Here is an 82,800-nt window from a genome sequence, read left to right on the forward strand (position 1 = left end):
CGGTGGTGCTCTCGCCGCCCACGACGATGACGCCTTTGCGGGTGAAGTTGTACGCCACGCTGCGGGGGTCGGCCGGCGTCCCGCCGTTGCGCGTGAGCGCTGTGCGCACCTCCGCCGCGGCGCGGTTCTTGTTGTCGGTCAGACACTCGATCATCAGCGCGACGCCGTTGGGGCCGTAGCCCTCGTACATGATCGACGCGTACTCGACGGACTCGCCGCCGATGCCCGCGCCGCGCTTGATGGCGCGGTCGATGTTGTCCTTGGGGACAGAGGTCTTCTTCGCCTTCAGCACCGCGTCGAACAGGGTCGGGTTGCCCTGCAGGTCGGGGCCGCCGAGCTTGGCAGCCACCTCGATGTTCTTGATGAGCTTGGCCCACGACTTCGCGCGGCGGGAGTCGATGACCGCCTTCTTGTGCTTGGTCGTCGCCCACTTGGAATGCCCGGACATGGTCCTCCTGTATTCACGCTCGTCGGCGGGTCGCATCGGCCCGCGTCATTCGGCACGGCCACCGCCGACGGACAATTCTATTCCCGCAGCGCGGCGGATTCGCGATCCCTGCTGTCGCGGAGGGAGGAACCGGCATCCGCTCCGGCGTGCAAGCAGCGCTAGAGGGCGAACTCGAAGCCGAACCGCGACGACAGCAGCGCGACGAGGTCTCGCGGCACCTTCGTGAGGTAGGCGGGCGCCGGCGCCAGAGTCTCGGCGGAGCCGATGAACGGGAAATAGACCGGCCCGTCCGTCAGCTGCTCCACCCGATCGCGCACACTCACGATCTCGCCGCCGACGCGTCGAAGACTCGGCAGGGTGATCGGTGAGGCGAGGCGCAGCGTGTCGCTGATCGGCATCCGCCAATGCGGCAGGTCGTCGCCGCGACGCGCCCGCGTCTCCTCGCCGAGCGGGCCGAGCACCCGTCCCCATGCGGCGATACCCGGCACCGCGAGGGTGCGGTCCCAGACGAAGAGGGTGTCACCCGGCTCGGTGAAGCCGACGAGCTCGTGCGACCACTCGAACCGCCGCTCCTCGGCGGCCTTCGGCGCCGACAGGGCATCGCCGACGACGCCGCGCGAGGGGGCGATCATCCAGTAGCGCTCCGCCGGGTGCTCGCGCCACCAGTCGTTGATCGTCATGAGTCAGAATCTACCCCGCCGTATCGCCCGCGCATGCTCAACGAGCCCGCTCGCGCACCATGTCGAGGAACAGTGCGTGGAAGCGCTGCTCTCCGGTCACCTCAGGGTGGAACGAGGTGCCGAGCAGCGCCCCCTGGCGCACCGCCACGACCCGTCCGTCGTCGAGCGTCGCGAGGCGTTCGACGCCGTCGCCCGCCTCCTCCACGAGCGGTGCGCGGATGAACACGGCGTGGACCGGCGGCTCCCCGAGCGCGGCCACATCGAGGTCGACCTCGAACGAGTCGACCTGGCTGCCGAAGGCGTTGCGCCGGACGGTGACGTCCAGCCCACCGAAGGTCTGCTGGCCCTGGATGCCGTCGGTGATGCGTTCGGCGAGCAGGATGAGGCCTGCGCACGTGCCGTAGACCGGCATGCCCGCGGAGATCGCTTCTCGGACGGGCCCGCGCATGCCGAACGCCCGCGCGAGCTTGTCGATGACGCTCGACTCCCCGCCGGGAAGCACGAGTCCGTCGACGGCGGCCAGCTCCGCAGGGCGGCGCACCGTCGTCACATCGGCGCCGAGGTCGGTGAGCACGCGCACGTGCTCGCGGACATCCCCCTGCAGCGCGAGGACGCCGACCCGCGGAGCGGGCGTCGTCACCAGCCGCGCTCGGCGAGACGGTGCGGAGCGGGAAGGTCGGAGACGTTGATGCCGACCATCGCCTCACCGAGTCCGCGGGAGACCTCGGCGATCACCTTGGCGTCGTCGTAGAAGGTGGTCGCCTTGACGATGGCCGCCGCACGCTGGGCGGGGTTGCCCGACTTGAAGATGCCCGAGCCGACGAACACGCCGTCGGCGCCCATCTGCATCATCATCGCGGCATCGGCCGGCGTGGCGACGCCGCCGGCGACGAACAGCACGACGGGGAGCTTGCCGGTCTCGGCGATCTCGGCGACGAGGTCGTACGGCGCCTGCAGCTCCTTGGCGGCGACGTACAGCTCGTCCTTCGACATCGAGCGCAGCAGGTTGATCTCGCTGGTGATCTTGCGGATGTGCTTGGTGGCCTCCGACACGTCGCCGGTGCCCGCCTCGCCCTTCGAGCGGATCATCGCGGCGCCCTCGTTGATGCGCCGCAGCGCCTCACCCAGATTGGTCGCTCCGCAGACGAACGGCACGGTGAAGTTCCACTTGTCGATGTGGTTGACGTAGTCGGCGGGTGAGAGCACCTCGGACTCGTCGATGTAGTCGACGCCGAGCTCCTGCAGCACCTGCGCCTCGACGAAGTGGCCGATGCGGGCCTTGGCCATGACCGGGATCGACACCGCCTCGATGATCCCGTCGATCATGTCGGGGTCGCTCATGCGCGAGACGCCGCCCTGTGCGCGGATATCGGCCGGCACGCGCTCGAGGGCCATGACGGCGACGGCGCCGGCGTCCTCGGCGATCTTGGCCTGGTCCACGGTGACGACGTCCATGATGACGCCGCCCTTGAGCATCTCGGCGAGGCCGCGCTTGACGCGGTCGGTTCCCGTGTCGGTGGTCACGAGCTTTCCCTTCGATCGGAGGCGCCGGAGCGCAACGGGTGAGGACAATTCGGGCATTGGCCTAGGCCAAAAGATAGCATGAGGCGAACCCGCCGCTCGGCGGGCCTCGGAACGAGCAGCAGGGGCGGCATATGACCCTCGACATCAGCGGGCGATCCGCGGCCGAGATCGCCGAAAGCGTGCGCGCTCGCATCGAGCGGGGCAACCTGCTCCCCGGCGACCCGCTGCCCTCCGTGCGGTCGCTCGCGGACGAGTTGGGAGTGAACCGCAACACCGTCGTCGCCGCGTACCGGCAGCTCGCGCAGGCAGGCGTGATCGTCACGCGCGGTCGGGGAGGCACGCGCGTCGCCGACCTCTCCCCCGTCGCGCAGGAGGGCTTCGCCGCCGGCAACGTGCTGCGCGACGTCGGCACCGGCAACCCCGACCCGGCACTCATCCCCGATCCGTCGTGGGCGCTGGCGGGCATGGCGGGCCGGCCCGTCCTCTACGGCGAGCCCGTCATCGACCCCGAGCTCGAGCGCTGGGCGCAGGAATGGATGCGCGACGGCCTGCCCCCGACCGTCGACATGCGTCTCACCATCACCAGTGGCGCGGCCGATGCCGTCGACCGGCTGCTCGCCCAGGCGCTCACCCGCGACGACGCGGTCGCCCTCGAAGACCCCTGCTTCCTCACCAGCATCCACACCGTCCGCATCGGCGGCTATCGTCCCGTCCCGGTGCCCGTGGACGACGAGGGCATGACGCCCGACGGGCTGCGCGCGGCATTGGATCAGGGCGTCCGTGCCGTCGTCCTCACGCCGCGGGCGCAGAATCCGACCGGCGCCAGCCTGTCGGCCCGGCGGGCGGAAGAGCTGCGCCAGGTGCTCCGGGACCACCCGTACGTGCTGGTGATCGAGGACGACCACTTCTCGCTGCTGTCGCAGCAGCCTTTCCATTCCGTGATCGCTCCCGGCCATCGACGCTGGGCGCTGGTGAGGTCCGTGTCGAAGTTCCTCGGACCGGACATGTGCCTGGCCGTGACGGCATCCGATCCCGAGACGGCGGAACGGCTCGCGATGCGTCTCACCCCCGGGACGACGTGGGTGAGCCACCTGCTGCAGCGGCTCACCCTCGCACTGGTGACGGATGCCGGCACCATGGCCGCGATCGGCCGCGCGGGTGTGCACTACGCGGCGCGCAATGCCGCGTTCGTGGAGAGGCTCACCGCGGCAGGCGTGCCCGCGGCTGCCGGCGACGGACTGAACCTGTGGATCCCCCTCCCCGTGCCCGCCCGCGACGTCGCCGAGCAGCTGATGCGACGCGGCTGGCTGGCGCGTCCGGGCGACGAGTTCGTGCTCGCAGGCGACGCGCCGTCGCACCGTCTGCGCCTCACGGTGCACGATCTCGACGACGCCGACGCCGGGCGGCTGGCCGCCGACGCAGCCGCCGCGGTGCGCGCCGCCGGAGGACGGCCCGCCGCACGGGAAGTGGCATGATCGAGCGGTGAAGATCCTCTCGATCCAGTCCGCGGTCGCCTACGGTCACGTCGGTAATTCCGCCGCCGTCTTCCCGCTCCAGCGCATCGGCGTCGAGGTCTTGCCGGTGTACACGGTGAACTTCTCGAACCACACCGGGTACGGCGCCTGGCGCGGACCGATGATCGGCCCCGACGAGGTGCGCGACGTCATCCTCGGGATCGAGGAGCGCGGCGCCTTCCCGCAGATCGACGTCGTGCTCTCGGGCTATCAGGGCGGCGAGGGCATCGCCGACGTCATCCTCGACACCGTCGCGCGCGTCAAGGAGGCCAATCCGGCCGCCGTCTACGCCTGCGACCCGGTGATGGGCAACGCGAAGTCCGGCTGCTTCGTGGCGCCGGCGATCCCCGTGCTGCTGCGCGAGCGCGTCGTGCCCGCCGCGGACCTCATCACCCCGAACCAGTTCGAGCTGGGGTTCCTGACCGGGACCGAGCCCGCCGATCTCGAATCCACCCTCGCCTCGGCCGACCTCGCCCGGGCGATGGGACCGAGCACCGTGCTCGTGACGAGCGTCGAGCGTCCGGACCGCCCCGAGGGAACGATCGAGATGCTCGCCGTCACGGAGGACGGCGCCTGGATCGTTCAGACACCGCACATCCCGATGAAGGCCAACGGCTCAGGCGACGTCACCGCCGCCCTCTTCACCGCGCACTGCCGTCGCACCGGCGACGCCGCAGACGCCCTCGCCCGCACGACGTCGAGCGTGTACGACCTGCTCGAGCGCACGCACGCTTCGGGCGAGCGCGAACTCCAGCTGATCGAGTCGCAGGAGGCCTACGCCCACCCGCGCCTGCAGTTCGAGGTCACGCAGGTCCGCTGACGGTCCCGGTATACCTCTCCGCGCGAAGGGACGCGCGGGGAGGATGCCGCGGCCCGCGGCGTCCGCTCCCGCGGTCAGCCGTGCCAGGCCTCGGACACGGCGCGGCGCACATCACCGAGGAGCTGGGGCAGGGCCTTCGTCTTGGCGATGATCGGGAAGAAGTTCGCGTCGGCCGCCCACCGCGGCACGATGTGCTGGTGGAGGTGCTCATCGACGCCCGCACCGGCCACGTGACCCTGATTCATGCCGATGTTGAAACCGTCGCACCGCGAGATCTGACGCAGCACCCGCATGCCCTGCTGGGTGAGGGTGCCGATCTCGGCCACCTCTTCGTCGGTCGCCTGGTCGTACGTCGCGATGTGGCGGTACGGGCATACCAGCAGGTGTCCGGAGTTGTACGGGAACAGGTTCAGCAGCGCGTAGGCGGTGCGGCCGCGGAAGACGATCAGTCCGTCCTCGTCGGACTTCCGCGGCGCCTCGCAGAACGGGCACTCCTTGCGCAGCACCTCCGGCCCGGCCTGGATGTAGGCCATTCGGTGCGGGGTCCAGAGCCGCTGGAACTCGTCGGGCACCCCCGCCAAGGTCGCGGCGTCGACGAGCGCGGCGTCCTCGCCGGAGACCGCGCCCGTCGACCCGTCGCTCACGCGCCCTTCGACAGGCTCAGGAACCGCGACATCGCGATCGCGACTCCCCGCATGCGGGTCGTCGCTCACGCGAAGTCCTCCGCGGTGTTCACCAGCGTGTGGGCGGCGATCGCCTCCTGGACTCGGCGCACGGCGTCCGCGATCGGCACGCCGTTCTCCTGGGTGCCGTCGCGGAAACGGAACGACACGGTGCCCGCGGACTGGTCCTGGGCCCCGGCGATCAGCTGCAGCGGCACCTTCTGCGTCGTGTGCGTGCGGATCTTCTTCTGCATGCGGTCGTCGCTGTGATCGAGCTCGGCACGCACGCCCTCGGCCTTGAGCTGGTCGATCACGTCGCCCAGGTAGTCGGCGAAGTCCTCCGCGACCGGGATGCCGACCACCTGCACGGGCGACAGCCATACCGGGAACGCGCCGGCGTAGTGCTCGAGCAGGATGGCGAAGAACCGCTCGATCGAGCCGAACAGCGCGCGGTGGATCATGATCGGCCGCTTCTTCTGGCCGTCGCGATCGGTGTACTCCAGCTCGAAGCGCTCGGGCAGGTTCGGGTCGACCTGCACCGTCGACAGCTGCCACACCCGGCCGATCGCGTCACGGGTCTTGAGATCGATCTTCGGCCCGTAGAACGCGGCCTCTCCCGGCACCTCGGTGAGCTTCAGACCGCTCGCCATCGCGACGTTGCGCAGCGCGTTCGTCGAGTAGTCCCAGAACTCCTCCGAGCCGATCCACTTGTCCTTCTCGTCGTCGCGCATCGACAGCTCGAGCTCGAAATCGTCCAAGCCGAAGTCGCGCAGCATCGAGATCACGAATTCGAGGACGCGGGTGGTCTCGCTCTCGAGCTGCTCCGGCGTGACGAAGAGGTGCGAGTCGTCCTGGGTGAAGCCGCGAACGCGGGTCAGACCGTGCAGCGCACCCGACAGCTCGTTGCGGTACACGGTGCCGTTCTCTGCGAGCCGCATCGGCAGATCGCGGTAGCTGCGCGCCCGCTCCTTGTAGATGAGGATGTGCATCGGGCAGTTCATGGGCTTCAGGTAGTAGTCCTGGCCATGCTTGGTGATCTCGCCGTGCTCGTCGCGCTCCTCGTCCATCACGATGGGCGGGAACATCCCCTCCTTGTAGGTGACGAGGTGGTTCGAGGTGAGGAACAGGTCCTCCTTCGAGATGTGCGGCGTGTACACGTAGGTGTAGCCGCCGGCGATGTGGCGCCGACGCGCGTGCTGCTCCATCTCGCCGCGCACGACGCCGCCGCGGGGGTGCCACACCGACAGACCCGAGCCGATCTCGTCGGGGAACGAGAACAGGTCGAGGTCTTTGCCGAGCTTGCGGTGATCCCGCTTCGCGGCCTCCTCGAGACGGGTCTGGTACGCGCGCAGCTCGTCCTTGGAAGGCCAGGCGGTCCCATAGATGCGCTGCAGCTGCGGGTTCTTCTCGCTGCCGCGCCAATAGGCTCCGGCGATGCGCTGCAGCGCCCAGCCGTTGCCGATCATGCGGGTGTTCGGCAGGTGCGGGCCCCGGCAGAGGTCCTTCCACACCGTCTGACCGTCGCGGTCGACATTGTCGTAGATCGTCAGCTCGCCGGCGCCGACCTCGACCGAGGCGCCCTCGGTCTTCTCGGCCCCGCCGCCCTTGAGGCCGATGAGCTCGAGCTTGAACGGCTCGGAGGCCAGTTCGGCGCGCGCCTCCTCATCGGTGACGACGCGGCGGACGAAGCGCTGGCCCTCGCGGACGATGCGCTGCATCTCCTTGTCGATGGCCTTCACATCCTCCGGAGTGAACGGATGCTCCACGCCGAAGTCGTAGTAGAAGCCATCGGTGATCGGCGGGCCGATGCCGAGGTTCGCCTGCGGGTTGATGCGCTGCACGGCCTGAGCGAGCACGTGCGCGGCGGAATGGCGAAGGATGGCGAGACCGTCGGGGCTGTCGATGGCGACCGGCTCGACGGCATCCGTGTCGGTCACCACCGTCGCGAGGTCTTTCAGCTCGCCGTTCACGCGCAGCGCGACCACGGAGCGGTCGGGGAACAGGGCGAAGCCGTCGGTCGGATGGGACACAGCGTCAGTCACGGAAACTCTCCTGGGAATGGCTCGGATCAAGGCTACTCAGCTTCGGGCGCACGACGCGCCCCGCCCGCTCAGGCGCCGAGCGTTCGCGTGTCGGTCTTCACTGCCGCTGTCGCGGTCGACCAGACGAGTTCCACCCCTCGAGTGTACCCAGCGGACGGTCGGCGCCGAATGTCGCCGTGCCCGCGGAACTCGGCGTGGTCTTCGAGTGCGCCCGCGGCCCCCGGCTTAGCCTGAGCGGGTGCGGCGACACCCTCTCGATTCCACGGCGATCGCGTCGGCCGGCTACGACGCCGGGACCGCGGTGCTCGAGCTCGAGTTCACCTCGGGCGAGGTCTATCGCTACTTCGCGGTGCCGCCGTCGGTACACCGCGGGCTGCATGCCGCCGACAGCGCCGGCAACTTCTTCCGCGAGCGGATCCGCGACGTATACCCCTCGGAGCACGTGCGCTGGGGGAATGAGGAAACCCCCGGGTGAACCGGGGGTTTCAGGTGGTGCGCGATACTGGGATCGAACCAGTGACCTCTTCCGTGTCAGGGAAGCGCGCTACCGCTGCGCCAATCGCGCCTAAAGAGGCTGTTCAGTTGTCGGCGAGGTGGCGACGGGATTCGAACCCGTGTAAACGGCTTTGCAGGCCGGTGCCTAGCCGCTCGGCCACGCCACCGCGTGTGGTTTGACCCCACGTGCCGTGATCCCTGGAGGAGATCCCTGCACTCGAGCGGATGACGAGACTCGAACTCGCGACCCCAACCTTGGCAAGGTTGTGCGCTACCAACTGCGCTACATCCGCATTTCGTTCCCGGGTTGTTCACCCGGGCACTTGAAAGACTCTAACCGATCCTGGGCGTCCTGCAAAACCAGACGCACCCCGCGCGTGTCATCCGGATGTGGTCCGAAGCGGCGTTCGGCATCCGGTAGGATCGGTAGTCGTCCCCCTCGGGGAACGGGCGATTGGCGCAGTTGGTAGCGCGCTTCCTTCACACGGAAGAGGTCATCAGTTCGAGTCTGGTATCGCCCACCACCACGGCCCGGTCACCTAGTGACCGGGCCGGTTTCATGCCGTCAGCCGCCGACGCTCCAGCCGAAACGGCGGTGCAAGGCGTCGGCGACGCGTACGAAGCGGTCGAGCTCGAGAGCGGATGCCTCCCGCCGCATGCCGTCGCGATGCACGCTGTAGAGCTGGTCGATGTCGATCCACGACGGCCGGCCCTGCGCGTCCCAGTCCCCCGTGCCGATGGCGAGGAAGTCCCGATCGCCGTCGTGAGCCTTGCTCGTCAGCCGGACGGCGTACACGCGGTCCTCGCTCTGCCGCGCGATGACCAGTACCGGCCGATCCTTGCCGCGGCCGTCGTTCTCGGTGTACGGCACCCACGTCCAGACGATCTCGCCCGCGTCGGGATCGCCGTCCCGGTGCGGCGCGTACGTGATGCGCAGCGCGCCCGCCGCGGGTGGCGGCACCTCGACGGTGGCCGCGGGACCGCTGCGACTCTCGGGCGGCGCTGGCGGCGCGGACGGTGCAGACGGAGCCGGTCGCCGGCGGGGCCGCAGGATGCTGTTCAGGATGCCGAGCAGCCCGCTTCGCTGTGTCACAGTCGCCATCCTAGGAGTGCGCGGGCGGCCGCTGCGGGGCGCTCCGAAGGAAGCCGGGGCACGGCGAAGGGGCGCCGCGGTGGGGGGAACCGCGACGCCCCTTCGGGCAGTGCCGTGCGTGTCAGACGCGTGCGCCTTCGAGCACGTAGCCCTCCTCGCCGTGGACGACGGTGTCGATACCGGCGACCTCGTCCTCGTTCTTGACGCGGAAGCCGACCGTCTTCTCGATCACGAAGCCGATGGCGTAGGCCAGCACGAACGAGTAGACCAGCACCGACACGGCGGCGATCGCCTGGACGAGCAGCTGCGTGAACTGACCGCTGTAGATCAGGCCGGTGTTGTTGGCGAAGAAGCCGAGGTACAGCGTGCCGATCAGGCCGCCGACGAGGTGGATGCCCACCACGTCGAGCGAGTCGTCGAAGCCCCACTTGTACTTGAGCTCGATCGCCAGAGCGCACAGGGCGCCCGCGACGAGGCCGAGCACGATGGCCCAGATCGGGGTCAGCGAGGCACACGCCGGGGTGATCGCGACGAGACCCGCGACCGCTCCCGAGGCCGCGCCGACCGACGTGGGCTTGCCGTCCTTGATCTTCTCCACCACGAGCCAGGCGAGCAGCGCGGCGGCGGGAGCGGCGATCGTGTTCACGAACGCGAGGGCGGCGGTGCCGTCGGCGGCGAGCTCCGAGCCGGCGTTGAAGCCGAACCAGCCGAACCACAGCAGGCCGGCGCCGAGGAGCACGAACGGCGGGTTGTGGGGGACGTGCACGCCCTTCTGGAAGCCGAGACGCTTGCCGAGCACCAGCGCGAGCGCGAGGGCCGCCGCACCGGCGTTGATGTGGACGGCGGTGCCACCGGCGAAGTCGATCGCGCCGACGCCGAACCACTCCTGCATGCCGTAGGTGATCCAGCCGCCGTAGGCGAAGCTGCCGTCCTCGGCGAGGCCGAAGTTGAAGACCCAGCTGGCGACCGGGAAGTAGACGATCGTCGCCCAGATGGCGGCGAAGATCATCCACGAGCCGAACTTGGCGCGGTCGGCGATCGCGCCCGACACGAGGGCGACGGTCAGGATGGCGAACGTGGCCTGGAAGGCGACGAAGGCCAGCGGCGGGTAGGACGCGCCCTCAGGAACCTCGAGCAGGCTCGTCAGGCCGATCGCCGACCAGTCGATCGCCCACGGTGCGACGAGTCCTTCGGCGCTCGGGAAGGCGATGGCGTAGCCGTAGACGACCCAGAGCACGCCGATGAGCCCCAGTGCGCCGAAGCTCAGCATCATCATGCTGATGACGCTCTTGGCCTTGACCAGGCCGCCGTAGAAGAATGCGAGACCGGGCGTCATCAACAAGACGAGCGCGGCCGCGATGAGCATGAATGCGGTGTTGCCTTGATCCATCTCGGTGGAGAACCTCTCTGCGTGTGACGCAGGTGTAGCGTCGGGTTCCCTCAGTGTGACGACGGTCCGTTTCCGCAGCCGGTCGACCCGTGTTTCTCCCGCGTTACACGATGGGCGCGCAGGTAAACATCGTGTTTCGCTCAGCCCGATGCCGGCCGGGAATCAGGCCGCTGCATCCTGTTCACGCGAGTGTCGACGCGACGAGCCGTGAGATCGCGCGTAGGTATTTCTTGCGGTAGCCGCCGGCGAGCATCTCCTCGGGAAAGACCAGATCGAGGGATGTTCCCGTCGCCCGGATCGGCAGCTGCGCGTCGTACACGCGATCGATGAAGGCGACGAAGCGCAGGGCGGCGGACTGGTCGGTGAAGGGGGTCACATCCCGCAGTCCCACGAGCGAGAGACCCTCGATGAGGCGGATGTACCGAGACGGGTGCACGCGGGCGAGATGGGCGACGAGCCCGTCGAACGTGTCGTCCGAGGCGAGGCCCGCGGCAGCGGCATCCGCGATCGCCGCCTCGTATTGCGGTGGATCGAGCACGGCGGCGTGGCCGTCGACCGCGCGGTGACGGTAGTCGGTGCCGTCGATGCGGATGGTCTCGAAGCTCGCGGCCATCGCGTGGATCTCGCGGAGGAAGTCCTGCGCGGCGAACCGCCCCTCGCCCAGGGCGTTGGGGGGCGTGTTGGATGTCGCGGCCAGCCGCGTGCCCGACGACACGAGCTCGCCGAGCAGCCGCGTCATCACCATCGTGTCGCCGGGATCGTCGAGCTCGAACTCGTCGATGCACAGCAGGTCGGATCCGCGGAACAGCTCGACCGTGTTCTGGTAGCCGAGGGCGCCCACCAGCGCCGTGTACTCGATGAACGATCCGAAGTACTTCCGGCGCGCAGGCATCGCGTGATAGACGGCGGCGAGCAGATGCGTCTTGCCGACGCCGAATCCGCCGTCGAGATAGATGCCCGGCTTGAGCTCGGGCCGCTTGGCGCGGCGGAACAGCCCGCCCTTGACCGGAGCGGAGGCACCCGAGAACGCCTGCAGCAGATCCTTCGCCTGCTGCTGCGACGGGTACGAGGGGTCCGCCCGATAGGTGTCGAAGGTCGCATCGGCGAACTGCGGGGGCGGGACCAGTGCGGCGACCATCTCTGCGCCTGCGAGCTGGGGGGCGCGCTCCGCGAGATGGACGACGCCGGTGCGTGTGACGGAGGCGGTCATGCGGATCCTGTGTCGGAGTCTTACAGAGGGGCTGTGCACGCCCGTCCGGGAATCTATGGTCGGAGGCGACGGTTCAACCCTAACCGTCGCCCGCGTGCGCCTGCCTCGCTCGACGCCGGATGACAGCCGCCCGACCGAACCGCACCCGACTCCAGGAGATCCCATGCCCGTCGAGACCGACACATCGTCCGAGAAGTTCGCCGAGTACGCCCACCCGGACAGGCTCGTCACTGGCGAGTGGCTGCAGGCGCACCTCGGCGAGCAGGGCCTCGCGGTGGTCGAATCCGACGAGGACGTGCTGCTCTACGAGACCGGCCACATCCCGGGCGCAGTCAAGATCGACTGGCACACCGAGCTCAACGATCCCGTGGTGCGCGACTACGTCGACGGCGAGGGGTTCGCGGCTCTGCTCAGCCGCAAGGGCATCTCGCGCAACGACACCGTCGTGATCTACGGCGACAAGAACAACTGGTGGGCGGCCTACGCGCTGTGGGTGTTCTCGCTCTTCGGCCACGAGGACGTCCGCCTCCTCGACGGCGGCCGCGACAAGTGGATCGCGGAGGGCCGGCCGGTGACGACCGACCGGTCGACGCCCGAGTCGACGGACTACCCGGTCGTGGAGCGGGACGACACGGCGCTGCGCGCCTACAAGGACGACGTGCTCGCGCACCTGGGCAGCGGGCCGCTCATTGATGTCCGCTCTCCGGAGGAGTACGACGGCTCCCGCACCACGGCACCGGCGTACCCCGAAGAGGGCGCCCTGCGAGGCGGCCACATCCCGTCGGCGCAGAGCGTGCCCTGGGCGCGTGCCGTCGCGGTGGACGGCGGTTTCAAGTCGCGGGCCGAGCTGGACGCGATCTACCGGGCCGAAGCGGGTCTTCAGGACGGCGACGCGATCGTCGCATACTGCCGCATCGGCGAGCGTTCGAGTCACACCTGGTTCGTCCTCCGGCACCTCCTCGGCTTCGACGACGTGCGCAACTACGACGGATCCTGGACCGAGTGGGGCAGCGCGGTGCGCGTGCCGATCGTGACGGGTGCGGAGCCGGGGGCGGCCCCGGCCCGCTGAGCCGTGCGCACCCGCCGCGTGGGAGGATGGGTGTGATGACCGAAGCCGTCCTGCCCGACCGACTCGCCGAGATCCGCGACGAGTTCCTTGAGCTGCCCGAGCCCGACCGGCTGCAGCTGCTGCTGGAGTACTCGTACGAGCTGCCGGCGGTCCCGCCGGAGTACGAGGACCATCCCGAGCGGTACGAGCGCGTCGTGGAGTGCCAGTCCCCCGTCTTCATCATCGTCGACGTCGATGGGCACGGCACCGTCTCGATGCACGCGACCGCCCCGCCCGAGGCACCGACGACCCGCGGCTTCGCCAGCATCCTGGCGCAGGGCCTCACCGGTCTGTCGGCGGCGGAGGTGCTGGCGGTGCCCGGCGACTACCCGCAGACGCTGGGGCTCACGCGCGTGGTGTCTCCGCTGCGGCTCTCGGGCATGACGGGCATGCTGCTGCGGGCGCAGCGGCAGGTGCGCGCGGCGTCACCCGCCTGACTCGCGGCGGTGCGGCTCAGTCGGCGACGAGTCCCTGCGCGCTGAGCCAGGCGCCGATGCTGCTGCTCCACCGCTCCTGGTCGTAGTTCCAGAGCTTGGTGTGCCGCGCCACTTCGAAGACCTGCATCTCGACGAGATCGGGGCGTGCCGCGACCAGCCCGTGCGAGGCGTCGGACGGCACGAAGCCGTCATCGTCGCTGTGCAGGATGAGGATCGGATGCCGCAGCTCCGGCGCCCGCGCGACGACATCGAGCTGGTCGAGGCGGATCGCGGAGCCGGCCCGCGTGAGCGGGGACGCCCACTCGGTCTGCAGCGCCTCCATCGCGAGCCTGCTGACGGCGCCGGGCACGCGCTCCGCGCGTGCCTGGTAGTTCAGCACGGTCCGCCAGTCGACGACAGGCGACTCGAGGATCAGCCCGGCGATCGCATCGCCGTGCGGGGAGTTGAGCGAGACCTGCAGGGCGATGGCGCCGCCCATCGACCACCCCATCAGGATGATGCGGCGGGCACCGCGACGGCGGGCGAAGCCCACCGCGGCGTCGACGTCGCGCCACTCGGTGGCGCCGAGCGCATAGGTGCCGCTGCGACTGCGGGGTGCCTCGGCGTCGTTGCGGTACGAGACGACCAGGCTGGTGATGCCCCGTTCATGGAAGACAGGAACCGCCCGAAGGCACTCGGCGCGGGTCGTGCCGCGCCCGTGCACCTGGATGACCCAGGTGTCGCCGTCGCCCGCGGGGAACAGCCACGCCGGGCAGGGGCCGATCGTGGAGCCGATCAGCTCGGGGGTGAACGGGAGGTGCAGCTGCTCGGGGTGGTCGTAGTACCAGCCGCTGAACGCCGCTTCGGGCTCGAGCCGCGCGTCCGCCGGGACGTGGGTGAGGAGCTTGCGCTTGACGCTGGTGGCATCCTCCGAGAGCACCGAGCCGAGCTTGATGTAGTCCGAAGAGCCCGTCGTGAACAGTCCGTACCGGCCGGGAAGCTCGGTGTCGAGCGTGCGCGACAGCGTGATCGTCTGCGCAGCGGGGTCGAGCGCGAGGATGCGCGTGTCGGCCAGACGGCGTGCGGGCGTGACCACCTTGCGAGCCATCAGCACGGAGCCTGCGGCAAGCGCGCCGAGCGCACCGGCTAGGGCGACGCTCAACACGGTGAGCGCGGCCTTCACGCCGGCGACGAGAGCAGGGGATGCGGGGCGCACTGCGGCGCGCCTGGAGGCGACCATCGAGGCACCACTCTAGTCTGTCCGCGTGGCTGAGCAGCGTCCCCCCGCGGCATCGAGCGCCTTCGAGCAGGCCGCGCAGGCGGTGCGCGACATCCGCTTCCGCGCAGACCTCACCGTGCGTGAGATCGCCGCGCCGCAGGGCCTCGCGCCGGATGCGCTCGCCATCGCAGGGGATGTGCGCTCCTCCCCCGACGACACCGACTCCCCGTACGGCACCGGTCGCCTCGTGCTGCTGCACGATCCCGACGAACCGGCCCCGTGGAACGGCCCGTGGCGCATCGTCTGCTTCGCGCAGGCGCCCCTCGAGGCCGAGATCGGCATGGACCCCCTGCTCGCAGACGTGGCCTGGACCTGGCTCACCGACGCCCTGGAGTCGCGACATGCCGGCTTCCACTCGGCATCCGGCACCGCCACGAAGACCCTCTCGAAGGGGTTCGGCGCGCTGGAGGCGGAGGGCGAAGGGGCGCAGATCGAACTGCGCGCCTCGTGGTCGCCGGAAGGCGCGATCGCCCCGCACGTGGAAGCATGGGCGGAGTTGGTTTGCATGCTGGCCGGTCTCCCGCCCGGCTCGGAAGGGATCGCGATGCTCGGTTCGCACAGGTCGCCGCGTGGCTGATTACGAGGTGATCGATCAGCTCGCGCGCGCCGAGGAGGCTGCACGCCTGCTGGGTGACGGCGAAGGCCCGGTCGCCGTCGACGTCGAGCGGGCGTCCGGCTTCCGGTACTCGCAGCGGGCGTATCTCGTGCAGGTGTACCGCCGCGGCGCGGGAGTGTTCCTCTTCGACCCGCCGCCGATCGGCGACTTCCGCGCTCTCCAGGAGGCGATCGGTGGCGAGGAGTGGGTGCTCCACGCCGCCAGCCAGGACCTGCCCTCGCTGCGCGAGATCGGCCTCGAGCCCGCGAGTATCTTCGACACCGAGCTCGCGGCGCGCCTCCTGGGACACGAGCGTGTCGGCCTCGGCGCCGTAGTCGAGGACACGCTCGGGATCACCCTCGCCAAGGCGCACTCGGCGTCGGACTGGTCGACGCGGCCGTTGCCTCAGTCGTGGCTGGAGTACGCAGCGCTCGACGTCGAGCATCTCGTCGACGTGCGAGACAAGCTCGTTCAGGAGCTCGTCGAGCAGGGCAAGACAGGTTTCGCCGATGAGGAGTTCCGCGCGGTGCTCGAACGCGAGCCCAAACCGCCGCGTGAGGAGCCCTGGCGCCGTCTGTCGGGCCTGCACACCGTGCGTGGTCGCAAGGCGCTGGCGGTGGCGCGTGAGCTGTGGATCGCGCGTGAGGAGTTCGCACGGGAAGAGGATGTCGCACCCGGCCGGTTGGTCCCCGACCGGGCGCTCGTCGCCGCCGTGATCGCGAATCCCGCGTCGAAGAGCGCCCTGGGGACGCTGAAGGAGTTCACCGGACGGGCGAGCCGATCGCAGCTCGATCGGTGGTGGGCGGCGATCGAGGCCGGCCGCGCCGTCACCGAGCTTCCGCTCGAACGGTCGACCGGCGGCGACACGCTGCCCCCGCCCCGCGCGTGGGTCGATCGCAACCCGGAGGCCGACGTACGCCTGAAAGCAGCGCGCCCGGTCGTCGAGCACCGTGCCGAGGAGCTCCACATGCCGACGGAGAACCTGCTGACGCCCGAGCTGCTGCGCCGAGTCGCCTGGTCTCCCCCGCAACCGCTGACCGCGGCATCCGTCGGCGAGGTGCTGGCTGCTCTCGGAGCACGGCCTTGGCAGATTGCGCAGACTGCACAGGTTATCGCCGATGCTTTTGTCGGTTCCGTGCAAGCTGTGTCGGAGGCGTCGGAACCCGCTTCGTAGGTTTCCGCCACCCGATTCCGGCCGCTCCGCGGCCCCTCCTAGGCTGGCGGCATCCCTATTTTTGGAGGCAGAGTGGCCGAGATCTCGGACGTCTTCTTCGTCGATGGAATGCGCACCCCCTTCGGGCGCGCCGGCGAGAAGGGCATGTACTGGAACACCCGAGCGGACGACCTCGCCGTCAAGGCGACGATCGGGCTCATGGAGCGCAACCCGGGCGTTCCGAAGGACCGCATCGACGACGTCGCAATCGCCGCGACGTCGCAGACCGGCGACCAGGGGCTCACCCTCGGCCGCAGCGTCGCGATCCTGGCGGGACTCCCCCAGACCGTCCCGGGCTTCGCGATCGACCGAATGTGCGCGGGTGCCATGACGAGCGTCACGACCATGGCGGGCTCGATCGGCATGGGCATGTACGACTTCGCCCTCGCCGGCGGGGTCGAGCACATGGGCCACCACCCGATCGGCGGCAACGCCGACCCGAACCCGCGGTTCGTCGCGGAGAAGATGGTCGACCCCGGCGCGCTCAACATGGGCGTCACCGCCGAGCGCATCTTCGACCGGTTCCCGCACCTGACCAAGGAGCGCTCGGACCGGTTCGGCATGCTCAGCCAGCACAAGGTGCAGGCCGCGTACGACGCCGGCAAGATCCAGCCCGACCTGGTCCCCGTCGCGATCAAGGACGCCGAGGGCTCGTGGGGCCTCGCCACCGAGGACGAAGGTCGCCGTCCCCAGACGACGATGGAGGACCTCGCGGCGCTCAAGACGCCCTTCCGCCCGCACGGGCGCGTGACGGCGGGAACGTCGTCGCCGCTCACCGACGGGGCGACGATGTCGCTGCTGGCCGGTGGGCGCGCGGTGAAGGAGTTCGGTCTCGCACCCAAGATGAAGCTGGTGTCGTTCGCGTTCGCGGGCGTGCAGCCCGAGATCATGGGCATCGGCCCCATCCCGTCGACCGAGAAGGCACTCAAGAAGGCCGGCCTGACGATCGACGACATCGGCCTGTTCGAGCTGAACGAGGCCTTCGCGATCCAGGTCATCTCGCTGCTCGACCACTTCGGCATCGCCGACGACGACCCGCGCGTGAACCCCTGGGGCGGTGCGATCGCCTTCGGCCACCCGCTCGCCGCCTCCGGCACCCGCCTCATGATCCAGCTCGCGGCGCACTTCGCCGAGCGTCCGGACGTCCGCTACGGCCTCACGGCGATGTGCGTGGGCCTCGGTCAGGGCGGCTCGGTCATCTGGGAGAACCCGCACTACGACGGCAAGCGGAAGAAGTAAGGGTCAGCACGAATGACGAACACCGTTTCTGAACAGTACGCGGAGATCGACTTCTCCCCCATCCTCGCCGTCACCGAAGGCGAGGTGATCACGCACTCGCGGGTGCGCGACATCCGTCTCTCCTCCGGCAAGGTGCTCGCCCTCGTCACACTCGACAACGGGCGCGACCACACCCGGCCCAACACGCTGGGCCCGGCCACGATGATCCAGCTCGGCGAGACGCTCGACGCCCTCAAGGCGCGCGCGTCCGACGGCGAGATCCAGGCGGTCGGCATCACCGGCAAGCAGTACATCCTCGCCGCCGGCGCCGACCTGTCCGACATCTCGAAGGTGGGCTCGAAGGACGACGCGCGCCTGGTCGCGCAGCTCGGCCACAAGGTGTTCGGCAAGCTGTCCGAGCTCGGCGTGCCGACGTTCGCCTTCGTGAACGGGCTCGCGCTCGGCGGTGGCCTCGAGATCGCGCTGAACTCCACGTACCGGACGGTGGATGCCTCCGCCGCCGCGATCGCGCTGCCCGAGGTGTTCCTGGGCATCATTCCCGGCTGGGGCGGGGCGTACCTGCTGCCGAACCTCATCGGCATCGAGAACGCGCTCGAGGTGGTCATCTCGAACCCGCTCAAGCAGAACCGCATGCTCAAGCCGCAGCAGGCGTTCGACTACGGCATCGTCGACGCGATCTTCCCCGCGGCGAACTACCTCGAGGACTCGCTGGCGTGGGCCGACGGCGTGCTGACCGGCAAGACCAAGGTGGAGCGCAAGCACGAGCCGGGCAAGATCGAGCGGCTGACCAAGTGGCCGATCGCCGTCAAGATGGCGCGCGGCATGCTCGAGTCCAAGATCGGGACGGTGCCGAAGTCGCCGTACGCGGCGCTGGAGCTCCTCGAGAAGGCGAAGAGCGGCACGAAGGCCGAAGGCTTCGCCCGTGAGGACGAGGCGCTGGCCGAGCTCGTCACCGGCGACCAGTTCGCGGCATCCATGTATGCATTCGATCTGGTGCAGAAGCGTGCGAAGCGCCCCGTCGGCGCCCCCGACAAGGCGCTCGCGAAGAAGGTCGCCAAGGTCGGCATCATCGGCGCCGGCCTCATGGCGAGCCAGTTCGCGCTGCTGTTCGTGCGCAAGCTGCAGGTGCCGGTGCTCATCACCGACCTCGACCAGGCCCGTGTCGACAAGGGCGTGGCGTACATCCACGACGAGATCGGCAAGCTGGAGGCCAAGGGACGCCTCGACGGCGACGCGGCCAACAGGCTGCGGGCCCTGGTCACCGGCACGACCGACAAGAGCCTGTACGCGGACTGCGACTTCGTCATCGAGGCGGTGTTCGAAGAGGTCGGCGTCAAGCAGCAGGTCTTCGGCGAGATCGAGCAGATCATCGCCGAGGACGCGATCCTCGCGACCAACACCTCGTCGCTGTCGGTCGAGGAGATCGGCGCGAAGCTCGCCCACCCGGAGCGTCTCGTCGGCTTCCACTTCTTCAACCCGGTGGCGGTCATGCCGCTGATCGAGATCGTGAAGACGCCGCAGACGTCGGATGCCGCCCTTTCGACGGCGTTCGTGGTCGCGAAGAACCTCGGCAAGAACGCGGTGCTCACCGCCGACGCGCCGGGCTTCGTCGTCAATCGCCTGCTCGCCAAGGTCATGGGTGAGGCTGCGCGCGCCGTCTACGAGGGCACCCCTATCGCGGAGGTCGAGAAGGCGTTCGCGCCCCTTGGGCTGCCGATGGGGCCGTTCCAGCTCATCGACCTCGTCGGGTGGAAGGTCGCGGCCCACGTGCAGGACACCATGGTGGATGCCTTCCCGGACCGGTTCTACGCGAACGAGAACCTCCACGCCCTCGCCGAGCTGCCGGAGGTCGTCGAGAAGGACAAGGGCGGGCGCGTCACGGGCTGGACCAAGGCGGCCGAGAAGGCGCTCAAGCCCGCGGTGGGCTCGACACCCGCCTCGGCCGGGACGATCCTCGCGCGCGTGCAGGACGGCCTCGCGCAGGAGATCAAGCTCATGCTCGACGAGGGCGTGGTCCCGGAGGTGGAGGACATCGACCTGTGCCTCATCCTCGGCGCCGGCTGGCCGTTCATCGACGGTGGGGCGTCGCCCTACCTCGACCGCGAGGGCGCATCCGAGCGTGCCTTCGGCGACACCTTCCACCACCCAGTGATCAAGGGCATCGGCGGCTGACACCGCGCGACCTCCTCGCAAGGGCGCATCCTCCTCGGAGGGTGCGCCCTTGCCGGTTCCCAGCGCGGGCGAGGGCCGATCGCCGCGCGCCGGCGGAACGTCGGTGCTCACTTCGCGGAACGTGGTGCGTCCGAACCGTGAACACTCGCCGCTGGGAGGCCACCACGGCGCATCGCGCTGCGCTGGGCACGGCATTCTGTCCCTGTCGGATGGTTCGAACGGGAGGTGTCCGGATGCTGGATGTGATCTCTGGGATGTTCAGCGGCAGCGCGCTCGGGGTGCTGGTCAAGACCAGCGGGGCCGCGCTGACGCTGCTCGTAGTCGTGCCCGCCCTCATGAAGCTGTTCCTGGTGACGGTCGACGAGGGTTCCACCGCGATCCGCACCCGCAACGGCAAGCCGATCATCCGCAGGGTCAGGGGCGCCGACGACGGACGCGGCGAGGTCGTGGTGCTGCGTCCGGGGACCCACGGGGCGTTCCCGATCCTCTACTGGTACCGTCTGGTCGACGTTCGGGCGCGCTCGACCGACCTCCCTGCTCGCAGCCTCACCGCCGCGAGCGGGCATCAGCACCTCGTGCACGCGTCGTTCGACTGGCGGCCGATCGTCACCGGCCACGACCTGCGCGTTCTGGAGCTGGACGTCGTCAACGTGAAGGAGCGGGCGGGCAACATCGTGGGCGCTGCGCTGCGCGATCTCGTGCACGAACTGGACGGCGCGGTGCTGCCGCCGAACGACCTCCTGTCGCCGCGCGTGGTCGCGGCGTGCGCAGAACTCGTGCGGACGGACTGCGGCATCGAGCTGCTGCGGGTCATCGTCACGGGCGATGCGCTCACCGACGGCTACCTGCTGTCGCAGGCGATCACGCCGCGCCGGACGGACGCGACCTCACCCGAATGGGATGCCGCGGCATCCGTCCTCGCGACCCGCTTCTCGTCCGTCTAGCCGCGCCGGTCGCGCGACAGCGAGGTCATCACCGGGATCTCCGTGGTCTGTGTCGATTCGCTGTTCTGGGCACCGCGCGCCACCGGAATCCTGGTGCCCAGCACCTGGGCGACGACATCGTGCGCGATCTTCGCCGGCGTCAGGCCGGCGTCCTCGAGGATCTGCTCACGGCTCGCGTGATCGATGAACGCATCGGGCACCCCGAGCTCGTCGACCGCGGTGTCGACCCCTGCCTCGCGCAGCACCTGTCGCACGCGCGTGCCGATGCCGCCGACCCGGATGCCGTCCTCGATCGTGATGACCAGGCGGTGGGATGCCGCGAGCTCGACGATCGACGGCCGCACCGGCACGACCCACCGGGGGTCGACGACGGTGGCGCCGATGCCCTGTGCGCGGAGGCGCTCGGCGACGTCGACGGCGATGTGCGCCATAGGGCCGATGCCGACGAGCAGCACGTCGTGCGCGTCAGAGCGCACCAGCACGTCGACGCCGTCATCGAGGCGCTCGACCGCCGGCAGCTCGGGGCTGACGCCACCCTTCGGGAAGCGGATCACCGTGGGGCCGTCGTCGATGGCGACCGCCTCCTGCAGCTCCTCACGCAGGCGCGCGCCGTCGCGGGGCACGGCGATGCGGATGTTCGGCACGATCTGCAGCATGGCCAGGTCCCAGATGCCGTGATGGCTCGGTCCGTCGGGGCCGGTCACCCCGGCGCGGTCCAGCACGAAGGTTACGCCGGCGCGGTGGAGGGCGACATCCATCAGCACCTGGTCGAACGCGCGGTTCATGAACGTCGCGTAGATGGCGACGACCGGGTGCAGGCCGCCGAAGGCGAGACCGGCCGCCGAGGCGACGGCGTGCTGCTCGGCGATCCCGACGTCGTAGACGCGGTCGGGGAATCGCTGTGCGAACGCGAGCAGGCCGGTCGGGCGCAGCATCGCCGCAGTCATCGCGATGACGTCGTCGCGCGCATCGCCCACCGCGACGAGCTCGTCGGCGAAGACGTCGGTCCAGGCGACACCGCCCGTCGCACCGAGCGACTCGCCCGTGATCGGGTCGATCTTGCCGACCGCATGGAACTGGTCGGCCTCGTCCTCCAGAGCCGGGGCGTAGCCGCGGCCCTTCTCGGTGATGGCGTGGACGATGACGGGAGCGCCGTACGACTTGGCGAGCTCGAGGGTCTCGATCAGCGTCGGCAGGTCGTGACCGTCGACGGGGCCGAGGTACTTGATGTCGAGGTTCGAGTAGAGGGCCGCGTTGTTGGTGAACCGCGACAGGAAGCCGTGCGTGCCCCCGCGAACGCCGCGATAGACGGCGCGTGCGGCGGGACCGAGCTTGCGGAACAGGTCGTCGGAGCCGCGGTGCAATGTGCGGTATGACTCCGCCGTGCGGACACGGTTGAGGTAGCGGGCCATCCCGCCGATCGTCGGGGCGTACGAGCGACCGTTGTCGTTGACGACGATCACGAGGTTGCGGTCGTTGTCGTCGGAGATGTTGTTGAGCGCCTCCCACGTCATTCCGCCGGTGAGCGCGCCATCGCCGACGACGGCGACGACGTGCCGGTCCTTGCGGCCGGTGCGCGTCAGCGCGCGGGAGACCCCGTCCGCCCAGCTCAGCGAGCTCGACGCGTGCGACGACTCGACGACGTCATGCGGACTCTCCGAGCGCTGCGGGTAGCCGGCCAGGCCGTCGCGCGCACGCAGGTTCGTGAAGTCCTGGCGCCCGGTGAGCAGCTTGTGCACGTACGACTGGTGGCCGGTGTCGAAGATCATCGGGTCGTTCGGCGAATCGAACACGCGGTGCAGGGCGACCGTCAGCTCGACGACCCCGAGGTTGGGGCCCAGGTGGCCACCCGTGCGTGCGACGTTCTCGACGAGGAAGCCGCGGATCTCGTCCGCGAGCTGCTCGAGCTGATCCATGGTCAGCGCGTCGAGGTCGCGGGGTCCGGTGATGGACGACAGCAGCGACATCCCCGCTCCTTTCCGGCCCGGGAAGGGCTCTGCAAGTCTACCCGGGGCATGAAGGGGGGACCGGATGCCGCAGCATCCGGTCCCCCGTGAATCAGCTGTCAGACCAGCGAGCGCAGCACGTACTGCAGGATGCCGCCGTTTCGGTAGTAGTCCGCCTCACCGGGCGTGTCGATGCGGACGACCGCGTCGAACTCGACAGTCGCCTTGCCGGGAGCGGAGAACTCGCTCGGCTCGGCGGTGACGCGCACCGTCTTCGGCGTGACGCCCTCGTTGAGCTGCTCGAGCCCGGAGATCGAGACGATCTCGGTGCCGTCGAGTCCGAGCGACGCCCAGCTCTCGCCGGCCGGGAACTGCAGGGGGACGACGCCCATGCCGATGAGGTTCGAGCGGTGGATGCGCTCGAAGCTCTCGGTGATGACCGCCTTGACGCCCAGGAGGCTCGTACCCTTGGCCGCCCAGTCGCGGGACGAGCCGGAGCCGTACTCCTTGCCGCCGAAGATGACGAGCGGGGTGCCCGCGGCCTGGTAGTTCTGGCTGGCGTCGTAGATGAACGACTGCGGGCCGCCCTCCTGCGTGAAGTCGCGGGTGAGACCGCCCTCCACCTCGGCGCCGTCGTTGACAGCGCGCACCAGCTGGTTCTTCAGGCGGATGTTCGCGAACGTCCCCCGGATCATCACCTCGTGGTTGCCGCGGCGCGAGCCGTACGAGTTGAAGTCCTTGCGGTCGACGCCGTGCTCGGCGAGGTACTTGCCCGCCGGGCTGTCGGCCTTGATGTTTCCCGCCGGGCTGATGTGGTCGGTGGTGACCGAGTCCAGCAGCGTGGCCATCACGCGCGCGCCCGAGATGTCGGTGACCGGCGTCAGCTCCATCGTCATGCCGTCGAAGTACGGGGGCTTGCGCACGTAGGTGGATGCGTCATCCCACTCGAACACGTCACCCGTCGGGGTCGGGAGGGTCCGCCACCGCTCGTCGCCCTCGAAGACACTCGCGTACTGATGGGTGAACATGTCCTTGTTGATCGACGAGTCGATCGTCGCCTGCACCTCGGCCGAGTCGGGCCAGATGTCGCGCAGGAACACGTCGTTGCCATCCTGGTCGGTGCCGAGCGGGTCGACCTCGAAGTCGAAGTTCATCGAACCCGCGAGGGAGTACGCGATCACGAGAGGCGGGCTCGCAAGGTAGTTCATCTTCACGTCGGGGTTGATGCGGCCCTCGAAGTTGCGGTTGCCCGAGAGGACGGCCGTCACGGCGAGGTCGTTCTCGTTGATCGCCGCCGACACCTCCTCGATGAGCGGGCCCGAGTTGCCGATGCACGTGGTGCAGCCGTAGCCCACCGTGAAGAAGCCGAGCTCTTCGAGGTCCTTGGTGAGCCCCGCCTTCTCGTAGTAGTCGGTGACGACCTTCGAGCCGGGCGCGAGGGTGGTCTTGACCCACGGCTTGGCCTTGAGGCCCTTCCTCACGGCGTTGCGCGCGAGCAGACCCGCCGCCAGCATGACCGACGGGTTCGACGTGTTCGTGCAGGACGTGATCGCGGCGATCGTCACGGCGCCGTGGTCGAGGACGAACTTCTCGCCGCCCTCGAGCGTCACCGGGGTCGGCTTCGACGCCGTCGCCGGCGCGTGGCTGTGGTGGTGGTGCTCGTGGCGGCTGTACTCGTCCTCGGGCGAGTTTCCGGGCGGGTCGGAGGCCGGGAACGACTCCGAGCCCTCGAGATCGACCAGATCGTGGTCGACCTCGGCGTAGTTGGTGAGGTCGCTCTCGAACTGCTGCTTCGCCTGCGACAGCACGATGCGGTCCTGCGGGCGCTTGGGGCCGGCGATCGACGGAACGACCGTGGACAGGTCGAGCTCCATGTACTCGCTGAAGACCGGCTCGCGCGAGGGGTCGTGCCAGAGCGACTGCTCCTTCGCATACGCCTCGACCAGCGCGAGCTGCTGCTCGTCACGGCCCGTCAGGCGCAGATAATCGACGGTCACGCTGTCGATCGGGAACATCGCGGCGGTCGAGCCGAACTCCGGGCTCATGTTGCCGATGGTGGCGCGGTTCGCGAGCGGAACGGACGCCACGCCCTCGCCGTAGAACTCGACGAACTTGCCGACAACGCCGTGCTTGCGCAGCATGTCGGTGATGGTCAGCACGACATCGGTGGCCGTGACGCCGGTCGGGATCGCGCCCGAGAGCTTGAAGCCGACGACCTTGGGGATGAGCATCGACACCGGCTGACCGAGCATGGCCGCCTCCGCCTCGATGCCGCCGACGCCCCAGCCGAGGACGCCGAGCCCGTTGACCATGGTCGTGTGCGAGTCGGTGCCGACGCAGGTGTCGGGGTAGGCGCGCAGGACGCCGCCCACCGAACGGTCGTAGATCACCTTCGCGAGGTGCTCGATGTTCACCTGGTGGACGATGCCCGTGCCCGGAGGGACGACCTTGAAGTCGTCGAACGCGGTCTGGCCCCAGCGCAGGAACTGGTACCGCTCGCCGTTGCGCTCGTACTCGATCTCGACGTTGCGCTCGAGGGCGTTCTCGGTGCCGAACAGGTCGGCGATCACCGAGTGGTCGATGACCATCTCGGCCGGCGACAGCGGGTTGATCTTCGTCGGGTCGCCGCCCAGCGCGGTGACGGCCTCACGCATGGTGGCGAGGTCGACGATGCACGGAACGCCGGTGAAGTCCTGCATCACGACGCGAGCGGGCGTGAACTGGATCTCGGTGTTCGGCTCGGCTGCGGCATCCCACGACCCGAGAGCCTGGATCTGCTCCTTGGTGACGTTCGCGCCGTCCTCGGTGCGCAGCAGATTCTCGAGCAGCACCTTGAGGCTGAACGGGAGCTTCTCGTAGCCCGCGACCGTGTCGATGCGGAAGATCTCGTAGTCGGTGCTGCCGACCGTCAGGGTGCTCTTCGCACCGAAGCTGTCAACCGTGGACACGTCTGTCTCCTTCGTCGGCGGCGGGATCGTACCGGAGTCCGGCATCCCCATCTTCCCCCGCAGAGAAGCCCGCGGCTAGTGAGGCCGACCTAACGGATCGGGGGAAAATTATCTTGATGTCAAGATAAATGTATCACTTCGGCGCACGGGGATAGAGCGCGCGCACGGCGAGCCACGTGACGGCGACCAGCGGCGCGAACAGCGGCAGCCCCATCACCAGCTTGAGTGTGCCGAGCGCGGTGACATCTCCGGCGAAGTAGAGCGGCACCTGCACGATGAGGCGCAGCGCGAACAGCGCGCCCCAGGCGAGCGACAGCCAGAAGAACACGCGTCGCTTGCGGCGATCCGCGCGCCACGCGGTGCCCTCCCCCATCAGGAACCCGACAGCGAGGCCGATGAGCGGCCAGCCGATAAGGGCCGAAACGATGAACGCCGTGCCGTAGATCGTGTTGGTGAGGAAGCCCGGGATGAAGCTGTCCTCTCCTCTGCCGGTCCACAGCGACAGTCCGGCGGCGGCGGCCGCCGCGATGAGCCCGCCGATGGCGGCACTCGCGGACTGCCGCTGGATGAGCCTGACCGCGGTGAACACGGCGGCGAGGCCGACCGACAGGCCGAGGCTCAGCAGCAGGTTGCCGGAGCGGCTCTCGGGGTCGTACGTCGCGGTCCAGGTGACGAGGAACACGAGGCCCGGAAGAACGGATTCCAGGATGCCGCGCCAGCCCCCCATCGCGGACCAGACGACGTGACCCGTGCTCTTGCCCTCTGCCGGATCCAGTCCCGCCCGGCGGGCCGCGTCGCCGAGTGCGGCGCCGAGGACCTCGGATGCCGAGGCCGGAGCTTCCGTCGCAGCTTCGGGGGCAGCATCCGCCTCTGCGCCGGACGGACCGACGGCCCTTTCGTTCGGGGCCGCTGCCTCAGCGGGAGGGCTCGTCGCCGGCTCGGACGAGGAGTCGTCCGCGCGCGCGCTGTCGCTCACGCCGATCCCGGCGTGGCCGGCATGCGCAGCGGGATGAGGTCGCGCGGCGGCATCGGCGAGCCGCCCCGCACGACGACGATCGAGCGGAACAGGTCCTCGACGGCGGCGGCCGCCTCGACGTCGGCCGTGGCCGCCCCGCCGATGACGCCGCGCAGGAACCAGCGCGGTCCGTCCACGCCGACGAAGCGGGCGAGACGTTTGCCCGCGGTGCCGTCCGGTCCGGCGACGACGGGCACCTCGGCGAGAAGTTCAGGGCCCAGCGGGCCTTCCCGCTCCTCGACACGGCCACCCTGCTGGCGGATCTGCTGGCGGATCTGCTCACGGGTCTCCTCCCAGAGCCCCGCCGATCGCGGTGCGGCGAAAGGCTGCACCTGCAGCGTCGAGTCGGCGTAGTCCAGGCCGACGGCGACGATGCGCTTGGTCTGCTCCTCGACCTCGAGGCGCAGGTTCAGCCCCTCGCGCGGCAGGATCTTGATGCCGCCGAGGTCGATGTACGGACGCACCGGGTTTGCTTCGGACTCGTCGAACGGTCCGGTCGTGGCGCGGTCCTCCGGCGCGACCTTGCGGGGTCCGTCGGCGGCTGAGGGGTCGGTCATGCGAGGATTCCATCCTTCTGGTAGCCCGTGGAGCCGAAGCCGCCCTCGCCGCGCACACTGTCGGGCAGGGTCTCCACGGGAATGAAAACGGCGCGAGGCACCGGCATCACGATGAGCTGCGCGACGCGGTCGCCCACTTCGATGTCGTGGGCGTGCTCGCGATCGGTGTTGAGCAGGATGACCTTGATCTCGCCGCGATAGCCGGCGTCGATCGTCCCGGGGGCGTTGACGATGGTGATGCCGTGCTTGGCCGCGAGGCCGCTGCGGGGCACGACGAAGGCCACGTAGCCGTCGGGCAGCGCGATGCGGACGCCCGTGCCGACGAGCGCGCGCTCACCGGGTCCGAGGTGCACCGCCTCGGCGGCGACCAGGTCGGCTCCGGCATCTCCGGGGTGCGCGTACACCGGGACGTCGGGGGCGATAATGGGGACGTCCACCGTTTCAGTCACCCAACGAGGGTAATGCAGAACTCCATGCGTCACGCCGATGCTCCCAGCGGCCGCAGCGACCGCTCCCGGGAGCGGTACCGCGAGCGATTGGGCCCCTCGCTCTGGATCCTGGTCGCAGCTGCGCTGGCGGCACCGATGGCGGCGCTCGTCCTCACTCCCATCGACACGACGATCGCGCTCGTGGTAGGTGCCGGAATCGGTGTGGTGCTGATCGCACTCATGATCGCGGCCGCGCCGGTGGTCGAGGTCCGGGACGGCGAACTGCGCGCCGGGCGGGCGCACATCGGCGTGGACTTCCTCGGGACGCCCGAGGTGCACGTCGACGATGATGCGCGCCATGCGCGCGGTGCGGGTCTCGACCCGCGGTCGTGGCATCTGATCCGGGGTGGGATCGACGGGATCGTCGTGATCCCCGTGACCGACGTCGACGACCCGACGACCGCGTGGGTGATCTCCTCGCGGACGCCGGATCGACTTTCCGCCGCTGTGCGGCGGGCTCAGATCACGCGGAGCACTCCAGGCACATAGGGCCGTCGGCGGTCTCGTGATCGAGCTGGGAACGGTGCTTCACGAGGAAGCAGTTCGAACAGGTGAACTCGTCCTCCTGGGGCGGGAGAACGACGACGTCGAGCTCGAGGTCCGACAGATCGGCACCGGGCAGCTCGAACCCCGACGGGTTGTCGGCATCCTCCGCGTCGACCGAGCCCGAGAGCTTGTCGGGGACGCGCTCCTTGAGCGCTTCGATCGACTCGCTGTCGTCCTCTGTCTTGCGGGGGGCGTCGTAATCGGTGGCCATGCGTGAACGTCTCAACTTCCGGGTATCGCGGGTGCGCTCGCCCTTGCGGGCGGCGATAGTTTGCACGACGGTTCCTCTTTTCGCAAATGCGTCCGGCGGTGTCGACCCCGTGCGTCGCGTGAAACTCGCGGCACGCGCGGGATATTCCCGGTCACCGCACTCCCCTGTGACACGATGGGGCGGATCAGGCAGGAACGACTGCCAGGAGCCCGTGAGCCCAAGGGAAAATTGAAGGGGCGTTCGCAATGGAACAGCTCAAGGTCATCGGAACCGAGGACGACAAGCTCATCCTGGCGACCGAGTCCGGCGAGAGATTCTCGCTCGACGTGGACGACGTCCTGCGTGTCGAGCTGCGCAAGGCGCGGCGCGACCGCGATACCGATGTGCAGGCGCCGCGCGCCAGCCCGCGTGAGATCCAGGCCCACATCCGCTCAGGGCTGTCGGCGCGAGAGGTCGCCGAGCTTCTCGGCGCCCGTGTCGAGGACGTCGTCCGCTTCGAAGGACCCGTGCTGGCCGAGCGCGAGCACGTCGTCGGTCAGGCGCTGGCCGTGCCCGTTCTCCTCGGCGGCGATTTCGAGGGCGACGGTCAGACGACGTTCGGCTCCGCAGTGCGCGGCAAGCTGGCCGAGGCAGGCGCCGTCGGCGAGCGGTGGACCAGCTGGAAAGCGCCGACCGGGTGGACCGTCAAGCTCGAGTTCACCGCGAACGACATCGGCCACGACGCACGCTGGGGCTTCGATCCTCGCCGGAGCACGTTGTCACCACTGAACTCCGACGCGATCCAGCTGTCTCGGCAGGGATCATTGCCCGAGGGACTGATCCCGCGCCTGCGCGCTCTGGAGACCGTGCCGGCGAAGGACGACTCCCGCTTCGACAGCGGCGCCTTCGGCCCCCGCGGTCTTCCCGACGCCGACATCGAGTCGCCCGAGATCCCGGCCCCCGCCGCCCCCGCCGTCCAGGAGGCGGCGATAAAGCGGGCGAGCGAGCCCACCATCGTCACCTCGGCGGAGACAGCCGACCTGCTAGAGGCGTTGCGCCGCCGCCGCGGTCAGCGCGAGCCGCTGCCCGGGGTGGACGAGGTTGCCGCGCCGCAGCGCTCGTCGGCGCCCGTCGCCCTGTTCGACGCCCTCGAGCCGGGCTACGACGGGGCGCCAGCCGACGAGGAGCCGCCGGCATCCGACTTCCAGGCCCCCACTCCCGCGGCGGTGGCGGAGGCCGGTCGTCGCAACAAGGGACGCACCTCGATGCCCTCGTGGGACGAGATCGTCTTCGGCGCCCGCTCCGACGACTGACGCCCGCTCAGGCGAACGCGCCGAGCCGGATGAGCGGCACGATCCGCTCCTCATCGGTCAGCGACCCGTGTTGCCCGATCATCTTCTGCGGCGCCTTGTCGGCGAGGCGATCGTCGTAGTACGCGATCCCGGCGCGAGCGGCCACGATCACATCCCCGATCCTCCCGGCGACCTCGGGATCCACCGCGCCGATGAGGCCCGACGCCTCGAGCTCGGCGCGGGAGAAGACCCATGACCGGGATGCCTCAGCCTCTCGCCAGCGCGTGAGCACGGCATCCGCTTCTCCCGGCTCGGAGTAGAGCTGCAGCAGGCGCGGCTCGCCGCCGATCAGGCGCACGCCCTCGAGCAGGTCGTCGCCCTCCTTCAGGAGGATCTGACGGTGCCGCGGCACGTCGATCATGCCGTGATCGGAGGTCACCACCACTCCGGTGCCCCGGTCGATCGACGCCGCCAGGGTGCGCGCCGCGGCGTCGACCCTCTCCAGAGCGGCGACCCACTCGTCCGACTCCCAGCCGCGCTTGTGGCCGATCGCGTCGAGATCGGCCGCGTAGAGATAGACGAGGGAACCCGGATGCCGCGCCGCGAGGTCGGCGGCGACCCGCACGCGTTCGTCGAGGTCGTCGGCGCCGTGGAACTCGGCGTCGCCGAGCGTCGCGGCGGTGAATCCCGTGCGCGCGTACTCGTTGCGCGAGACGGCGAAGAACGGTCGGCCGAGCGTGGCCGACAGCGGGGCGGCGCGCTGGAACGAGAGCGGGAGGCCGTCGGTGTCCCAGCCGCGCAGCATGTTCACGACGTCGTCGGTGCCGGGGATGCGTGCCCGATAGCCGACGATCCCGTGCGCGCCGGGCAGCACGCCCGTGAGGAGGCTCGTCAGCGCCGCTGCCGTGGTCGAGGGGAAGACGGTGCGTGCGGCATCCCGTTTCGTCCGCGCCTCGCTGAGGAAGCGCGCGTGTCCCGCGCGGGCGGCGAGGTTCGACACGCCCAGCCCGTCGATCACCCACACGATCGCGCTGCGCGCCGGTGCGAACCACTCGGATCCGCCGTTCAGCGCTGCCGACATCTCGGGCACGACACGGGTGAGGCTCCGGGCGCGCGGCGGGTCCGCGGGTAGGCTGAGGGACATCGGGGCCAGTCTCGCACACCGCGGCCGCGCCCCACCGCTCCCGCCGTCACCCGAGGCTTCATCGACACATGCCCGCTTCCCGCACCGATTCCTCACCCGCCGACCACGGACGCATCGAGGACGTCGACGTCTCGTCCGAGATGCAGACGTCGTTCCTCGAGTACGCGTACTCGGTGATCTATTCGCGCGCACTTCCCGACGCGCGCGACGGGCTGAAGCCGGTGCAGCGGCGCATCCTCTTCCAGATGGCCGACATGGGCCTGCGCCCGGACCGCGGGCACGTCAAGAGTGCGCGCGTCGTCGGCGAGGTGATGGGAAAGCTGCACCCGCACGGCGACGCCCCCATCTACGACGCCCTGGTGCGTCTCGCCCAGCCGTTCTCGCTGCGCGTGCCCCTCGTCGACGGTCACGGCAACTTCGGCTCGCTCGACGACGGCCCCGCCGCCCCGCGCTACACCGAGGCTCGCCTCGCCCCGCCCGCGCTCGCGCTCACCGAGAATCTCGACGAGGACGTCGTCGACTTCATCCCGAACTACGACGGGCAGTTCCAGCAGCCCGAGGTGCTGCCGGCCGCGTTCCCGAACCTCCTCGTCAACGGCACGACCGGCATCGCGGTCGGCATGGCCACCAACATGGCGCCGCACAATCTCATCGAGGTGGTCGGCGCGGCGACCCATCTGCTCGACAATCCCGAGGCGACCGTCGACGAGCTCATGGAGTACGTGCCGGGGCCGGACCTCCCCGGCGGGGGCATCATCGTCGGCCTCGACGGCATCAAGGACGCGTACACGAACGGACGCGGAAGCTTCCGCACGCGCGCGAAGGTGTCGATCGAGTCGCTGGGTCCCCGCCGCACCGGTCTCATCGTCACCGAGCTGCCGTACCTCGTCGGCCCGGAGCGGGTGATCGAGAAGATCAAGGACGCCGTCAACGCCAAGAAGCTGCAGGGCATCGCCGACGTCACCGATCTCACCGACCGCCACCACGGACTGCGCCTGGTCATCGGCATCAAGACCGGCTTCGACCCGCAGGCGGTGCTCGACCACCTCTACCGGCTGACGCCGCTCGAGGACTCGTTCAGCATCAACAACGTCGCCCTCGTCGAAGGGCAGCCGCAGACCCTCGGTCTCCGGGAGCTTCTGCGGGTCTACCTCGACCATCGCATCAGCGTCGTCACCCGGCGCAGCCGCTACCGCCTCGCGCGCCGCAAGGAACGCCTGCACCTCGTCGAGGGCCTCCTCATCGCGATCCTCGACATCGACGAGGTCATCCAGGTCATCCGCACCTCGGATGACGGCGAGCAGGCGCGCTCGCGCCTGATGAGCGTCTTCGACCTGTCCGAACCGCAGGCCGAGTACATCCTCGAGCTGCGATTGCGGCGGTTGACGAAGTTCTCCCGCATCGAGCTCGAGACCGAGCGCGACAATCTCAAGAAAGAGATCGCGCTGCTCGAGGAGCTCCTCGGCAGCGATGTGCTCCTCCGCGCGCAGGTGGCGCAGGAGCTGGATGCCGCAGCCGAGGCGTTCGGCACGCCGCGGCGCACGCTGCTGCTCAACGGCGGTCCGGTGCAGCCGCGCTCGCGCGCCGCGGCGGCCGCCGTCGACCTGCAGATCGCGGACGCACCGTGTCGCGTCTTCCTCTCGGCCACCGGACGCATGGTCCGTGCCGAGCTGGTGGCCGATGCGCCGGGTGGCGGCGTCGTGGCGCCGGCACGCCGCTCGAAGCACGACGCCATCCGCTCGTCGGTGGACGCGACCACCCGTGGCGACATCGGCGCGGTGACGAACCTCGGCCGCCTGGTGCGCCTCTCCCCCGTCGACCTGCCCTCGGTCCCCGGCAACTCGGTGCAGCTCGGCGCCGGGACGCGTGCCGATCAGTACCTCGGGCTGAGCGGCGGCGAGCACGTCGTCGCCCTGGTCCCGCTCGCCGACGCCCCGCCGATCGCCGTCGGCACGGCGCAGGGGATCGTGAAGCGCATCGCCGCGAGCGAGATCGCCAACAAGCACGACATCGAGATCATCTCGCTCAAGGATGGCGACCGTGTGGTCGGCGCCGCGCCCGCCTCCGACGGCGCGGAACTGGTGTTCGTCGCCAGCGACGCCCAGCTGCTGCGTTTCGACGCGTCCTCGGTGCGGCCGCAGGGCCGTTCCGCCGGCGGCATGGCGGGCATCCGTCTGACGGACGGTGCGCACGTCATCGCGTTCGACGTCGTCGGCCCCTCGGAGTTCGACGCCGTCGTGGTGACGATCGCCGGCTCGACGACAGCGCTCGCGGGCACCGATGCCGTCAGCGCCAAGGTCTCGCTCTTCAGCGAGTTCCCCGCCAAGGGCCGTGCGACCGGCGGCGTCCGCGCCCACCGGTTCCTCCGCGGCGAAGATGCGCTGACGATCGCCTGGGTCGGCACCGACCCGCGTGCGGTCGGCGCCGATGGGGCGGTCCGCGCGCTGCCCGACTCGGGCGCGAAGCGCGACGCCTCGGGCACGGCGCTCGACGGCGTCATCGCCGCGGTCGGCACCGGCATCCGCTGACGTTCACCGGGGGTTGAGCGAGCGAGGAACGAGCGACACGAAACGCGTCGAGCAGCAGACGGCGTTTCGTCTCGCTCCGCTCGCTCGACGACCGGTGGTCGTCAGGCGTCGATGCGCTCGCGCGCGAGCCGGTCGCTGGAGTCGATGATGAACTCCTTGCGCGGCGCGACGTCGTTGCCCATGAGCAGCTCGAAGACGGATGCCGCAGCCTCGGCATCCTGCATCCGCACGCGGCGGAGGGTGCGGCCGGCACGGTCCATGGTCGTCGTCGCGAGCTGGTCGGCGTCCATCTCGCCCAGGCCCTTGTAGCGCTGGACCGGCTCCTGCCAGCGCTTGCCGGCCTTGGTCAGCTTGGTGAGCAGACCGTGAAGCTCGCCCTCGGAGTAGGTGTAGATCGTGTCGTTCGGCTTGGATCCGGGATTCATCACGACCACGCGGTGCAGCGGGGGAACGGCGGCGTACACGCGGCCCTCGTCGATGAGCGGGCGCATGTAGCGGAAGAAGAGGGTGAGCAGCAGCGTGCGGATGTGCGCGCCGTCGACGTCGGCGTCGCTCATCAGGATGATCTTGCCGTAGCGCGCCGTCTCGAGGTCGAAGGAGCGACCCGAGCCCGCGCCGATCACCTGGATGATCGCGGCGCACTCTGCGTTCGAGAGCATGTCGCTGATGGACGCCTTCTGCACGTTGAGGATCTTGCCGCGAATCGGCAGAAGGGCCTGGAACTCGCTGTTGCGCGCGAGTTTCGCGGTGCCGAGGGCCGAGTCGCCCTCGACGATGAACAACTCCGACTCGGCGACGTCGTTCGACCGGCAGTCGGCGAGCTTCGCCGGCAGCGACGACGACTCCAGGGCGTTCTTGCGGCGCTGGGTCTCTTTGTGCGTGCGCGCCGAGATGCGCGCCTTCATCTCGGAGACGATCTTGTCGAGCAGGAGTGAGGTCTGCGCCTTGTCGTCGCGCTTGGCCGAGGTGAAGCGTGCGGTCAACTCGCGGATGATGACGTTCGACACGATCTGACGGACCGCCGGGGTGCCGAGCACCTCCTTGGTCTGCCCTTCGAACTGCGGCTCGGGGACACGCACGGTGAGCACCGCGGTGAGACCGGCGAGGATGTCGTCCTTCTCGATCTTGTCGTTGCCGACCTTGAGCCGCCGGGCGTTCTGCGCGACCTGATCGCGGAGGACCTTCATGAGCCCCTGCTCGAACCCCTGCTGGTGGGTGCCGCCCTTCGGCGTCGCGATGATGTTGACGAACGAGCGCGACACCGTCTCGTAGCCGGTCCCCCACCGCACGGCGACATCGACGTGGCATTCCCGCTCCACCTCGGTGGGCACCATGGCGCCCGACGGCTGCAGCACGGGAACGGTCTCGGTGAAACTGCCCTCGCCCGTGAGTCGCCAGGTGTCGGTGATGCCCGCGTCGGGGGCGAGGAAGTCGGCGAACTCGGAGATGCCGCCGTCGAACCGGTAGCTCGTCTCGACGGGTTCGCCGGTTTCGGTGCCCGGCCGCTCATCGCGGATGACGATCTCGAGGCCGGGGACGAGGAACGCGGTCTGGCGCGCGCGCTGCTCGAGCTCCTGCAGGTTGAAGGCGGCATCCTTCGTGAAGATCTGCGGGTCGGCCCAGTAGCGGATGCGGGTTCCCGTCACGCCCTTCGCGGCGCGGCCGGCGACCCGCAGTTCGCTGCGCTGCTCGAACGGCGTGAAGGTCGAGCTGGGGCTGCCGTTGGAGAACACGCCGGGCTCGCCGCGATGGAATGACATCGCCCAGGTCTTGCCGCCGCGGTCCACCTCGACGTCGAGGCGCTCCGACAGCGCATTGACGACGGACGCCCCGACGCCGTGCAGGCCGCCGGAGGCCGCGTACGAGCCGCCGCCGAACTTGCCGCCGGCGTGCAGCTTCGTGAAGACCACCTCGACGCCTGACAGTCCGGTGCGGGGCTCGATGTCGACGGGAATGCCACGGGCGCGGTCGCGCACCTCCACGCTGCCGTCGGCGTGGAGCACGATGTCGATCCGCGTGCCGTGACCGGCCAGGGCCTCATCGACGGAGTTGTCGATGATCTCCCAGAGGCAGTGCATGAGCCCGCGAGAGTCCGTCGAGCCGATGTACATGCCCGGGCGCTTGCGGACCGCCTCGAGCCCTTCAAGCACCTGAAGATGATGGGCGGAATACTCGGCGGTCACAGTCTCCCATCGTAATCCGGGCACCCGGCAGGCTCGTGCAGACACGCGTCAGGAGGATGAGCGCTACGCGCTCAGCGAAATGTCGCCTGTTCGCGGCATTCTCGAAACATCCCCGTGGTTGTATCTCATCACCGGCCAAGAGTTCTACGTATACGAGGAGGCACCGAAATGACCACGCTATCGACACCCACAGAGAACGGCGCCGTCCTCGAGTACCGACTGACCGCGATGGACCGCTGCGATTCGTGCGGCGCCCAGGCGTACATCGCTGCGGAGGTCAACGGCAGCGAACTGCTCTTCTGCGCCCACCATGGCCGCAAGTACGAAGAGAAGCTCCGCAGCATCGCGACCTCGTGGCACGACGAGACGGCCCGGCTGGCCGAATGAGTCTTGAGGGCTGCTGCCGCGCAGTCCTGTGAAGAACGCCCGTGAGACGCCTGCGTCTTGCGGGCGTTCTACGTGTAGACCCGGGGAATCAGCGGTGACACGCGCACGGCGATCTCTTCGCCGATCGTGTCGATGAGCTCGGCGAGGTCCGTCGCAGAGCCTTCGCCGTCTTTTGCAGTGCCGTAGATCCTGACGACATCCCCGGTCGCCGCACCCGGCCATGTGCCGACCAGCGACTCGGAGCCTCCCACGGCGAGCAGCGGCCGCCGCCCTCCCGGCGTTCCGACCCCGGCTCGGCCCTGCAGCGACGTGGGAAGTCCGTCCAGTGCGCCGAGACCGATCCTCACCGCCTCGTCCTGGACAGCGACGACGTCCGCCTCCAGCCGTGCGATCGGCTCCAGACCCAGGTCCTCCGCGGACGGCCCGCCGGCTGAGCGGATGCCGTAGCAGAACGCCCCGACCCGCACCATGTCGTAGCGGAACTCCGGCCGGGCGAACGACGCCGCACTGGCGGCCAGATGACGGACGGACGGGTGGATGCCGGCGGCCTCGGCCTGGGCCAGAGCCGCCTCGAAGACGGCGCGGGCATCGTCGTCCTCGGCGTCGGACGCCTCGGCGATGTGGCTCCACACGCCGACGACGTCGATGAGCCCGGCGCTCTGCAGCTCAGCGGCCCGTGCGACGAAGGCGGGCCAGTCCTCCGGGCGGACGCCGTTGCGATGCAGGCCGGTGTCGATCTTGAGATGAACCTGTGGTGTCGCGCCGGCGTCGGCCGCGGCATCCGCCAGCTCTTCGAGAAGTCCGGCGTCGCCGACGCCGAGGTCGATGCGTGCGGCGATGGCGGCGCCGAAGTCGTCACGGGACGCCGCGATCCACGCGAAGATGCGGGCGTCGCTGCCGGCAGCGGCGCGAACGGCGGCCCCCGTCCGCACATCGAACGCCCCGAACCAGGTCACCCCGGCCGCCGCGGCGGCGTGCACGACGGGCTCCAGGCCGTGTCCGTAGGCGTCGTCCTTGACGACGAGCATCAGCTCGGCCGGCGTGACGGTCTCGCGCACGCGGGCGATGTTCGAGGTCAGCGCCTTCAGGTCGACGTGCAGTCGCGCGCTCACGGCGCCTCCTCGCGGATCGCCCGCAGCCCGACGGCGGTGATGAGCTCCGGCGCGAACAGGCCGGTCGCGCGCACCCACTCGGCGAGCGACGGCTCGCCGTGCGCGGGGTCACCGAGGAACAACACCTCGTCGCCTCGCCGGACGGCGGCATCTCGGATGTCGACGACGCACACGTCCATCGCGACACGCCCGACGATCGGATGCCGCTCGCCCGCGATCGCGACGTCGACGGCGCCGCCCAGCCCGCGGACGATGCCCTGTGCGTAGCCGCCGGTCACCAGCGCGACGCGCGTGTCCGCATCGGCGCGGTAGGCGTACCCGTACGACACGCCCTCGCCCGCGCGGAGGTCCTTCACCGAGAGCACCGTGCCGGAGAGCCGGAGTGCGGTGCGCGCCGGGGGCTCGGCACCGGGAAGGCCGAACAGCGTCGACGCCGACAGCCCGGTCGACGGCCGCGCGATCGCGGTCCCCGCCTCGACCCTGGGGACCGGCGCTTCGGCAGCGACGATTCCCTGAGCCTCGAGGACCTCGCGCACGAGCCCGCTGCCGTGCCCCCAGGCATCCGCTTCGAGAACGGAAGGATCGAAGGAACGGATGCCGCGGTCCCAGGCGGCACGGGCGTTCGCGGTGAGCGCGCCGCGCGAGATGCGGGCGACGGGGCTGCTGCGAGGCTCCGATCCGGGCACGGGCACGTCGTGCCCAGGGATCGAGGAACTCACGCCTCTAGACTATCGGGGTCCCCCGAACCCGATCCCGGAGCACGCATGCCTTCTCAGGGCCTCGCCCTCTCGAACCGCCTTCGCTACCTCGCCTGGCGTGTCCGTCGCATCGATCTCGGATCCGTGCTGGAACGTGCGAAAGAGACCGCCCATGCGCACGGCAAGTGGACGCCGGCGGTGCTGGCCGACATGCTCTGGTCGGCCGGGTTCAAGCAGGTCGGCTTCCAGGACTACGTCGACTACGACTTCGCGATCCTGAACCGCGCCGAGCGGGCGACCTACATGACGCATCCGGTGTCGAACGAGCTGTCGCAGAAGTACGACCACCCGGACTACCGCGGCCTGTTCCAGGACAAGGTCGAGTTCGACCGCACGTTCAGCGACTTCCTCCGCCGGGACTGGATGGTCGTCGAGGAGGGCAATGCCGAGGCGGTGCGCGCCTTCGCCGAGAGTCACGGCACGATCGTCACCAAGGAGCCCGTGGGCCAGGCGGGCACCGGCGTGCACCGCTACCACGCCGCCGAAGTGGCGGACTGGGACGGGTTCCACCGCGGCCTCCTCGAGCGAGGTGAGCTGCTGATCGAGGAGGTCATCCGCCAGCACGCCGACCTCGCCGCGGTCTGCCCGGGGACGGTCAACACCACCAGGGTGACGGCCTTCTTCGACGGCCAGAAGACGCACATCCTGGCGATGGCGCAGAAGTTCGGGCGCGGTGCGGTGAGCGACCAGATGACCTTCGGCGGGTTCTACACGATGCTCGACGAGAACGGCCATGCCGTCGGCCCCGGGTACGACTCGCACGGGCACGTGCACGTCGCGCATCCCGACAGCGGCTTCGTCATCGCCGACTTCCAGCTGCCGATGATCGACCAGGTCAAGGAGTTCGTCGACCAGGTCGCGCGCGTCGTGCCCCAGATCCAGTACGTCGGTTGGGACATCGTGGTGACCCCCGAGGGCCCCGTGCTCGTGGAGGGCAACTGGGGCGCGGGCGTGTACGAGAACAAGCCCAGCATCACCGGCATCCGCACCGGCCACAAGGCGCGCTACCGCGAGGCCATCGGGTTCTGACGCCTTCGGAACCGCGAAAGGGTATGTTTCCGATGCGGAAACATACCCTTTCGCGGTTCTCTGCGATCAGACCGCGCGCACGATGCCGAGCGGCGTGGACTGGTGGCCCTGACCGAGCGGGTTGTCCTTGAGGATCGCCACCAGGCGCTTCTCCCCTGCCTTGTCGAGGGTCGAGCCGAGGATGTTTCCGCCCAGATCGTTGATGTCGACGACGGCGACCTCCGGCACACCGCCCACCAGGGTCTTGATGTGCTGGGCCACCTCGCGCGGCCGCTCCGGTCCGAGCACGACCGCCTTGTTGTAGGGCGGGATCGTGCCCGAGGTGGGACCGTCGATCGCGCGCGCCTTGTCGCCGGCGATGCGGTAGAAGTCGCCCTTGCGTCCGAACAGCTTCGTGACCGCCGACACAGCGGCCGCGAAGAGGATGCGGATCGTGCCGCACTCGCGCAGCGCCATCTCCATGGTCTCGGGCATGCCGAGACCGATGCCGTGCGGCGTGCGCGTGACGTACTTCGAGAGGAACAATGCGAGCCTGCGGGGCTTGATGTCATCGACGAGGTACGAGCGGCCCTGCGTGATCGCGACGACCTTCTCCGTCACGAACAGCAGGTCGCCCTCGCGCACGGCATCCGCCGCATACTCGCGGATGAACTCATCGAGGTCGTCGCCCGGCATCACGACCCGCGTGCGGATCGGGATGCGAGCGAACGACGAGCCTTCGACCTGTACGGTGAGCGCCTTGCCGGCGTTCGCCTCGCTCACTCGAGGTAGTCCCGCAGGGACTGCGAGCGGGACGGATGCCGCAGCTTCGCCATGGTCTTCGACTCGATCTGGCGGATCCGCTCGCGGGTGACCCCGAACGTGTCGCCGATCTGGTCGAGCGTCTTCGGCTGACCGTCGCCGAGTCCGAAGCGCATGCGGATCACGCCGGCCTCGCGCTCGGAGAGCGAGTCGAGGAGCGACTCGAGCTGACGCTGCAGCATCGTGAAGCCGACGGCGTCGGCCGGAACCACGGCCTCGGTGTCCTCGATGAGATCGCCGAACTCGCTGTCGCCGTCCTCGCCGAGGGGCGTGTGCAGCGAGATCGGCTCGCGGCCGTACTTCTGCACCTCGATGACCTTCTCAGGGGTCATGTCGAGCTCGCGGCTGAGCTCCTCGGGCGTGGGTTCGCGACCGAGGTCCTGCAGCATCTGACGCTGCACGCGGGCGAGCTTGTTGATGACCTCGACCATGTGCACCGGGATGCGGATGGTGCGAGCCTGGTCGGCCATGGCGCGGGTGATGGCCTGGCGGATCCACCACGTCGCGTAGGTCGAGAACTTGAAGCCCTTGGTGTAGTCGAACTTCTCGACCGCGCGGATGAGACCGAGGTTGCCCTCCTGGATGAGATCCAGGAACTGCATGCCGCGACCCGTGTAGCGCTTGGCGAGGGAGACGACGAGGCGCAGGTTGGCGCCGAGGAGGTGGCTCTTGGCGCGCTGGCCGTCGCGGGCGACCCACTGCAGGTCGAGACCCAGCTGCGACGTCTTCTCGGCCGCCGACATGTGCGACAGCTTCTCTTCGGCGAACAGGCCCGCCTCGATGCGCATCGCGAGCTCGACCTCTTCGGCCGCGTTCAGCAGCGGCACCTTGCCGATCTGCTTCAGGTAGTCCTTGACCGGGTCGGCGGTCGCGCCGGTGATCTGCGTCGAGTAGACCGGGACATCCTCGTCGTCGCTCGACGAGATGACGATCGCGCCCGTCGGGAGCGGCTCGGTGAACGCCGGCTTGGTGCTCTCCTCGTCCTCCTCCTCGTCCTCGGCGGCGCCGGGCTCATCGGTGGAGGCCTTCGCGTCCTTGGCGGCCGGAGCTGCCTCGGTCGCGTCGTCCGCGGTGTCCACCTCGATGTCGTCCGCGCCCTCGAGCTCGACGTCGAGCTCCTCGACGTCGTCCTCGAAGTCGTCGTCCGACTTCTTCGCGCGCTTCGAGGCGGTCTTCGGTGCCGCCTTCGCCTTGGGGGCGCCCTTCGCCGCGGGAGCCTTCTTCGCAGCGGGAGCCTTCGTCTCGTCCGTCTCGGTGTCCTTCGCGGCCGAGCGAGCCTTGGTGTTCGTGCCTGGAGTCACGTTTCGCCTTTCACCGGTCGACGCGCCGTGCGCATCTCCGGTCGGTTTCGGACACTAGTAAGACCCTTGTCAAGTCCACATCTTCAGCCGGAAGCCGGACGAAGACGGTTGACAACGGGTCAGAGCGTCTAGTATCTCATACTTGCCGTGCGCCGCCAGCATCGCCCCGCGTGGATCGGCGCACCTCCATCCCCAGGTTCAACGCGCAGGTCGTGCGCGGAATTCCACGGCAGCGGCGGACTACGCGATCAGGAGCCGCGCTTGTCGTCCTCGGCGGGTCGTGTCGCGAGGAATCTCTCGAGCTCGGCCGCGAGCTCGTCGGCGCTGGGCAGATCGCCGGTGTGGATCATCGGGGTCGCGAGGGTGGACCCCGCCATGTAGGCGTCGTAGCGCTCTTCGAGCCCCTGCACCATCCGGGCGAGTTCGTCACTGCCCTCGATCTGCTCGCTGACCTTCTCGAGGTATTCGCGATTCTCGTCGCGCAGATCGTCGCCCGCGAAGACCAGGCCCGTCGCGACGGTGAGGCTGTCCAGGGCGGCCAGCGCGGCCGCCGGATACTCGGTGTCGCCCAGGTAATGGGGAACGAGCAGGACGAAGCCGGCGATGCGCACGCCGGCGGCAGCGAGCCGGTACTCGAGCAGATGACCCGCCGTGGCGGGGACCTGCGTGTGCGGCTGCCACACCGAGTGCGCCTCGGTGAGCTCGGATCGTGTGCCGCTGACCGTCGTGCCGATGGGCCGGGTGTGCGGAACGGGCATCGGGATGGCGTGCACCCACGTCACCGTCGACACGCCGTAGCTCTCGGTGAAGTCGAGGACGGCGTCGGCGAAGGCGTCCCAGGCGAAGTCCGGCTCATAGCCCGCCAGCAGAAGGAACGGCTGCCCCAGGGCGTCGTGCGCGAAGGAGAGCTCCAGGCGCGGCGGGCGGTAGTCGGTGAGGTGGTCCTTCTCGAACGAGACGATGGGCCGGCGTGCCCGGTAGTCCAGCAGGGTGTCGTTGGAGAACACCGCGAGCGGCGACGGCGACAGGTCGTCGCGGAAGTAGTCGATGGCGCGGCTCACGGCGCTGCCGGCGTCGGTGAACCCGGTCAGGGCGATCACCAGCGGCAGCCCGCGCGGGACGGGCGGCGCGGAAGCCGCACGCTCGAACAGCGGGCCGGGAAAAGGCATGCTCCCATGCTACGAGCCGCCCCGACCTGGTCGGGTCACGCCGGTCGCGCTCAGAGCGAACAGTCGGCGTCCCTAGGATGGAGACCATGTCGCTTCCCGACCTCGAGTACCGCACCACCCCTGTCCGAGAGTCCGACGCCGACCTCCTTCTCGTCGCACTCCCCCCGCTCGAGGCTGACGCATCCCCTGATCTGTCGGACTGGCCCGGACTGCGCGACGCGCTCCTGGCGGTCGGTTTCACCGGTGCGCCGGGCGCGTGGGTCCGCGTCTACGCAGCGGAGGTCACATCGCTGCCGTTGGCCGTCGTGGGCACCGGGACGGAGCCTGATGCTGCGGCTCTGCGCGACGCCGTGGGCGCCGCGATCCGCGCCCTGACCGGGTTCTCGACGGTGGCGGTCGCCGCACCGTTCGCCGACCCCGCACTGTGGACCGCCGCCGCCGAGGGGGCCGCGCTGGGCGGCTACCGATTCGACGGCTACAAGACCGAGGCGCCCAAGCCGCGCGCGGCGCGCGTGATCGTCCACGGCACCGCCGACCCCGACGACGCCGCACTGAAGCTCATCGTCGAGACCGCGGCCTCGGTCGCCCTCGTGAAGGACCTGGTCAACATCCCGGCCGAGTGGCTCGGCCCCGCCGACGTCGCAGCGCGCGCCGCCGAGTCCGTGGCGGATCTCCCCGTCAGCGTCGAGATCCTCGACGAGGAGGCGCTGCGCGAGCAGGGCTTCGGCGGCATCCTCGGCGTCGGCCGGGGATCGGATCGCCCGCCGCGCCTGGTCCGTCTCGAGTACGCACCTGAAGGCGCGACCAGGCACGTCGCGCTGGTGGGCAAGGGCATCACCTTCGACACCGGCGGTCTGTCGCTCAAGCCGGCGGCCTCCATGGTCGGGATGAAGTACGACATGGCGGGAGCCGCCACGGTTCTCGCGGTGCTCCGGGCCGCGGCATCCGTCGCCGCTCCGGTCAAGGTGACCGCGTGGCTGTGCCTCGCCGACAACATGCCGTCGGGCCGCGCGACGCGCCCGGGCGACGTGCTGCGCCTGCTCGACGGCACGACCGTCGAGGTGCTCAACACCGACGCCGAGGGGCGCCTCGTGCTGGCCGACGGACTGGTCGCCGCCAGCCGCGAGCAGCCCGATGTGATCGTCGACGTCGCCACTCTCACCGGAGCCATCCTGATCGCCCTCGGCACGCGCCACACCGGTGTGATGGGCGACGACGACGCCGTGGCTGCGTACCTCGCCGCCGCCGCCGAGGTCGGCGAGCCCGCGTGGCAGCTGCCCCTTCCGGGCCACATGGTCGAGGAGCTGGACTCCCCCATCGCCGACCTGCAGAACGCCAAGATCGGCGACCCTGCCGGCGGCTCGCTCTTCGCAGGGCTGTTCCTGCGTCACTTCGTCGGCCGCACGGGCGACGAGGACGGTGCGCCCCGCATCCCGTGGGTGCATCTCGACATCGCCGGGAGCGGCACCCACAAGGGCGCGCCGTACGGCTACACCGACAAGGGACCGACTGCCGCGACCGTGCGCAGCCTGATCCGCTTCGTCCTGACTGACCTCGATGAGGAGGCACGATGACCGACCACTCCTTCGATCTCGTCGTTCTGGGCGGTGGCAGCGGCGGCTATGCCGCGGCGCTGCGCGCCGCAGAGCTGGGCAAGAGCGTCGCTCTCGTCGAGAAGGACAAGGTGGGCGGCACATGCCTGCACCGCGGCTGCATCCCGACGAAGGCGCTGCTGCATGCCGCCGAGGTGGCCGATCTGACACGGGATGCAGCGGCCGTCGGCATCCGCGCGACGCTCGACGGCATCGACCCCGCAGGGGTCAGGGCGTACCGCGAAGGGATCGTCGCCAAGAAGTACAAGGGCCTCGAGGGACTCGTGAAGGCACGCGGGATCACCGTCGTCACGGGCGAGGGCCGGCTCGAAGCCGATCCCGCGGTGCGCGTCGGCGATGACCTCTACCGCGGCACCGATGTCATTCTGGCCACCGGTTCGTACAGCCGCACGCTTCCGGGGCTGGAGATCGGCGGCCGCATCCTCACCAGCGAGCACGCCCTCGAACTCGACGAGATCCCCCGCAGCGCCGTGATCCTCGGCGGTGGCGTCATCGGCGTCGAGTTCGCGAGCGTGTGGCGCTCGTTCGGCGCCGACGTCACCATCATCGAGGCCCTCGACCACCTCGTGCCCAACGAGGACGTGACGCTCAGCAAGGGCCTGGAGCGCGCGTTCCGGCGCCGCGGCATCCAGTACTCCCTCGGTGTGCGCTTCCAGAGCGCGACGCAGACAGCGGATGCCGTCACCGTGACGCTCGAGGACGGCAAGACCTTCACCGCCGACTACCTGCTGGTGGCCGTCGGGCGCGGACCGGCGACGGCCGGCCTCGGCTACGAAGAGGCGGGTGTGGTCATCGACCGGGGGTTCGTCGTCACCGACGAACGCCTTCGCACCGGCGTCCCGCACGTGTGGGCCGTCGGCGACATCGTCCCAGGACTCCAGCTCGCGCACCGCGGGTTCCAGCAGGGGATCTTCGTCGCGGAGGAGATCGCAGGGCTGGGTCCCGTCGTCATCCCCGACAACCAGATCCCGAAGGTGACCTACAGCCACCCAGAAGTCGCTTCCGTCGGTGTCACCGAGGCGCAGGCAGCCGAGGCGCACGGCGCCGACGGGATCGTGGCCTACGAGTACAACCTCGCGGGCAACGGCAAGAGCGAGATCCTGGGCACCAGCGGCATCGTCAAGGTCGTGCGCGTGAAGGACGGGCCTGTCATCGGCGTCCATCTGATCGGCGACCGTGTCGGCGAGCTCATCACCGAAGGACAGCTCGCCGTCGGCTGGGAAGCCCACCCCGAAGACATCGCACCGTTCGTCCACGCGCACCCGACGCAGTCCGAAGCGCTCGGCGAGGCCTTCCTCGCCCTCGCAGGCAAGCCACTGCACGCGCTCTGACCCTCGCGGTCGCCCCTCATCACTAAGCTAGATCCGATATTTCTTCAGAAGGAGACATCCTCATGAGCACATCCGTGGTCCTCCCCGCTCTCGGTGAGAGCGTGACCGAGGGAACGGTCACCCGCTGGCTCAAGAACGTCGGCGACACGGTCCAGGCGGACGAGGGCCTGCTCGAGATCTCCACGGACAAGGTGGACACCGAGATCCCGTCGCCGGTCAGCGGCGTCATCGAGGAGATCTTCGTCCAGGAGGACGAGACCGTCGAGGTCGGCGCCGTGCTGGCCAAGATCGGCGACGGCTCCGGCGCAGCCGCCGGTGGGTCGCCCGAGGGCGCCGCCGCCGACGCGCCGGCCGCTGAGGCTCCCGCAGCCCAGGCTCCCGCAGAAGCGCCGGCACCCGCAGCCGAAGCGCCCGCGCCCGCCGCCGAGGCACCCGCACCCGCTGCCGAGTCTCCGGCCGAAGCCGCGCCCGCTGCGGCGCAGCCGGCCGCATCCGCCGGCGGCGGCAAGGAGGTCGTGCTCCCCGAGCTCGGCGAAAGCGTCACCGAGGGTACGGTCACGCGATGGCTGAAGCAGGTCGGCGACGAGGTCGCCGTCGATGAGCCGCTGCTCGAGATCTCCACCGACAAAGTCGACACCGAGATCCCCTCGCCGTTCGCCGGCGTCCTGCAGGAGATCCTGGTCTCCGAGGACGAGACCGTCGAGGTCGGCGCGGCGCTCGCCCGCATCGGCGATGCCGGCGCCGCACCTGCCGAAGCACCGGCTCCGGCTGCGCCCGCTCCGGCTGCGGCCGCACCTGCTCCTGCCCCTCCGGCTCCGGCTCCTGCCGCCGCTCCGGCTCCCGCTGCCCCGGCTCCTGCCGCCGCTCCGGCTCCCGCAGCTCCGGCCCCTGCCGCCGCTCCGGCTCCCGCAGCGGCCCTCGTGTCGGACGACGACAGTGTCACGTACGTCACACCGCTCGTGCGCCGACTGGCTCAGCAGCAGGGCGTCGATCTCGCCTCGGTGAAGGGCACCGGCGTGGGCGGACGCATCCGCAAGGAGGACGTGCTCAAGGCGGCCGAGGCCGCGGCGGCTCCTGCTGCTCCGGCGGCCGCCGCCGCTCCGGCACCAGTCGAGGTGTCGCCGCTGCGCGGCACGACGCAGCCGATGTCGCGTCTGCGCAAGGTGCTCGCCCAGCGCGCCGTCGAGTCGATGCAGTCGACCGCCCAGCTGACCAGCGTCGTCGAGGTCGACGTCACCAAGCTCGCGACCTTCCGCGACAAGGTGAAGAACGACTTCCTGGCGAAGACCGGCGACAAGCTGTCGTTCCTGCCGTTCTTCGCACTGGCGGCGGCGGAGGCGCTGCAGGCGTACCCGATCGTCAACTCGACCGTCGACGGCGACCAGATCGTCTACCCGGCGAGCGAGAACCTGTCGATCGCCGTCGACACCGAGCGCGGCCTGCTGACGCCGGTGCTGCGCGATGCGGCGTCCAAGAACCTGGCCCAGATCGCCCACGAGATCGCCGACCTGGCGGCTCGTACGCGTGAGAACAAGCTGAAGCCGGACGAGCTCGCGGGCGGCACCTTCACGTTGACCAACACCGGCTCGCGGGGCGCGCTGTTCGACACCCCGGTGGTGTTCCTGCCGCAGACGGCGATCCTCGGAACCGGTGTGGTCGTCAAGCGTCCTGGCATCGTGACGGTCGACGGCAAGGACGCGATCTCGGTGCGCTCGTACGTGTACCTCGCACTGTCGTACGACCACCGTGTCATCGACGGTGCTGACGCCGCGCGCTTCCTCGGCGCGGTGAAGTCCCGGCTCGAGGCAGCGGCGTTCGAGGGTCAGCTCGGCGTCTGAGCCGACCCGCCCTTACTGTTCCGGCTGCTGCGCGACGTCCGAGACGTCGCGCAGCAGCCATTTCTCGTCCCGCTTCAGGATCACCACCATCTGCGACGGGAGGGCGCCGTCGGCCGCGTCCAGGCGGAGCACGGCGATGTCGCCGAAGTCGTCGAGAAGCGTGAGCGCTCGCTCACCGGCGGGGAGGTCGATCGCCCCCTCGGGCAGCGTCGTGGCGTCCGCCACCACCGTGGCCAGGCAGTCCGTCGCCCCGCCGCAGGCGGTCCGTGCGTCGAGCAGCCCACCGGCCACTTGAGTGAGGGCGGTGCCTGCGCTGACGTCGGCTGCCGGGGCGCCCTGCGGCGCGGCTGAAGTCGGCGACGGATCGGCGCCCGCGCCGGTCGCCGTGGGCGCCGGGGTGGTCACGACATCCGCGTGGTCCTCCGTCGCCACGCCGCTCGCCGTCGGCCAGAGCGCACCGCCCGCCAGCACCGCCGCTGCCACCGCGCCGCCGACGAGCCAGGGCGCTCGGCGGGAGGAGTTCCTCTTCATCGGCTCGATGCGACGCAGCCGGCGCCAGACGGCCGTCGTCGCGCGCGACACACTGTCTGCGAGGTCGTTGTCGACTCCTGCGAGGAGGCTCTGCCACAGGGATGTCGGCGCTGCTTCACCGCCCTCCCGGGCGCCGCCCCCATAGGCCGATGCGTCAGCGCGCGGTGCGCCCTCCGCGGCGGCGCTGCGCGGGTTCAGGCTGACGGTGCTGAGAGGCTCGGGAGTCGCAACGGCGAACAGCGCCTCCTCGGCCGCCTCCAGCTCGCGGACCGAGATGCGCTCGGCCGTCACTGCGCGCAGCGCCGTCGCCCACGTCCGCTCGGCCGGCGGGTCGACGGCCACCTGTTCGAGCACGGCTGCGGCCGTGTCGAGCGCGCGGTGCGGTGAGGCATCCGTCGCCAGCAGCGGCCTGCCGGCGTCGTCGAGCCACCAGTCCCCCGTCGTATCGGGCGCAGGCGCGATCTGCAGACATGCGCGCAGCACGCTCACGCCGAGCGTCACCGCCTCGCCGGCGCTGAGCGGCATCCGCGTGGCACGTCGCCGCACGAACTCTTCGAGACGCTCGACGCAGACCGGCAGCACGACGTCGTGACCGTCGGATCGCCGGGCGACGTCGACCGGGGCGAGCACGTGGCCGTCGGCCGCGGCATCCCATCCTCGCCACTGGGCGCCGAGCGCGTCCGCGTCGACCAGGACGAAGGCGTCGCCCGTCGACGTGTGCGCGAGCACGCCCGGCCACGGTCCGTCGACATGTGCCCGCACAACGCGGATGGGTCGATACGTATCGCCCAGCGGGCCCTCGTCGGAGGTCATGGCGACAGTCTGCGAGGCGCGGCGGGCCGCCACCGCCCGGAGCGTGGGGTTCTGTGGATGGACATCGCCGGATGTCGGCTGTGGAGGAGCCGAGGACGAGCCCGCGAAAAGGTAGGCTGGAAGCTATGGCCGCGCGCAGTACCGCCCCCGAGAAGGGCCCGGGATTCTTCTCCCAGATCCGCACCCTCTACACCTTCACCCAGAAGGAGTTCCGCTGGCTTCCGTACCTGCTGGCCGGCATCCTCCTCCTCGGCACCGCCGCCGGCGTGGGCATCGGGTTCGCCATCCCGCCGGTCGCGGTGTGGAGCATCATCCTGTGGGGCATCACAGGCCTCATGCTCGGCATCCTGGCGTCGATGATGACGATGACGCGACTGTCGACCCGCGCGATGTACAAGAAGATCGACGGGATGCCGGGGGCCACCGGTCACGTCATGTCGACCTCGCTCGGCCGGAAGTGGCAGGCCAGCGAGATGCCGGTGGGCATCAACCCCAAGACCCAGGAAGCCGTCTACCGCGCGATCGGCCGCGGCGGCGTCGTGATCGTGGGCGAGGGTGCTCGCGGTCGCCTCACCCGCCTCGTCAACGACGAGCGCTCGAAGGTGCAGCGCGTCGCGTCGGGCGTGCCCGTCACCGTGCTGTACATCGGCCACGGCGAGGGAGAAGTGCCCATCTCGAAGCTCTCGTCGACGATCAAAGCTCTTCCCACCAAGGTGGACCGTGCCACGATGGCGGCCGTCATCAAGCGCGTCGAGTCCGTCTCGCAGTCGCTGACGTCGCTGCCCATCCCGAAGGGCATCGACCCCACCAAGGTGCGGGCCCCTCGCCCGCGCTGAGCACCCCGCACCTCACACCGCCGGCGCGGTGACAGCGCCCGCGGGGTGATGTTGCCCGCAGGGTGTCGGTGCGCACGCGGTGACGGTACGCGCGGTGACCGTGCCCAGGTGGCATCGAGGGCCGCTCCGGGGTCGAGTCGTCAGGAGCGGATGAGCACCGTGCCCGCGGCCTTGTCGTGCAGTCCACGCTGGTCGGCATCCCAGATGAGCGCCGGGATCACGACGATCAGCAGAGCCGTGCGGATGATGGGGCGCCACAAGCCCACCCATGCCCCGTCGAGGCGCACCAGCCGCAGGCCGAACACCCGGTGACCGGGGCTTCCCTGCAGCGTCGGCAGGAAGACCAGCTGGATCGCCGCGAAGATCGCGAGGATCGCGAGCGGGTCCCAGTCGAAGAAGCCCGAGATCAGGTACGCAGCGCCGTAGTCGAGGAACAGCGCCCCGACGCGGCGGCCGAGACGGCCGACGGATCCGGTGCCCTCGCGGGGCAGGCCGAGCCGTTCGCCCGGATAGTCCTGGGTGCTCTGCGTCACTTCCCCAGCGTATACAGGTCGCCGTAACATGCCGGAAACACGAGTGATACTGCCGGGCAATCCCCTGCGGGTAGCTTGCCAGCAAGCCCGACCCGCACGGGCGGATCCGAATGCCCTACCTCTGGAGTCTTCATGTTCAAAGATTCATCCGAGGTGCTGAAGTTCATCAAGGACGAGGATGTAAAGTTCCTCGACATCCGTTTCACGGACCTTCCTGGCGTGCAGCAGCACTTCAACATCCCGGCCTCCACCGTTGACGAAGAGTTCTTCACGGTCGGCCAGCTGTTCGACGGCTCCTCCATCCGAGGATTCGCGAACATCCACGAATCTGACATGCAGCTGATCCCCGACGTGTCGACGGCGTACCTCGACCCGTTCCGCGAGGCGAAGACCCTCGTCATGGTGTTCGACATCTACAACCCGCGCAACGGCGAGATCTACGCGAAGGACCCGCGTCAGGTCGCGAAGAAGGCCGAGAAGTACCTCGCGTCGACCGGCATCGCCGACACCGCGTTCTTCGCCCCCGAGGCGGAGTTCTACATCTTCGACGACGTCCGCTACGAGGTGAAGCAGAACTCCAGCTTCTACTCCGTCGACTCCGAAGAAGGCGCCTGGAACTCGGGCCGCAGCGAAGAGGGCGGCAACCTCGCGAACAAGACGCCCTACAAGGGCGGCTACTTCCCCGTCTCGCCCGTCGACAAGACCGCCGACCTGCGCGACGACATCAGCCTCCACCTCATCGAGGCGGGCCTTCTGCTGGAGCGTGCGCACCACGAGGTGGGCACCGGAGGCCAGCAGGAGATCAACTACCGCTTCGACACGATGGTGCACGCGGCAGACGACATCCTGAAGTTCAAGTACATCGTCAAGAACGTCGCCAACGAGTGGGGCAAGGTCGCGACCTTCATGCCCAAGCCGCTCTTCGGCGACAACGGCTCGGGCATGCACACGCACCAGTCGCTGTGGCTCGAGGGCAAGCCCCTCTTCTACGACGAGAAGGGCTACGCGCAGCTCTCCGACCTGGCGCGCTGGTACATCGGCGGCATCCTGGCCCACGCGCCGGCGCTGCTCGCGTTCACCAACCCGACGCTGAACTCGTACAAGCGTCTCGTGAAGGGATACGAGGCGCCGGTCAACCTCGTCTACTCGGCGGGTAACCGCTCGGCGGCCATCCGCATCCCGATCACGGGCTCCAACCCCAAGGCGAAGCGCATCGAGTTCCGCGCGCCGGATGCCTCGGGCAACCCGTATCTCGCCTTCGCCGCACAGCTGATGGCCGGGCTCGACGGCATCCAGAACCGCATCGAGCCGCACGAGCCGGTCGACAAGGACCTCTACGAGCTTCCCCCCGAGGAAGCGAAGAACATCCCGCAGGTGCCGAACTCGCTGCTCGACTCGCTGGACGCGCTGCGCGCCGACCACGAGTTCCTGCTGAAGGGTGGCGTGTTCACGCCCGAGCTGATCGAGACGTGGATCGAGTACAAGATCGAGAACGAGATCCAGCCGCTCAACGCGCGTCCGCACCCGTTCGAGTACGAGCTGTACTTCGGAGTCTGACGTTCCAGCATTGACGAGAGGGCCCCGGTCATCCGGGGCCCTTTCGCATGCCCCGAGTCTGCGGCCGGCGTCACCGGCCGCAGACTCGGGGCGTTCCCCCAGCCGTCCTCCCTACGCTGGTCGCGCCCCCGCTCCTGACCGGAAGTGACGATCGATGTCCGCCCGCCCCCGCGCACAGGCACGACGACGTCGTCCGGCGCGGCCGCCAGCAGCCGCTCGGCGGCGACCGCCGCGGCATCGGGCAAGAGCCGCTCGTGGGTCGACTCGACGCGGTGGGCTGGTCGCATTCGTCGCGGTGTCCGTCACGTTCCTCGCCGGGTTCCTTATCGCTTCGGCATTCGTGGCGAGTGCGTTCTCCAGCGAGCAGGATGATGCTGCCCTCTTCCCGTCGTTCGCTCCCCCGTCGATCCGCGAGCCGGGAATCGCCGGCTACGGGGTCGAGCAGCTCGCGCACGCCTGCACGATCATGGCGGCCGGTCGAGACCTGGGCCTCGATGAACGCGATCAGACCATCGCGGTCATGACGGCCATGGGTGAGTCGTCACTGCGGAACATCGACTACGGCGACTGGGAGACCAGCGGCGTCACGAATCCCGACGGCTCGCGCACCACCTCCATCGGCCTCTTCCAGCAGCAGGACAGTTGGGGAAGCCGTGAAGCACGGCTCGACCCCTACACGGCTGCGAGCATCTTCTACCGCGCGATGACGGTGCGCGTGCCCGACCGTGTGTCCACAGAACCGACCCTGGTGGCGCATCTCACGCAGATCAACGCAGACCCTCTCCACTACGCCCGGTTCTGGGATCGCGCCGCCCGCGTGGTGGCGGCGCTCAATGCCGCACCGCTGCAAGAGCGGGATCGCATCGACGGCATCCCGCTGTGCCCTCCCGTCTGAACGCCACGTCCGGCGAGCACCGGATGCCGCCGCCGGCGTCCTAGCCGTAGAACAGCTTCTCGAAGACCCGGCGGGCGCGTCGCGTCGTGCCGAGGTAGTCCTCCTCGACCTGCGTGGCCGAGCGCGGCGGGTACTCGAGGAGCCGGCCGATGCCGTCGAGCTTCCCGCGGTCCACCGGGAGCACATCGCTGGTCTGGCCCGAGAGGAGCGTGTTGGCAGAGCGCAGGCGGCTCGCCAGCCGCCAGGCTTCGGCCAGCCGGTCTGCGGCGGCCGTCGGGATGAGACCGGCGCGCTCCGCGGCGCGCAGGGCGCCGAGCGTGGAGGTGGTGCGCATCTCGGGCACCGTGTGGGCGTGCTGCAGCTGGAGCAGCTGCACGAGCCACTCGACGTCGCTCAGCGAACCGGGGCCGAGCTTGAGGTGCCGCGACGGATCGACGCCCTGCGGCAGGCGCTCGCTCTCGACTCGCGCCTTGATCCGCTTGATCTCTCGGGTCGCCGCGAGATCGACGCTTTCCGGATAGCGCACCTGGTCCGCCAGCTGCAGAAAGTCCCGGATGAGCTTCACACTGCCCGCGACGCCGCGGGCACGCAGCAGCGCCTGCGCCTCCCAAGAGAGCGCCCACCGGCGGTAGTACTCGGCATAGGCGTCGAGCGAGCGCGCGAGCGGGCCGTTGCGCCCCTCCGGGCGCAGGTCGGCATCGAGCTCGAGCGGTACACGATGGTCTTCGGAGTACGTGCGGAGAGCCGCGACGAGCTTCAACGCCAGCTCGTTCGCACGCTGCGGGTCGACGCCGTTCGGGCGATAGACGTACATGACATCGGCGTCGGAACCGAAGCCGAGCTCCGCGCCGCCGAAGCGGCCCATGGCGATGACGGAGAAGTCGAGCGCGGCGTCTTCGGGCGGCACGATGTCGCGACGCACGGCTCGCAGCGTCGCCTGGATCGTCACGTCGGTGATCGTCGTGAGCGCTTCGGCGACCTCTTCGATCGTCACCGTGCCGAGGATCGCCCCCATCGCGATCCGCAGCTGCTCGCGTCGTCGCAGCGCGCGGACGGCGCGCGTGGCATCGGTGACGGTGTCGTGGCGTGTCTGGATCGCGCGCGCCTCCTGCTGGAGGGCGAGGCCCGATCGCGGGCGCAGGAGCTCGGGATCATCCAGCCACGCCGCGGATTCAGGGATCCACTCCATGAGCTCGCCGATGTACCGCGATCCCGAGAGCACGCGTGAGAGGCTCTCGGCGGCTCCCGACGAGTCGCGCAGCATGCGGAGGAACCAGTGGGTGTCGCCGAGGCGTTCGCTGAGTCGGCGGAACGCCAGCAGACCGTAATCGGGGTCGACCCCGTCGGCGAACCATCGGATCATGACGGGCATGAGGTGGCGCTGGATGGTGGCCTTGCGGCTCACCCCGCTGGTGAGCGCGGCGATGTGGCGGAGGGCGCCGGCCGGGTCGGAGAAGCCGATCGCGGCGAGGCGGTCGTGCGCCTGCGCGGTGGACAGCACCCGCTCGTCGGCCGGCAGTGCCGCGACGGCCGACAGCAGCGGACGATAGAACAGGCGGACGTGGATGTCGCGGACCTCGCGCTTGACCGACTCCCACAGCTCCCAGATGCCGGCGCCGGTGTCGGCGAGCCGGCTCGCGCGGGCGAGCGCGCGACGCTCCTCCGGACGCTCCGGCATGAGGTGCGTGCGGCGCAGATGACGCAGCTGCACCCGGTGTTCGAGCAGCCGCAGCACGCGATAGTCGCGCGAGAAGGCGGATGCCTCGGCCCGGCCGATGTAGCCCTCCGTCACGAGGGCGTCGAGCGCCTCGAGCGTGCCGCGCTGGCGGATGCGGTCGTCGGAAAGCCCGTGCACGAGCTGCAGCAGCTGAACCGTGAACTCGATGTCGCGGATGCCTCCGGGGCCGAGCTTGAGCTGGTAAGGCACGTCGGCCGCGGGGATGTGCTCGGTGACCCGCTCGCGCATCCGCTGCACGCTGTCGACGAAGTTCTCGCGTGCGGCGCTCGTCCAGATCTTCGGCTGGACCGCCGCGGTGTAGGCCCTGCCGAGCTCGTCGTCACCGGCGATCGGACGCGCCTTCAGCAGCGCCTGGAACTCCCAGCTCTTCGCCCACCGGTCGTAATACGCCAGGTGCGAGTCGAGGGTGCGCACCAGCGCGCCCTGCTTGCCCTCCGGGCGCAGGTTGGCGTCGACCTCCCAGAGTGGCGGCTCGATCTCGACGCCCGAGATGCCGCGCATCGTCTGCACCGCGAGGCGGGTCGCGATGTCGACGATGCGGCTCTCGCCGAACTGCTCGAGGGCGTCGTGGTCTCCGCCCCCCACGAAGATCACGTCGACGTCACTGACGTAGTTCAGCTCGCGCGCCCCGGTCTTGCCCATCCCGATGATCGCGAGCTTGGTCCGTGCGACCTGCTCGTGCGGAAAGAGGCCGGCTCCGACCGCGCCGCCCGACACCCGGGTGCGGGCGACCGCGAGGGATGCCTCCAGCGCCGCACCCGCGGCATCCGCCAGCCGCGCCGACACCGCGGCGATCTCGTCCACCGGCGAGGGACTCAGCAGGTCGTACGCGGCGATCCGGGCGAGCATCCGGCGGTAGCGGACGCGGAGCGCGACCCAGGCGCCCTCGCCGCCGTCCGCGGCGAATCCGTCGACGGCTCCGATCGCGTCCAGGAGTTCGACGCGGAGCTCCTCCGGCGTGGGCAGCCGGTCCCCCGCGTCCGCAAGCTGATCGACTTCGGACGGATGCCGGAAGAAGAACTCGCCGAAACCGGTCGAAGCCCCGAGCAGTGCCCAGAGCGCCCGCCAGGCGCGGGGTCGGGCGTGCGCTCGCTGCACGGGGGCGGCGTCGCGCCGAGCCAGACGGGTCAGTGCCTGCAGCGCCTCGTCGGGGTCGGCCGCGCGGCCGGCACCCTCGAGCAGCGCGTCCCGCGGTAATTCGACGAGCGCGGACAGCTCCGCGAGGAGTGCTTCGGCGTCGGTGAGACGGCTGAAGCCCAGGCGGGCGAGCGGGGTCAGCGAACCCGGCCGATCGCTCGCGGACATGCGTCAGCCGGTCTCAGAGCATCTCGAGGTTGCTCTTGAGCTCGAACGCCGTGACCTGGGAGCGATACTCCTGCCACTCGCGTCGCTTGTTCAGGAGAACGTAGTTGAAGACCTGCTCGCCGAGCGTCTCAGCGACGAGCTCGGACTCCTCCATGTACTCCAGGGCGTGGTCGAGACTGGCGGGCAGCGGCGCGTAGCCGAGCGCCCGGCGCTCGCCATCCGTCAGCGACCAGACGTTGTCCTCGGCCTCGGCGGGCAGCTCGTATTCCTCTTCGATGCCCTTGAGGCCGGCAGCCAGCATGAGCGCGTACGAGAGGTAGGGGTTCGCGGCAGAGTCCAGCGCGCGGTACTCCACGCGCGACGACTGGCCCTTGTTCGGCTTGTACAGCGGCACCCGCACCAGCGCGGAGCGGTTGTTGTGACCCCAGCAGATGAAGCTCGGAGCCTCGTCGCCGCCCCACACCCGCTTGTAGGAGTTGACGAACTGGTTGGTCACGGCCGAGATCTCGTTCGCGTGGCGGAGCAGGCCGGCGATGAACTGCCGGCCGACCTTCGAGAGTTGGTACTGCGCGCCTTCTTCGTAGAACGCGTTGACGTCGCCCTCGAACAGGGACATGTGGGTGTGCATCCCGCTGCCCGGCTTGCCGGTCATCGGCTTGGGCATGAACGTGGCGTAGACGCCCTGCTCGATCGCGACCTCTTTGATCACGGTGCGGAACGTCATGATGTTGTCCGCCGTGGTCAGGGCGTCCGCGTAGCGCAGGTCGATCTCGTTCTGACCCGGGCCGCCCTCGTGGTGGCTGAACTCGACCGAGATGCCCAGGTCTTCGAGCATGCGGACGGAGCGCCGGCGGAAGTCGTGGGCCGTGCCCCCGGGTACGTTGTCGAAGTACCCCGCCGAGTCCACCGGCTCAGGGCCCTCCGTGCCGAAGGACGACGACTTGAGGAGGTAGAACTCGATCTCCGGGTGCGTATAGAACGTGAACCCGGCGTCGGCGGCCTTCGCCAGCGTTCGCTTCAGGACATGGCGCGGATCGGCGACGGCGGGCTGACCGTCGGGCGTCGTGATGTCGCAGAACATCCGCGCCGTGGGGTCGATCTCGCCCCGCCAGGGCAGGATCTGGAAGGTGGTGGGGTCGGGGTGCGCGAGCAGGTCCGATTCGTACGACCGCGTCAGACCCTCGATCGCGGACCCGTCGAAGCCCAGGCCTTCGCTGAAGGCGCCCTCGACCTCTGCGGGTGCGATGGCCACGGACTTCAACGTGCCGATCACGTCTGTGAACCACAGCCGTACGAACTTCACGCCTCGTTCTTCGATGGTTCTCAGAACGAAGTCACGCTGCTTGTCCATCGCGTCCTCTCCGGTGCCGGAATCGCCGACCGTGGCTGACTGACCGCGGTCGAAGCCAGACTACTGCTCGTCGCGAGGGGCTCCCGACACGGTGTCCGAACTCCAGGAGTCCTCACGCGCCTCCTCGGCCGCCCACGCGCGCGCACGCTCGCGGATCACCTCGGGGGCCTTCGCGGCCTCCTCCGGGGTGTCGAACGGGCCGGCGCGGTCCGGAGCGGGCGACTCGAAGCCCTTCTCGACCTCGCCGGTCTTGAGGTTGTACCAGTACTTCTCGCTGTCGTGCGTCATCGTGCCCTCCTCGGATCGCGGGGCTGGTCGCCGTCAGCACGATCCTACTGACGGGGGCCGCTCCGCGGCCGCCGTGTCCGCCTCGATAGGCTGTCGGCATGGCATCTGACGCGGCACGCGCCGTCGGCGTGGACATCGGCGGCACCGGCATCAAGGCGGGCATCGTGGACCTCGATCGAGGCGAGCTGATCAGCGACCGCGTCAAGGTCGCCACCCCCGAAGGGGCGCACCCGCCGGACGTGCTCGCCGCGGTCACCGAAGTCCTCTCGACCCTCGGCGTCGCCGACGACCAGTCGGTCCCGCTCGGGGTCGCCTTCCCGGCGATCGTCAAGCACGGCCGCACGCTGTCGGCCGCCAACGTCTCCGACCAGTGGATCGACTTCGAGGCGGAGAAGTTCTTCGAAGACGGCCTCGGTCGCGACATCCACTTCGCCAACGACGCGGATGTCGCGGGCGTCGCGGAGGTGCGCTACGGGGCCGCGAAGGACCGGGACGGGCTCACCATCCTCACCACCCTCGGCACCGGGATCGGCTCCGCGCTGCTCTACGACGGCGTGCTCGTCCCCAACTCGGAGCTCGGGCACGTGCAGCGCGCCCGGCACGGGAAGGATGCCGAGGCGTACGCGGCCTACTCGGCGATGGAGCGGCACGAGCTCACGTGGGAGCAGTGGGCCAAGCGGCTGCAGTGGTACTACGGCCACATCGAGTTCCTGTTCAGCCCGGACCTCTTCGTCGTCGGCGGCGGCGTCTCCAAGCACGCCGACAAGTTCCTGCACCTGCTCGAGCTCAAGACGCCGATCGTTCCGGCGGTGCACCGCAACAACGCGGGCATCATCGGTGCCGCGGCCCTCGCGGGGCGGCCCGTCGTCTGAGGTCGCGCCCGCCGGATGCTTCTCGCGACGGGGGCCGGCGGAGAGGGCGAATGGGCCGGCCTGTACGCCGGGTTCTGTCCGGGGGCGTGAGCCCCGTGGACGGTCATCTCTCTCGGCGACACGTTGCCGTGCCGCTCCAGCGGCCTACCCGGGGACTCGGCGGGCCGCGTCATCATCCCCTGTCTGGCCTTGCTCCGGGCGAGGTTTGCCGTGCGGGTCGTGTCACCACGACCCCGGTGGTCTCTTACACCACCCTTTCACCCTTACCGGGACCGAAGTCCCGGCGGTCTGCTCTCTGTGGCACTGTCTCGCGGATCGCTCCGGGTGGGTGTTACCCACCGCCCTGCCCTGCGGAGCCCGGACGTTCCTCGGCGCGCGGCGGCGAACCGCCCGCGACGCGACCGTCCAGCCGACCCATTCGCCCCGCGAGTCTACCGTCGCGGGCCGGGTGCCGGCTTCGCGTCAGTCCTTCTGAGCGGTCTCGGCGATGCGCACGTCCAGCAGGAAGTCGAGCGGGAAGTCGCCGAACAGCAGACGCCCCGCGGCGGCTGCGGCATCCGTCACCGCCTGCGCGGCCGCTTCGGCATGCTCTTCAGGCGTGTGCACGATCACCTCGTCGTGGAGGAAGAACGCCAGATGCGGCTGTCGTGCGAAGGCGGGACCCGACCGCGGCGCGGCGCGCCCGGCCGGCACGGGCGGGAGGGCGGCCAGACGTCCCCGCAGGTCGGCCAGCCACGCCAGCGCCCACTCGGCGGCGGTGCCCTGTACGACGAAGTTGCGTGTGAACCGGCCACGATCGCGGGCCCACCTCCTCGCACGGGTCTCTTCCGCTCCGGATGCCTCGGCCTCGGTCGCGCGGGACTGCGCGGCCGACCACTCCGGCGAGGGAGCCGGCGAGCTGCGGCCGAGCCAGGTCGAGACCACGCCGCCGTCTTCGCCGACGCGCGCCGCGTCATCCACCAGGCCCATCGCGCGCGGGTAGGCACGGCGCAGGCGCGGAACGAGGCGGCCGGATTCGCCCGTCGTGGCACCGTACATGGCGCCGAGGAGGGCGATCTTGGCCTCCTGACGGGTGGCGACGGCACCGCTGTCCACGATGCCCGCGTAGAGGTCTCGGCCGCGCGCCGCCGCGGCGAGGGCGGTGTCGCTCGCCATCGCGGCCAGCACGCGCGGCTCCAGCTGCGCGACGTCGGCCACGACCAGCCGCCAGCCGGGATCGGCGCGCACGGCCTCCCGCAACTGGCGTGGAAGCTGGAGAGCGCCTCCGCCGGAGGACGCCCAGCGGCCGGTGACGACGCCACCGGGGACGAAGACGGGGCGGAACCTCCCGTCGGCGACCCATTCCGAGAGCCAGACCCACCCGTTGGCGGAGAGCAGCCGCGAGAGCTTCTTGTACTCGAGGAGCGGCTCGATGACCGGATGCCGCTGCTCGGCGAGCTCCCACCGGCTCGTGGACTCGACCAGCACGCCGACGCGGTGCAGCGCCCGCAGCAGTTTCGGCTGCGAGTCGAGGCTCGCCGTCGGGTCTCCGAGCGCTGCACGCACGCGCTCCGCGGCGTCCGCGAGCTTCGCCGGCTGGCCGCCACCGGGACGGCGCTCCCCCAGCGTCTCGACGAGGATCCGGTCATGCGCGGCGGCGTCCCACGGGAGCCCTGCAGCCCGGAGCTCGGTGGCGATGAGCGCGCCCGCCGACTCCGCCGCGGTCAGCAGGCGCAGCCGGCCGGCCCCGCTGCTGTCCGAGACCGCAGCGCGCTGGCGCCGGAACTCGGCCAGGGCAGCCTCGACATCGGACGGGGGCCCGGCGGGACGCTGCCCGTGCTCGAGATCGAACAGCGTGGGCGCCGCGTCCGCCGCGTCGACGTGTGGTGCGGCATCCCATTCCACCGCCCGGCGCACCACGGCCGACTCGTCGACCAGCGCCGAATCCCTCAGGATGGCGTGACAGAGCCGCAGGTCGTGGCAGCGGGCGATCCGGACTCCGGCGGCGAGCAGCGCCGTATACCACTGCGGCGTGTCGTGCCAGACCCAGCGAGGCGCCCAGCGCGCCTCGGCGTCGGCGATCCAGGACGTCAGCGCGCCCTGATCGACCTCGTCGCGGTCCAGCTCGGCGGCGGCGTCGTCGAGCCGGATGACGTGCGCCCCGCGAGCGGTCCGTCCGAGGACGATCCAGGCGGGCGCGTCAGCTGCGCCCACGACGGCACTGCCCGGCTGGGCTCACAGCCCGGATTCCGTCACAGTCCGGAATCATCGTCGCGCACCAGCAGGCAGCCGCATTCGGGGCACGTGACGACCTCGTCCTCGGGCGACTGGCGCAGCACCTGCAGGTCGGTGCCGGCGAGCACCATGTTGCAGCCCTCGCAGGTGCGGCGGCGAAGGAGGGCCGCGCCGGCACTGCGCACGGCCACACGGTCGTACAGCGAGATCAGATCGGCGGGCAGGGCGCCGGCGATCGCGGCCCTGTCACGGGTCGCGGCTTCGAAGGCCGCCGTCGCCTCGGCGACGGCGCGCTTGCCGTCGGCGCTGAGCTCGGCTCCCTCGGCGTTGGTCGCCGCGATGAGCGACTCCTGCTCGGCGACGGCCGCGTCCGCGAGCTCGAGTCGCTCCATGATCGCCAACTCGGCGTCTTCGAGGTCGTTCTTACGTCGCGCGAGCGCGGCGAGCTCGCTCTCGAACCCCTGCGCCTCCTTCGAATTGGTGGACGCCGCGAGCCGCTGCGCGTCCCGTGCGGCACGGGCCTCGACCACGGCGACGTCGGATTCGATGCGGGACAGTTCCGTGCGGAGGTCGTCACGGGCGCCCAGGCGGGTGGTGAGCTCCTGCGACAGCTGCTGACGGCGTCCGAGCAGCTCCTGGACGCGACCGGCCTGCGGCGGGTTCTTGCGGGCGTTCTCGGCCCGGCGGATCCTGGCGTCGAGCTGGGCGACCTCGACGAGGCGGCGCTGGTCTGCGGGGCTGGCTTTCACGTGTCCAACCTACCGTGGGCATCGACGCCGTGATCGGCGGGGGCTAGCATTCGACGACCGGTCCTTCCGCTGACGAAAGGCGCGCATCATGGGCGTTCTCCGTACGAAGTCCGTCGAACGGTCCATCGCCGACACCGATGAACCGGAGTTCCGGCTCAAAAAGTCGCTGACAGCACTCGACCTGACCGTCTTCGGCATCGGCGTCGTGATCGGGGCAGGGATCTTCACGCTCACCGGCCGGGCCGCCCACGAGGTCGCCGGCCCGGCGATCGTCCTGAGCTTCGCGGTGGCCGCGATCGCCTGCACCCTCGCCGCGCTCTGCTACGCGGAATTCGCCTCGACCGTGCCGGTGTCGGGGTCGGCGTACACCTTCTCGTACTCGTCACTCGGCGAGCTGTTCGCCTGGATCATCGGGTGGGACCTCATCCTCGAGATGTTCCTGGGGGCGAGCGTGGTCGCGCAGGGATGGAGCGCGTATCTCGGCACGCTTCTCGATCAGCTCGGGATGCCGATCCCGCCCGAGATCGGATACGGCGGCACCGTCGACCTCATGGCCATCCTGCTGGTGCTGGTGCTCGGCGGGCTCATGACCTTCGGCATCAAGGAGTCGCTGAGGGTGAACATGGTCCTCGTCGCCGTGAAGCTCTTCATCGTGCTGTTCGTGATCGTCGCCGGCATCCTGTTCGTGAACCCCGCCAACTGGTCGCCGTTCGTCCCCGCCCCCGCACCGACCGATGCACCGACCGGGTTGAGCCAGCCGCTGCTGCAGTTCTTCTCGGGCATCGAGCCGACCGCCTTCGGCGTGGGCGGCATCTTCGCGGGCGCTGCACTCGTGTTCTTCGCGTACATCGGCTTCGACGTCGTCGCGACGACCGCGGAGGAGACGCGCAATCCGCAGCGCGACCTGCCGATCGGCATCATCGCGTCGCTGGTGATCTGCACGCTGCTCTACTGCGCCGTCGCGCTCGTCGTCACCGGCATGGTCCCCTACCAGGACCTGGACCCCGCGGCCGCCCTGGCCAACGCGTTCGCGTTCCACGGGCAGACCTGGATGGCCACCCTGATCTCGGCCGGCGCCGTCGCCGGTCTCACGACCGTCGTGCTGACGCTCCTCATCGGTGCGACGCGCATCATCTTCGCGATGTCCCGCGATGCGCTGCTGCCGATGGGCCTCGCGAAGGTGCACCCCCGGTACCGCACGCCCTGGCTCATCTCGATCATCGTCACGATCGTGGTCGCCGTCGTCGCGGGATTCACCCCGGTCGGGCTCCTCGAGGAGATGGTGAACATCGGCACGCTCTCTGCCTTCGTGCTCGTCTCGGTCGGCGTGATCGTCCTGCGCCGCAAGCGGCCCGACCTGCCGCGCGCGTTCCGCGTGCCGTTCAACCCGTGGTTGCCCGCGCTTTCGGCGGCCATCTGCGTGTACCTGATGCTCAACCTCACCGTCGAGACCTGGCTGCGATTCCTGGTGTGGCTCGTCATCGGCTTCGCGATCTACTTCGCCTACTCGCACCGGCACTCGAAGATCGGCCAGCCCGGCTACGAGGAGTTCGCGCTGCCGCATGTCGTCTCACACCAGCGCGACGACAGCGACGACGATCCGCGGCCGGACCGGGGATGAGGACGACGGTGGGCCCTGCCGGGATCGAACCGACGACATCCACGGTGTAAACGTGGCGCTCTACCAGCTGAGCTAAAGGCCCTCGCTGTCAGTCTACGAGGTGCGTCCGTTGCGTCTCGAACTCGCTAGGCTGGCAGATGGTGCGTTGTGCACGGCTGACAAAGCCTGCCCCGCTCCGGTAGCGATTCCCTGGCACGATCTGCCAGACGACGAAAGGTCTTCTGTGACTGTCAACGATCAGGATCCGTACTCGCAGGAACCCCTCGACAGCGATCCCGATGAGACCTCCGAGTGGCAGGAGTCCCTCCAGCAGCTCGTGCAGGCGAAGGGCCACGGACGTGGCCGAGAGATCATGCTGAGCCTGCTGCAGACCTCGCACGAGCTGCAGCTGAACGTCCCGCAGGTTCCCACCACGGACTACATCAACACGATCGCCCCCGAGAACGAGCCCGAGTTCCCGGGCGACGAGGAGCTCGAGCGACGCTACCGCCGGTGGATCCGCTGGAACGCCGCGGTCACGGTGCACCGAGCGCAGCGCCCCGGCATCGGCGTCGGCGGCCACATCTCGACGTACGCCTCGTCGGCGTCGCTGTATGAAGTCGGCTTCAACCACTTCTTCCGGGGTCTGGACGACCCGAACGGCGGCGACCAGATCTTCATCCAGGGCCACGCCTCCCCCGGCATCTACGCCCGCTCGTTCCTCGAGGGGCGTCTGACATCGGAGCAGCTCGACGGCTTCCGCCAGGAGAAGTCGAAGGCGCCGAACGCGCTGCCGTCGTACCCGCACCCCCGGCTCATGCCGGAGTACTGGCAGTTCCCGACGGTCTCGATGGGTCTCGGACCGATCAACGCCATCTACCAGGCGATGACGAACAAGTACCTCACCAATCGCGGGATCAAGGACGCCGCCGACTCGCATGTCTGGGCGTTCCTCGGCGACGGCGAGATGGACGAGGTCGAGAGCCGCGGACAGCTGCAGGTCGCCGCGAACGAGGGCCTGGACAACCTGACCTTTGTCGTCAACTGCAACCTCCAGCGTCTCGACGGCCCGGTCCGCGGCAACGGCAAGATCATCCAGGAGCTCGAGAGCTTCTTCCGCGGCGCCGGCTGGAACGTCATCAAGGTCGTGTGGGGCAGCGGCTGGGACGAGCTGCTCGCGAAGGACACGGACGGCGCGCTCGTGCACCTCATGAACACGACGCCCGACGGTGACTTCCAGACCTACCGCGCCGAGGACGGCGCGTTCATCCGCGAGCACTTCTTCGGGCGCGACGAGCGCACCGCGGCCCTCGTGAAGGACTGGTCGGACGACGACATCTGGGGCAAGCTGCGCCGTGGCGGCCTCGACTACCGCAAGGTCTACGGCGCCTACAAGGCAGCCACCGAGCACAAGGGCCAGCCCACCGTCATCCTCGCGAAGACGATCAAGGGCTACGGGCTCGGTCATCACTTCGAGGGTCGCAACGCGACCCACCAGATGAAGAAGATGACGCTCCAGGACCTCAAGTACTTCCGGGACTCCATGCGGATCCCCATCTCGGACGCGCAGCTGGACGAGAACCCGTACCTGCCCCCGTACTACAACCCGGGCAGCAACGACGAGACGATCCAGTACATGCTGGAGCGCCGCCGCGCGCTCGGCGGCTTCCTGCCGGAGCGCCGCACGCACCACGTCGGCCTGCAGCTGCCCGGCGACGAGGCGTACGCACTGCCGAAGAAGGGCTCGGGCACGCAGGAGATCGCCACCACGATGGCGTTCGTCCGGCTGCTCAAGGATCTGCTCCGGGCGAAGGACTTCGGCCACCGCATCGTGCCGATCATTCCCGACGAGGCGCGCACGTTCGGCATGGACGCGTACTTCCCGACGGCGAAGATCTACAACCCGCACGGCCAGAACTACACCTCCGTCGACCGCGAGCTGCTGCTGGCGTACAAGGAGAGCCCGCAGGGCCAGATCATCCACGTCGGCATCAACGAGGCCGGCGCCGTGGCGGCGTTCACCGCCGCGGGCACCTCGTATGCCACGCACGGCGAGCCGCTGATCCCGGTGTACGTCTTCTACTCGATGTTCGGGTTCCAGCGCACCGGCGACGCGCAGTGGGCGGCGGGCGACCAGATGGCACGCGGCTTCATCATCGGCGCGACGGCGGGACGCACCACGCTCACCGGCGAGGGACTGCAGCACGCCGACGGCCATTCGCCGCTGCTGGCCTCCACCAACCCGGCGACGCTGTCGTACGACCCGGCCTACGGCTACGAGATCGCGCACATCGTCCGCTCGGGCATCGAGCGCATGTACGGCGGCAACCACCCCGACCCGAACGTCATGTACTACCTCACGGTGTACAACGAGCCGCTGGTGCAGCCGGCGGAGCCGGAAGGGGTGGACGTCGACGGCATCGTGCGCGGCATCCACCGCATCTCGACCGCGGAGGGCGAAGGCCCGAAGGCGCAGATCCTCGCGTCCGGCGTCGGGGTGCCGTGGGCGCTCGAAGCGCAGCAGCTGCTGCGCGAGGACTGGGGCGTGCAGGCGGATGTCTGGTCGGTGACCTCGTGGAGCGAGCTGCGCCGCGACGGTCTGGCGGCGGATGAGCACAACTTCCTCCACCCGGAAGAAGAGGCACGCACCGCGTACCTCACCGACAAGCTGAAGGATGCCGCCGGCCCGGTCGTCGCGGTGAGCGACTTCATGCATGCGGTGCAGGATCAGATCCGTCCGTGGGTGCCGAACCGGTTCGCGACCCTCGGTGCCGACGGCTTCGGGTTCTCGGACACGCGAGCCGCCGCCCGTCGCTTCTTCAAGATCGACGGTCCGTCGGTCGTCGTCCGCACGCTGCAGTCGTTGGCCGAAGAGGGCGTGGTCGACCGCAGCCTCGCGGCACAGGCGATCCAGAAGTACCGCCTGCACGATGTGACGGCCGGAACGAGCGGGAACGCGGGCGGCGAGAGCTGACCCGCCGATGGGCAGGCCCACCGAGGTGATGGACAAGACCGAGACGCTCGCCTGGTTGCGACGCATCTCGGGCGACCTCGCCACCGTCACCATCAAGCGTCTCGATGACACGCTGCCCTGGTACGCCGAGATGCCACCGGCCCGCCGCTCCGCGGTCGGGCTGGTGGCACAGGCCGGCATCACCTCGTTCATCCAGTGGTACGACGATCCCGAGTCGACCCCGTGGATCGCCGCCGACATCTTCGCCGCCGCTCCTCGCGAGCTGCTGCGGAGCGTGAGTCTCACGCAGACGCTGCAGCTGATCCGGGTGACGGTCGAGGTCACCGAGGAGCGGGTCGCCGGCAAAGGCGAGCATCTGCGCGAGGCGATCCTGCTGTACTCGCGCGAGGTCGCCTTCGCCGCGGCGGACGTGTACGCCCGCGCGGCGGAGGCCCGGGGCCTCTGGGATGCGCGGCTCGAGGCGCTGGTGGTGGACTCCATCCTCACGGGAGAGGCCGACGAGGAGCTGCCGAGCCGCATCGCCGCGCTCGGCTGGCACGGTCACGGCGAGGTCGCGGTGCTGGTGGGCACCACTCCCCCCCAGTTCGACGTCGACCAGCTGCGGCGCACGGCACGCAAGCTCGGCGTCGACGTGCTGATCGGGGTGCAGGGCTCTCGCCTCGTGCTGGTCGTGGGGCGCGCCGACCTGTCGGCGATCGCCGACGACGCCGTGGTCGACCTGCCCTTCGCGGAGATCGCGCGGCGGCTCGAACCCGGATTCGGTGCCGGCTACCTCGTGCTCGGTCCCACGGTGCCCGCACTCGTGGACGCGAGCCAGAGTGCCCGGGCGGCGCTTGCCGGCTTCGCGGTCGCGAGGGCGTGGCGCCACGCCCCGCGCCCGGTCGAGGCCGATGACCTGCTCCCCGAGCGCGCCCTCGCCGGCGACCCCCTCGCGAAGATCACCCTCGTGGATCGCATCTACCGGCCGCTGCAGGCGCACAGCGCCGACCTGGTCACGACGCTGTGGGCCTACCTCGACAACGGGCGATCGCTCGAGGCGACCGCCCGCGAGCTGTTCGTGCACCCCAACACCGTCCGCTACCGGCTCAAGCGCGTGTCCGAGGTGATCGGCTGGGATGCCACGGGACCCCGCGAGGCGCTGATCCTGCAGACCGCGCTCATCCTCGGCTCCATCGGGACGGATGCCGCCCGCCGACGCCCGCCGACGCCTCGGCGCGGCGCCGTCTGACGTCGTCGCCGGCCCGACGTGTGGACCTTGCACAAAGGCATCCGTCATTCTTGTGACGGTGTCGCCAGAACCACCCTCCAGATCCTTGACAGGATGGAACGGTGAGAATCGCGGTATTCCCAGGGCAAGGCTCCCAGTCCCCCGGCTTCCTGACACCCTGGCTCGACGCGGACGGCTCAGCCGATCGCCTCGCGCAGTACTCCGAGTGGTCGGGCGTCGACCTCGTGGCCGCCGGCACGGAGTGGGATGCGGACCGCATCCGCGACACGCAGGTGGCCCAGCCCCTCATCGTCGCCGCGAGCCTGCTGTCATGGAACGCGCTCCCCGAGCGTGAGCGCATCGCCGGCGTCGCAGGTCACTCCGTCGGCGAGTTCGCCGCAGCCGCCGCGGCCGGCGTCCTCAGCGAGCAGACCGCGCTGACGCTCGTCGGCATCCGCGGCCGCGCGATGGCCGAGGCCGCCGCCGCTGCCGAGACGGGTATGAGCGCGGTGATCGGCGGCGACGAGGCAGCCGTCGTCGCACGCCTCGACGAGCTCGGCCTCGCGCCGGCCAATTACAACGGCGGCGGCCAGCTCGTCGTCGCCGGCGCGCTCGACGCGCTTCAGGCACTCGCGGCGGCGCCGGTCGCCGGCACGCGGGTGATTCCCCTCCAGGTGGCGGGGGCCTTCCACACCCGGTACATGGCGCCGGCCGTCGAGACGCTGCGCGCCGCCGCTGCCGAGGTCGCGGCATCAGATCCGGGCATTCGGCTCTGGACCAACCGCAACGGCTCAGCAGTGGCGTCGGGCCGTGATTTCGTCGACCTGCTCGTCGACCAGGTCGCCTCGCCGGTGCGCTGGGATCTCTGCATGTCGTCCTTCGCCGACGCGGGTGTGTCGGGCATCGTGGAGCTGTCCCCCGCCGGAACGCTCGTCGGGCTCGCCAAGCGCGCGCTCCGCGGGGTACCGACGGTCGCCGTCAAGACGCCCGCTGACCTGGACGCCGCCACCGCCCTGGTGGCCGTCGACGCATGACCGGAGTATCCGAATGACCCCCATCCTCGTCCAGCCCACCGGTGTCGCCCACACGCGCATCTACGCGTACGGCGCCGCCCGTGGCGAGATCGCCGTGCCGAACGACGACCTGATCGGTCCGATCGATTCGAGCGACGAGTGGATCCGCCAGCGCACCGGCATCGTCACGCGCGCGCGTGCGGTGGCTGGGACGGATGCCATCGACCTGGCGACGGATGCTGCTCGCGAGGCGATCGAGCGCTCCGGCGTCGACCCGTCGCAGGTGGACGCCGTCATCGTGGCGACCATCAGCAACCCGAAGCAGACGCCCTCGGTCTCGGCGATCGTGGCAGACCGCGTGGGGGCGAATCCCGCCGCCGCATACGACCTGAACGCCGCATGCGCGGGCTTCGCCTACGGCGTCGCGCAGGCGGACGCCCTCATCCGTGCGGGCGCCGCACACTACGCGGTGGTCATCGGCACCGAGAAGCTCAGCGACGTCGTCGATCCGACCGACCGCAGCATCTCATTCCTCCTCGGTGACGGCGCGGGCGCAGTGGTGATCGGCCCGAGCGACGCGCCCGGGATCGGCCCGACGGTGTGGGGCTCGGACGGCTCCAAGGCCGACGCGGTGGGCATGAACCACACGCTGACCGAGTTCCGCGACGGCATCGCCCCCTGGCCCACGCTGCGCCAGGAGGGCCCCACGGTCTTCCGCTGGGCCGTGTGGGAGATGGTGAAGGTCGCGCGTCAGGCGCTCGAGGCTGCGGGGGTCGAGGCATCCGACCTCGCCGCCTTCGTGCCCCACCAGGCCAACATGCGCATCATCGACGAGTTCGCCAAGCAGCTGAAGCTGCCCGACACGGTGCTGATCGGTCGCGACATCGAGACCACCGGCAACACCTCCGCCGCATCGATCCCACTCGCCACCCACCGGCTGCTCGAGGAGCACCCCGAGCTCAGCGGCGGCCTCGCACTGCAGATCGGCTTCGGTGCCGGCCTCGTGTTCGGCGCGCAGGTGGTGGTGCTCCCCTGACCCGGCGGAGCCCGACCCTAGACTGAGACGGCCCGTTCGGGCCCCCCGCAAACCCCTAGAAAACAGGAGAACCCCATGGCATTCACCAACGACGAGGTCCTCGCCGGACTCGCGGAGCTCATCACCGACGAGACCGGCATCTCGGCCGACGAGGTCGCCCTCGAGAAGTCGTTCACGGACGACCTCGACATCGACTCGATCTCGATGATGACGATCGTCGTCAACGCCGAGGAGAAGTTCGGCGTCACCATCCCCGACGACGAGGTCAAGAACCTCAAGACCGTCGGCGACGCCGTCACCTTCATCACGTCGAACCAGGCGTAAACCCCCCGGTGGGGGCCGCGGCCCCCACCGGCGCATCCACGAGGATTCACAACGACATGAGCAACTCCCGCATCGTCGTGACCGGCATCGGCGCATCGTCGCCGCTGGGCGGCACGGCACCCGAGAGCTGGTCCGCGCTCCTGGAGGGCGTCTCCGGCGCCCGCACCCTCGAGTACGACTGGGTCGAGCAGTACCAGTTGCCGGTGAGCTTCGCCGCAGAGGCGAAGGTGCGCCCCGACACCGTGCTCGAGCGTCCCATCGCCAAGCGCCTCGACCCTTCGTCGCAGTTCGCGCTCGTCGCGGCGATGGAGGCGTGGGCCGACGCCGGCAGCCCCGAGATCGACCCGGAGCGGCTCGGCGTCGACTTCGCCACCGGCATCGGCGGGCTGCACACGCTGCTCGACGGGTGGGACACGCTGCGCGAGAAGGGCCCGCGCCGCGTTCTGCCGATGACGGTCCCCATGCTCATGCCGAACGCGGCTGCCGGAAACCTCTCCCTCCACTTCAACGCCCGCGCCTATGCGCGCACCGTCGCGAGCGCCTGTGCGTCGAGCACGGAGTCGATCGTCAACGCGATCGAGCACATCCGCGCCGGCTATGCCGACGTCGTCATCGCCGGCGGTACCGAGTCCGTCATCCACCCGGTGACCATCGCCGCGTTCTCCTCGATGCAGGCGCTGTCCCGTCGCAACGACGACCCCGCGACCGCGTCGCGGCCCTGCAGCGTGGACCGTGACGGCTTCGTCATGGGCGAGGGTGCGGCGGTGCTGATCCTCGAGACCGAAGAGCACGCCCGGGCGCGCGGTGCGAAGATCTACGCTGTCGCGGCAGGCGGCGGCGTCACCGCGGACTCGTACCACATCACCGCGAATGATCCCGAGGGCCTGGGGGCTTCGCGCGCCGTGCGCCTCGCGCTCGAGATGGCGGATGCCTCGCCCGACGACGTGACGCACATCAACGCGCACGCCACCTCGACGCCTGTCGGCGACCCGAACGAGTACACCGCCCTGCGCTCGGTCTTCGGCGACCGTATCGACGAGATCCCGGTGTCGGCCACCAAGGCATCGACCGGCCACCTGCTCGGCGGCACCGGTGCGCTCGAGGCGATCTTCACCGTGCTGGCACTGCAGGAGCGGGTCGCTCCCCCGACCATCAACCTGACGACGCAGGATCCCGCGGTGCCGTTCCGCATCTCGAGCGCGCCCGCGCCGCTCGGCGACGGGCCGCACCTCGCGATCAGCAACTCGTTCGGCTTCGGCGGTCACAACGCGGTCGCGGCATTCGCCTCGATCTGAGGCCTCGGTCGCAGCCGCTGCGATGCAACGAAGACGCCCCCGGGACCCTGCGACGAGCTCAGGGACCGGACCGGGGGCGTCTGTCGTGCCAGGCGGTGGTTCGCGGTCCCGCTGCCCGGGATTCATGGCCTCCGAGCCTCGGTAGTGGCGCCCCGCGCCGCCTGCGTCTGTGTTCAGCCGACTTTGTGCAGCCAGACGACGGTCGCGTCGTCGCTCGCGTGCCGGAACGCCTCGAGCTCCTCGTCCCAGGCGGCGCCGAGGGCGATGTCGAGCTCGCGACGCAGTTCGAATGCGTCGCCGCCGGCGATCTCCATGGCGTAGCGGATGCGGTCCTCGCCGATGACGACATTGCCGGCGCTGTCGGTCTGCGCATAGTGGATGCCGAGCCCCGGCGTGTGCAGCCAGCGGCCGCCGTCGCTGCGGGGGGTGGGATCCTCGGTGACCTCGAAGCGCAGATGCTCCCAGCCGCGGATCGCTGTCGCAAGCGCCGAACCGGTGCCGGCCGGGCCCTCCCAGTAGAACTCCGCCCGGCGGCTGCCGGTGAGAACCGGCTGATCTGCCCATTCGAAGCTGACCGCTCGACCCAGCGCTCGTCCGACTGCCCACTCGAGGTGCGGGCACAACGCTCTTGGCGCGGAGTGGATGAAGATCACCCCACGCGCCTTTTGTGTCGCCATGATCTCTCCGTTCGTCAGGTGCGTCTTCCCCTACGACCTGTGAAGGTGTTCATGACGTGCTGTTCGGTTGTGCTGCCGCCCATTATTGCCGAGAGGGCGGGGGAATCACAAGAGTGTGATTTCCCCGCCCTTCCGGTCGGAGATGCGGAGGCTCAGGCCTCGCTCATCGCCTGGACTTCGACCTTGCCCTTGGCCGCGTAGTACGCGGCGCGAGCGGCATCGCGACGCGCCTGCTCCGCCTGGCCGGCGTCGAGCACGTCCTGCGGCACGTCGACGTACTCGGTCGTCGGCTTGCCGTGGTACTTCTCGATGTAGGCGTCGAGCTCGGGGCCGGACTCCCACGACGTGATGAGGCAGTAGCGCGGCTCTTCACCGTTGTGATGCACGGCGTGCCACAGCCGCTGCGTGTCGACGATGAGCTGAGCGCCGGCGGGCAGTGCCACGCGGTACTCGATGCTCGGGTCGGTGCGGTTCTCGCGCAGCACGAAGTAGCTGGTCTTGTCGTCGGTGAGGTTGAAGAAGCCGCGCACGACCCAGCCCGTGCCGTCCGGGTTGAGTCGGTTGTTGTCGTCCTGGTGCAGGTTGTACAGCGCGTCGGCGTACGTGTTGGGCTGCAGCTCGATGACACGGCAACGCCCGACGTTCGCGCCGGGCTCCTGTGCGCGGCGCGTCATCTCCGGCGCCTTCTCGACCTGAGAGGGGATCCAGACGCCGTCCTTGTCGGTGCGCGGGGGCGTGTGGTTCCAGAACCCGTTGCACTCGATCTCGCCCTTGGCGGATGCGAGCGGCGCGAACCGGGTGTCACCCGACGACTTCCAGTCGACGTATTCGATGGAGAGCCATTCCTTCGGGTCGAGCTCCCGATCGTAGGAGTCGAGGACCACGAAGCCGGTCTCATCGAGAGCGGCAGACTTGATGTAACCCATGACGAATCATGCCTTTCGGTCAGTGAGCCAGCACGTTTTAACAGGCTCAACTTAGGCAAGCCTACATCGGGCCCCCGAAGCGGCCCGTGGACCGCGCCGTGAATAACCGGCGCACGCCGGCGGCGCCGGGTCGGCGGGGTGCACCGCCTTTAGACTGGACAGGCCATGGTCACTGCCACGAATGTCGACGCCACTGCGGTCAACACCATCGGATGGCTCTCGGCCGCGGACTGGACGATCGTCGTTCCGGTCTACCAGCGGCAGTACCGGTGGGACATCGGCGGGTGCGAGCAGCTGCTCTCGGACATCCGCGCGGTGGCCGATCTCGATGATCGCCACATGCACTTCATCGGCTCGATCCTCTCGTCGGCAAGCGGCGCAGGCGAGGAAGCCGAGCTTGTGCTCATCGACGGCCAGCAGCGCACGACGACCCTCATGCTGCTCGTCGCGGCCCTGCACCACACTGTTCGTGAGACCGATACCGGTCTCGCCGACCAGCTGCAGCGCGTGCTGGTGCACTCGCACGACGCGACGCGCACCAAGCTGCGACCGCATCGGGCCTGGGCGTCCGTCTTCGAGCGCGTGGTGCTCGATCTGCCGCTGCCGCCCGACGAGCAGCGCGACTCGCGGTTCGACGACAACTACGCGTTCTTCCGCAGTCAGATCAGCCTCGACGAGGCACCCCACATCTGGCGCGGCCTGCAGAAGCTCGAGCACGTGGCGATCACGCTGGGCGCCGGCGCCAATGCGCAGCAGATCTTCGAAAGCCTCAACTCCACCGGCGAACCGCTGCGCGACCACGAGCTGATCCACAACTACGTGCTGATGGGCCTCAATCATGCCGAGCAGCGTGAGATCGAAGCCGAGTACTGGCAGGCCATCGAGCAGAACACCGGCGACGCCATCGCCGCGTTCTGGCGGCAGTACCTGGTCATGACAACCGGCCGTGAGGTGACGGTCGTCGGCGGACGCGGCGTGTACGAGGCGTTCCGGCACGAGTTCCCCCGGCTGGAGTTCGCCGACCTGGTGCGTCACGCCGACGAATGGCGTGAGCTGTCCCGGGTGTATCGCGTGCTGTTGCACCCGAGCGAGGCCCCGGATGCTGAGCTAGCGCGCGAGTTGTCGTACCTCAGCACGTTCGGCACGGGGATGTACCCGCTCGTCATGCGCGTGTACCGCGACTTCGAGTTGGGCGCCGTCGCCCGCGAGGAGCTCATCGAGACACTCGAGATGGTGCAGTCGCTGCTGGTGCGCCGCTCGATCGTCGGCACGGGCGTCGAGCGACTGGTCGCGCGTCTGTGCCGTGCGCGCGAACAGGGCAGGGACGCACTGGTGTCGGCGATCTCCCGCATCACCCCCTCGGACGAGCGCGTCGCTGTGGCGCTGAAGTACTCCGAGCTGCCCCACGCGTCGTATGTGCTGGGCCGTCTCGCCGGGGTCGACGGAGCCGGCGGCCTCGATGTCGAGCACATCTTCCCGATCGCGCCGGGCGACGCGTGGTCGGGCGACGGTGTGCGCGCGTGGGCCTCGTACAGCGAAGATGAGCAGAACAGCCATCGCGCCCTCGCGAACACCATCGGCAACCTCACAGTGCTCGAGGAGGACCTCGCGCTGCGCGCCTTCGACCGCTCGTTCCCTGAGAAGCGTGCGCTCTACGCCCGCAGTGCCGTCGGGACGACAGCCGCACTCGCCGAACTTCCCGCCTGGGGAACCGCCGCGATCTCCCAGCGGTCGACGCAGCTGACCGAGCGCTTCGTCAAGGTGTGGAAGCGCCCCGGCGGGCCGGCGATCGACGACGACGGTCTGACCCCCATCCTCGACGCCGTGCGCCGGCGCGGCTGGCCGCCGGGATGGCACCGCGAGTGGTCGTACGTGGAGTACTGCGGCGAGCATTGGGAGGTACCGGACGTCAAATACCTCTTCAACCGCGTCTTCAAGCGACTGTGGGCCGACGCGCGTGAAGCCGTCGTCGCATACAGCGCGCGACGTGGCGGCCCGGTGTACACGGCGCAGTCGTGGAATGGCCAGTGGGATCGGCTCGACGATGAGCACTCGCTCTACATGGGCTGGGACTCCAGCTACATGCTGAGCGCCGTGCAGGGCGTCCTGGAGGAGGCCGGCCTCGCACCCGAGGTGTTCGTCAAGTACTCGTACATCGGCAACGCGATGTGAAGGGGACGGATGCCTCACACCGAGGCATCCGTCCCCTTCATCGTGGGTCGCGCGGGCGTCACTCGAACGTGACGGCGGCGTTCTCGTTGTTCAGCACGATCACCGGAGTGATCGACGGATGACCCGCCGCCTGGATCTTCGCCAGGTCGAAGCGGAGCAGCGGCGTGCCGGCTGTGACTTTCTGGCCCTTCTCGACCAGTGTCTGGAAGCCGTCACCCTTCATGCCGACGGTGTCGATGCCGACGTGGATGAGCAGCTCCGTGCCGTCGCCCAGCACGAGCGCCACGGCGTGGCTGCTGTCGAACGTCGCCCCGATAGTGCCGTCGGCGGGAGCGACCACCGTGTCGCCGGTCGGCTCGATCGCGACGCCCGGCCCCATGATGCCCTGCGCGAAGGTCGGATCGGGTACCGCGGACAGCGGCACCACCCGTCCCTCGAGCGGCTGGCGCAGCCTCACGGTCGTGGTGGCCGGGGTGTCGGTGAGCACCGCGGTGGAGCCCGCGGCGGGAGCGATGGATGGTTCCGGCGCGGCGCCAGCCGGCACCGCGACCTCTCCCGCGATGATCTGCTCCATCGCGTCCTTCACGAACTGCACGTTCGTTCCGTAGACGACCTGCACCGATTTGCCGCCGGGCTTCATCGTGCCCGCCGCCCCGGCGCGCTTGAGAGCGGTTTCGTCGACCTTGCTCGGGTCGTCGATCTCCATCCGCAATCGTGTGGCGCAGTTCTCGAGTTCGAGGATGTTCGCTTTTCCTCCGAGTGCATCGATGAAGCGGCTGCCGGTGATGAGGTACTTGTCGTCGGCCGCGTGCGTGTCGTACTCGGTGCCCTCGCCGAGGATGTCGTCATCCTCGCGCCCGGGGGTCTTCAGGTTGAACCGCTTGATGAAGAAGTAGAACACCCCGAAGTAGATGAAGAACCAGAACACGCCCATCACCGGGATGAGCCAGGGGTTCTGCGCCATCGGGTTCATCCAGTTGAGCACGAGGTCGACGAACCCGGCCGAGAACCCGAAGCCCATGCGCACCGGCAGTATCTGACTGATCGCCATCGAGATGCCGGTGAACAGCGCGTGCGTGACGTACAGGACCGGGGCCAGGAACATGAAGGCGAACTCGAGCGGCTCCGTCACGCCGACGAAGAACGACGAGATGGCGCCGGCGAGCAGGATGCCGTAGGCGAGCTTCTTGCGCGTGGTCCTGGCCGTCAGGTACATCGCGAGGGCCGCACCGGGCAGACCGAACATCATGATGGGGAAGAACCCGGTCATGTACTGGCCGGTGACCCCGTAAGTGCCTTCGCCGGAAAGGAAGTTGTTGAGGTCGTTGATGCCGGCGACGTCGAACCAGAACACGGAATTGAGTGCGTGGTGCAAGCCCACGGGTATGAGCAGCCGGTTCAGGAAGCCGTAGATGCCGGTGCCGAAGGGGCCGAGCGTGACGATCCACTCGCCGAAGGTGACGAGTCCGCCGTAGACCCACGGCCAGACGAAGTACAGCACGATGGCGACGACGAGCGAGATGCCCGCCGTGACGATCGCGACCGAGCGCTTGCCCGAGAAGAACGACAGCGCGTCCGGCAGCCTGGTGTCTTTGAAGCGGTTGTAGCAGAACGCGCCGATCAGGCCGCAGATGATGCCGATGAAGACGTTCTGCACCCTCAGGAAGGAGGGGTCGACCTCGTTGACGTCGGCCACGCCGGTGTAGAGCGCCACCGTTTCCGGCTTGAGGAGCGTCGTCACCACGAGCCAGGACACGAGTCCCGCCAGCGCCGAGGTGCCGTCGGACTTCTGGGCCATCCCCAGCGCGATGCCGACGGCGAACAGCAGCGCCATGTTGTCGAGCAGGGATCCGCCGGCAGCGCCGAGGAACGCCGACACGATGTTGGGGCTCTTGCCGCCATTGCTGATCCAGAATCCGAGGCCCGAAAGGATCGCGGCCACCGGCAGCACCGCCACCGGGAGCATGATCGATCTACCGAGCCGTTGCAGGAACTTCATTGTTCGCCTCCCAGGCGCAAGGGACAGGTTGCTGCCGCTGACGCTACACGCAACAACCAGTGCGCCAACAGGTCCCTCCCTCCGAAAGTAAGGGGTGCGAACGAATTGCCTTCGGTGGCGTGGGCCACCCACAGGTGCGTTCTCGACGACACCCGTTCTCCGAGTGGAAGACCGCCGCAACCCTTCGGGCAGCGGCGGTCTTCCACTCGTAGGGCGGGTGGGACTTGAACCCACGATCGTCGGGTTATGAGCCCGCTGCCTTGACCAGCTTGGCCACCGCCCCCGGGCACCGAGTGCGCAGACGAGCCTACCGGTCCGTCTCGACGTGCGCGCGTCAGTGGTGGTCGGTGTCGTCGAGGCGGTCCTTGACCGGCGGCTCGGGCCACACCTTAGCAACGGCCTCGGTGACCTTGACCGAGCCGGTGCGCGGGTGCGCGGCATCCATCGTCTCGCCGTCGCTCCCACGCTGGATCGGCAGCTCTTGGCTCTCGCTGAGCACCTGCGGATGGTGGCGCGCCAGCTGGAACACTCCCCACACCGCGATCGCACCGACCACGGCGAACGAGATGTAGACCCAGAGTGGAGCGCCGGCGACCTCCTGCAGCACCGTCAGACCGATGATGATGGCCACGATGGGGTCGATGACAGTGAGACCGGCGACGACCAGGTCGGGCGGACCCGAGGCGTACGCGCTCTGCACGAAATAGGCCCCGATGATGGCGCCGATGATCAGGGCGGCCAGGCACGCGAACGTCAGCCAATCGAAGTTGTCGTCTTTGATCCGCTCGATGACCACCTTGGCCAGCGTCGCGACGAAACCGTAGATGACCCCGGCCGCGGTGATGTAGAAGAGAGCGCCGATGCGCTTGCGCAGCCAGATCCAGAACCCCGCGAACACCAGCGTGACGACCACCAGGAGCACCAGGATCGTGATCAGCTGCCCGTTCGACACGGGCTTCTCGGTCGCGAACAGGGCGGCGATGGTGACGAAGATGAAGATGCCGCCGACGCACGCGCCGATCGCGATGAGGGAGCGCTTCGTGGGCTTGTGCCCACTGATCTGCGCATTGAGGAGGGTCGTGATGACGAGGGCCACCGCTCCCAGCGGCTGCACGACGATGAGCGGTGCGAAGAAGAGGGCAGACAGCTGGCAGACGATCGCCAGGCCCAGCATCACGGTGCCGATCACCCACGAAGGACGGGCGAGCAGCTTCAGCAGATGACTCGGCCCCAGCCCCTCGCTGGAGTGGCCGCCACTGAGGCTCTCGACCTTCGTCACGCCACGGTGCTGGTACTGGGCGCCGAACGACATGAACACCGCGCCCAGCAGGGCGAGCGGGATGCCGATCAGGATGCCGGGGTTCTGGAACGCGCCGACGAGCTGATCGCCGACATCCTCGAGTTCCACCGCAGTCCAGACCACGTATCGACACTAGCCGCAGGCGCCGGTCGATAGGCTCAAGGCGTGGCTGTTCTCCCGATTCGCATCATGGGCGATCCCGTCCTGCACTCCCCCGCATCCCCCGTCGAAGAGATCACGGACGAGATCCGCACGCTGGTCGCCGACATGTTCGAGACGATGGATGCCGCACCCGGCGTCGGGCTCGCCGCCCCTCAGGTCGGTGTGCCGCTGCGCATCTACACGTACAACTACGCTGACGACGACGGTGCGCCCTGGCGCGGGGTGGTCATCAACCCCGAGCTGTGGATGCGACCGCTCGACCCGGGCGCACCAGATCCCGACGACGAAGCCGAAGGCTGTCTCTCGTTCCCGGGCGAACGATTCCCGCTGCGTCGCTCGGACGAAGTGCTCGTGACCGGTTCCGATCTCGACGGGGCGCCCGTGGAGATTCGTGTCGACGGGTGGCGGGCACGCATCATGCAGCACGAATTCGACCACCTCGACGGGATCCTGTACGTCGATCGTCTCGACGACGGCGACTGGAAGACCGTGCAGAAGATCGCCCGCAAGCGCGGGTGGGGCCGGCCCGGCAGTGCCTGGACTCCCGGAGTGGACGACATCGACGCCTGATGCTCAGGCAGGTATATCGTCGCTGCGGCGGTTCTGACGGTCGACCCACCGACGCAGCTCGGCGTCGGCTCCGGGCGGCGCCTGTGCGATGACGTTCATCCCCTGCCGCACGAGGGTGGTGCCGGTCTGCAGCGGCCCCCACACCCGGGCGGTGGTCAGCTCGCCGGTGTCGACGTCGCGTACCTGCACCTGCGTGGTGTCCGTGGCCTTGCGTGACCCCGCCCCGCCCGCGACGTGCTGCACGACCAGCACCGGAAGGCCGTGGGCCGCGGCGGTGGCGATGACCGAGTCGAGATCGTGCGCGGCCCACTGACTGCGGATCCCGCGCGCCGTCCACAGCGCGACCACCACGACCGCGATCGTCGCGACACCCGTCGGAACAAGCCAGCAGCTGACGACCGCGAGAGCCAGCGACCACACCAGAACGCCACGCACCGCGAGCAGGATCGCCGCGATCGAGGGCACCAGTGCGAGGAAGAGCCAGGGCGCCGGAACCGAGAACGGGAACATCCACGGGTCTCCGCCCATCAGCACCACGAGGCCGACCCACGCGACCGCCGCCGCGAACACCGCCAGCGCAGCCAGCAGCGGCACAGCGCGGTAGATCGGCGCCGGCGCGGGGACGCCGCCCTCGACCGCCAGCAGCGGCGAGGCCTTCGCGCGACCCGCCATGTGCACCCCTCGATCTGATCCCGGAGACGAAGAAAGCCTCGGGGGTGGAGCCCCGAGGCCTTCGCTCCCCCACTTGGACTCGAACCAAGAACCTATCGGTTAACAGCCGATTGCTCTGCCAATTGAGCTATGGAGGAATGGTCCGCACTTTCGCGCGGGCAACCAGACCATACTAGCAAAGCCCAGCCCGTGCTCACGACCACGGCAGGGCTTTCATGAGCTCACGAGACGCCTGTCGGCCTCGCCGCTCGGCGTCCACAGCAGGTTCTGCGTGCCATGTCCGTACGCGACCGCATGCCCTGCGCGGAGCACGAGCACGTCCGCATCCAGCTCGTTCACGACGTCCCGCTCGTTGGTGACGATGAGCGCCGCCATGTCGAGCTCACGGCGGCGCCGCAGCACGGCCTCGCGTGCCGCCTTGCGCACCTCGACGTCCATGTTCGCGAAGGGCTCGTCGGCGATCAGCACACGCGGCTGCAGAACGAGAGCGCGCGCCAGCGCGACGCGCTGGCGCATGCCGGCGCTCAGCTCGTACGGATATTTTGCGGCCGCGCCGAGCGGGAGCATCAGCTCGTCCAGCAGGGACGCCACCCGCACCGCGAGGGCACGTGCGCTCACGCGGCGGTCGCGGCTGGTGATCGGTTCGCCGATCAGGTCGGCCACCGTGAGGCGCGCCGGCAGCCGGGCGCCCGCCGACTGCGGGAGGTGGCCGGCGTAGTACGTCAACTGGCGATGCGCGCGGCCCGGATGCCGCACCGAGATTCCTTCGACGAGCGCGTGTCCGCCCACCACAGCGAGGCCCGCCTCGTCGGCGCCTGCCAGCACCGTGGCGAGCGAGGACTTGCCTGAGCCGGTCGGGCCCATCAGAGCGAGGATGCCACCGTGGGGCAGCCGGAACGAGACGCCGTCGACGACCCGCTGGGACTCACCTCCGCGGCCGCCACGACGGGCGATCGAAAGATCGGAGCAGTCGATCGCGACATCCGCGTCTCTTCGGCGAGCCATCTGTTCATCCTGCCCTGGGAGCGACCTCGACGCCAGCCGGGACGCGCGGATCAGGACGCTTCGTCGACGAGCGCCTGGCGTCGTGCGTCGAGCTCGCGCAGGCGCAGGCGGATGCTGCGTCCCTCTTCGGATGCCGCCGGCACACGCTGGATCGCACCGAGGAGTTCGGCCTTCTCCCGATCGAAGCGCCGCAGGACGAGGCGGCGCGCGAGATCTCCTGCCGATGTCACCGCCGCATCATCGCTCAGCGCCGGGAAGTCGCCCGCGAGCAGCTCTGCGGCGAGCGACCGATACGGCTCGCGCACGGTGGCGACGGCATCCGCCGACCAGCCCGGCCGCTGCATCCCGGGTGCCTCGCGGATGGCGACGCGCACCGCGTCGAGCGCGGAGTTGCGGAACGGCTGCTCGAGCGCCCGTTCGATGAGGGTCGCGTCCATGCGGTGCCCGAACTGCAGCACGCCCATCAGCGCGTCCCGCTCCAGCCCGACCTCGGGGGTGCGGGGAAGTGTCGCGAGTGTGACGCGCAGCGCGCCGTCGGCGGCGGGCTCCGCCGGTGGCGCTCCGGGGGCGGAGTCGCGCCGGTTCCCGCCACCACGGCCCGCGCGTTCGACCTCGCGGCGCACGTCTTCCGTGTCCATGCCGAGTCGACGCGCGAGCACCCGCACGTACTCGGGCTGCAGGAGCGGGTCGCGCAGCTCGGCGACGACCGGTGCGGCCGAGCGCAGCGCGCCCACACGGCCCTCGACACTTGCGAGATCGAAGCCCGAGATGCGCTGATCGATCACGAACTCGACCATGGGCACCTTGGTCTCGAGCAGCGCGCGAACCGCGCCGTCCCCTCGGGCGAGGCGCAGGTCGCACGGGTCGAGTCCCTCGGGACCGGTGGCGACGTACGTCTGCGCGTTGAACCGCTTGGCGTCGGCGAAGGCGCGCAGCGCCGCCTTCTGCCCTGCGGCATCGGGATCGAAGGTGAAGACGACCTCCCCGGCGGTGGAGTCGTCGCCCATGACGCGGCGGAGCACCGTGATGTGGTCGGAGCCGAAGGCGGTGCCGCACGTGGCGATCGCGGTCGTGATGCCGGCGAGGTGGCAGGCCATCACGTCCGTATAACCCTCGACGACCACGACACGGTGCTGGCGGGAGACCTCGCGCTTGGCGAGATCGAGTCCGTAGAGCACCTGCGCCTTCTTGTAGATGGTCGTCTCGGGCGTGTTGAGGTACTTGGGGCCGTTGTCGTCGTCGTAGAGCCGGCGTGCGCCGAACCCGATCACCTGACCGGTGACGTCGCGGATGGGCCAGACCACCCGGCCGCGGAACCGGTCGTACACGCCGCGCTGGCCCTGCGACACGAGTCCCGCTGAGGAGAGCTCCTCGTCGCTGTAGCCCTGTGCGCGCAGCGCCGAGTGCATGCCCGACCACCCTTTCGGGGCGTAGCCCACGCCGAAGTGTCCTGCTGCGCCGGCGTCGAATCCGCGCTGCCCCAGGAAGCGCCTGGCGATGTCGGCTTCCGCCGTGACCAGCTGCGCGCGGAAGAACTCCGCCGCCGCCGCGTTCGCGGCGTACAGGCGCGCACGGCCGGTGTGCTCGGGGGCGGCGCCGCCGTCCTCGTAGTGCAGCGAATAGCCGATGCGGCCGGCGAGGCGCTCGACCGCCTCGGTGAAGGTCACATGGTCCATCGCGCGCAGGAAGGAGTAGACGTCGCCCGACTCGCCGCAGCCGAAGCAGTGGTAGAAGCCGGCCTGCGGGCGCACGTTGAAGCTCGGGCTGCGCTCGTCGTGGAACGGGCACAGGCCCTTCAGCGAGCCGACGCCGGCCGACTTGAGGGCGACCCGCTCACCGATGATGTCGGCGATGTTCGTGCGGGCCTTCACCTCGTCGACGTCGGCCTGACGGATTCGCCCCACCATCAGCGCACCTCGGACGGGTCGCGGGCGGTGCGCGCCGCGTCCATGGGCCGGGCTCCCGGCGCCCAGACGCCGACGGATGCGGCGTCCACCTGCCCGACGAGCGACCCGTGCCACGCGATCGCCAGCTGGTCGGTGAGACTCGCGACCTGATCGACGACCACGCGGCGGCGTGCGGCATCCGTTTCGGCGGCGGCGAAGTCCTCCGCGTGCAGCGGGTCCAGCGCCTCGGGTCGCTCCCAGAGCGCGGTGGCGACGCGCTTGAGCAGGCGCCGCTGCTCCTTGTAGAGGTCTTTGCGTCCCTCGATCGACACGACCGCCGCGCCGATGATGCCCTTGAGCACTGCCATCTCAGCCTCGACGATGCGGGGCACCACGAGGTGCCCGCGGTAGCGGGTCAGCACCGAGGTCGCGTACGACTCGCGCGTGGCCGTCGTGGCCGCGCGCGCGAAGCGGCCGATGAGGTCGGAGGTCAGGTTCTTGAGTCGCGCCAGCGCCGGGCGCGTGCCGTCGAACGAATCGATCCACTCGGGCATCCGTGTGAGGCGGAACAGGGCGTCCTCGAGCTCGTCCCGCGCGAAGTCGAAGCCGACCCATGACTGGATCGCTGTGAGCAGCCACTGGTGCTCGCGCGGATCCACGAGGCGCGCGGGGTCGAGGTAGCCGTTGACCACGGCGTCCTCGAAGTCGTGCACCGAGTAGGCGATGTCGTCCGAGAGGTCCATCACCTCGGCCTCGATGCAGCGCACGCGTCCTGGCGCTTCCGCGCGCAGCCAGCGGAAGACCTCTTCGTCTTCGGGGTAGACGCCGAACTTCAACCGGCCGCCCGGATCGGGGAGCGGGTGGTCTGCCGTCCACGGGTACTTGCACGCCGCGTCGAGGCTCGCGCGCGTGAGGTTCAGCCCGAAGCTGCGGCCCTCGGCGTCGATGACCTTGGGCTCGAGGCGCGTGAGGATGCGCAGCGTCTGGGCGTTCCCTTCGAACCCGCCGAAGCCCTCCGCCCACTCGTTCAGCGCCCGCTCGCCGTTGTGCCCGAAGGGCGGGTGCCCGAGGTCGTGGCTGAGGCAGGCGGTGTCGACGACGTCCGCGGCGAGGTCCAGCGCCGTCGCGAGCTCGCGCCCGACCTGGGCGACCTCGAGCGAATGTGTCAGGCGGTTGCGCGCGAAGTCGGCCGGACTCGCCGGGCTGAGCACTTGCGTCTTCGCGGCGAGACGCCGGAGTGCAGCCGAGTGCAGCACTCGGGCTCGATCCCGCGCGAAGTC

69 protein-coding genes, 7 tRNA genes and 1 other RNA gene are annotated in these 82,800 nt (G+C 69.6%); 32 read left to right on the plus strand and 45 right to left on the minus strand.

What is annotated here, in order from left to right; all coding sequences use genetic code 11:
- From B1729_RS17360 to pdxS, 4 genes are all read right to left on the minus strand, one after another.
- On the minus strand, positions 1 to 448 hold a 448-nt coding region (locus B1729_RS17360), incomplete at its 3' end, for a YebC/PmpR family DNA-binding transcriptional regulator (protein WP_204318961.1).
- A 158-nt stretch (positions 449 to 606) separates the two neighbouring features.
- The gene (locus B1729_RS17365) at positions 607 to 1,128 is read right to left on the minus strand and encodes a hypothetical protein (protein ID WP_163617152.1); all 522 of its coding nucleotides are present in this window, start codon (positions 1,126 to 1,128) and stop codon (positions 607 to 609) included.
- A gap of 37 nt (positions 1,129 to 1,165) precedes the next feature.
- Positions 1,166 to 1,771 carry a pyridoxal 5'-phosphate synthase glutaminase subunit PdxT gene (gene pdxT, locus B1729_RS17370; RefSeq protein WP_163634096.1) on the minus strand — a complete coding sequence of 202 codons (606 nt, stop codon included), beginning with the start codon at positions 1,769 to 1,771 and terminating at the stop codon, positions 1,166 to 1,168.
- Positions 1,765 to 2,709, minus strand: a complete 945-nt coding sequence (pdxS, locus tag B1729_RS17375; protein ID WP_163634040.1) for a pyridoxal 5'-phosphate synthase lyase subunit PdxS — start codon at positions 2,707 to 2,709, stop codon at positions 1,765 to 1,767. The genes pdxT and pdxS overlap by 7 nt, the downstream gene beginning before the upstream one ends.
- Before the next feature lie 74 nt (positions 2,710 to 2,783).
- On the opposite strand from pdxS, the gene B1729_RS17380 reads away from it, so the two are divergent.
- Together B1729_RS17380 and pdxY are read left to right on the plus strand one after the other, a co-directional pair.
- Positions 2,784 to 4,127, plus strand: a complete 1,344-nt coding sequence (locus B1729_RS17380; protein WP_163617154.1) for an aminotransferase class I/II-fold pyridoxal phosphate-dependent enzyme — start codon at positions 2,784 to 2,786, stop codon at positions 4,125 to 4,127.
- A gap of 7 nt (positions 4,128 to 4,134) precedes the next feature.
- Positions 4,135 to 4,986, plus strand: coding sequence for a pyridoxal kinase PdxY (pdxY, locus tag B1729_RS17385; protein ID WP_163634042.1), 852 nt, complete (start codon positions 4,135 to 4,137; stop codon positions 4,984 to 4,986).
- Between the two features lie 74 nt (positions 4,987 to 5,060).
- Here the strand turns inward: pdxY and B1729_RS17390 are convergent, their stop codons facing one another.
- Complete coding sequence (locus B1729_RS17390; RefSeq protein WP_163617511.1) at positions 5,061 to 5,630, minus strand: HIT domain-containing protein; 570 nt, start codon at positions 5,628 to 5,630, stop codon at positions 5,061 to 5,063.
- A 65-nt stretch (positions 5,631 to 5,695) separates the two neighbouring features.
- Positions 5,696 to 7,690 (minus strand): threonine--tRNA ligase, encoded by a 1,995-nt coding sequence (gene thrS / locus B1729_RS17395; protein WP_239525738.1) that lies wholly within the window; start codon positions 7,688 to 7,690, stop codon positions 5,696 to 5,698.
- A gap of 238 nt (positions 7,691 to 7,928) precedes the next feature.
- Between thrS and B1729_RS17400 the strand changes: the two genes are divergently transcribed.
- Positions 7,929 to 8,165, plus strand: coding sequence for a KTSC domain-containing protein (locus B1729_RS17400; RefSeq protein ID WP_163617156.1), 237 nt, complete (start codon positions 7,929 to 7,931; stop codon positions 8,163 to 8,165).
- A 15-nt stretch (positions 8,166 to 8,180) separates the two neighbouring features.
- Here the strand turns inward: B1729_RS17400 and B1729_RS17405 are convergent.
- The 3 genes from B1729_RS17405 to B1729_RS17415 all read right to left on the minus strand — a co-directional run bounded on the left by B1729_RS17405 (position 8,181) and on the right by B1729_RS17415 (position 8,478).
- A tRNA-Val gene (locus tag B1729_RS17405) sits at positions 8,181 to 8,255 on the minus strand.
- Between the two features lie 26 nt (positions 8,256 to 8,281).
- Positions 8,282 to 8,352: transfer RNA gene (locus tag B1729_RS17410), tRNA-Cys, on the minus strand.
- A gap of 53 nt (positions 8,353 to 8,405) precedes the next feature.
- Positions 8,406 to 8,478 (minus strand) — tRNA-Gly (locus B1729_RS17415).
- A gap of 155 nt (positions 8,479 to 8,633) precedes the next feature.
- Between B1729_RS17415 and B1729_RS17420 the strand changes: the two genes are divergently transcribed.
- Positions 8,634 to 8,709, plus strand: a tRNA-Val gene (locus tag B1729_RS17420).
- 41 nt (positions 8,710 to 8,750) lie between these two features.
- On the opposite strand, the gene B1729_RS17425 is transcribed toward B1729_RS17420, so the two are convergent.
- The 3 genes from B1729_RS17425 to zapE form a co-directional block, all read right to left on the minus strand.
- Positions 8,751 to 9,287, minus strand: coding sequence for a type II toxin-antitoxin system PemK/MazF family toxin (locus B1729_RS17425; protein WP_163617157.1), 537 nt, complete (start codon positions 9,285 to 9,287; stop codon positions 8,751 to 8,753).
- 112 nt (positions 9,288 to 9,399) lie between these two features.
- Positions 9,400 to 10,668, minus strand: a complete 1,269-nt coding sequence (locus tag B1729_RS17430; protein WP_163634044.1) for an ammonium transporter — start codon at positions 10,666 to 10,668, stop codon at positions 9,400 to 9,402.
- Between the two features lie 181 nt (positions 10,669 to 10,849).
- Positions 10,850 to 11,878 (minus strand): cell division protein ZapE, encoded by a 1,029-nt coding sequence (gene zapE / locus B1729_RS17435; protein ID WP_163617159.1) that lies wholly within the window; start codon positions 11,876 to 11,878, stop codon positions 10,850 to 10,852.
- 163 nt (positions 11,879 to 12,041) lie between these two features.
- Here zapE and B1729_RS17440 point away from each other — a divergent pair, with 163 nt between their 5' ends.
- Entirely contained in the window at positions 12,042 to 12,947 is a 906-nt protein-coding gene (locus B1729_RS17440; RefSeq protein ID WP_163634046.1) for a sulfurtransferase, read from the plus strand.
- A 35-nt stretch (positions 12,948 to 12,982) separates the two neighbouring features.
- A complete protein-coding gene (locus tag B1729_RS17445; RefSeq protein WP_163617161.1) occupies positions 12,983 to 13,423 on the plus strand; it encodes a SufE family protein in 441 nt (146 codons plus the stop codon).
- 16 nt (positions 13,424 to 13,439) lie between these two features.
- On the opposite strand, the gene B1729_RS17450 is transcribed toward B1729_RS17445, so the two are convergent.
- Positions 13,440 to 14,642 carry an alpha/beta fold hydrolase gene (locus B1729_RS17450; RefSeq protein ID WP_163617162.1) on the minus strand — a complete coding sequence of 401 codons (1,203 nt, stop codon included), beginning with the start codon at positions 14,640 to 14,642 and terminating at the stop codon, positions 13,440 to 13,442.
- A gap of 25 nt (positions 14,643 to 14,667) precedes the next feature.
- On the opposite strand from B1729_RS17450, the gene B1729_RS17455 reads away from it, so the two are divergent.
- From B1729_RS17455 to B1729_RS17475, 5 genes are all read left to right on the plus strand, one after another.
- Positions 14,668 to 15,258: a DUF3000 domain-containing protein gene (locus tag B1729_RS17455; RefSeq protein WP_163634048.1), complete on the plus strand. Its 591-nt coding sequence runs from the start codon at positions 14,668 to 14,670 to the stop codon at positions 15,256 to 15,258.
- Entirely contained in the window at positions 15,251 to 16,450 is a 1,200-nt protein-coding gene (locus tag B1729_RS17460; protein ID WP_163617164.1) for an HRDC domain-containing protein, read from the plus strand. The genes B1729_RS17455 and B1729_RS17460 overlap by 8 nt, the downstream gene beginning before the upstream one ends.
- Before the next feature lie 72 nt (positions 16,451 to 16,522).
- Positions 16,523 to 17,728 (plus strand): thiolase family protein, encoded by a 1,206-nt coding sequence (locus tag B1729_RS17465; protein WP_163617165.1) that lies wholly within the window; start codon positions 16,523 to 16,525, stop codon positions 17,726 to 17,728.
- Between the two features lie 12 nt (positions 17,729 to 17,740).
- Positions 17,741 to 19,900 (plus strand): 3-hydroxyacyl-CoA dehydrogenase NAD-binding domain-containing protein, encoded by a 2,160-nt coding sequence (locus B1729_RS17470; RefSeq protein WP_163634050.1) that lies wholly within the window; start codon positions 17,741 to 17,743, stop codon positions 19,898 to 19,900.
- Between the two features lie 233 nt (positions 19,901 to 20,133).
- Positions 20,134 to 20,844, plus strand: coding sequence for a hypothetical protein (locus tag B1729_RS17475; protein ID WP_204260009.1), 711 nt, complete (start codon positions 20,134 to 20,136; stop codon positions 20,842 to 20,844).
- On the opposite strand, the gene dxs is transcribed toward B1729_RS17475, so the two are convergent.
- From dxs to dut, 5 genes are all read right to left on the minus strand, one after another.
- Complete coding sequence (gene dxs / locus B1729_RS17480; RefSeq protein WP_163617167.1) at positions 20,841 to 22,811, minus strand: 1-deoxy-D-xylulose-5-phosphate synthase; 1,971 nt, start codon at positions 22,809 to 22,811, stop codon at positions 20,841 to 20,843. The two genes, B1729_RS17475 and dxs, sit on opposite strands and share 4 nt — an antisense overlap.
- Before the next feature lie 98 nt (positions 22,812 to 22,909).
- Entirely contained in the window at positions 22,910 to 25,738 is a 2,829-nt protein-coding gene (gene acnA, locus B1729_RS17485; RefSeq protein WP_163634052.1) for an aconitate hydratase AcnA, read from the minus strand.
- A gap of 133 nt (positions 25,739 to 25,871) precedes the next feature.
- Positions 25,872 to 26,714: a DUF3159 domain-containing protein gene (locus B1729_RS17490; RefSeq protein ID WP_163634054.1), complete on the minus strand. Its 843-nt coding sequence runs from the start codon at positions 26,712 to 26,714 to the stop codon at positions 25,872 to 25,874.
- Entirely contained in the window at positions 26,711 to 27,310 is a 600-nt protein-coding gene (locus tag B1729_RS17495; RefSeq protein ID WP_163617170.1) for a DUF3710 domain-containing protein, read from the minus strand. The genes B1729_RS17490 and B1729_RS17495 overlap by 4 nt, the downstream gene beginning before the upstream one ends.
- The gene (dut, locus tag B1729_RS17500) at positions 27,307 to 27,759 is read right to left on the minus strand and encodes a dUTP diphosphatase (RefSeq protein WP_204260011.1); all 453 of its coding nucleotides are present in this window, start codon (positions 27,757 to 27,759) and stop codon (positions 27,307 to 27,309) included. Before dut ends, B1729_RS17495 begins: the two co-directional genes overlap by 4 nt.
- Before the next feature lie 12 nt (positions 27,760 to 27,771).
- Between dut and B1729_RS17505 the strand changes: the two genes are divergently transcribed.
- A complete protein-coding gene (locus tag B1729_RS17505) occupies positions 27,772 to 28,287 on the plus strand; it encodes a DUF3093 domain-containing protein (protein WP_163617171.1) in 516 nt (171 codons plus the stop codon).
- On the opposite strand, the gene B1729_RS17510 is transcribed toward B1729_RS17505, so the two are convergent.
- Positions 28,262 to 28,555, minus strand: a complete 294-nt coding sequence (locus B1729_RS17510; protein WP_163617172.1) for a DUF4193 domain-containing protein — start codon at positions 28,553 to 28,555, stop codon at positions 28,262 to 28,264. The two genes, B1729_RS17505 and B1729_RS17510, sit on opposite strands and share 26 nt — an antisense overlap.
- A 245-nt stretch (positions 28,556 to 28,800) precedes the next feature.
- Here B1729_RS17510 and sepH point away from each other — a divergent pair, with 245 nt between their 5' ends.
- The gene (sepH, locus tag B1729_RS17515) at positions 28,801 to 29,847 is read left to right on the plus strand and encodes a septation protein SepH (RefSeq protein WP_163617173.1); all 1,047 of its coding nucleotides are present in this window, start codon (positions 28,801 to 28,803) and stop codon (positions 29,845 to 29,847) included.
- Positions 29,848 to 29,854: 7 nt separating this feature from the next.
- On the opposite strand, the gene B1729_RS17520 is transcribed toward sepH, so the two are convergent.
- Positions 29,855 to 30,970: a nucleotide pyrophosphatase/phosphodiesterase family protein gene (locus B1729_RS17520; RefSeq protein ID WP_163617174.1), complete on the minus strand. Its 1,116-nt coding sequence runs from the start codon at positions 30,968 to 30,970 to the stop codon at positions 29,855 to 29,857.
- Between the two features lie 68 nt (positions 30,971 to 31,038).
- Between B1729_RS17520 and B1729_RS17525 the strand changes: the two genes are divergently transcribed.
- Complete coding sequence (locus B1729_RS17525) at positions 31,039 to 33,498, plus strand: DNA topoisomerase IV subunit A (RefSeq protein ID WP_163634056.1); 2,460 nt, start codon at positions 31,039 to 31,041, stop codon at positions 33,496 to 33,498.
- A gap of 101 nt (positions 33,499 to 33,599) precedes the next feature.
- Here the strand turns inward: B1729_RS17525 and B1729_RS17530 are convergent, their stop codons facing one another.
- Complete coding sequence (locus tag B1729_RS17530) at positions 33,600 to 35,681, minus strand: DNA topoisomerase IV subunit B (protein WP_163634058.1); 2,082 nt, start codon at positions 35,679 to 35,681, stop codon at positions 33,600 to 33,602.
- Positions 35,682 to 35,849: 168 nt separating this feature from the next.
- Between B1729_RS17530 and B1729_RS17535 the strand changes: the two genes are divergently transcribed.
- On the plus strand, positions 35,850 to 36,068 hold the full coding sequence (locus B1729_RS17535; RefSeq protein WP_163617177.1) for a hypothetical protein: 219 nt from the start codon (positions 35,850 to 35,852) through the stop codon (positions 36,066 to 36,068).
- 68 nt (positions 36,069 to 36,136) lie between these two features.
- Here B1729_RS17535 and B1729_RS17540 read toward each other — a convergent pair whose 3' ends face one another.
- Positions 36,137 to 37,180, minus strand: coding sequence for an alanine racemase (locus B1729_RS17540; protein WP_163634060.1), 1,044 nt, complete (start codon positions 37,178 to 37,180; stop codon positions 36,137 to 36,139).
- The gene (locus B1729_RS17545; protein ID WP_163634062.1) at positions 37,177 to 37,899 is read right to left on the minus strand and encodes an alanine racemase C-terminal domain-containing protein; all 723 of its coding nucleotides are present in this window, start codon (positions 37,897 to 37,899) and stop codon (positions 37,177 to 37,179) included. The genes B1729_RS17540 and B1729_RS17545 overlap by 4 nt, the downstream gene beginning before the upstream one ends.
- Before the next feature lie 45 nt (positions 37,900 to 37,944).
- Between B1729_RS17545 and B1729_RS17550 the strand changes: the two genes are divergently transcribed.
- Positions 37,945 to 38,967: a sugar-transfer associated ATP-grasp domain-containing protein gene (locus B1729_RS17550; protein WP_163617180.1), complete on the plus strand. Its 1,023-nt coding sequence runs from the start codon at positions 37,945 to 37,947 to the stop codon at positions 38,965 to 38,967.
- A 66-nt stretch (positions 38,968 to 39,033) separates the two neighbouring features.
- Here the strand turns inward: B1729_RS17550 and B1729_RS17555 are convergent, their stop codons facing one another.
- From B1729_RS17555 to B1729_RS17565, 3 genes are all read right to left on the minus strand, one after another.
- Positions 39,034 to 39,729, minus strand: coding sequence for a coenzyme F420-0:L-glutamate ligase (locus tag B1729_RS17555; RefSeq protein WP_163617181.1), 696 nt, complete (start codon positions 39,727 to 39,729; stop codon positions 39,034 to 39,036).
- Entirely contained in the window at positions 39,726 to 41,069 is a 1,344-nt protein-coding gene (locus B1729_RS17560; RefSeq protein WP_163634064.1) for an RNA polymerase sigma factor, read from the minus strand. Before B1729_RS17560 ends, B1729_RS17555 begins: the two co-directional genes overlap by 4 nt.
- A 248-nt stretch (positions 41,070 to 41,317) precedes the next feature.
- Positions 41,318 to 42,238, minus strand: coding sequence for a PAC2 family protein (locus tag B1729_RS17565; RefSeq protein ID WP_163617183.1), 921 nt, complete (start codon positions 42,236 to 42,238; stop codon positions 41,318 to 41,320).
- Positions 42,239 to 42,324: 86 nt separating this feature from the next.
- On the opposite strand from B1729_RS17565, the gene B1729_RS17570 reads away from it, so the two are divergent.
- The 3 genes from B1729_RS17570 (at position 42,325) to sucB (ending at position 47,020) form a co-directional block, all read left to right on the plus strand.
- Complete coding sequence (locus B1729_RS17570; protein WP_163617184.1) at positions 42,325 to 43,812, plus strand: leucyl aminopeptidase; 1,488 nt, start codon at positions 42,325 to 42,327, stop codon at positions 43,810 to 43,812.
- The gene (gene lpdA, locus B1729_RS17575) at positions 43,809 to 45,182 is read left to right on the plus strand and encodes a dihydrolipoyl dehydrogenase (protein ID WP_163634066.1); all 1,374 of its coding nucleotides are present in this window, start codon (positions 43,809 to 43,811) and stop codon (positions 45,180 to 45,182) included. Before B1729_RS17570 ends, lpdA begins: the two co-directional genes overlap by 4 nt.
- 62 nt (positions 45,183 to 45,244) lie before the next feature.
- Positions 45,245 to 47,020: a 2-oxoglutarate dehydrogenase, E2 component, dihydrolipoamide succinyltransferase gene (gene sucB, locus B1729_RS17580; RefSeq protein WP_163617186.1), complete on the plus strand. Its 1,776-nt coding sequence runs from the start codon at positions 45,245 to 45,247 to the stop codon at positions 47,018 to 47,020.
- A gap of 12 nt (positions 47,021 to 47,032) precedes the next feature.
- Here sucB and B1729_RS17585 read toward each other — a convergent pair whose 3' ends face one another.
- Positions 47,033 to 48,364, minus strand: a complete 1,332-nt coding sequence (locus B1729_RS17585; protein WP_163634068.1) for a hypothetical protein — start codon at positions 48,362 to 48,364, stop codon at positions 47,033 to 47,035.
- 125 nt (positions 48,365 to 48,489) lie between these two features.
- Here B1729_RS17585 and B1729_RS17590 point away from each other — a divergent pair, with 125 nt between their 5' ends.
- Positions 48,490 to 49,200, plus strand: coding sequence for a DUF4191 domain-containing protein (locus tag B1729_RS17590; RefSeq protein WP_163617188.1), 711 nt, complete (start codon positions 48,490 to 48,492; stop codon positions 49,198 to 49,200).
- Positions 49,201 to 49,340: 140 nt separating this feature from the next.
- Here the strand turns inward: B1729_RS17590 and B1729_RS17595 are convergent, their stop codons facing one another.
- Positions 49,341 to 49,733, minus strand: coding sequence for an RDD family protein (locus B1729_RS17595; protein WP_239539701.1), 393 nt, complete (start codon positions 49,731 to 49,733; stop codon positions 49,341 to 49,343).
- Positions 49,734 to 49,865: 132 nt separating this feature from the next.
- On the opposite strand from B1729_RS17595, the gene glnA reads away from it, so the two are divergent.
- Positions 49,866 to 51,290, plus strand: a complete 1,425-nt coding sequence (gene glnA, locus B1729_RS17600; RefSeq protein ID WP_163634072.1) for a type I glutamate--ammonia ligase — start codon at positions 49,866 to 49,868, stop codon at positions 51,288 to 51,290.
- Positions 51,291 to 51,585: 295 nt separating this feature from the next.
- Entirely contained in the window at positions 51,586 to 52,185 is a 600-nt protein-coding gene (locus B1729_RS17605) for a peptidase M23 (RefSeq protein WP_239539702.1), read from the plus strand.
- A 40-nt stretch (positions 52,186 to 52,225) separates the two neighbouring features.
- Here B1729_RS17605 and B1729_RS17610 read toward each other — a convergent pair whose 3' ends face one another.
- From B1729_RS17610 to B1729_RS17620, 3 genes are read right to left on the minus strand one after another with little or no spacing between them, the layout of a single operon-like run.
- Positions 52,226 to 55,228: a bifunctional [glutamine synthetase] adenylyltransferase/[glutamine synthetase]-adenylyl-L-tyrosine phosphorylase gene (locus B1729_RS17610; protein ID WP_163634077.1), complete on the minus strand. Its 3,003-nt coding sequence runs from the start codon at positions 55,226 to 55,228 to the stop codon at positions 52,226 to 52,228.
- Positions 55,229 to 55,241: 13 nt separating this feature from the next.
- Positions 55,242 to 56,579: a glutamine synthetase family protein gene (locus tag B1729_RS17615; RefSeq protein WP_163617193.1), complete on the minus strand. Its 1,338-nt coding sequence runs from the start codon at positions 56,577 to 56,579 to the stop codon at positions 55,242 to 55,244.
- 60 nt (positions 56,580 to 56,639) lie between these two features.
- The gene (locus B1729_RS17620; protein ID WP_163634079.1) at positions 56,640 to 56,867 is read right to left on the minus strand and encodes an SPOR domain-containing protein; all 228 of its coding nucleotides are present in this window, start codon (positions 56,865 to 56,867) and stop codon (positions 56,640 to 56,642) included.
- 98 nt (positions 56,868 to 56,965) lie between these two features.
- Here B1729_RS17620 and B1729_RS17625 point away from each other — a divergent pair, with 98 nt between their 5' ends.
- Complete coding sequence (locus B1729_RS17625) at positions 56,966 to 57,739, plus strand: ROK family protein (RefSeq protein WP_163617195.1); 774 nt, start codon at positions 56,966 to 56,968, stop codon at positions 57,737 to 57,739.
- A gap of 47 nt (positions 57,740 to 57,786) precedes the next feature.
- Here B1729_RS17625 and rnpB read toward each other — a convergent pair.
- The 3 genes from rnpB to B1729_RS17640 all read right to left on the minus strand — a co-directional run bounded on the left by rnpB (position 57,787) and on the right by B1729_RS17640 (position 60,702).
- An RNA gene (rnpB, locus tag B1729_RS17630) (RNase P RNA component class A) lies at positions 57,787 to 58,156 on the minus strand.
- Between the two features lie 45 nt (positions 58,157 to 58,201).
- Complete coding sequence (locus B1729_RS17635) at positions 58,202 to 59,932, minus strand: bifunctional 3'-5' exonuclease/DNA polymerase (protein ID WP_163634080.1); 1,731 nt, start codon at positions 59,930 to 59,932, stop codon at positions 58,202 to 58,204.
- Positions 59,933 to 59,970: 38 nt separating this feature from the next.
- Entirely contained in the window at positions 59,971 to 60,702 is a 732-nt protein-coding gene (locus B1729_RS17640) for a C4-type zinc ribbon domain-containing protein (protein WP_163634082.1), read from the minus strand.
- An 88-nt stretch (positions 60,703 to 60,790) separates the two neighbouring features.
- On the opposite strand from B1729_RS17640, the gene B1729_RS17645 reads away from it, so the two are divergent.
- The gene (locus B1729_RS17645; protein ID WP_163617198.1) at positions 60,791 to 62,323 is read left to right on the plus strand and encodes an amino acid permease; all 1,533 of its coding nucleotides are present in this window, start codon (positions 60,791 to 60,793) and stop codon (positions 62,321 to 62,323) included.
- 9 nt (positions 62,324 to 62,332) lie between these two features.
- Here B1729_RS17645 and B1729_RS17650 read toward each other — a convergent pair.
- Positions 62,333 to 62,405, minus strand: a tRNA-Val gene (locus B1729_RS17650).
- Positions 62,406 to 62,546: 141 nt separating this feature from the next.
- On the opposite strand from B1729_RS17650, the gene aceE reads away from it, so the two are divergent.
- From aceE to B1729_RS17680, 6 genes are all read left to right on the plus strand, one after another.
- Positions 62,547 to 65,276 carry a pyruvate dehydrogenase (acetyl-transferring), homodimeric type gene (aceE, locus tag B1729_RS17655; protein WP_163617199.1) on the plus strand — a complete coding sequence of 910 codons (2,730 nt, stop codon included), beginning with the start codon at positions 62,547 to 62,549 and terminating at the stop codon, positions 65,274 to 65,276.
- Between the two features lie 28 nt (positions 65,277 to 65,304).
- Positions 65,305 to 66,504, plus strand: a complete 1,200-nt coding sequence (locus B1729_RS17660) for a helix-turn-helix domain-containing protein (RefSeq protein ID WP_204260031.1) — start codon at positions 65,305 to 65,307, stop codon at positions 66,502 to 66,504.
- Between the two features lie 101 nt (positions 66,505 to 66,605).
- Positions 66,606 to 67,517, plus strand: a complete 912-nt coding sequence (locus tag B1729_RS17665; RefSeq protein ID WP_163617201.1) for an ACP S-malonyltransferase — start codon at positions 66,606 to 66,608, stop codon at positions 67,515 to 67,517.
- 13 nt (positions 67,518 to 67,530) lie between these two features.
- A complete protein-coding gene (locus tag B1729_RS17670; RefSeq protein ID WP_163634084.1) occupies positions 67,531 to 68,532 on the plus strand; it encodes a beta-ketoacyl-ACP synthase III in 1,002 nt (333 codons plus the stop codon).
- A gap of 75 nt (positions 68,533 to 68,607) precedes the next feature.
- The gene (locus B1729_RS17675) at positions 68,608 to 68,856 is read left to right on the plus strand and encodes an acyl carrier protein (RefSeq protein ID WP_013586517.1); all 249 of its coding nucleotides are present in this window, start codon (positions 68,608 to 68,610) and stop codon (positions 68,854 to 68,856) included.
- A gap of 56 nt (positions 68,857 to 68,912) precedes the next feature.
- Entirely contained in the window at positions 68,913 to 70,151 is a 1,239-nt protein-coding gene (locus tag B1729_RS17680; protein ID WP_163617203.1) for a beta-ketoacyl-[acyl-carrier-protein] synthase family protein, read from the plus strand.
- Between the two features lie 173 nt (positions 70,152 to 70,324).
- Here the strand turns inward: B1729_RS17680 and B1729_RS17685 are convergent, their stop codons facing one another.
- Together B1729_RS17685 and B1729_RS17690 are read right to left on the minus strand one after the other, a co-directional pair.
- Positions 70,325 to 70,828, minus strand: coding sequence for a DUF3145 domain-containing protein (locus B1729_RS17685; protein WP_163617204.1), 504 nt, complete (start codon positions 70,826 to 70,828; stop codon positions 70,325 to 70,327).
- Between the two features lie 152 nt (positions 70,829 to 70,980).
- Positions 70,981 to 71,754 (minus strand): hypothetical protein, encoded by a 774-nt coding sequence (locus B1729_RS17690; protein WP_163617205.1) that lies wholly within the window; start codon positions 71,752 to 71,754, stop codon positions 70,981 to 70,983.
- A gap of 165 nt (positions 71,755 to 71,919) precedes the next feature.
- Here B1729_RS17690 and B1729_RS17695 point away from each other — a divergent pair, with 165 nt between their 5' ends.
- Positions 71,920 to 73,926 (plus strand): DUF262 domain-containing protein, encoded by a 2,007-nt coding sequence (locus B1729_RS17695; protein ID WP_163634086.1) that lies wholly within the window; start codon positions 71,920 to 71,922, stop codon positions 73,924 to 73,926.
- 58 nt (positions 73,927 to 73,984) lie between these two features.
- On the opposite strand, the gene nagE is transcribed toward B1729_RS17695, so the two are convergent.
- The 3 genes from nagE to B1729_RS17710 all read right to left on the minus strand — a co-directional run bounded on the left by nagE (position 73,985) and on the right by B1729_RS17710 (position 77,348).
- Positions 73,985 to 75,925: an N-acetylglucosamine-specific PTS transporter subunit IIBC gene (nagE, locus tag B1729_RS17700; protein WP_163617207.1), complete on the minus strand. Its 1,941-nt coding sequence runs from the start codon at positions 75,923 to 75,925 to the stop codon at positions 73,985 to 73,987.
- Between the two features lie 209 nt (positions 75,926 to 76,134).
- Positions 76,135 to 76,208: transfer RNA gene (locus B1729_RS17705), tRNA-Ile, on the minus strand.
- Positions 76,209 to 76,259: 51 nt separating this feature from the next.
- Positions 76,260 to 77,348, minus strand: a complete 1,089-nt coding sequence (locus tag B1729_RS17710) for a DMT family transporter (RefSeq protein WP_163634088.1) — start codon at positions 77,346 to 77,348, stop codon at positions 76,260 to 76,262.
- 42 nt (positions 77,349 to 77,390) lie between these two features.
- Between B1729_RS17710 and def the strand changes: the two genes are divergently transcribed.
- Complete coding sequence (gene def, locus B1729_RS17715; RefSeq protein ID WP_163634090.1) at positions 77,391 to 77,957, plus strand: peptide deformylase; 567 nt, start codon at positions 77,391 to 77,393, stop codon at positions 77,955 to 77,957.
- 3 nt (positions 77,958 to 77,960) lie between these two features.
- Here the strand turns inward: def and B1729_RS17720 are convergent, their stop codons facing one another.
- From B1729_RS17720 to B1729_RS17740, 5 genes are all read right to left on the minus strand, one after another.
- The gene (locus B1729_RS17720) at positions 77,961 to 78,629 is read right to left on the minus strand and encodes a hypothetical protein (RefSeq protein ID WP_163634092.1); all 669 of its coding nucleotides are present in this window, start codon (positions 78,627 to 78,629) and stop codon (positions 77,961 to 77,963) included.
- A 64-nt stretch (positions 78,630 to 78,693) separates the two neighbouring features.
- A tRNA-Asn gene (locus B1729_RS17725) sits at positions 78,694 to 78,766 on the minus strand.
- Positions 78,767 to 78,842: 76 nt separating this feature from the next.
- Positions 78,843 to 79,634, minus strand: a complete 792-nt coding sequence (locus B1729_RS17730; RefSeq protein ID WP_163617211.1) for an ATP-binding cassette domain-containing protein — start codon at positions 79,632 to 79,634, stop codon at positions 78,843 to 78,845.
- Between the two features lie 50 nt (positions 79,635 to 79,684).
- Positions 79,685 to 81,538: a DNA primase gene (gene dnaG, locus B1729_RS17735; protein ID WP_163617514.1), complete on the minus strand. Its 1,854-nt coding sequence runs from the start codon at positions 81,536 to 81,538 to the stop codon at positions 79,685 to 79,687.
- A 2-nt stretch (positions 81,539 to 81,540) separates the two neighbouring features.
- Positions 81,541 to 82,800: deoxyguanosinetriphosphate triphosphohydrolase (locus B1729_RS17740; protein ID WP_163634094.1), on the minus strand; the 1,260-nt coding region annotated here is incomplete at its 5' end.

The sequence above is a fragment of the Microbacterium sp. B35-04 genome (genome assembly GCF_010634885.1).
In the GTDB taxonomy this organism is placed as follows: Bacteria; Actinomycetota; Actinomycetes; order Actinomycetales; family Microbacteriaceae; genus Microbacterium.

Excerpts from the sequence above, each read along its gene's own strand:
- B1729_RS17535 (WP_163617177.1), top strand. The coding sequence starts at position 35,850 with ATGACCACGCTATCGACACCCACAGAGAACGGCGCCGTCCTCGAGTAC.
- B1729_RS17430 (WP_163634044.1), bottom strand. The coding sequence starts at position 10,668 with ATGGATCAAGGCAACACCGCATTCATGCTCATCGCGGCCGCGCTCGTC.
- B1729_RS17475 (WP_204260009.1), top strand. The coding sequence starts at position 20,134 with ATGCTGGATGTGATCTCTGGGATGTTCAGCGGCAGCGCGCTCGGGGTG.
- B1729_RS17730 (WP_163617211.1), bottom strand. The coding sequence starts at position 79,634 with ATGGCTCGCCGAAGAGACGCGGATGTCGCGATCGACTGCTCCGATCTT.
- B1729_RS17470 (WP_163634050.1), top strand. The coding sequence starts at position 17,741 with ATGACGAACACCGTTTCTGAACAGTACGCGGAGATCGACTTCTCCCCC.
- nagE (WP_163617207.1), bottom strand. The coding sequence starts at position 75,925 with ATGAAGTTCCTGCAACGGCTCGGTAGATCGATCATGCTCCCGGTGGCG.
- B1729_RS17685 (WP_163617204.1), bottom strand. The coding sequence starts at position 70,828 with ATGGCGACACAAAAGGCGCGTGGGGTGATCTTCATCCACTCCGCGCCA.
- B1729_RS17380 (WP_163617154.1), top strand. The coding sequence starts at position 2,784 with ATGACCCTCGACATCAGCGGGCGATCCGCGGCCGAGATCGCCGAAAGC.
- B1729_RS17425 (WP_163617157.1), bottom strand. The coding sequence starts at position 9,287 with ATGGCGACTGTGACACAGCGAAGCGGGCTGCTCGGCATCCTGAACAGC.
- pdxS (WP_163634040.1), bottom strand. The coding sequence starts at position 2,709 with ATGCCCGAATTGTCCTCACCCGTTGCGCTCCGGCGCCTCCGATCGAAG.
- B1729_RS17565 (WP_163617183.1), bottom strand. The coding sequence starts at position 42,238 with ATGCCTTTTCCCGGCCCGCTGTTCGAGCGTGCGGCTTCCGCGCCGCCC.
- B1729_RS17680 (WP_163617203.1), top strand. The coding sequence starts at position 68,913 with ATGAGCAACTCCCGCATCGTCGTGACCGGCATCGGCGCATCGTCGCCG.
- B1729_RS17625 (WP_163617195.1), top strand. The coding sequence starts at position 56,966 with ATGGCATCTGACGCGGCACGCGCCGTCGGCGTGGACATCGGCGGCACC.
- B1729_RS17645 (WP_163617198.1), top strand. The coding sequence starts at position 60,791 with ATGGGCGTTCTCCGTACGAAGTCCGTCGAACGGTCCATCGCCGACACC.
- B1729_RS17445 (WP_163617161.1), top strand. The coding sequence starts at position 12,983 with ATGACCGAAGCCGTCCTGCCCGACCGACTCGCCGAGATCCGCGACGAG.
- B1729_RS17670 (WP_163634084.1), top strand. The coding sequence starts at position 67,531 with ATGACCCCCATCCTCGTCCAGCCCACCGGTGTCGCCCACACGCGCATC.
- glnA (WP_163634072.1), top strand. The coding sequence starts at position 49,866 with ATGTTCAAAGATTCATCCGAGGTGCTGAAGTTCATCAAGGACGAGGAT.
- B1729_RS17570 (WP_163617184.1), top strand. The coding sequence starts at position 42,325 with ATGTCGCTTCCCGACCTCGAGTACCGCACCACCCCTGTCCGAGAGTCC.
- B1729_RS17505 (WP_163617171.1), top strand. The coding sequence starts at position 27,772 with ATGCAGAACTCCATGCGTCACGCCGATGCTCCCAGCGGCCGCAGCGAC.
- B1729_RS17495 (WP_163617170.1), bottom strand. The coding sequence starts at position 27,310 with ATGACCGACCCCTCAGCCGCCGACGGACCCCGCAAGGTCGCGCCGGAG.
- B1729_RS17620 (WP_163634079.1), bottom strand. The coding sequence starts at position 56,867 with ATGACGCACGACAGCGAGAAGTACTGGTACAACCTCAAGACCGGCGAG.
- lpdA (WP_163634066.1), top strand. The coding sequence starts at position 43,809 with ATGACCGACCACTCCTTCGATCTCGTCGTTCTGGGCGGTGGCAGCGGC.
- B1729_RS17450 (WP_163617162.1), bottom strand. The coding sequence starts at position 14,642 with ATGGTCGCCTCCAGGCGCGCCGCAGTGCGCCCCGCATCCCCTGCTCTC.
- B1729_RS17525 (WP_163634056.1), top strand. The coding sequence starts at position 31,039 with ATGCCCGCTTCCCGCACCGATTCCTCACCCGCCGACCACGGACGCATC.
- B1729_RS17675 (WP_013586517.1), top strand. The coding sequence starts at position 68,608 with ATGGCATTCACCAACGACGAGGTCCTCGCCGGACTCGCGGAGCTCATC.
- sepH (WP_163617173.1), top strand. The coding sequence starts at position 28,801 with ATGGAACAGCTCAAGGTCATCGGAACCGAGGACGACAAGCTCATCCTG.
- B1729_RS17720 (WP_163634092.1), bottom strand. The coding sequence starts at position 78,629 with ATGGCGGGTCGCGCGAAGGCCTCGCCGCTGCTGGCGGTCGAGGGCGGC.
- B1729_RS17510 (WP_163617172.1), bottom strand. The coding sequence starts at position 28,555 with ATGGCCACCGATTACGACGCCCCCCGCAAGACAGAGGACGACAGCGAG.
- sucB (WP_163617186.1), top strand. The coding sequence starts at position 45,245 with ATGAGCACATCCGTGGTCCTCCCCGCTCTCGGTGAGAGCGTGACCGAG.
- B1729_RS17660 (WP_204260031.1), top strand. The coding sequence starts at position 65,305 with ATGGACAAGACCGAGACGCTCGCCTGGTTGCGACGCATCTCGGGCGAC.
- B1729_RS17585 (WP_163634068.1), bottom strand. The coding sequence starts at position 48,364 with ATGACCTCCGACGAGGGCCCGCTGGGCGATACGTATCGACCCATCCGC.
- B1729_RS17690 (WP_163617205.1), bottom strand. The coding sequence starts at position 71,754 with ATGGGTTACATCAAGTCTGCCGCTCTCGATGAGACCGGCTTCGTGGTC.
- B1729_RS17590 (WP_163617188.1), top strand. The coding sequence starts at position 48,490 with ATGGCCGCGCGCAGTACCGCCCCCGAGAAGGGCCCGGGATTCTTCTCC.
- B1729_RS17615 (WP_163617193.1), bottom strand. The coding sequence starts at position 56,579 with ATGGACAAGCAGCGTGACTTCGTTCTGAGAACCATCGAAGAACGAGGC.
- B1729_RS17695 (WP_163634086.1), top strand. The coding sequence starts at position 71,920 with ATGGTCACTGCCACGAATGTCGACGCCACTGCGGTCAACACCATCGGA.
- B1729_RS17520 (WP_163617174.1), bottom strand. The coding sequence starts at position 30,970 with ATGTCCCTCAGCCTACCCGCGGACCCGCCGCGCGCCCGGAGCCTCACC.
- B1729_RS17550 (WP_163617180.1), top strand. The coding sequence starts at position 37,945 with ATGCCTTCTCAGGGCCTCGCCCTCTCGAACCGCCTTCGCTACCTCGCC.
- B1729_RS17365 (WP_163617152.1), bottom strand. The coding sequence starts at position 1,128 with ATGACGATCAACGACTGGTGGCGCGAGCACCCGGCGGAGCGCTACTGG.
- zapE (WP_163617159.1), bottom strand. The coding sequence starts at position 11,878 with ATGACCGCCTCCGTCACACGCACCGGCGTCGTCCATCTCGCGGAGCGC.
- B1729_RS17440 (WP_163634046.1), top strand. The coding sequence starts at position 12,042 with ATGCCCGTCGAGACCGACACATCGTCCGAGAAGTTCGCCGAGTACGCC.
- B1729_RS17610 (WP_163634077.1), bottom strand. The coding sequence starts at position 55,228 with ATGTCCGCGAGCGATCGGCCGGGTTCGCTGACCCCGCTCGCCCGCCTG.
- dxs (WP_163617167.1), bottom strand. The coding sequence starts at position 22,811 with ATGTCGCTGCTGTCGTCCATCACCGGACCCCGCGACCTCGACGCGCTG.